General features: G+C 60.7%; 105 protein-coding genes and 1 pseudogene (2 of these 106 running past the window's edge). 52 read left to right on the top strand and 54 right to left on the bottom strand.

Annotated features, from left to right (window positions below):
- The 5 genes from BMZ46_RS06815 to BMZ46_RS06835 form a co-directional block, all read right to left on the bottom strand.
- Positions 1 to 679 carry the 5' portion of a glutathione S-transferase family protein gene (locus tag BMZ46_RS06815; protein WP_039769493.1) on the bottom strand. Its footprint begins 257 nt before the window's first position, so only the first 679 of its 936 coding nucleotides appear in the window; it begins with the start codon at positions 677 to 679; its stop codon lies beyond the left edge, outside the window.
- A 276-nt stretch (positions 680 to 955) separates the two neighbouring features.
- Positions 956 to 1,258: a GIY-YIG nuclease family protein gene (locus BMZ46_RS06820; RefSeq protein WP_039769491.1), complete on the bottom strand. Its 303-nt coding sequence runs from the start codon at positions 1,256 to 1,258 to the stop codon at positions 956 to 958.
- A 39-nt stretch (positions 1,259 to 1,297) separates the two neighbouring features.
- Positions 1,298 to 1,771 carry a nuclear transport factor 2 family protein gene (locus BMZ46_RS06825; RefSeq protein ID WP_074691197.1) on the bottom strand — a complete coding sequence of 158 codons (474 nt, stop codon included), beginning with the start codon at positions 1,769 to 1,771 and terminating at the stop codon, positions 1,298 to 1,300.
- 100 nt (positions 1,772 to 1,871) lie between these two features.
- Positions 1,872 to 3,176, bottom strand: coding sequence for a CynX/NimT family MFS transporter (locus BMZ46_RS06830; RefSeq protein WP_074691195.1), 1,305 nt, complete (start codon positions 3,174 to 3,176; stop codon positions 1,872 to 1,874).
- Positions 3,166 to 3,825: a FadR/GntR family transcriptional regulator gene (locus BMZ46_RS06835; RefSeq protein ID WP_074691193.1), complete on the bottom strand. Its 660-nt coding sequence runs from the start codon at positions 3,823 to 3,825 to the stop codon at positions 3,166 to 3,168. Before BMZ46_RS06835 ends, BMZ46_RS06830 begins: the two co-directional genes overlap by 11 nt.
- Positions 3,826 to 3,990: 165 nt before the next feature.
- Here BMZ46_RS06835 and BMZ46_RS06840 point away from each other — a divergent pair, with 165 nt between their 5' ends.
- Together BMZ46_RS06840 and BMZ46_RS06845 are read left to right on the top strand one after the other, a co-directional pair.
- On the top strand, positions 3,991 to 4,302 hold the full coding sequence (locus tag BMZ46_RS06840) for a type II toxin-antitoxin system MqsR family toxin (protein ID WP_074691191.1): 312 nt from the start codon (positions 3,991 to 3,993) through the stop codon (positions 4,300 to 4,302).
- Entirely contained in the window at positions 4,299 to 4,790 is a 492-nt protein-coding gene (locus tag BMZ46_RS06845) for a type II TA system antitoxin MqsA family protein (protein ID WP_074691189.1), read from the top strand. The genes BMZ46_RS06840 and BMZ46_RS06845 overlap by 4 nt, the downstream gene beginning before the upstream one ends.
- Before the next feature lie 52 nt (positions 4,791 to 4,842).
- Here BMZ46_RS06845 and BMZ46_RS06850 read toward each other — a convergent pair whose 3' ends face one another.
- From BMZ46_RS06850 to BMZ46_RS06865, 4 genes are all read right to left on the bottom strand, one after another.
- Positions 4,843 to 5,607, bottom strand: a complete 765-nt coding sequence (locus BMZ46_RS06850; RefSeq protein ID WP_074691187.1) for an amino acid ABC transporter ATP-binding protein — start codon at positions 5,605 to 5,607, stop codon at positions 4,843 to 4,845.
- 11 nt (positions 5,608 to 5,618) lie between these two features.
- Positions 5,619 to 6,716: an amino acid ABC transporter permease gene (locus BMZ46_RS06855; RefSeq protein WP_007957335.1), complete on the bottom strand. Its 1,098-nt coding sequence runs from the start codon at positions 6,714 to 6,716 to the stop codon at positions 5,619 to 5,621.
- A gap of 10 nt (positions 6,717 to 6,726) precedes the next feature.
- Positions 6,727 to 7,908 (bottom strand): amino acid ABC transporter permease, encoded by a 1,182-nt coding sequence (locus BMZ46_RS06860; RefSeq protein ID WP_039769483.1) that lies wholly within the window; start codon positions 7,906 to 7,908, stop codon positions 6,727 to 6,729.
- A 65-nt stretch (positions 7,909 to 7,973) separates the two neighbouring features.
- The gene (locus BMZ46_RS06865) at positions 7,974 to 9,005 is read right to left on the bottom strand and encodes an amino acid ABC transporter substrate-binding protein (protein WP_007957332.1); all 1,032 of its coding nucleotides are present in this window, start codon (positions 9,003 to 9,005) and stop codon (positions 7,974 to 7,976) included.
- Between the two features lie 467 nt (positions 9,006 to 9,472).
- Between BMZ46_RS06865 and BMZ46_RS06870 the strand changes: the two genes are divergently transcribed.
- The 5 genes from BMZ46_RS06870 to BMZ46_RS06890 all read left to right on the top strand — a co-directional run bounded on the left by BMZ46_RS06870 (position 9,473) and on the right by BMZ46_RS06890 (position 14,638).
- Positions 9,473 to 10,129, top strand: a complete 657-nt coding sequence (locus tag BMZ46_RS06870) for an alpha/beta hydrolase (protein ID WP_074691185.1) — start codon at positions 9,473 to 9,475, stop codon at positions 10,127 to 10,129.
- A gap of 96 nt (positions 10,130 to 10,225) precedes the next feature.
- Positions 10,226 to 11,692, top strand: a complete 1,467-nt coding sequence (rhlB, locus tag BMZ46_RS06875) for an ATP-dependent RNA helicase RhlB (RefSeq protein ID WP_074691183.1) — start codon at positions 10,226 to 10,228, stop codon at positions 11,690 to 11,692.
- A 124-nt stretch (positions 11,693 to 11,816) separates the two neighbouring features.
- Positions 11,817 to 12,761 (top strand): ornithine cyclodeaminase family protein, encoded by a 945-nt coding sequence (locus BMZ46_RS06880; protein WP_074691181.1) that lies wholly within the window; start codon positions 11,817 to 11,819, stop codon positions 12,759 to 12,761.
- A 14-nt stretch (positions 12,762 to 12,775) separates the two neighbouring features.
- Entirely contained in the window at positions 12,776 to 13,903 is a 1,128-nt protein-coding gene (locus BMZ46_RS06885) for an NAD(P)/FAD-dependent oxidoreductase (protein ID WP_074691179.1), read from the top strand.
- 93 nt (positions 13,904 to 13,996) lie between these two features.
- A complete protein-coding gene (locus tag BMZ46_RS06890) occupies positions 13,997 to 14,638 on the top strand; it encodes a helix-turn-helix transcriptional regulator (protein ID WP_039769469.1) in 642 nt (213 codons plus the stop codon).
- 108 nt (positions 14,639 to 14,746) lie between these two features.
- Here BMZ46_RS06890 and BMZ46_RS06895 read toward each other — a convergent pair whose 3' ends face one another.
- From BMZ46_RS06895 to BMZ46_RS06920, 6 genes are all read right to left on the bottom strand, one after another.
- On the bottom strand, positions 14,747 to 15,523 hold the full coding sequence (locus tag BMZ46_RS06895) for an ABC transporter substrate-binding protein (RefSeq protein WP_074691177.1): 777 nt from the start codon (positions 15,521 to 15,523) through the stop codon (positions 14,747 to 14,749).
- Positions 15,524 to 15,723: 200 nt separating this feature from the next.
- On the bottom strand, positions 15,724 to 16,176 hold the full coding sequence (moaE, locus tag BMZ46_RS06900) for a molybdopterin synthase catalytic subunit MoaE (protein WP_039769465.1): 453 nt from the start codon (positions 16,174 to 16,176) through the stop codon (positions 15,724 to 15,726).
- 3 nt (positions 16,177 to 16,179) lie between these two features.
- The gene (locus BMZ46_RS06905; RefSeq protein ID WP_039769463.1) at positions 16,180 to 16,422 is read right to left on the bottom strand and encodes a MoaD/ThiS family protein; all 243 of its coding nucleotides are present in this window, start codon (positions 16,420 to 16,422) and stop codon (positions 16,180 to 16,182) included.
- The gene (gene moaC, locus BMZ46_RS06910; RefSeq protein WP_007957321.1) at positions 16,419 to 16,892 is read right to left on the bottom strand and encodes a cyclic pyranopterin monophosphate synthase MoaC; all 474 of its coding nucleotides are present in this window, start codon (positions 16,890 to 16,892) and stop codon (positions 16,419 to 16,421) included. The genes BMZ46_RS06905 and moaC overlap by 4 nt, the downstream gene beginning before the upstream one ends.
- A gap of 101 nt (positions 16,893 to 16,993) precedes the next feature.
- A complete protein-coding gene (locus BMZ46_RS06915; protein WP_007957320.1) occupies positions 16,994 to 18,388 on the bottom strand; it encodes a PhoH family protein in 1,395 nt (464 codons plus the stop codon).
- A gap of 349 nt (positions 18,389 to 18,737) precedes the next feature.
- Positions 18,738 to 19,862 (bottom strand): polysaccharide deacetylase family protein, encoded by a 1,125-nt coding sequence (locus BMZ46_RS06920; protein WP_039769461.1) that lies wholly within the window; start codon positions 19,860 to 19,862, stop codon positions 18,738 to 18,740.
- 281 nt (positions 19,863 to 20,143) lie between these two features.
- Between BMZ46_RS06920 and yaaA the strand changes: the two genes are divergently transcribed.
- The 13 genes from yaaA (at position 20,144) to BMZ46_RS06985 (ending at position 38,118) form a co-directional block, all read left to right on the top strand.
- Positions 20,144 to 20,923, top strand: a complete 780-nt coding sequence (gene yaaA, locus BMZ46_RS06925; RefSeq protein WP_011332561.1) for a peroxide stress protein YaaA — start codon at positions 20,144 to 20,146, stop codon at positions 20,921 to 20,923.
- An 810-nt stretch (positions 20,924 to 21,733) separates the two neighbouring features.
- A complete protein-coding gene (locus BMZ46_RS06930; protein ID WP_011332560.1) occupies positions 21,734 to 23,050 on the top strand; it encodes a nucleotide sugar dehydrogenase in 1,317 nt (438 codons plus the stop codon).
- A 106-nt stretch (positions 23,051 to 23,156) separates the two neighbouring features.
- Complete coding sequence (gene alg8, locus BMZ46_RS06935; RefSeq protein ID WP_163974069.1) at positions 23,157 to 24,638, top strand: mannuronan synthase; 1,482 nt, start codon at positions 23,157 to 23,159, stop codon at positions 24,636 to 24,638.
- 35 nt (positions 24,639 to 24,673) lie between these two features.
- Positions 24,674 to 25,843, top strand: coding sequence for an alginate biosynthesis protein Alg44 (locus tag BMZ46_RS06940; RefSeq protein ID WP_074691175.1), 1,170 nt, complete (start codon positions 24,674 to 24,676; stop codon positions 25,841 to 25,843).
- 9 nt (positions 25,844 to 25,852) lie between these two features.
- Complete coding sequence (algK, locus tag BMZ46_RS06945) at positions 25,853 to 27,259, top strand: alginate biosynthesis TPR repeat lipoprotein AlgK (RefSeq protein ID WP_074691173.1); 1,407 nt, start codon at positions 25,853 to 25,855, stop codon at positions 27,257 to 27,259.
- Positions 27,256 to 28,743 (top strand): alginate export family protein, encoded by a 1,488-nt coding sequence (locus BMZ46_RS06950; protein WP_074691171.1) that lies wholly within the window; start codon positions 27,256 to 27,258, stop codon positions 28,741 to 28,743. Before algK ends, BMZ46_RS06950 begins: the two co-directional genes overlap by 4 nt.
- Before the next feature lie 26 nt (positions 28,744 to 28,769).
- Entirely contained in the window at positions 28,770 to 30,341 is a 1,572-nt protein-coding gene (algG, locus tag BMZ46_RS06955; RefSeq protein WP_074691430.1) for a mannuronan 5-epimerase AlgG, read from the top strand.
- Between the two features lie 10 nt (positions 30,342 to 30,351).
- Entirely contained in the window at positions 30,352 to 31,803 is a 1,452-nt protein-coding gene (locus BMZ46_RS06960) for an alginate O-acetyltransferase (RefSeq protein WP_074691169.1), read from the top strand.
- An 8-nt stretch (positions 31,804 to 31,811) separates the two neighbouring features.
- Positions 31,812 to 32,936, top strand: a complete 1,125-nt coding sequence (locus BMZ46_RS06965; protein ID WP_074691168.1) for a mannuronate-specific alginate lyase — start codon at positions 31,812 to 31,814, stop codon at positions 32,934 to 32,936.
- A gap of 208 nt (positions 32,937 to 33,144) precedes the next feature.
- Positions 33,145 to 34,710, top strand: coding sequence for an MBOAT family O-acyltransferase (locus BMZ46_RS06970; protein WP_039769445.1), 1,566 nt, complete (start codon positions 33,145 to 33,147; stop codon positions 34,708 to 34,710).
- A 10-nt stretch (positions 34,711 to 34,720) separates the two neighbouring features.
- Complete coding sequence (locus BMZ46_RS06975) at positions 34,721 to 35,893, top strand: alginate O-acetyltransferase (protein WP_074691166.1); 1,173 nt, start codon at positions 34,721 to 34,723, stop codon at positions 35,891 to 35,893.
- 14 nt (positions 35,894 to 35,907) lie between these two features.
- The gene (locus tag BMZ46_RS06980; RefSeq protein WP_039769442.1) at positions 35,908 to 36,564 is read left to right on the top strand and encodes an alginate O-acetyltransferase AlgF; all 657 of its coding nucleotides are present in this window, start codon (positions 35,908 to 35,910) and stop codon (positions 36,562 to 36,564) included.
- 102 nt (positions 36,565 to 36,666) lie between these two features.
- Positions 36,667 to 38,118, top strand: a complete 1,452-nt coding sequence (locus BMZ46_RS06985) for a mannose-1-phosphate guanylyltransferase/mannose-6-phosphate isomerase (RefSeq protein ID WP_039769441.1) — start codon at positions 36,667 to 36,669, stop codon at positions 38,116 to 38,118.
- Between the two features lie 73 nt (positions 38,119 to 38,191).
- Here BMZ46_RS06985 and BMZ46_RS06990 read toward each other — a convergent pair whose 3' ends face one another.
- Positions 38,192 to 41,011 (bottom strand): RHS repeat-associated core domain-containing protein, encoded by a 2,820-nt coding sequence (locus tag BMZ46_RS06990; RefSeq protein ID WP_092163859.1) that lies wholly within the window; start codon positions 41,009 to 41,011, stop codon positions 38,192 to 38,194.
- A 183-nt stretch (positions 41,012 to 41,194) separates the two neighbouring features.
- Between BMZ46_RS06990 and BMZ46_RS06995 the strand changes: the two genes are divergently transcribed.
- Both BMZ46_RS06995 and BMZ46_RS07000 read left to right on the top strand, forming a co-directional pair.
- Positions 41,195 to 41,659 carry a hypothetical protein gene (locus BMZ46_RS06995; protein ID WP_039769436.1) on the top strand — a complete coding sequence of 155 codons (465 nt, stop codon included), beginning with the start codon at positions 41,195 to 41,197 and terminating at the stop codon, positions 41,657 to 41,659.
- A 35-nt stretch (positions 41,660 to 41,694) separates the two neighbouring features.
- A complete protein-coding gene (locus tag BMZ46_RS07000) occupies positions 41,695 to 42,519 on the top strand; it encodes an SDR family oxidoreductase (RefSeq protein ID WP_074691704.1) in 825 nt (274 codons plus the stop codon).
- A 62-nt stretch (positions 42,520 to 42,581) separates the two neighbouring features.
- On the opposite strand, the gene BMZ46_RS07005 is transcribed toward BMZ46_RS07000, so the two are convergent.
- The 5 genes from BMZ46_RS07005 to BMZ46_RS07025 form a co-directional block, all read right to left on the bottom strand.
- A complete protein-coding gene (locus BMZ46_RS07005; RefSeq protein ID WP_074691707.1) occupies positions 42,582 to 43,319 on the bottom strand; it encodes a hypothetical protein in 738 nt (245 codons plus the stop codon).
- Between the two features lie 250 nt (positions 43,320 to 43,569).
- A complete protein-coding gene (locus tag BMZ46_RS07010; RefSeq protein WP_039769432.1) occupies positions 43,570 to 44,427 on the bottom strand; it encodes an efflux RND transporter periplasmic adaptor subunit in 858 nt (285 codons plus the stop codon).
- Between the two features lie 10 nt (positions 44,428 to 44,437).
- A complete protein-coding gene (locus tag BMZ46_RS07015; RefSeq protein WP_003221811.1) occupies positions 44,438 to 44,638 on the bottom strand; it encodes a DUF1656 domain-containing protein in 201 nt (66 codons plus the stop codon).
- Positions 44,628 to 46,820, bottom strand: coding sequence for an FUSC family protein (locus BMZ46_RS07020; protein ID WP_074691710.1), 2,193 nt, complete (start codon positions 46,818 to 46,820; stop codon positions 44,628 to 44,630). The genes BMZ46_RS07015 and BMZ46_RS07020 overlap by 11 nt, the downstream gene beginning before the upstream one ends.
- A 10-nt stretch (positions 46,821 to 46,830) precedes the next feature.
- A complete protein-coding gene (locus BMZ46_RS07025) occupies positions 46,831 to 48,342 on the bottom strand; it encodes an efflux transporter outer membrane subunit (protein ID WP_074691713.1) in 1,512 nt (503 codons plus the stop codon).
- Positions 48,343 to 48,524: 182 nt separating this feature from the next.
- Here BMZ46_RS07025 and BMZ46_RS07030 point away from each other — a divergent pair, with 182 nt between their 5' ends.
- The 4 genes from BMZ46_RS07030 to BMZ46_RS07045 all read left to right on the top strand — a co-directional run bounded on the left by BMZ46_RS07030 (position 48,525) and on the right by BMZ46_RS07045 (position 52,435).
- Positions 48,525 to 49,493: a LysR family transcriptional regulator gene (locus BMZ46_RS07030; RefSeq protein WP_039769420.1), complete on the top strand. Its 969-nt coding sequence runs from the start codon at positions 48,525 to 48,527 to the stop codon at positions 49,491 to 49,493.
- Between the two features lie 317 nt (positions 49,494 to 49,810).
- Positions 49,811 to 50,185, top strand: a complete 375-nt coding sequence (locus tag BMZ46_RS07035) for a DUF6124 family protein (protein WP_039769418.1) — start codon at positions 49,811 to 49,813, stop codon at positions 50,183 to 50,185.
- Between the two features lie 614 nt (positions 50,186 to 50,799).
- Positions 50,800 to 51,774: a 2-hydroxyacid dehydrogenase gene (locus BMZ46_RS07040; RefSeq protein ID WP_039769412.1), complete on the top strand. Its 975-nt coding sequence runs from the start codon at positions 50,800 to 50,802 to the stop codon at positions 51,772 to 51,774.
- A 151-nt stretch (positions 51,775 to 51,925) separates the two neighbouring features.
- Positions 51,926 to 52,435: a DUF2165 family protein gene (locus BMZ46_RS07045; RefSeq protein ID WP_039769411.1), complete on the top strand. Its 510-nt coding sequence runs from the start codon at positions 51,926 to 51,928 to the stop codon at positions 52,433 to 52,435.
- 28 nt (positions 52,436 to 52,463) lie between these two features.
- Here BMZ46_RS07045 and BMZ46_RS07050 read toward each other — a convergent pair whose 3' ends face one another.
- A complete protein-coding gene (locus BMZ46_RS07050) occupies positions 52,464 to 53,366 on the bottom strand; it encodes a DMT family transporter (RefSeq protein WP_074691716.1) in 903 nt (300 codons plus the stop codon).
- Positions 53,367 to 53,505: 139 nt separating this feature from the next.
- On the opposite strand from BMZ46_RS07050, the gene BMZ46_RS07055 reads away from it, so the two are divergent.
- Positions 53,506 to 54,381 (top strand): helix-turn-helix domain-containing protein, encoded by an 876-nt coding sequence (locus tag BMZ46_RS07055; RefSeq protein ID WP_039769408.1) that lies wholly within the window; start codon positions 53,506 to 53,508, stop codon positions 54,379 to 54,381.
- Here BMZ46_RS07055 and BMZ46_RS07060 read toward each other — a convergent pair whose 3' ends face one another.
- The 6 genes from BMZ46_RS07060 to BMZ46_RS07085 form a co-directional block, all read right to left on the bottom strand.
- A complete protein-coding gene (locus tag BMZ46_RS07060) occupies positions 54,382 to 56,811 on the bottom strand; it encodes a TonB-dependent siderophore receptor (protein WP_074691719.1) in 2,430 nt (809 codons plus the stop codon).
- 104 nt (positions 56,812 to 56,915) lie between these two features.
- Entirely contained in the window at positions 56,916 to 57,905 is a 990-nt protein-coding gene (locus BMZ46_RS07065) for a FecR family protein (protein WP_074691722.1), read from the bottom strand.
- Positions 57,902 to 58,468 (bottom strand): RNA polymerase sigma factor, encoded by a 567-nt coding sequence (locus tag BMZ46_RS07070; RefSeq protein ID WP_074691725.1) that lies wholly within the window; start codon positions 58,466 to 58,468, stop codon positions 57,902 to 57,904. Before BMZ46_RS07070 ends, BMZ46_RS07065 begins: the two co-directional genes overlap by 4 nt.
- 1 nt (position 58,469) lies before the next feature.
- The gene (locus tag BMZ46_RS07075) at positions 58,470 to 58,796 is read right to left on the bottom strand and encodes a DUF3325 domain-containing protein (protein WP_074691728.1); all 327 of its coding nucleotides are present in this window, start codon (positions 58,794 to 58,796) and stop codon (positions 58,470 to 58,472) included.
- Positions 58,797 to 60,386: a PepSY-associated TM helix domain-containing protein gene (locus BMZ46_RS07080; RefSeq protein WP_074691730.1), complete on the bottom strand. Its 1,590-nt coding sequence runs from the start codon at positions 60,384 to 60,386 to the stop codon at positions 58,797 to 58,799.
- Entirely contained in the window at positions 60,383 to 60,688 is a 306-nt protein-coding gene (locus tag BMZ46_RS07085; protein WP_039769401.1) for a DUF3649 domain-containing protein, read from the bottom strand. The genes BMZ46_RS07080 and BMZ46_RS07085 overlap by 4 nt, the downstream gene beginning before the upstream one ends.
- A 175-nt stretch (positions 60,689 to 60,863) precedes the next feature.
- On the opposite strand from BMZ46_RS07085, the gene BMZ46_RS07090 reads away from it, so the two are divergent.
- The 3 genes from BMZ46_RS07090 (at position 60,864) to fecA (ending at position 64,702) form a co-directional block, all read left to right on the top strand.
- Positions 60,864 to 61,352 (top strand): sigma-70 family RNA polymerase sigma factor, encoded by a 489-nt coding sequence (locus BMZ46_RS07090; protein ID WP_039769707.1) that lies wholly within the window; start codon positions 60,864 to 60,866, stop codon positions 61,350 to 61,352.
- Positions 61,353 to 61,360: 8 nt separating this feature from the next.
- A complete protein-coding gene (locus tag BMZ46_RS07095; RefSeq protein ID WP_371855250.1) occupies positions 61,361 to 62,278 on the top strand; it encodes a DUF4880 domain-containing protein in 918 nt (305 codons plus the stop codon).
- A gap of 90 nt (positions 62,279 to 62,368) precedes the next feature.
- A complete protein-coding gene (fecA, locus tag BMZ46_RS07100; protein WP_074691736.1) occupies positions 62,369 to 64,702 on the top strand; it encodes a TonB-dependent Fe(3+) dicitrate receptor FecA in 2,334 nt (777 codons plus the stop codon).
- A gap of 71 nt (positions 64,703 to 64,773) precedes the next feature.
- Here fecA and BMZ46_RS07105 read toward each other — a convergent pair whose 3' ends face one another.
- Together BMZ46_RS07105 and BMZ46_RS07110 are read right to left on the bottom strand one after the other, a co-directional pair.
- Positions 64,774 to 65,181 (bottom strand): HPF/RaiA family ribosome-associated protein, encoded by a 408-nt coding sequence (locus BMZ46_RS07105; RefSeq protein ID WP_011332524.1) that lies wholly within the window; start codon positions 65,179 to 65,181, stop codon positions 64,774 to 64,776.
- Positions 65,182 to 65,381: 200 nt separating this feature from the next.
- Positions 65,382 to 66,329 (bottom strand): LysR substrate-binding domain-containing protein, encoded by a 948-nt coding sequence (locus BMZ46_RS07110; protein WP_011332523.1) that lies wholly within the window; start codon positions 66,327 to 66,329, stop codon positions 65,382 to 65,384.
- A gap of 135 nt (positions 66,330 to 66,464) precedes the next feature.
- Here BMZ46_RS07110 and BMZ46_RS07115 point away from each other — a divergent pair, with 135 nt between their 5' ends.
- The 3 genes from BMZ46_RS07115 (at position 66,465) to BMZ46_RS07125 (ending at position 69,723) form a co-directional block, all read left to right on the top strand.
- Entirely contained in the window at positions 66,465 to 67,841 is a 1,377-nt protein-coding gene (locus tag BMZ46_RS07115) for an L-serine ammonia-lyase (RefSeq protein ID WP_074691739.1), read from the top strand.
- Positions 67,842 to 67,904: 63 nt separating this feature from the next.
- Positions 67,905 to 69,206: an HAAAP family serine/threonine permease gene (locus BMZ46_RS07120; RefSeq protein ID WP_074691742.1), complete on the top strand. Its 1,302-nt coding sequence runs from the start codon at positions 67,905 to 67,907 to the stop codon at positions 69,204 to 69,206.
- A 199-nt stretch (positions 69,207 to 69,405) separates the two neighbouring features.
- Positions 69,406 to 69,723 carry a DUF3509 domain-containing protein gene (locus BMZ46_RS07125; RefSeq protein ID WP_064382489.1) on the top strand — a complete coding sequence of 106 codons (318 nt, stop codon included), beginning with the start codon at positions 69,406 to 69,408 and terminating at the stop codon, positions 69,721 to 69,723.
- On the opposite strand, the gene BMZ46_RS07130 is transcribed toward BMZ46_RS07125, so the two are convergent.
- A complete protein-coding gene (locus BMZ46_RS07130; protein ID WP_007957255.1) occupies positions 69,720 to 70,220 on the bottom strand; it encodes a phosphate-starvation-inducible protein PsiE in 501 nt (166 codons plus the stop codon). The two genes, BMZ46_RS07125 and BMZ46_RS07130, sit on opposite strands and share 4 nt — an antisense overlap.
- A 293-nt stretch (positions 70,221 to 70,513) precedes the next feature.
- On the opposite strand from BMZ46_RS07130, the pseudogene BMZ46_RS07135 reads away from it, so the two are divergent.
- Positions 70,514 to 70,771 (top strand): annotated as a pseudogene (locus BMZ46_RS07135) (YebG family protein); the annotation flags it as partial.
- Between the two features lie 167 nt (positions 70,772 to 70,938).
- Here BMZ46_RS07135 and BMZ46_RS07140 read toward each other — a convergent pair.
- Positions 70,939 to 71,958 carry a Glu/Leu/Phe/Val dehydrogenase family protein gene (locus BMZ46_RS07140; protein ID WP_011332519.1) on the bottom strand — a complete coding sequence of 340 codons (1,020 nt, stop codon included), beginning with the start codon at positions 71,956 to 71,958 and terminating at the stop codon, positions 70,939 to 70,941.
- Between the two features lie 184 nt (positions 71,959 to 72,142).
- Between BMZ46_RS07140 and BMZ46_RS07145 the strand changes: the two genes are divergently transcribed.
- Positions 72,143 to 72,946, top strand: coding sequence for a SirB1 family protein (locus BMZ46_RS07145; protein WP_074691745.1), 804 nt, complete (start codon positions 72,143 to 72,145; stop codon positions 72,944 to 72,946).
- Here the strand turns inward: BMZ46_RS07145 and BMZ46_RS07150 are convergent.
- The 4 genes from BMZ46_RS07150 to hmgA form a co-directional block, all read right to left on the bottom strand.
- The gene (locus BMZ46_RS07150) at positions 72,870 to 74,267 is read right to left on the bottom strand and encodes an MFS transporter (RefSeq protein WP_074691748.1); all 1,398 of its coding nucleotides are present in this window, start codon (positions 74,265 to 74,267) and stop codon (positions 72,870 to 72,872) included. The genes BMZ46_RS07145 and BMZ46_RS07150 overlap by 77 nt on opposite strands.
- A 159-nt stretch (positions 74,268 to 74,426) precedes the next feature.
- On the bottom strand, positions 74,427 to 75,065 hold the full coding sequence (maiA, locus tag BMZ46_RS07155) for a maleylacetoacetate isomerase (protein WP_074691752.1): 639 nt from the start codon (positions 75,063 to 75,065) through the stop codon (positions 74,427 to 74,429).
- 12 nt (positions 75,066 to 75,077) lie between these two features.
- Positions 75,078 to 76,382 (bottom strand): fumarylacetoacetase, encoded by a 1,305-nt coding sequence (gene fahA, locus BMZ46_RS07160; RefSeq protein WP_074691755.1) that lies wholly within the window; start codon positions 76,380 to 76,382, stop codon positions 75,078 to 75,080.
- 3 nt (positions 76,383 to 76,385) lie between these two features.
- Positions 76,386 to 77,681: a homogentisate 1,2-dioxygenase gene (gene hmgA, locus BMZ46_RS07165; RefSeq protein WP_074691758.1), complete on the bottom strand. Its 1,296-nt coding sequence runs from the start codon at positions 77,679 to 77,681 to the stop codon at positions 76,386 to 76,388.
- Positions 77,682 to 77,844: 163 nt separating this feature from the next.
- Between hmgA and BMZ46_RS07170 the strand changes: the two genes are divergently transcribed.
- On the top strand, positions 77,845 to 78,627 hold the full coding sequence (locus BMZ46_RS07170; protein WP_074691761.1) for an IclR family transcriptional regulator: 783 nt from the start codon (positions 77,845 to 77,847) through the stop codon (positions 78,625 to 78,627).
- 12 nt (positions 78,628 to 78,639) lie between these two features.
- Here the strand turns inward: BMZ46_RS07170 and BMZ46_RS07175 are convergent, their stop codons facing one another.
- The 4 genes from BMZ46_RS07175 to BMZ46_RS07190 form a co-directional block, all read right to left on the bottom strand.
- Positions 78,640 to 82,089: a dermonecrotic toxin domain-containing protein gene (locus BMZ46_RS07175; RefSeq protein ID WP_074691764.1), complete on the bottom strand. Its 3,450-nt coding sequence runs from the start codon at positions 82,087 to 82,089 to the stop codon at positions 78,640 to 78,642.
- A gap of 160 nt (positions 82,090 to 82,249) precedes the next feature.
- The gene (locus BMZ46_RS07180; protein ID WP_074691767.1) at positions 82,250 to 84,793 is read right to left on the bottom strand and encodes a LuxR C-terminal-related transcriptional regulator; all 2,544 of its coding nucleotides are present in this window, start codon (positions 84,791 to 84,793) and stop codon (positions 82,250 to 82,252) included.
- 139 nt (positions 84,794 to 84,932) lie between these two features.
- Positions 84,933 to 86,300, bottom strand: a complete 1,368-nt coding sequence (locus BMZ46_RS07185) for a DUF1329 domain-containing protein (RefSeq protein WP_039769368.1) — start codon at positions 86,298 to 86,300, stop codon at positions 84,933 to 84,935.
- A gap of 23 nt (positions 86,301 to 86,323) precedes the next feature.
- Positions 86,324 to 88,117 (bottom strand): DUF1302 domain-containing protein, encoded by a 1,794-nt coding sequence (locus tag BMZ46_RS07190; RefSeq protein WP_074691771.1) that lies wholly within the window; start codon positions 88,115 to 88,117, stop codon positions 86,324 to 86,326.
- 655 nt (positions 88,118 to 88,772) lie between these two features.
- Here BMZ46_RS07190 and BMZ46_RS07195 point away from each other — a divergent pair.
- Entirely contained in the window at positions 88,773 to 90,914 is a 2,142-nt protein-coding gene (locus BMZ46_RS07195) for an S-type pyocin domain-containing protein (RefSeq protein ID WP_254778455.1), read from the top strand.
- On the top strand, positions 90,911 to 91,171 hold the full coding sequence (locus BMZ46_RS07200) for a hypothetical protein (protein WP_074691774.1): 261 nt from the start codon (positions 90,911 to 90,913) through the stop codon (positions 91,169 to 91,171). Before BMZ46_RS07195 ends, BMZ46_RS07200 begins: the two co-directional genes overlap by 4 nt.
- A 44-nt stretch (positions 91,172 to 91,215) precedes the next feature.
- On the opposite strand, the gene BMZ46_RS07205 is transcribed toward BMZ46_RS07200, so the two are convergent.
- The 5 genes from BMZ46_RS07205 to BMZ46_RS07225 all read right to left on the bottom strand — a co-directional run bounded on the left by BMZ46_RS07205 (position 91,216) and on the right by BMZ46_RS07225 (position 95,158).
- Positions 91,216 to 92,127, bottom strand: coding sequence for an SDR family oxidoreductase (locus BMZ46_RS07205; protein WP_039769362.1), 912 nt, complete (start codon positions 92,125 to 92,127; stop codon positions 91,216 to 91,218).
- 151 nt (positions 92,128 to 92,278) lie between these two features.
- Positions 92,279 to 93,181, bottom strand: a complete 903-nt coding sequence (locus BMZ46_RS07210) for an alpha/beta fold hydrolase (protein ID WP_039769361.1) — start codon at positions 93,179 to 93,181, stop codon at positions 92,279 to 92,281.
- On the bottom strand, positions 93,181 to 93,963 hold the full coding sequence (locus tag BMZ46_RS07215; protein WP_039769359.1) for a class II aldolase/adducin family protein: 783 nt from the start codon (positions 93,961 to 93,963) through the stop codon (positions 93,181 to 93,183). Before BMZ46_RS07215 ends, BMZ46_RS07210 begins: the two co-directional genes overlap by 1 nt.
- Positions 93,964 to 94,095: 132 nt before the next feature.
- A complete protein-coding gene (locus tag BMZ46_RS07220; protein WP_039769357.1) occupies positions 94,096 to 94,782 on the bottom strand; it encodes an LrgB family protein in 687 nt (228 codons plus the stop codon).
- Entirely contained in the window at positions 94,772 to 95,158 is a 387-nt protein-coding gene (locus BMZ46_RS07225; protein WP_074691777.1) for a CidA/LrgA family protein, read from the bottom strand. The genes BMZ46_RS07220 and BMZ46_RS07225 overlap by 11 nt, the downstream gene beginning before the upstream one ends.
- A gap of 95 nt (positions 95,159 to 95,253) precedes the next feature.
- Between BMZ46_RS07225 and BMZ46_RS07230 the strand changes: the two genes are divergently transcribed.
- The gene (locus tag BMZ46_RS07230; RefSeq protein WP_074691780.1) at positions 95,254 to 96,141 is read left to right on the top strand and encodes a LysR family transcriptional regulator; all 888 of its coding nucleotides are present in this window, start codon (positions 95,254 to 95,256) and stop codon (positions 96,139 to 96,141) included.
- On the opposite strand, the gene BMZ46_RS07235 is transcribed toward BMZ46_RS07230, so the two are convergent.
- Entirely contained in the window at positions 96,131 to 96,586 is a 456-nt protein-coding gene (locus BMZ46_RS07235; protein WP_039769351.1) for a flavodoxin, read from the bottom strand. The two genes, BMZ46_RS07230 and BMZ46_RS07235, sit on opposite strands and share 11 nt — an antisense overlap.
- Positions 96,587 to 96,738: 152 nt before the next feature.
- On the opposite strand from BMZ46_RS07235, the gene BMZ46_RS07240 reads away from it, so the two are divergent.
- Both BMZ46_RS07240 and BMZ46_RS07245 read left to right on the top strand, forming a co-directional pair.
- Complete coding sequence (locus BMZ46_RS07240; RefSeq protein ID WP_039769349.1) at positions 96,739 to 97,215, top strand: PAS domain-containing protein; 477 nt, start codon at positions 96,739 to 96,741, stop codon at positions 97,213 to 97,215.
- Between the two features lie 54 nt (positions 97,216 to 97,269).
- On the top strand, positions 97,270 to 97,875 hold the full coding sequence (locus BMZ46_RS07245; protein ID WP_039769347.1) for a hypothetical protein: 606 nt from the start codon (positions 97,270 to 97,272) through the stop codon (positions 97,873 to 97,875).
- 3 nt (positions 97,876 to 97,878) lie between these two features.
- On the opposite strand, the gene BMZ46_RS07250 is transcribed toward BMZ46_RS07245, so the two are convergent.
- The gene (locus tag BMZ46_RS07250; RefSeq protein ID WP_074691783.1) at positions 97,879 to 98,838 is read right to left on the bottom strand and encodes a MerR family transcriptional regulator; all 960 of its coding nucleotides are present in this window, start codon (positions 98,836 to 98,838) and stop codon (positions 97,879 to 97,881) included.
- A gap of 211 nt (positions 98,839 to 99,049) precedes the next feature.
- Here BMZ46_RS07250 and BMZ46_RS07255 point away from each other — a divergent pair, with 211 nt between their 5' ends.
- From BMZ46_RS07255 to BMZ46_RS07280, 6 genes are all read left to right on the top strand, one after another.
- Positions 99,050 to 99,619, top strand: a complete 570-nt coding sequence (locus tag BMZ46_RS07255) for an antibiotic biosynthesis monooxygenase (protein ID WP_011332499.1) — start codon at positions 99,050 to 99,052, stop codon at positions 99,617 to 99,619.
- Positions 99,620 to 99,675: 56 nt separating this feature from the next.
- Complete coding sequence (gene folM / locus BMZ46_RS07260) at positions 99,676 to 100,386, top strand: dihydromonapterin reductase (protein ID WP_039769343.1); 711 nt, start codon at positions 99,676 to 99,678, stop codon at positions 100,384 to 100,386.
- A gap of 23 nt (positions 100,387 to 100,409) precedes the next feature.
- Positions 100,410 to 100,970, top strand: coding sequence for a GTP cyclohydrolase I FolE (folE, locus tag BMZ46_RS07265; RefSeq protein ID WP_039769341.1), 561 nt, complete (start codon positions 100,410 to 100,412; stop codon positions 100,968 to 100,970).
- Positions 100,971 to 101,342, top strand: a complete 372-nt coding sequence (folX, locus tag BMZ46_RS07270; protein ID WP_007957207.1) for a dihydroneopterin triphosphate 2'-epimerase — start codon at positions 100,971 to 100,973, stop codon at positions 101,340 to 101,342. It abuts the gene before it with no gap.
- Positions 101,343 to 101,442: 100 nt separating this feature from the next.
- The gene (locus BMZ46_RS07275) at positions 101,443 to 101,739 is read left to right on the top strand and encodes a DUF1244 domain-containing protein (RefSeq protein ID WP_007957206.1); all 297 of its coding nucleotides are present in this window, start codon (positions 101,443 to 101,445) and stop codon (positions 101,737 to 101,739) included.
- Positions 101,732 to 102,070, top strand: coding sequence for a HopJ type III effector protein (locus BMZ46_RS07280; RefSeq protein WP_011332495.1), 339 nt, complete (start codon positions 101,732 to 101,734; stop codon positions 102,068 to 102,070). Before BMZ46_RS07275 ends, BMZ46_RS07280 begins: the two co-directional genes overlap by 8 nt.
- Before the next feature lie 181 nt (positions 102,071 to 102,251).
- On the opposite strand, the gene trxB is transcribed toward BMZ46_RS07280, so the two are convergent.
- Complete coding sequence (trxB, locus tag BMZ46_RS07285) at positions 102,252 to 103,214, bottom strand: thioredoxin-disulfide reductase (protein WP_039769336.1); 963 nt, start codon at positions 103,212 to 103,214, stop codon at positions 102,252 to 102,254.
- 310 nt (positions 103,215 to 103,524) lie between these two features.
- Between trxB and cysZ the strand changes: the two genes are divergently transcribed.
- Together cysZ and BMZ46_RS07300 are read left to right on the top strand one after the other, a co-directional pair.
- Positions 103,525 to 104,277 (top strand): sulfate transporter CysZ, encoded by a 753-nt coding sequence (cysZ, locus tag BMZ46_RS07295; protein ID WP_074691786.1) that lies wholly within the window; start codon positions 103,525 to 103,527, stop codon positions 104,275 to 104,277.
- Positions 104,278 to 104,319: 42 nt separating this feature from the next.
- Positions 104,320 to 105,540 carry a glycosyltransferase family 4 protein gene (locus tag BMZ46_RS07300; protein WP_074691789.1) on the top strand — a complete coding sequence of 407 codons (1,221 nt, stop codon included), beginning with the start codon at positions 104,320 to 104,322 and terminating at the stop codon, positions 105,538 to 105,540.
- On the opposite strand, the gene BMZ46_RS07305 is transcribed toward BMZ46_RS07300, so the two are convergent.
- The 3 genes from BMZ46_RS07305 to BMZ46_RS07315 all read right to left on the bottom strand — a co-directional run bounded on the left by BMZ46_RS07305 (position 105,509) and on the right by BMZ46_RS07315 (position 107,860).
- Entirely contained in the window at positions 105,509 to 106,612 is a 1,104-nt protein-coding gene (locus BMZ46_RS07305; protein ID WP_074691792.1) for an NADH:flavin oxidoreductase, read from the bottom strand. The two genes, BMZ46_RS07300 and BMZ46_RS07305, sit on opposite strands and share 32 nt — an antisense overlap.
- A 157-nt stretch (positions 106,613 to 106,769) precedes the next feature.
- Positions 106,770 to 107,252, bottom strand: coding sequence for a glutathione peroxidase (locus BMZ46_RS07310; RefSeq protein ID WP_007959082.1), 483 nt, complete (start codon positions 107,250 to 107,252; stop codon positions 106,770 to 106,772).
- 122 nt (positions 107,253 to 107,374) lie between these two features.
- On the bottom strand, positions 107,375 to 107,860 hold the full coding sequence (locus BMZ46_RS07315; protein ID WP_011332490.1) for an FKBP-type peptidyl-prolyl cis-trans isomerase: 486 nt from the start codon (positions 107,858 to 107,860) through the stop codon (positions 107,375 to 107,377).
- Here BMZ46_RS07315 and BMZ46_RS07320 point away from each other — a divergent pair.
- Genes BMZ46_RS07320 through BMZ46_RS07330 form a run of 3 tightly spaced genes read left to right on the top strand, consistent with a single transcriptional unit; the run spans position 107,859 to position 111,237 of the window.
- Positions 107,859 to 108,167: a DUF3565 domain-containing protein gene (locus BMZ46_RS07320; protein WP_074691795.1), complete on the top strand. Its 309-nt coding sequence runs from the start codon at positions 107,859 to 107,861 to the stop codon at positions 108,165 to 108,167. The two genes, BMZ46_RS07315 and BMZ46_RS07320, sit on opposite strands and share 2 nt — an antisense overlap.
- A gap of 60 nt (positions 108,168 to 108,227) precedes the next feature.
- Positions 108,228 to 110,327, top strand: coding sequence for a phosphate acetyltransferase (gene pta, locus BMZ46_RS07325; protein ID WP_074691798.1), 2,100 nt, complete (start codon positions 108,228 to 108,230; stop codon positions 110,325 to 110,327).
- Positions 110,328 to 110,331: 4 nt separating this feature from the next.
- Positions 110,332 to 111,237, top strand: a complete 906-nt coding sequence (locus BMZ46_RS07330) for an acyltransferase (protein ID WP_074691801.1) — start codon at positions 110,332 to 110,334, stop codon at positions 111,235 to 111,237.
- A gap of 180 nt (positions 111,238 to 111,417) precedes the next feature.
- Here BMZ46_RS07330 and cysN read toward each other — a convergent pair whose 3' ends face one another.
- The 3 genes from cysN to cysD form a co-directional block, all read right to left on the bottom strand.
- Complete coding sequence (cysN, locus tag BMZ46_RS07335; protein WP_039769320.1) at positions 111,418 to 113,316, bottom strand: sulfate adenylyltransferase subunit CysN; 1,899 nt, start codon at positions 113,314 to 113,316, stop codon at positions 111,418 to 111,420.
- A 53-nt stretch (positions 113,317 to 113,369) separates the two neighbouring features.
- Positions 113,370 to 113,711 carry a four helix bundle protein gene (locus tag BMZ46_RS07340; protein WP_039769318.1) on the bottom strand — a complete coding sequence of 114 codons (342 nt, stop codon included), beginning with the start codon at positions 113,709 to 113,711 and terminating at the stop codon, positions 113,370 to 113,372.
- 104 nt (positions 113,712 to 113,815) lie between these two features.
- On the bottom strand, positions 113,816 to 114,193 hold the 3' end of the coding sequence (gene cysD, locus BMZ46_RS07345) for a sulfate adenylyltransferase subunit CysD (protein ID WP_007912374.1). Its footprint extends 540 nt past the window's final position; 378 of the gene's 918 nt are visible here — the last part of the coding sequence; its start codon lies off the right edge, out of view — the gene reads right to left on this strand; it ends in the stop codon at positions 113,816 to 113,818.

The raw sequence follows: 114,193 nt of genomic DNA on the forward strand, positions 1-114,193 counted from the left end.
TCTCGCTGGCCGCGCCATGGCCAAAACCGAGCACACGCCCCAGCCACGCCGACACTGCCGGATAAGCATCCACCAAGGGCGCCGTCACGTGCGTGGCCTTGAGAAACCACAGCGGATGGGCCATGGCGAAGTCGGCAATCGACGGTTCACCGAACAGGAAGTCACCGTCTTCACGCTGCAACTGCTGCTCCAGACGTGCCATGACAGTCGGCCAGTTGTGTTTGGCCTGCTCGGCCGACAGCCTGGTCGCGCTGCCACCACTGAACAGCCCGGCCCGATCGGCGAGGAAGGCCTTGATCGCTTCCGGCGGCAACTTGCCGAAACGCACCGCCACCGATTCCGGCTGGAACACCAGGCTCACCGCATGCTGGAACACCACCGAATCGGCCCAGGCGGCAAAACTGGCGGCGATCATCTCCTGACCTTCCGGGAAGAACGACGGCTGGGCCTTTTCCTGCTCGAGGCGGCGGGCGATCAACGCGGTGTCGCAGTAGATATCGGCGCCGATCTGCAGCACCGGGGTCTTGCGGTAGCCACCGGTCAGGGCAGTCAGGTCCGGCTTCGGCATCACCGGCGAGATGTGCACCGAACGCCAGGACAAGCCCTTGAAACCCAACAGCAGCCGGGCCTTTTCGGCAAATGGAGAGGTCGGGTAATGATGCAGAATCAACTCGGACATGCTCGGCTCCGCCGCACAGAAAGTGAGCCCGCAGCTTAGCGCGCAATTCGTTCGCAGCCTACGGATCCGGCTGATGGGAACTGATCAGTCAGGTTGATAATGGGCGCAAAGGCGAATAGTCTTCAGCCACGCCAGTGTATTCAGTGAGATGCACCAAGCGCGGCCGCAAACCGATGCTTGCCGAAAAAACCGCCCCGCAAAGGCGGTTTTTTTTCGCCTGCCGCTTGCCTGAGGCAGCGCCTTCGACATGCAGGGACTTCTACCGCCTGCCCCCGATCAATCAGGCCGATAAGACGCCACCAGACATTCCTTCGCACTCTTCCTGAGCTTCTTGATCAACCGCTCCTGACGCAACGCATCACCCTTGTCGCGACAACGCTCGGTGTAGACCAGCGCCATCGCCGGGCTTGAGAGAAAGAACCGCGCGCCCTTGCCGCTCTGGTGCTTGGCAAAACGGCGCACGGGATCATCGCTGATCCCGCAGTACAGCGAACCGTTGGCGGCGCGTACGAGGTAGACGAACCAGGCCTTGTTCACTGGAACGTCGGCATCGGGAGGATTTTCGCTGAGGCTGATCACGGGACAATTCAGGCGTAAGGAAAACAGGCGGCGATCTTATCAGCGACTCGCCTGAAATGCCTTCAGCCCTTTCAGCGCCTGGGCGCGGACGGCGTTGCGCACCAGTGGCGTCCAGCCAAGCAGCAGGCCCTTGAAGCCCAGCGCCTGACGCGACCAGCGCCACAGGTCGAATTGGTCGTGGTGTTCACAGATCTTGCCGTCACGGAAGACGAAGCGTGCCTGGATGTCGTTGATCACGACGTTGCCGGTCTGGCTGAACAGGTAGGTCGCCACCCAGTGGGCGCCGCCGCTGCGTTCGTCGGCGCGGACGTTGTCGAAGGTCAGGGAGAAGTCCTTGGCGCGGGTGGTGAGCATGCGCCACATGTCGCCGGCATCGCGCCCGCGCAGTTCGCCGAAGGCCGGATCGCTGAACACTACGTCGTCGGTGTAGCAGGCGGCCATGGCCTCGGCGTCGAGGCGCTGGAAAGCCTGGTAGAAACGGGTGATCAGGACGCTGTGGGCTTCTTCACTCATGGGCAATCTCCAGGAAATGTACAGATTGCCAGCACGATAATCCGCAACCGCGCGAAACACTATCGGCATTCGCATTCCGAATACCGACAATGTGTGCGCGTCAGACCTTTTCGCTTGTCACCTGCACGTACAGCGCGCGACCGGCACCGAGGCCGGCGAGGATTGCCCCGGCACCGATGATGCCGAAGATCCAGCCCACGGCGTTCCAGCCGCCGGTCCAGTCGTGCACCACGCCGACCGCGAACGGCCCCATGGACGCGAGGGTGTAGCCAAAGCCCTGGGACATGCTCGACAGGTTCGCCGCCACGTGGGAATCCCGCGAGCGCAGCACGATCAGGGTCAGCGCCAGGCTGAACGTACCGCCCTGCCCCAGGCCCAGCAGGATCGCCCAGCCCCACAGGCCTTCGATCGGCGCGTAGAGGCAACCGAACAGGCCGCCGAGGGTCAGCGCCATTACTACCACGATCGCCAGGCGCTGATCCTTGCCCCGGGTGGCCAGCCACGGTGCCGCCAGGGAGCTGGCGAGCTGGATGATCACCGAGCCGGACAGCACCAGACCGGCCTGGGTTGGCGTCAGCCCGCGACCGATAAGGATCGACGGCAACCAGCCGAACACGATGTAGGCCAGCGACGATTGCAGGCCCATGTACAAGGTCACCTGCCAGGCCAGCGGATCCCGCAGCAGACCGCGTACCCGGTAGGCAACGTTGTGCGCACCGTGCTTCTGGCCGATTTGCGGCAGCCAGAACACTGCCGCGAGCAGTGCCGGAATCACCCAGAAGCCCAGGCCCATGGCCCAACTATGGTTGAAGTGCTCACTCAGTGGCACGGTAGACCCCGCCGCCATCGCCGCACCCAGGCACAGGGCCATGGTGTAGACACCGGTCATGGTGCCGGCATGTTTGGCGAAGTCGCGTTTGACGATGCCCGGCAGCAACACGCCGATGATGCCGATGCTCGCGCCACCCAGCACGCTGCCGGCGAACAGACCGATCTCACCGAAATTGCTGCGCAGGATAATGCCGCCGGCCAGTGTCAAAAGAATCCCCAAGACCACCCGCTCGGCACCGAAACGCCGCGCGAGTATCGGGGCCAGCGGGGCGAACAGACCGAGGCAGAGCACCGGCAACGTCGTCAACAAACCCGCTTGAGCGGCGGACAAACCGAGGCTTTTCGACACCTCACTGAGCAGCGGCGCCATGCTCGACAGCGCCGGACGCAGGTTCAACGCCACCAGAATCAACCCCAGCAGCAACAGCCACGGGCGCCGCACCAGCGGATGGCTTTGCTGCACCTGCTCGTCATCGGCTTCGGCGTCGATCAACAACTCTTCGAGCTCGGCCTTGCGAACGGCAGCCGGGGAGACTTCTGGACGGGACATGGTTTTCTCGGTTTCAAGGTTCATTGATCAACTGCCTCGACAGGGCTTTGGCCCGCTCCGGGTCGCGTTGCTCGACGGCCTCCAGCAAGGCGACGTGCAAATCGAAGACTTCCTGTCGCCGGGGGACGATGTTCAGGGTCTGGCGCAATTGCGCGCCGACGATGCTGGAAAAATAGCGATACAACTCGCTGAGGGTCGGGTTGTGCGCGGCGTCCACCAGACGGCGGTGAAACACCAGATCGCAGCGGATGTAACTGTCGAGGTCGCCGTGATAGTGACTGCCGGCGTGCCCCAGTGCCTCGCGCAGAGCCACAAGGTCGTCGTCGGTCCGACGCAAGGCCGCCAGGCCGATGGCCTCGACTTCAAGGATGTGCCGGGTTTCCCGGGCCTGATCCAGCGAGCATCTGGACAGTGCCTTGAGCGTGTCCATCGGATCAACCACCGCCCGCAGGTAACTGCCGTCACCCTGACGGATTTCGATCAATCCGGAAAACGCCAGCACCCGCATCGCCTCGCGCACGGTGTTGCGGCTGATGCCGAGTTCGGCGCACAGCTCGGGCTCGGTTGGCAGACGCTGACCGACCTGCCACGTGCCGTCGGTGATGCGTTGGCGCAACTGATCCAAGGCCTGATCGACCAGGGATCGCTTAATAAGTGGAGAAATGTCTGACATAGGATTCGCCCTTTCATCCAATCATGGGATGAATTTTCTGACATGTTAGTCAGCTCCGCGTAGGACGGCAACCACCTAGGGTCAAGAGAGGCAAATGGAGCGGGATTTTCGATTGGTCAAAATTACCCTTTAAGGGTAATTTCAGGGACAGGGCTTTGGTTTCTTATGGAAAAGAACACACCCCATTACGACTTGGTGGTGATCAAGGCTGAGGTCAGGCGACGGGGAAGACAGGCATTCACCAAGAGCGCAGAAAAAACCGGACTGGATCTCGGCTTCAGCATCATAGAGATGCAAGAAATCGTTTTCGAACTGCAGAACAGGATGTTGTACAAGTCGATGACCACCTATGACGATCATCGAGTCTGGCAAGACGTTTATCACACGCACTCACACGATCTGGAGATTTACATCAAGGTGACATACCGCCCCGAAGGTGGCCCACCGGTAATCTCCTTCAAGGAGAAAAACCAATGAAGACCCGGCAATGTTTCAGCTGCGGTGCACGTGAGGGAATGACACATTTCGAGGGCCGCGGCGAAACCATCAGTGTCAAAGGCATGGAACGTCGTATCGATGACCTTGCTGGCTGGGAATGTCGCAAATGCGGTGAGGTCGAGTGGGACGCCGATACCGATAGTGCAGAACGCTACACGCAAGCCGGTGATGATCTGGTGATTGCTGCCCGACAAATGATCGGTAACGAGATGAAGCGCATCCGGCGCAAATTGCACCTGACGCAAAAAGAAACGGTGCAACTGCTTTCTGGTGGCGGACACAACGCATTTTCCCGCTATGAGCGCGGCGAAGTGCTTCCGCCGAAGGCGTTGATGCTGCTGATGCGCCTGCTCGATCGCTATCCGCACTTGCTCGCCGATGCGAAAGCCCTGGGTGAAGGGGCGGATCTGAGGAACGCCTTCAAGTTCACCGAGCACAAAGAACAAGAAGCCCTCACCGCCTCCTGACCCACAAAAAACAAACCCGGCACTAGGCCGGGTTGGTTTTATGCATCAGATCTCAATGCAGGATCTGACTCAGGAACAGCTTCGTCCGATCATTCTGTGGATTGTCGAAGAAATCGTTCGGTGCCGCCTGCTCGACGATTTCGCCCTTGTCCATGAAGATCACGCGGTTGGCCACGGTGCGTGCGAAGCCCATTTCGTGGGTTACGCAGAGCATGGTCATACCGTCTTCGGCGAGGCCGATCATGGTGTCGAGTACTTCTTTCACCATCTCCGGGTCGAGTGCCGAGGTCGGTTCGTCGAACAGCATGATTTTCGGTTTCATGCACAACGCGCGGGCGATCGCCACACGCTGCTGCTGACCGCCGGACAGTTGCCCCGGGTACTTGTGCGCCTGCTCCGGAATGCGTACGCGTTCCAGGTAATGCATGGCGATTTCCTCGGCCTTGCGCTTGGGCATCTTGCGTACCCACATCGGCGCCAGGGTGCAGTTCTGCAGGATGGTCAGGTGCGGGAACAGGTTGAAGTGCTGGAACACCATGCCGACTTCACGGCGGATCGCTTCGATCTGCTTGAGGTCGTTGGTCAGCTCCACGCCATCGACCAGGATGCGGCCCTGCTGGTGCTCTTCCAGACGGTTGAGGCAGCGGATGGTGGTGGATTTGCCGGAACCCGACGGGCCGCACAGCACGATACGCTCGCCCTGACGCACGTTGAGGTTGATGTCTTTCAGCACGTGGAACTGGCCGTACCACTTGTTCACGCCCTGCATCTGAATGATGCCTTCAGGGCCCACTGGCTTTTTGATTGCTTCGCTCATCGAAAAAACTCCTAACGCTTGTGGCCAGTGTCGAGCTTGCGTTCCAGGTGCATGGAATAGCGCGACATACCAAAACAGAAAATCCAGAACACCAGGGCGGCGAACACGTAGCCTTCGGTGGCCATGCCCAGCCATTTCGGATCGGCAGCGGCTTGCTTGACGCTGTTGAGCAGGTCAAAGAGGCCGATGATGATCACCAGGCTGGTGTCCTTGAACAGCGCGATGAAGGTGTTGACGATGCCGGGAATCACCAGCTTCAGGGCTTGCGGCAGAATCACCAGGCCCATGGCGCGCCAGTAACCGAGCCCCATCGCGGCCGCGGCTTCGTACTGGCCCTTGGGGATCGCTTGCAGACCGCCGCGCACCACTTCGGCGACGTACGCCGACTGGAACAGGATCACGCCGATCAGCGCCCGCAGCAGCTTGTCGAAGTTCATGCCTTCGGGCAGGAACAGCGGCAGCATCACCGAGGACATGAACAGCACCGTGATCAACGGCACGCCGCGCCAGAACTCGATGAAGGTCACGCAGACCACACGGATCGCCGGCATGTTCGAACGCCGGCCCAGCGCCAGGACAATCCCCAGCGGCAACGCACCGGCGATGCCGACAGTGGCGATCACCAGGGTCAGCATCAGACCGCCCCACTGGCTGGTCGCCACGGTGTCGAGGCCGAAGACGCCGCCATGCAGCAGGCACCAGGCAACGATCGGGTAGACCACCAGGAAGCTCAGGCCGTACACCGCCTTGTGCGCCACGCGCTTGATGAACAGTGGCGCCACGCCGATGACAGCCAGCCACACCGTCAGGTCCACGCGCCAGCGTAGTTCCGGCGGGTAGTAGCCGTACATGAACTGACCGAAACGCTGCTGGATGAACACCCAGCAGGCGCCGTCCTTGGTGCAGTCGGCGCGGGTAGTGCCGACCCAGTTGGCATCGATGATCGCCCAGCTGAGGATCGGCGGAATCACCAGATAGATCAGGTAGAACGCGAACAGGGTCAGCAGGGTGTTGAGCCAACTGGAGAACATGTTCGCGCGGATCCACGCCATCGGGCCGAAGACCTTGGCCGGCGGTGGCATGTCGGGTTTGAAAGTATGAGTACTCATGCGCTATTCCTTACCGCTCGATCAGCGCGATGCGCTTGTTGTACCAGTTCATCAGCAGGGAAATGCTGATACTGATCGCCAGGTACACGCTCATGGTGATGGCAATGACTTCGATCGCCTGACCGGTCTGGTTCAGCACGGTGCCGGCGAACAGCGAAACCATTTCCGGATAACCGATACCGGCCGCCAGCGAGGAGTTCTTCGCCAGGTTCAGGTATTGGCTGGTCAGCGGCGGGATGATGACCCGCAGCGCTTGCGGAATGATCACCTTGCGCAGGGTCGGACCGTTGCGCAGGCCGAGCGAATGCGCCGCCTCGGTCTGGCCGTGGCTGACCGACTTGATGCCCGAACGCACGATCTCGGCGATAAACGCGGCGGTGTAAACCGTCAGCGCCAGGGTCAAGGCCAGCAGTTCCGGAATCAGCACCCAGCCACCGACGAAGTTGAAGCCTTGCAGCTTCGGCATTTCCCAATGCACGGGCGCACCGAAGATCAGCGCGCACAGCGCCGGGATCACCAGGAACAGCGCCAGACCGGCCCAGAACTTGTGGAACGGCTCGCCGGTGGCTTCAAAGCGCTTGTTGGCCCAGCGGCTCATCAGCACGATGGCGACGATGGCCACCACGATGCTGATCACGAACGCCCAGAAACCGTCGGCCATTTGCGCGGCCGGCATGTTCAGGCCACGGCTGCTGACGAAGAAGGTATCGCCGAAGTTGTGGCTGTTGCGCGGCCCCGGCATGGTCAGGAACACCGCGAAGTACCAGAACAGGATCTGCAGCAGTGGCGGGATGTTACGGAACACCTCCACGTACACCGTCGCCAGTTTGGCGATGATCCAGTTCTTCGACAGGCGCGCCACGCCGACGATGAAGCCGAGGATCGTGGCCAAGATCACGCCGATGAAGGTCACCAGCAGCGTGTTGAGCAGGCCGATGACAAACACCCGGGCATAACTGTCCGCTTCGGTGTAGGAGATCAGGTGTTGAGCGATGCCGAACCCGGCACTGCGCTCGAGAAAGTCGAACCCCGAAGTGATACCCCGGTGTTGCAGGTTGGTCTGGGTGTTATCGAACAGATACCAGCCCAGGGAGACCACCGCCACGATGGTGATGATCTGAAATACCCACGCACGCACTCGTGGATCGCTGAGGCTGAGCCTCTGCTTTGGTGCGCCGATTGAATTTTGCATGAAGTGCCCCGGAAATAATGGAACAGAACGTCACCCGGCAGTTGGCCTGCCGGGTGACAGAACCATCAGCGCACTGGTGGTGCGTATTGAATGCCGCCGTTGTTCCACAGCGCGTTCAGGCCGCGGTCGATTTCCAGCGGAGTGCTCTTGCCGAGGTTTTTCTCGAAGATTTCGCCGTAGTTGCCGACTTGCTTGACGATCTGTACGACCCAGTCCTTCGGCAGTTTCAGGTCTTTGCCGTATTCGCCGTCTGCGCCGAGCATACGAGCGACATCCGGGTTCTTGGTCGCTTTGGCTTCCGCTTCGACGTTCTTCGAAGAGATGCCGGCTTCTTCGGTGTTCAGCAGCGCGTAGCCAACCCAACGCACGATGGCCAGCCACTCGTCGTCGCCGTTACGCACGACCGGGCCCAGGGGTTCCTTGGAAATGGTTTCCGGCAGAACCACGTAGTCCTTCGGCGAAGCCAGCTTGCTGCGCTGGGCGAACAGCTGGGACTTGTCGGAGGTCAGCACGTCGCAACGACCGGATTCCAGCGACTTGGCGCTTTCATCGGAGGTGTCGAAAGTGATCGGGGTGTATTTCAGACCGTTGCCGCGGAAGTAGTCGGAAACGTTCAGCTCGGTGGTGGTACCCGCCTGGATGCAGATGGTTGCACCGTCCAGCTCTTTGGCACTCTTCACGCCCAGCTTGTTGTTTACCAGGAAGCCGATGCCGTCGTAGTAGGTAATGAAGCCCGGGAATTTCAGGCCCATGCCCGCGTCACGGGAGCTGGTCATGGTGGTGTTGCGCGACAGGATGTCAATCTCGCCCGACTGCAGCGCGGTGAAACGCTCCTTGGCGTTCAACTGACTGAACTTGACCTTGGTCGCGTCGCCGAACACGGCAGCGGCCACGGCGCGGCAGACGTCAGCATCGATACCCACGATCTTGCCGGTGGAATCCGGAACCGAGAAGCCTGGCAAGCCATCGCTGACGCCGCACTGCACGAATCCTTTCTTCTTCACTGCATCCAGGGTTGCACCCGCCTGAGCGAACCCGCTGACACCCAGTACTGCAGCAGCAGTCACGATCGCCAGAGTGGATTTCAACATCTTCATTCAAACCTCCAGTTTTGCTCTTGTTGTGTCGGAGCTTGAGTCCAGTCGCACCCTTTTGAGGCGTTGTTGACCCGTGTTGGCTTTTTTTGGGGTCAACCGACGCAGGACCTTCGCTATGAGTCTAGTAGGAGACAATCCACATCATGGACAACTCACTTCTCACCAGTCGGCCGAACGGGCGGTAGCCCTTTCACGTTCGCTAAGCCCGTTGCGGCCATTGGCGAACATCCATCACCGGATTCTTTGCTATCCCGTCGCCAGGCGTTCACTGATAGTGTTACCGCCAGGCGCGAGATCGATTGCACGACTACCTCATAGCAAAGCCCGTACCACACCGGCAGCTGAAGCGATTGAGTGACAGGTCAATAGCAAAACTTGCACCCTTGCGACATCTTCTTAACGGATCAGCCGGGCGCGCACGCAAATCACGCACTCAATGAGAGCGCCCGCACACAATTGGAGCAGCCATGACCGAGCCCTTGATTCTTCAGCCTGTTAAGCCCGCAGACGCCTGCGTGATCTGGCTGCACGGCCTCGGCGCCGACCGCTACGACTTTCTGCCGGTGGCCGAAGCGCTTCAGGAAAGCCTGCTGAGCACGCGGTTCGTCCTGCCCCAGGCGCCGACCCGTCCGGTGACGATAAATGGCGGATATGCCATGCCGAGCTGGTACGACATCAAAGCCATGAGCCCGGCCCGGGCAATCGACCGCGATGAGCTGGAAGCGTCCGCCGACCGCATCATCGAATTGATCGAAGAACAGCGAAGCAGCGGAATAGACGCTTCGCGGATTTTCCTCGCCGGCTTTTCCCAGGGCGGCGCCGTGGTCTATCACACCGCATTCCTGAAATGGCAGGGGCCGTTGGGCGGGGTGCTGGCACTATCGACATACGCGCCGACGTTCAGCGATGAACTGGAGTTGTCCGCCAGCCAGCAGCGGATTCCGGTGCTGGCACTGCACGGCCAGTTCGACAACGTGGTGCAGAACTCCATGGGTCGCACGGCTTATGAGTATATCAAGGCCCATGGTGTCACCGTGACATGGCAGGAATACCCAATGGAGCACGAAGTGTTACCCGAAGAAATTCGCGACATCGGCACATGGTTGAGCGAACGCCTGCGCTGACAATTGCGACAGGGGTCGCCCTTTGATCATCCCACTACGCCGCGCCCGTTTCTTGCATTACACTGGCCGGCGTACATTCCTTAACCAATTGATGAGATGACCGTGCTCAAAGCACTCAAGAAAATGTTCGGTAAAAGCGAGGCTGAGCAGCTCGCGCCAGTCCCCACTGCGCCGTCGCACGCCCCCGGTCATCGCAACGATGCCAGCCAGGCCGACCGCCAGACGCCCAAACGCGAACCGAAACCCGCTCCAGCTGCCGCGCCCGCTACCGAGCCGGCCCGCAGCGAAGCACCGAAACCGGCCAAACCACGTCGCGAACCCAAGCCCAAGGCGCCGGTGATTCCCTGGAAACTCGAAGACTTCGTCGTCGAGCCGCAGGAAGGCAAGACCCGCTTCCACGATTTCAAACTCGCCCCGGAACTGATGCACGCCATCCACGACCTGGGTTTCCCGTATTGCACACCGATCCAGGCCCAGGTGCTGGGTTATACGCTCGCCGGCAAAGACGCCATCGGCCGCGCCCAGACCGGCACCGGCAAGACTGCCGCGTTCCTGATCTCGATCATCACCCAGCTGTTGCAGACCCCGCCGCCGAAAGAGCGCTACATGGGCGAACCACGGGCGCTGATCATCGCGCCGACCCGCGAGCTGGTGGTGCAGATCGCCAAGGACGCAGCCGACCTGACCAAGTACACCGGCCTCAACGTCATGACGTTCGTCGGCGGCATGGACTTCGACAAGCAGCTCAAGCACCTCGAAGCGCGCCATTGCGACATCCTTGTCGCGACCCCGGGCCGCCTGCTTGACTTCAACCAGCGCGGTGACGTGCACCTGGACATGGTCGAAGTGATGGTGCTGGACGAAGCCGACCGCATGCTCGACATGGGCTTCATCCCGCAGGTCCGGCAGATCATTCGCCAGACCCCGCCGAAAAGCGAACGCCAGACTCTGCTGTTCTCTGCGACCTTCACCGAGGACGTGATGAACCTCGCCAAGCAGTGGACCACCGATCCTGCGATCGTCGAAATCGAAGTCACCAACGTGGCCAACGAGAACGTCGAGCAGCACATCTACGCGGTGGCCGGTGCCGACAAATACAAACTGCTGTTCAACCTGGTCAACGATAACGGCTGGGAGCGGGTCATCGTGTTCGCCAACCGCAAGGACGAAGTGCGCCGTATCGAAGAACGCCTGGTGCGTGACGGCATCAACGCCGCGCAACTGTCCGGCGACGTGCCGCAGCACAAGCGGATCAAGACGCTCGAAGGCTTCCGCGAAGGCAAGATCCGGGTACTGGTCGCCACCGACGTGGCCGGGCGCGGTATCCACATCGACGGCATCAGCCACGTGATCAACTTCACCCTGCCGGAAGTCCCGGACGACTATGTGCACCGTATCGGTCGTACCGGTCGTGCTGGCGCCGACGGCGTGTCGATCAGCTTCGCCGGTGAGGACGACTCCTATCAGTTGCCGTCCATCGAAGAAAAGCTCGGTCGCAAGATCAGCTGTGAAACGCCGCCGACCCATCTATTGCGGGCGGTTGAGCGCAAGCGTCCACAGTAAGCGACGCTATAAAGCGAAGCGCAGCCGGCAACGGACTGCGCTTTTTTTTCGCCCGGATATTGTTCAACAAAACTAAAAGTCCATAATGGACAAATTAGTTTAGAAACAATCTGCGGAGTCCAACATGTCCAGTACGCCTTACGTGATCGACCAAACCCAGGCCCGCGAGCTGCTGGCCCGGATCGATGTGCCGCAGATCCTGCGCAAGCTGTTCCGCGACCTGGCGGCCGGGCATGCCGTGCAACCGGCGCAGCAACTGGTAGAGTTCCCCCAGGGTGCCGGGGACTTCATCAACTATCTGGGCGTGCTGGCGGAAGACGGCGTGTACGGAGTCAAGACCTCGCCGTACATCGTTCGCGAACAAGGCCCGCTGGTGACGGCGTGGACATTGTTGATGTCGATGCACACCGGCCAGCCTCTGCTGCTCTGCGATGCCGGCGAACTGACCACCGCCCGTACCGCTGCGACCACCGCCGTGGCGGTCGATGCCCTCGCCCCCTTGAAAGCCACACGACTGGCAATCATCGGCAGCGGCAAGGTCGCTCAGGCGCACCTGAATTACGTCAAGACATTGCGCGACTGGCAGAGCATCAGTGTGTACTCGCCGACCTTGAGCGAAGACCCGGCAACCGCCCGCCAACTGCAAACCCTTGATTCACGGGTGAGCATCGCCGACAGCCGCGAAACCGCCATCGCCGGGGCCGACGTGATCATGCTCTGCACTTCGTCCGCTGGCCCGGTGATTGACCCGGCAACCTTGAGCAAACCGGCGCTGATCACCTCGATCAGCACCAACGCACCGCGCGCCCACGAAGTGCCGCCGCAAAGCCTCAACGACATGCAGGTGTTCTGTGACTATCGTCTGACCACCCCGGGCTCGGCCGGCGAGATGCTGATCGCCCGCGAACAACATGGCTGGGACACCAGCTCGATCCTCGGTGACCTGGCGGATCTGCTCAGCGAAAAAGTGCAGCGCCCCGATTACCACCGTCACGTGTTTTTCCGCTCCATCGGTCTGGGCCTGGAAGACATCGCCCTGGCCAACGCCGTCTATCAATTGCAGCGCTGACACCGGAGATTTTCATGAGTCATGCAGATTTCATCATCATCGGCGGCGGGATTGCCGGCGCTTCCACCGGTTTCTGGCTGTCGCAGCACGGCAAGGTCGTGGTGCTGGAGCGCGAGTCGCACCCGGCCTATCACTCCACCGGGCGCTCGGCTGCGCTGTTCACCGCCGCTTACGGCACGCCACAGGTCCGGGCGCTGACCCAGGCCAGCCGCGAATTCTTCGACCATCCGCCCAGCGGTTTCTGCGAGCACCCGCTGCTGACCCCGCGCGGGGAGATGACCGTGGATTTCACCGGGGACGCCGCCGAGCTGAACAATCAGTACCTCAGCGCCAAAGCCACGGTGCCGGAAATGCAGCTTCTCAGCGCGGATGAAGCCTGCGCGCGGCTGCCGATCCTGCGCCGGGAGAAAGTCCATGGCGCGATCTACGACCCGACCGCCAGCGACATCGATACCGATGCGCTGCATCAGGGCTATCTGCGCGGCATCCGTCGCAACAACGGTCAGGTGCAGACCGATTGCGAAGTGATCGGACTGAGCCGCGATGCCGACGGCATCTGGCAAGTGCAGACCAACGGCCAGACCTTCAGCGCCCCCATCGTAATCAACGCGGCAGGCGCCTGGGCCGACAAGATCGCTGCCCTGGCCGGCGCCCGGCCGCTGGGCCTGCAACCGAAACGCCGTGCGGCGTTCATCTTCGCTGGCCCTGAAGGCGTCGACATCCACCATTGGCCGATGCTGGTCAGCCTCGACGAATCCTTCTATATGAAGCCCGACGCCGGCATGTTCCTCGGCTCGCCGGCCAACGCCGATCCGGTCGAACCCCACGACGTACAGCCCGAAGAACTGGACATTGCCATGGGCATTTACCAGATCGAGGAAGCGACGACCCTGACCATTCGCCGCCCGACCCGCACCTGGGCCGGCCTGCGTAGTTTTGTCGCTGACGGCGATTTGCTGTCCGGGTTCGATCCGCAGGTGCCGGGGCTGTTCTGGGTCGCGGCCCAGGGTGGCTACGGCATCCAGACTTCGCCGGCGATGGGTCAGGCCAGTGCCGCGCTGGTGCGTGGTGAAACGTTACCCGAACACCTTCAGCAATTCGGCCTGACCGCCGCCATGCTCGCCCCTGCCCGCCTGACCTGACCGTCCGCCCGGATGACGCGCCCGACGGATTGCGGCACACTCGCAACGCCCCCGGATCACGGGGGCGTTGACGTTGCCTGGAGCTCCACAGTTATGACCGCCCCCGAACACACGCCCGAGCTGCATGACGCCGCGCTGGATAACTACCACGCCATCGCCGATGCCATTGCCACGTTGTTCTTTCCCCATGCCGAAGTGGTGTTGCACGACCTGCGCACGCAGAAGGTCGATTACATCGCCAACAACCTGTCGAAACGGGTGATCGGCGACGAATCGTCACTGGAAGACATGCTCAGCGACGAGGTCAGCGAACGGAACATCGGCCCGTATGAAAAGCTCAATTGGGACGGCCAGAAGATTCGCAGCCTGAGCACCGTGCTGCGCGACAGCGAAGGTCATCCGCTGGCGGTGCTGTGCATCAACCTGAATATTTCGCTGTTCGAAAATGCCAAAGCTGCGCTGGACCTGTTCCTCTCGCCGAGCAAACTGATCCCGCAACCGGACTCGCTGTTTCGCGATGACTGGCAGGAGCGGATCAACACCTTTCTGCACGCCTGGCTACGCGAACGGCAACTGAGCCTGAACCTGCTGACCCGCGATCACAAACGCGAACTGGTATTGGCGCTGCACGCCGAGGGGGCGTTCAAGGGCAAGAGCGCCTCGAACTATGTGGCCAATGTGCTGAACATGGGGCGGGCGACGGTGTACAAGCATTTGAAGGAATTGAAGGGCTGAAGATTTTGCGGTGAATCTGACGGCCTCATCGCTGGCAAGCCAGCTCCCACAGGTTTTGTGTACACCGAAAACCTCTGTGGGAGCTGGCTTGCCAGCGATGGCGGACGATCAGTCGCCGTAGATGTCCGATTTGAAGTACTTCTCGGAAATCTTCTGATATTCGCCACTGGCGCGAATGCCGTCGATGGCACTGTTCAACTGGCTGACCAGTTCGGTGTTGCCCTTGCGCACCGCAATCCCCGCGCCCTCGCCCACATACTTCGGATCCTTCAGCTCAGGCCCGACAAAGGCGTACCCCTTGCCGCGCGGCATCGACAGGAAGTCGTTCAGCGGGATGGTGTCGGCGAAGATCGCGTCGAGACGCCCGGCCGCCAGGTCCATGTAGATTTCTTCGTTGTTGCCGTAGCGCTTGACGTTGATGCCCTTGGGCTCGAACACCTCGGTGGCGTAACGGTCGGTGGTGGTTGCACGCTGTACGCCGACGGTCTTGCCTTTGAGGCTGGCGTACTGGTCATCGACGCTCGCGCCTTCCTTCATCACCAGCCGCGACGAGGTGAAATAGTACTTGTGGGTGAAGTCCACCGACTTCTTGCGGTCTTCGTTGATGGTCATGGACGACAGCGCCATGTCGATTTTCTTCACTTTCAGGGAAGGAATCAGACCGTCGAACTCGCCCTCGACCCACACGCACTTGACCTGCATCTGCGCGCACAGGGCATTGCCGATGTCGTAGTCGAAACCGACGATTTCACCCTTCTCGGTCTTCGAGGCGAAGGGCGGATACGCCGCTTCGATACCGATGCGCAGGGTTTTCTCGGCGGCGAACGCGCTGCTGCACGCCAACAGGCTCAGTGCCAGACCGGTGATGAGGGGGAATTTCTTCATGTTCGTTCTCTCGCGGGTTGTTGTTGGTTTGGCAAGACGAAGAAGAGCAGCTGCAAGCGGCAAGCCTGAAGCTTCAAGCATGAGACTATTTTTGTACTTGTAAATCCATATTGGACTTTCATGTACAAATCGTCAATCAGGCAAAAGCCATCGGCATCAGCCAATGGTCGGCTGATGCACTAGAGGGGATAAAAGAAGATTTACTGCTTCCAGCGATCCGCCGCCGCATGATCGCTGTCACGGCCTTCGACCCAGCGCGGGCCGTCGCTGGTGTTCTCTTTCTTCCAGAACGGTGCGCGGGTTTTCAGGTAATCCATGACGAAGGCGCAGGCGTCGAACGCTGCCTGGCGGTGGGCACTGGCAGCGGCGACAAACACGATCGGCTCACCCGGTTCCAGCGCGCCGATGCGGTGCAGCACTTCCAGCTTCAACAGCGGCCAGCGCTCCTCGGCTTCAACGGCGATCTTGCCGAGGGCCTTTTCGGTCATGCCCGGATAGTGTTCGAGGAACATTCCGGCGACATCGAGGCCATCGTTGAAGTCGCGCACGTAGCCGACAAAACTCACCACCGCGCCGACGCCGACATTGGCCGCGTGCATCGCGTTGACTTCGGCACCCGGATCGAACGGTTCGGACTGCACCCGAATGTGCATGGCTCAGCCTCCGGTCACGGTGGGGAAAAACGCCACTTCGTCGCCATCCACCACCGGCTCGTCGAGCTGGCAGAGGTCTTCGTTGCGTGCGCACATCAGGTTCTGTTCGCTCAGCACCTCGGCCCCCTCACGCTGCGCCAGCAACGCACGAACGTCATCGACGGTGAAGAAATCACCCTCGACCTTCACCGAATCCACGCCCAGCGCCTCGCGGTAACGGGCAAAAAACTTCACGGTCAGGTTCATGGCTGCTCCGCCTGGAAATGCCCGCTCTTGCCGCCGACCTTCTCCAGCAGACGTACGCTTTCGATGGTCATGCCGCGATCCACGGCCTTGCACATGTCGTAGATCGTCAGCGCGGCGACGCTGGCGGCGGTCAGTGCTTCCATCTCGACGCCGGTCTGCCCGGACAGTTTGCAGCGGGCCACGATGCGTACCGCGTCATCGCCTTCGGCGCTGAGTTCGACCTTGACGCCGGTCAGCATCAACGGATGGCACAGGGGAATCAGGTCACTGGTTTTCTTCGCCGCCTGAATGCCGGCAATGCGCGCCACGGCGAACACATCGCCCTTGGGATGGCCGCCGCTGACAATCATCTGCAGGGTGTCGGGCAGCATGCGCACCAGCGCTTGGGCCGTCGCTTCACGGAACGTCACGGCTTTTTCGGTGACGTCGACCATGTTGGCGCGACCTTGGGAATCGAGATGAGTCAGCACGGGATTACTCCTGATCAGGAGCGTCGATTGTAAACCTGGGGGTCAGAATTGCGCACATAAAAAACCGGGCGACTTTGCAGTCGCCCGGTTCGATTTGACGGTTACAGATGCGATTCGGCGTATTCGGCCAGGATCGAGCGAGGCACCCCTTGCAGGGTGATGTGCACACCGTTGGGGAAATCCTTGAAGCGTTCGGTCAGGTAAGTCAGCCCGGAACTGGTCGCGGACAGGTAAGGGGTATCGATCTGTGCCAGGTTGCCCAGGCACACCACTTTGGAACCGGCGCCGGCCCGGGTGATGATGGTTTTCATCTGGTGCGGCGTGAGGTTCTGGCATTCGTCGATCAGGATCAGGCTCTGCTGGAAGCTGCGACCGCGAATGTAGTTGAGCGATTTGAACTGCAACGGCACTTTGCTGAGGATGTAGTCGACGCTGCCATGGGTGTTTTCGTCATCCATGTGCAAGGCTTCGAGGTTGTCGGTGATGGCGCCGAGCCAAGGCTCCATTTTTTCCGCTTCGGTGCCCGGCAGGAAGCCGATTTCCTGGTCCAGGCCCTGCACGCTGCGGGTGGCGATGATGCGGCGATAACGCTTGCTGACCATGGTCTGCTCGATCGCAGCGGCCAGCGCCAGAATGGTTTTACCCGAACCGGCGGCACCGGACAGGTTGACCAGGTGAATATCCGGATCCAGCAGCGCATACAGCGCCAGGCTCTGATAGATGTCCCGTGGCTTGAGGCCCCAGGCTTCCTGGTGCAACAGCGGTTCCTGGTGCAGGTCGAGGATCAGCAGCTTGTCTTCTTCGATCTCCTTGATCCAGCCGACGAAGCCCTGCTCATCAATGATGAATTCGTTGATGTGCACGGCAGGCAGGTTGTCGATCAGCTGTACCTGATGCCACGTGCGGCCGTGGTCCTGACGGGTTTCGACCTTGCTCACGCGGTCCCAGAAAGAGCCGGTCATGTTGTGATAACCGTTGGGCAGCAGGGACACGTCGTCGACCAGTTGGTCGGTGCTGTAGTCCTCGGCGTCGATCCCGCATGCGCGCGCCTTGAGGCGCATGTTGATGTCTTTGGTGACCAGCACCACCGGTTTTTTCGGGTCGCGGGTGTGCAGGTCAATCAGCTGGTTGATGATTTTGTTGTCGTTCAGATGCTCGGGCAGAATCAGGTTCGATTCGGCCTGCTTGCTCATCAGAATCGACAGCAAGCCCTTCGGACCGCCCTTGCCACGCTGGATCGGCACGCCCTGTTCGACATCATCGGGTGAGGCATCGCCCAGGGTCTTGTCGATCAGCCGGATCGCCTGACGGCATTCGGCGGCCACGCTGTGATGCCCGCTCTTGAGCTTGTCCAGCTCTTCAAGCACGGTCATCGGGATCGCGACGTGGTGTTCTTCGAAATTCAGCAGGGCGTTCGGATCGTGAATCAGTACGTTGGTATCGAGTACATAAAGGATTGGCTGGTTGGAGGAAGGGCTACGTCCGTGATCATCCATACTCGGTCACCTTTGTGGGAGCCATTCGACGCAATACCTCGGCGGTGCTGCGCCTCGAAGTGACTGCCGAATCCACCTGCACAGCTTTTGTCGGGATAGCAGGTGAACCGCACACAAAATGGGTCTTGGAAGACGCCACCTGTGTTGCAGGTTTCGGCGGTCTGACTTCGTAATACTCCAAAACCCGTGACAGAAAAAAGCACTTTGACGCTTTTTTGAAGTTTATTTTGCAAAGTGACGAAAAGCCCTTGGCGGACCGCACTGCCCCCGTTAGAGTCGGAAGTCCGCCTGAATCGAATTCTGCAAAAAATTCACCCCAAGCCCAATGTTTCCGGGCTCTTGCCGTTTTTCAGCGAAACGCGTCCTGACAGTCTTCCCAGCCGATGCCGCTTTGCGCGGTTTGCGTGATCAGCCACGGCAACGCGGTCTTCACCGCATCCTGTTTCATGTTGAAATTGATCACCCCGTGCCGCCACAGCAGCATCAGGGTCAGCACCCGCTGCGCGCTCGGAGCGCCCTTGAGCTTGCCGGCGCCGTCCTGGGCATCGATGTCCCACAGCGCCACTTGCAGGCCCTGGCTGTTGAAAAAGCTCCGGGCATCGCTGCGACGTTGCCCTTCCGGTGGACGGAACAGCGGCACGTAGTTTTCCGGCAGCTTGTTGCGGACCAGATCGGCACTGCGCCGCACCGAATCCTGCCAGTCCTGCCAGTGGCTGTGGGACCTGAATTCCCAGCCCTGCACGCCGACGCACTGCTGCGAAAACGCCGCTTGCAGGCTGCTGACGGAACGGTCGGCCAATCGCGCCTGAACATCCTTGCCCAACATGAAGAAGGTGCCGCTCAGGTTCGACTTGCGCAGGTACTCGGCGAGCCAGTCGGTATTGTCCGGCTGCAGGTTGGCGGCGCTGTCGAAAGTCAGCAGAAACAGGCGATCGTGCATGTCGTCGCCGTTGCGCTCGTAGTCTCCGAAATGATCGATTTCGCTGCTGGTCTGCGGTGACAGCGCAGCCTTGCGCATCAGTTCATCGAGATATTGCAGATGGAAGATCCGGCTCGGCTCGGCCCATTTGGTGTAATAGCTTTCGTCGCTGACCACGAATTTGGCGGCCTGCTCGCGCAGGGTCGGCAGGTCCTCGACGAGGAAGCAGAACGAGGCGTCCTGATCGCAGCTTTGCTGGGCGAAGTTGTAGTTGGCGAGCAGACGCTGCCACAGCCGCTCGCGCAGGCTGTTGATCGCATCCAGATTGACCGTGCGCAGCCCCAGACGCTGAGCCAGCGCAGCCTCATCCAGCGCTTCGGTGCCGAGCAGGCCTCGGGCGAACATCAGAATTTCCGCCCGCGAGGCGACGTCGAACAGCGTCGGGTTGTCGAGCTTTTCCGGCCAGGTGCTGCGATCCAGCGTCGCGATATCGCCCGGCGCCGCAACGGCACCGACGCTCAACAGCCACGCGGTGAAGAAAAGAACAATGCGCAAAGGGTGTCTCCATTACAAAACCCGCGCCGCACTATAGCCGATCCGACAGTAATTCCTGCAGGCACACAGATGATCGTTCCCACGCTCTGCGTGGTAACGCCTCCCCGGACGCGCTGCGTCCGCTGCCGGGGTGACGCAGAGCGTCACTGACTACATTCCCATGCAGAGCGTGGAAACGATCAGGGTTGGGTGGCACACCGCCGATCACCTATGGACCTGATAGCTGGAGTCATCCGCCCCAACCCCCTAGAATCGCCCCCACGATTAAAGGAGACGACTTCATGCTGATGGTGATTTCCCCCGCCAAGACCCTCGATTACGAAACACCGCCGGCGACCCAGCGCTTCACTCAGCCGCAATACCTCGACCATTCCCAGGAACTGATCCAGCAACTGCGCGAACTGAGCCCGGCGCAGATCAGCGAACTGATGCACGTGTCCGACAAGATCGGCGGCCTCAACGCCGCGCGTTTCGGCAGCTGGACACCAGCGTTCACACCGGAAAACGCCAAGCAGGCGCTGCTCGCGTTCAAGGGTGACGTCTACACCGGTCTCGACGCGCAATCCTTCAGTGAAGCCAATTTCGATTACGCGCAAAAACACCTGCGCATGCTCTCCGGCCTCTATGGCCTGCTGCGCCCGCTCGACCTGATGCAGCCATATCGCCTGGAAATGGGCACCAAACTGGCCAACGCCCGGGGCAAAGACTTGTACGCCTTCTGGGGCACGCGCATCAGCGAGTGGCTGAACGAAGCGCTGGCCGATCAGGGCGATGACGTGCTGTTGAACCTGGCATCCAACGAGTACTTCTCGGCGGTCAAGCGCACGGCCCTGAACGCGCGGATCATCAACACCGAATTCAAGGATCAGAAGAACGGCCAATACAAGATCATCAGCTTCTACGCGAAAAAGGCCCGAGGCCTGATGAGCCGTTTCGTGATCCAGGAAAAAATCAACGATCCGGCCCTGCTCAAACAGTTCGATGTGCAGGGTTATCGCTACAGCGCCGAGCAATCGAAACCGGATAATCTGGTGTTTCTACGCGATCACGCCCCCGAATAAAGCATGCCTAATGCACGACTCTTTATATGAAGAGTCGTGCAGCTCGCACGATGTCAAAAAACCCTCGCCACATTTCGCCATTTTAATGGCGCCAGAAAAACCTCCCTGCCGTTTCTAAGATTAGTTTCACTCGACACTGATCATTTTTTTCAGTAGTGGCACCTAAATTTTTTCACTGTAGTGGCACAAAACTATCTAACGTGATTTTTCGCCTGTTATTAAAGGTCGAAAACGAAATTGCTATCAAATTGATACTGGTGCCATCTCTGACAATATTTCAAGAAATTTCAGATTTCGCGATGAGCGGACAGGAACTTCGTCCGAATGCATAGCTCATACCACCGGTAACGATTCTCGCCGAGTTTGTACGAGATAACTTACGCGGAGCAGATAGCCATGTAACCAAGTTGTCACAGCAACTTGCCTAGATGACTAACTAGTCTCAAAGCAGACGATGGACAGGAGATACGAACCATTAATATCCCCTACAAAGGCCATGGCCGCGCCCTTATAAACGTGCTCGCCTGAGCACCCAACCGCTTGATTTACGGGACTTTCATCCTGACATCGAGCGCGCAAGACGATTGCACAAGAGTCTTCTCCAAAGAAGATCGGCTGCATAACAGGGCACGTCATAACAACAAGGCCTGGTTACGCACATCTTGAGTGCACTTATTTAGACACTCGAAACTTAGTATGCCTGCACACGGCATTGTGGCGCCTGTATGCCGCACTTTCGAGTGCACTAATGAACGCTGAACACCATTAACTCCGGCCCTCTAAGGCCTGATATATACAGAGGTAATTGCGATGCGCATCAGCATATTTGGTTTGGGTTACGTTGGCGCAGTATGTGCCGGTTGCCTGTCTGCTCGGGGCCACGACGTGGTGGGCGTCGATGTTGCCAAAGACAAGATCGACATGATCAACGCTGGCAAATCTCCCATTGTTGAACCGGGCCTGGGTGAGTTGCTCGCACAAGGTATCCAGACCGGTCGTCTGCGCGGTACGACCAACTTCGCCGAAGCGATTCGCGACACCGACCTGTCGATGATCTGCGTCGGTACGCCGAGCAAGAAGAACGGCGACCTGGAACTGAACTACATCGAAGCGGTGTGCCGCGAGATCGGTTTTGTCCTGCGTGAAAAATCCACCCGTCACACCATCGTCGTGCGCAGCACCGTACTGCCGGGCACCGTGGCAAACGTTGTCATCCCGATTCTCGAAGACTGCTCCGGCAAGAAAGCCGGCGTCGATTTCGGCGTGGCGGTCAACCCAGAGTTCCTGCGTGAATCCACCGCGATCGCCGACTACGACCTGCCACCGATGACCGTCATCGGCGAATTCGACAAGGCGTCGGGTGACGTTCTGCAATCGCTGTACGAAGAACTCGACGCACCGATCATCCGCAAGGACATCGCCGTCGCCGAGATGATCAAGTACACCTGCAACGTCTGGCACGCCACCAAAGTGACCTTCGCCAACGAGATCGGCAACATCGCCAAAGCGGTGGGCGTCGATGGCCGCGAAGTGATGGACGTGGTCTGCCAGGACAAGACCCTCAACCTGTCCCAGTACTACATGCGCCCGGGCTTCGCCTTCGGCGGTTCGTGCCTGCCGAAAGATGTGCGCGCCCTGACCTACCGCGCCGGTTCCCTGGACGTCGAAGCGCCGCTGCTCAACTCGCTGATGCGCAGCAACGAATCGCAAGTGCAGAACGCCTTTGACATCGTTGAAAGCCACGACAAACGCAAAGTCGCCCTACTGGGCCTGAGCTTCAAGGCCGGCACCGACGACCTGCGCGAAAGTCCGCTGGTGGAACTGGCCGAGATGCTGATCGGCAAAGGCTACGACCTGAGCATCTACGACAGCAACGTCCAGTACGCCCGTGTCCACGGCGCGAACAAGGACTACATCGAGTCGAAGATCCCGCACGTATCGTCCCTGCTCAATTCGGACTTCGATTCGGTGATCGACAACTCCGACGTGATCATCCTGGGCAACCGCGACGAGAAGTTCCGCGCCCTCGCCGAAGAAGCGCCGCAGGGCAAGCAGGTGATCGACCTGGTGGGCTTCATGTCCAAGGCCACCAGTGCCGGTAGCCGCACTGAAGGCATCTGCTGGTAACTCGGCCCTAAGCGACAAGCCTCGAGCTGCAAGCCAAAGCGTTTCACTTGCAGCTCGAAGCTTGAAGCTTGTCGCTTAAAGCTCCCATCACCTTCGGATGACGGTCATGTCCAAGCTCAAACATTTTTTTCTGCAATCCGCCGGCTGGCTTTTGTTTCTGAGCCTGCTGATGGGCCTGGCCCTGATGCTGCCCACGTCCACATTCGACTCCGAGTCGAAGGACTTCATTTTCCTGATTGGCGCCGTAGGTATCTGGCGCTACTCGATGGGTGCCACGCACTTTGTGCGCGGCATGATTTTTCTCTACATCGTCTACCCGCACCTGCGCCGCAAGGTTCGCAAGCTGGGTAAGGCGGCGGACCCGTCCCATGTGTTTCTGATGGTCACCAGTTTCCGCATCGACGCGTTGACCACCGCGCAGGTTTACAGCTCGGTGATCCGCGAAGCCATCGACTGCGAACTGCCGACCACCGTGGTCTGCTCCATCGTCGAAATGTCCGATGAGCTGCTGGTCAAGGCACTGTGGGCGCGGATGAATCCGCCAGACCGCGTGAAACTCGACTTCGTACGCATTCCCGGCACCGGCAAACGCGATGGCCTGGCCTATGGTTTCCGCGCGATCTCCCGTCACCTGCCGGACGACCGCGCCGTGGTGGCCGTGATCGATGGCGACACCGTGCTCGGCGAAGGCGTAGTGCGCAAAACCGTGCCGTGGTTCCAGATGTTCGGCAACGTCGGCGGCCTGACCACCAACGAATTCTGCGAAGTGCGCGGCGGCTACATCATGAGCGAATGGCACAAGCTGCGTTTCGCCCAGCGCCACATCAACATGTGCTCGATGGCCCTGTCCAAACGCGTGCTGACCATGACCGGGCGCATGTCGGTGTTCCGCGCCACCGTGGTCACCAACCCGGAATTCATCGCCGACGTTGAAAGCGACTCGCTGCAACACTGGCGCCTGGGCCGTTTCAAATTCCTGACCGGCGACGACAAGTCGAGCTGGTTCAGCCTGATGCGCCTGGGCTACGACACCTTCTACGTGCCGGATGCGGCGATCAACACCGTTGAACACCCGCCGGAAAAGAGCTTCATCAAGGCCAGCCGCAAACTGATGTTCCGCTGGTACGGCAACAACCTGCGCCAGAACTCCCGGGCTCTGGGTCTGGGTGTAAAACGCCTCGGCGCCTTCACCTCGGTGGTGCTGTTCGACCAGCGCGTATCGATGTGGACATCCTTGCTCGGCCTGACCGTGGCAATCATCGCCAGCTTCAAGTACGGCACCGCGTTCATCCTGGTTTACCTGCTGTGGATCGGCATCACCCGTCTGATTCTGACGCTGCTGCTGTCCTGCTCCGGCCACCGGATCGGCCCGGCTTACCCGGCAATTCTCTATTACAACCAGATCGTCGGTGCGCTGGTGAAGATCTACGTGTTCTTCCGCCTCGACCAACAATCCTGGACTCGCCAACCCACTTCCCTGACCCGTGATCTCGCCAGCTTTCAACGTTGGTTCAACACCTGGTCGTCTCGGACCATGACCTTCTCCGCCGGCAGCATTTTCGTCGCCGTGCTGCTGATGATGGTCTGACCTGCCCCTATTGAATTAACAAGGAAATCGCCCCCATGAATACCGCCGTCAACGCCAACGTAGTGCATGAATCCGAAGCCCAGCGCCAGCACGCCCGTGTGAAAATCCCGGCCAAGCTGCGTTTCTTCGGCCCCGACCGGAGTCCGGTTGAAGCGCGGGTCCTCGACCTGTCCGCCGGTGGTCTGGCGTTCAACGCCGGACAACTGCCGCTGACCGTCGGCGAGGTGTACAAGGCGCGTCTGCAGTTCGTCATCGACAACCTCGGCCTGGCCATGGACGTTGAACTGCAAGTGCGCTCCTACGACCGCCAGACGGGTCGTGCTGGCTGCCAGTTCCAGAACCTCGAGCCGCAGGACATTTCCACCCTGCGCCACCTGATCACTTCGCACCTGGCCGGCGACATCGTCAGCATCGGCGAAGTGCTGGCAACCCTGCAGCGCGACAACTTCACCAAGGCCCGCAAGGTCAAGGACGGCGACTCCGGCATGACCCCGTTCGGGCGTCTGAAAGCGGTGACGTTCAGCGCCGGTATCTTCGCGGTCGGCCTGGTGGCGGCGGGTTTCATTTTCAAATCGGTGTACAGCATGTACTTCGTCAGCCATGCGCAGGCCGGTCTGGTCAGCGTGCCGGGGATGAACATCACCATGCCGCGCGACGGTACCGTACAAAGCCTGGTGAAGTCCGACGGCGTCGCCGCCAAGGGCGCTCCACTGGCAACGTTCAGTACCAGCATGCTCGACGTACTCAAAGGTCACCTGGAAGAAGATCAACTGTCTCCGGCCAAGGTTGAAGAACTTTTCGGCAAGCAGATGACCGGCACCCTGACCTCGCCGTGCGATTGCACCGTGGCCCAGCAACTGGTGGCCGACGGTCAATACGCGAGCAAGGGCGACGTGATCTTCCAGCTGGTGCCGCGCAACACCCAGGCCACCGTCGATGCGCGCTTCTCCTATCGCCAGTTCGGCGACGTGCGTCCGGGCACCCCGGTGAGCTTCCAGATCGCCGGCGAAGACAAGACCCGCACCGGCAAGATCGTCAGCAGCACCAGCCTGAAAAGTGCCGACCTGTCCTCCGACATCCGTGTGCAGATCCAGCCTGACGAGCCGCTGGACAGCCGCTTCGCCGGCCGCCCGGTGGAAGTCAACAGCGACCGTGGTCCGAACCTGAACTGGCTGATCGACAAAGCCATGGCTGCCGGTCTTTAAGTCGAGGACATGCCCGTGACGAGCCCTATCAGAATCCTGCCGGTCCCGCTGACGCTGGCCATGGCAATCGCCCTGGCCGGTTGCGCCGGCCTGCCCGACCAGCGTCTGGCCAACGAAGCGCTCAAGCGCGGTGACACCGCGACCGCCGCGCAGAACTACCGTGCGCTGGCCGATCTGGGTTACAGCGAAGCCCAGGTGGGCCTCGCCGATATCCAGGTCGACAGCCGCGATCCGGAACAAATGAAACAGGCCGAAGCCACCTACCGCGCAGCCGCCAGTGTTTCGCCGCGTGCCCAGGCCCGGCTCGGTCGTCTGCTGGTGGCCAAGCCCGGCTCCACCGAGGCCGAGCATCAGGAAGCCGAAAGCCTGCTGAAGAAAGCCGCCGCCAGTGGCGAAGGCAACACACTGATCCCGCTCGCGATGCTGTACCTGCAATACCCGCACAGTTTCCCGAACATCAATGCCCAGCAGCAGATCGACCAGTGGCGCAAATCCGGTTACCCGGAAGCAGGTCTCGCACAAGTGCTGCTGTATCGCACCCAGGGCACTTACGACCAGCATCTGGATGACGTGGAAAAAATCTGCAAGGCCGCGCTCAACACCACCGACATCTGCTACGTCGAGCTGGCCACGGTCTATCAGAAACGTGGCGCGCCGGAGCAACAGGCCGAACTGATCAAGCAGCTGCAGGCCGGTTACAGCCGCGGCACCGTCAGTGCTCAGCGGGTGGACTCCGTGGCCCGTGTGCTGGCCGATTCGACCCTGGGCAAGACCGACGAAAAAACCGCGCAGTCGCTGCTCGAGCCGATCGCGCCGGGTTACCCCGCGTCGTGGGTCACCCTCGCGCAACTGCTCTACGACTTCCCGGAACTGGGCGACGTCGACCAGATGATGAAGTACTTGGACAACGGCCGCGCCGCCGATCAGCCGCGCGCCGAACTGCTGCTGGGCAAGCTCTACTACGAAGGCAAACTGGTCCCGGCCGACGCCAAAGTCGCCGAGGAACATTTCCAGAAAGCCGTCGGCCGCGAAGTCGCTGCCGATTACTACCTCGGCCAGATCTACCGCCGTGGCTACCTGGGCAAGGTCTATCCGCAGAAGGCCCTCGACCATCTGCTGACCGCTGCGCGCAACGGCCAGAACAGCGCCGATTTCGCCATCGCCCAGCTGTTTTCCCAAGGCAAGGGCACCAAGCCCGACCCGCTCAATGCCTATGTGTTCAGCCAGTTGGCCAAGGCGCAAAACACCCCGCAAGCCGATGAGCTGGCGACCACCCTCGCCGCCCAACTGCCGCCCGAGCGCCTGGCCGAAGCCCGGCGCCTGCTGCAACAGGAACAGGCGACCCGTGGCGCCCTGAGCCAGAACACGCTGCAACTGCACGCCCTGCAAGAAGAAGACGGCGAGGAAAAACCATGAAATTGAATCCCTTTGTGAAGGCCGGCATTGGCCTCACGTTCGCGCTGATCTGGTCTTGCCCGACCCTGGCTGCGATGACTGAATCGAAGAACTTCGGCCTCGAAGTGAAAATCACCGGCCAGTCCGAAGACGACCGCGACCTCGGCACCGCCAGCGGCGGCGACGTCAACGGCCTCGGCCTCGACCTGCGCCCGTGGGTCTACGGCGAAAGCGGCGCGTGGAGCGCCTACGCCATGGGCCAGGCCGTGACCTCGACCGACATCATCGAGACCGATACCCTGCAGCAGTCCGACAGCGACGGCACCCAGACCACCGACAACGGCGACCGCAAGACCAAGAAAAACTACCTGGCGATGCGTGAGTTCTGGGTCGGCTACAGCGGCCTGACGCCCTACCCCGGCGAGATCCTCAAGTTCGGTCGCCAGCGCCTGCGCAACGACGACGGCCAGTGGCGCGACACCAACATCGAAGCCCTGAACTGGACCTTCGACACCACCCTGCTGCGCGCCAACGCCGGTGTCGCCGAACGCTTCAGCGAATACCGCACCGACTTGAAAGAGCTGGCGCCGAAAGACAAGGATCGCCTGCACGCCTACGCCGATGCCGCTTACCAGTGGACACCGGGCAACTGGGTCGGGATTCGCGGTCACCACACCCACGACGACGGCAAGCTCGACTATCCGGAGCCGGGCGTGGCCGGCGATTCGCTGGACAAGAAAGAAAACGGCGACATCAGCTGGCTCGGCCTGACCGCTGACAGCGACGCCTACAACTGGCGCAACACCAACACCGTCAACTACTGGGGCAGCATCACCGGCATGAGCGGCGACCGCGATACGGTCAACGCTCTCAACGCCGACGGCACTCGTCCGGCGCAAGCCAAGCGCAGTGACAACGTCGACGGCTGGGCCACCGATATCGGTGTGCGCCTGCGCCTCGATCCGCAATGGCAGGTCGGTGCGGCGTATGCCCGTGCCAGCGCCGATTACGAACAGAACGGCCTGGAAAGCAACCGCTCGAACTACACCGGTACTCGCTCGCGGGTTCACCGTTTCGGCGAGGCCTTCCGTGGCGAAATGAACAACATGCAGACCGCCACCCTGTTCGGTTCGTGGATGCTCAACGACCAGTACGACGCCAGCCTGATCTACCACAAGTTCTGGCGTGTGGACGGCAACAAGCCGGTGGGCAGCAACGGCATCAACGCCGTGGAGAACAACACCGACGACGTCACCGGCGCGATCCTTTCCAGCACTTCCCTGCCACTGCAGGACGGCAACAAGGATCTGGGCCAGGAAATGGATCTGGTGGTCACCAAGTACTTCAAGCAAGGCTTGCTGCCGGCGGCGCTGAGCCAGTCGATCGACGAACCGTCGGCGCTGGTGCGTTTCCGAGGCGGCGTGTTCAAGCCGGGTGACGCCTATGGCAGCCAGGTCGATTCGTACATGCACCGCGCGTTCATCGACGTGATCTGGCGCTTCTGATGCTGACCGCCAAGGGAGTGCCCGACATGAACAGTGCCCGCAAAGGCTCACTCAGCCTGCTGGCCGGCGCGATGCTGCTGGCCTCGGCCGGCGCCTTCGCCAGTGTGGAACCGGCCAAACCCGCGACCACCGCCAAGGAGCTGCAACAGGCCAAGACCTACACCGTCAGCAGCGCGCCGACCGAAGCGCTGGAACTGGCCAAGCCGAAATTGCCCGACCTCTCCGGCTACACCGCCGAAGCCACCGCCGCGAAAATCGTGCGCAGCAAACCGGGCAAGATCAGCGTGCGCCGGATGATGCAGGAAGACGCCCTGAAGGACTTCATCGGCGGCGACAACAAGATGGCCGAATGGGTGGTGCGTCAGCACGGCATCCCGCAGGCGATCTTCGTCGACGACGGCTACATGAACCTGAAAGAGCTGGCGCAGAAACTGCCCAAGCAGTACTTCAGCGAAACCTCGCCGGGCGTCTACCTGGCCAAGTTGCCGATCGTGGTCGGCCGCAAAGGCATCCTCGAAATCGACGGCCAGACCCAGGAGTTGCGCCTGTCCCAGGAGGCCGGTTCGTTCCTGGTCAACGACGGCCAGTTGTTCGTGCGTGATACCAAGGTCACTGGCTGGCGCGAGAAGGAAAACGGCCCGGCGACCTTCCGTTCGCCGAAGGAATTCCGCCCGTTCCTGTTGGCCTGGGGCGGCACCGAGACCTACATCGTCAACAGCAAGATGGCCAGCTTCGGCTACGCCAACAGTAAGTCCTACGGGGTGAGTATTTCCCAGTACACGCCGAACATGGCCAAGGTGCTCAAGCGTCCCGAGCCGACCGGCTGGATCGTCGGCTCCGAGTTCTCGGACATGTGGTACGGCTTCTACTGCTACGAGACCCGCGACTTCGTGGTCAAGGGCAACACTTACAAGGACAACATCGTCTACGGCATCGACCCGCACGACCGTTCCCACGGTCTGATCATTGCCGAGAACACGGTGTACGGCACGAAGAAGAAGCACGGGATCATCATTTCCCGTGAAGTGAACGACAGCTTCATCTTCAACAACAAAAGCTACGACAACCACCTCTCGGGGCTGGTGATCGACCGTAACAGCGTGAACAACCTGATCGCCTACAACGAGATCTACAAGAACCACACCGACGGCATCACCCTCTACGAGTCCGCCGACAACCTGCTGTGGGGCAACAAGGTCATCAGCAACAAGCGCCACGGCATCCGCATTCGTAACAGCGTGAACATCCGCCTCTACGAAAACGTCGCCATGGCCAACGGCCTGACCGGCGTCTACGGGCACATCAAGGACCTGACCGACACCGACCGTGACATCAAGCTTGACCCGTTCGACGCCCAGGTCTCGCTGATCGTGGTCGGCGGTGAACTGGCGGCCAACGGCAGCGGCCCGCTGTCGATCGATTCGCCGTTGAGTGTCGAGCTGTATCGCGTGTCGATGCTGGCGCCGACCAAATCCAGCGGCATCAGCTTCAACGGCATCCTCGGCGAGCGCCAGGATGAAATTCTCGACCTGCTGGTGCGCCAGCAGAAAGCCGTGCTGATCGACCCTGTCGAACGCCAGACCGAATTGCAGGACTGAGGATAATTTTATGCACCCACACCTGATCAAATTACTCAGCCTGTCGGCCCTGACCGTGGGCATCCTGGCGGCCGGCAACGGCGCCCGCGCGGACGAAGTGAAAGCGCCAACGTTCACCGCCGAACCGTGCTGCAGCCTGTGCCCGGCCGCCCATGACGCGAAGAACTACACCACGCGCTATCAGCAGAACTTCACCACTCTGGTGCAAGCGCAGGGCGACTGGTTGTTCCGGACCCAGGAAGACCTGCGCACCGAGTTCAACACCACCCCGGCCGGCTACAAGCGCCTGCAACAGCTGCACGATGCGTTCAAGGCCAAAGGCGTCGAACTGGTGATCGTCTACCAGCCGACCCGTGGCCTGGTGAACCGCAACAAGCTCAACCCGGCGGAAAAAGCCGCGTTCGATTACGAGAAAGCGCTGGGCAACTACAAGACCATGCTCGGCCGTTTCGCCAAGATGGGTTACGTGGTGCCGGACCTGTCGCCACTGACCAACGAGTCGCTACCGGAGACCCTGCCCGCCCACGATTTCTACTTCCGCGGCGACCAGCACTGGACCCCGTATGGCGCCCAGCGCACGGCGAAAATCGTCGCCGAGAAGGTCAAGCAGATTCCGGCCTTCGCCGACATTCCCAAGCGTGAGTTCGAAACCAAACGCTCCGGGCGCATGGGCAAGACCGGCACCCTGCACAACATGGCCGGGCAACTGTGCGGCACCAGTTACGCGATCCAGTACATGGACCAGTTCACCACCGAGCCGAAAGGCGAAGCGGGTGACGGCGACCTGTTCGGTGATTCCGGCAATCCGCAGATCACCCTCGTGGGCACTTCGCACAGCGGCAAGAACTACAACTTCGCCGGTTTCCTCGAAGAAGCCATCGGCGCCGACATTCTCAACGTCGCGTTCCCCGGCGGCGGTCTGGAAGGTTCGATGCTGCAGTACCTGGGCAGCGACGAATTCCAGAAGACGCCGCCGAAAATTCTCATCTGGGAATTCTCGCCGCTGTACCGCCTCGACCAGGAAACCATCTATCGCCAGATGATGGCGCTGCTCGACAACGGCTGCGAAGGCAAAGAGGCGCAAATGTCCGCCAGCACCACGCTCAAGCCGGGCGGCAAACAAGAACTGCTGGTCAACAGCAAGAACCTGAACCTGCAGAACAGCAGCCACCAGGTCGACATCCGCTTCGCCGACACCTCGGTGAAAACCCTGCAAGCCACCCTCTGGTACATGAACGGTCGCCACGAGGACATCAAGATCGAGAAACCGGAAACCTCCGATACCGACGGTCGTTTCGCCTTTGAGTTGCGCACGGACGAAGACTGGGCCTCGCAAAACCTGCTGGCGGTCGAAGTCCAGGGCCCGGAAGCGGGCACCGCGCCACAGAAAGTCGAAGCGAAAATCTGCAAACGCAACGTATTCCCGGGCGCTGGGCAACAAACCGCTCAGGTCGGGCAATGAGGTCTGCTATGCGAAATCCGAAACTGAAAACTCTTTTGGCGCCGACGCTGCTCGGGCTGGCGATCTTCGCCGGCACCGCGCAGGCCGCCGCACCACTGCGTCCGCCACAGGGCTATTTTGCGCCTGTGGATAAATTCAAGACCGGCGACAAGAGCGAAGGCTGCGATGCGATGCCGACGCCCTACACCGGCCCGCTGCAATTTCGCAGCAAATACGAAGGCTCGGACAAGGCTCGCGCGACGCTGAACGTGCAGTCGGAAAAAGCCTTTCGCGACACCACGAAAGACATCACCAACCTGGAACGCGGCACTGCCAAACGGGTGATGCAGTTCATGCGCGACGGTCGCCCGGAACAGCTCGATTGCACGCTCAACTGGCTCACCGCGTGGGCCAAGGCCGATGCGCTGATGTCGAAAGACTTCAACCACACCGGCAAGTCGATGCGCAAATGGGCGCTGGGCAGCATGGCGTCTTCGTACATTCGCCTGAAGTTCTCCGACTCCCATCCGCTGGCCCAGCATCAGCAGGAAGCCCAGGTGATCGAAGCCTGGTTCAGCAAGATGGCCGATCAGGTGGTCAGCGACTGGGACAACCTGCCGCTGGAAAAAACCAACAACCACTCGTACTGGGCCGCGTGGTCGGTGATGGCGACAGCGGTCGCGACCAACCGCCGCGACCTGTTCGATTGGGCAGTCAAGGAATACAAGGTCGGCGTCAATCAAGTCGATGCCGACGGTTTCCTGCCGAACGAACTCAAGCGCCAGCAACGCGCCCTCGCCTATCACAACTACGCCCTGCCGCCACTGGCGATGATCGCCAGTTTCGCCCAGGTCAACGGTGTGGATCTGCGTCAGGAAAACAACGGCGCGCTGAAACGCCTGGGTGACCGGGTGCTGGCCGGAGTGAAAGACCCGGATCAGTTCGAGAAGAAGAACGGCAAAGAGCAGGACATGACCGACCTGAAAGAGGACATGAAATTCGCCTGGCTCGAACCGTTCTGCACCCTCTACACCTGTTCGCCGGATGTGATCGAGAAAAAACACGGCATGCAGCCGTTCAAGACCTTCCGCCTCGGCGGCGACCTGACCAAGGTCTACGACCCGTCCCATGAAAAGGGCAACAAAGGTTCCTGACACTGACCGCTGATCGTTCCCACGCTCTGCGTGGGAACGCAGCCCGGGACGCTCCGCGTCCCATGCCGAAGCGGACGCAGAGCGTCCATTGAGGCATTCCCACGCAGAGCGTGGGAACGATCGCAGGACTGTTTCACCCCTCCAGCACCACGGGGGGTTTGGGGGGGCTTTGGCCCTTGACTGTTGGTTCAAACATGGAGAGATCGGGATGGTATTTTCATCCAACGTGTTCCTGTTTCTGTTCTTGCCGATCTTTCTCGGCTTGTACTACCTGAGCGGGCAACGCTATCGCAACCTGCTGCTGCTGATCGCCAGCTACGTGTTCTACGCGTGGTGGCGGGTGGACTTTCTGGCGCTGTTCGCCGGCGTCACCCTGTGGAACTACTGGATCGGCCTGAAAGTCGGCGCCGCCGGCGTGCGCACCAAACCGGCCCAGCGCTGGCTGCTGCTCGGCGTGGCGGTGGACCTGTGCATCCTCGGCTACTTCAAGTACGCCAACTTCGGGGTCGAGAGCATCAACGCGATCATGACCTCGATGGGCCTTGAGCCGTTCATCCTGACCCACGTGCTGCTGCCGATCGGTATCTCGTTCTACATCTTCGAGTCGATCAGCTACATCATCGACGTCTACCGCGGCGATACCCCGGCCACCCGCAACCTGATCGACTTCGCGGCGTTCGTGGCGATCTTCCCGCACCTGATTGCCGGTCCCGTTCTGCGTTTCCGTGACCTGGCCGATCAGTTCAACAACCGCACCCACACCCTCGACAAGTTCTCCGAGGGCTGCACGCGGTTCATGCAGGGTTTCATCAAGAAGGTGTTCATCGCCGACACCCTCGCCGTGGTGGCCGACCATTGCTTCGCCCTGCAAAACCCGACCACGGGCGATGCCTGGCTCGGCGCGCTGGCCTACACCGCGCAGCTGTATTTCGACTTCTCCGGTTACAGCGACATGGCCATCGGCCTGGGCCTGATGATGGGTTTTCGCTTCATGGAAAACTTCAAGCAGCCGTACATCAGCCAGTCGATCACCGAGTTCTGGCGCCGCTGGCACATCAGTCTGTCGACCTGGCTGCGTGACTACCTGTACATCACGCTTGGCGGCAACCGCAAAGGCACGCTGATGACCTATCGCAACCTGTTCCTGACCATGCTGCTCGGTGGTCTGTGGCACGGCGCGAACATCACCTACATCGTCTGGGGTGCGTGGCACGGCATGTGGCTGGCGATTGAAAAAATGCTCGGCCTCAACACCGCGCCGCGCAGCCTCAATCCGATCCGCTGGGCGCTGACCTTCCTGCTGGTGGTCATGGGCTGGGTGATCTTCCGCGCCGAGAACCTGCACGTCGCCGGCCGCATGTACGGCGCGATGTTCAGCTTCGGCGACTGGTCGCTGTCGGAACTCAACCAGGCCAGCCTCACCGGTCTGCAAGTGGCGACCCTGGTGGTGGCTTACGTGACCCTGGCGTTCTTCGGCCTGCGTGATCTGTACACCAACCAGCCGCCGGCCAAGACCAAACCTGAGGTCAACGTCGAGGCCAATGGCCCTGCCACGGCGACGCCGGGAATGATCAAGGCCGCTCCGGGCGAAAACCCGGCGAGCATCCACGAGCCCGGCTACACCGTCGGCGTCGAAGCCCAGGTGCAACCGGCCTACTGGACCGCGGACTGGTCGCGCTACGTGATGCGCGGGCTGATCCTGCTGCTGTTCATCGCCTCGATTCTCAAACTCTCGGCGCAAAGCTTCTCGCCGTTCCTTTACTTCCAGTTCTGAGGGATCTGACATGACCCGCTCATTACGCATCTTCTACATCGCGCTGTTTCTGGTGACCCTGCTGGTGCTTGGTCTGTGGTCGGTGCGCAGCTTCTTCGGCTTCAGCACCAACGCCGATGCGACGGTGCTCAACGGTCGCTGGACCAAAGCGGTGGAAACCCACTACGACGACGAATTCCCGATCAAGCGCCTGGGCACCAACCTCTGGGCCGCGCTGGATTTCAAACTGTTCAACGAAGGTCGTCCGGGCGTGGTGCTCGGTCGCGATCAGTGGTTGTACAGCGATGAGGAATTCAACCCGATCGTCAACGAAGAGCTGAACCTGCAAGGCAACTACGCGCTGGTCGAAGGCGTGCGCCAGACCCTGAAAGAGAAAGGCGTGAAACTGGTGATGGCGATCGTGCCGGCCAAGGCTCGCCTGTACCCGGAACACCTGGGTGAAGTGAAACCGGCGAGCATCCACGCCAACCTCTATCAGGACTTCCACGCCCGTGTCGCGGCGGACAAGATCCTCGCCCCCGACCTGCTCGGCCCGCTGCAAGCGGCCAAGCAGAACGGTCAGCAAGTGTTCCTGCGCACCGACACCCACTGGACCCCGGAAGGCGCGGAAATCGCCGCCAACACCCTGGCCAGGACCATCGCCGACAAGTTCCCGCTCAGTGGCGAGCCGCAGCGCTTCGTCACCACCCCGGCGGAGAAGGTCACGCACAAGGGCGACCTGCGTCTGTTCCTGCCGCTGGATCCGCTGTTCGAAAACCTGATGCCGGCCAAGGAACCGCTGCAAAAGCGCAACACCGTGGCCGTCGAGCAACCTGCCGGGGACGACGCCCTGTTCGCCAACAACGAAGTGCCGGTCGCGCTGATCGGCACCAGCTACAGCGCCAACCCGAACTGGAACTTCGTCGGTGCGCTCAAGCAAGCCCTGCACAGCGACGTCGTCAACTACGCAGAAGACGGCCACGGCCCGATCCTGCCGATGCTCAGCTACCTGAAAAGCGATGACTTCAAGAACAGCCCGCCACAAGTGCTGATCTGGGAGTTTCCTGAACGATATCTGCCTGTGAACAACGAAATCGGCGACGCCGACCCGCAGTGGGTCGCAGAGCTTAAACAAGCCGGCGCGCGCCAACAAAACGTAGCTGTAAACACTAAATCCGAGACGCCCGATCGGGCGCAAAACTGAAAGAGAGGTACACCATGACTTTCACTACAACTCCTCGTCGTCTCGCTAAACGCTTCGCTCTGGTTGCGGGTCTGAGCGTGCTGTCGGTCCAGGCCTTCGCCGGTGGCGACGCTGCGCTGTACGGCCCGACTGCACCGAAAGGCTCGACCTTCGTGCGCGTCTACAACGCCAGCAACGCTGAAGTCAGCGCCACCGTCGGCAGCACTAACCTCGCCGACGTCGCGCCGCTGGCCAGCAGCGACTTCAGCTTCATGCCGGGCGGTGATTACAGCGCCAAGGTCGGCAGCCAGACCCTGCCGGTGAAACTCGCCGGTGACCACTACTACACCCTGGTCAACAACGCTTCCGGCGCGCCGCAACTGATCGAAGAACCGCCGTTCAAGAACAAGCAGAAATCCCTGGTGCGCGTGCAGAACCTCAGCGACAAGTCGCTGACCCTGAAGACCGCCGACGGCAAGACCGACGTGGTGCCGAACGTGGCCGCCAAGGGCCGTGGCGAGCGTGAAATCAACCCGGTGAAAGTCAGCCTGGCGCTGTACGAAGGTGACAAGAAAGTCGGCGACGTCAAACCAGTCGCCCTGGAGCGCGGTGAAGCAGCCGTGCTGTACGTCACCGGCAACGGCAGCAACCTGTCGCCAGTCTGGGTGAAACGCCCGGTGTCGACTCGCTAATCGCTCGAGCTATCAGCTACAAGCCTCAAGCTGCAAGTGAAGTGCTTCTAACTCGCCGCTTGCAGCTTGCAGCTCCCAACTGCATTTTTAGGAGTAAACAATATGATTCCGGTGATCTTGTCAGGTGGTAGCGGCTCACGTCTTTGGCCGCTTTCGCGCAAGCAGTTTCCCAAGCAGTTCCTCGCCCTGACCGGCGAACACACACTGTTCCAGCAAACCCTCGAGCGTCTGGTGTTCGAAGGCATGGACACCCCGATCGTGGTCTGCAACAAGGATCACCGCTTCATCGTCAACGAGCAGTTGGCCAGCCGCAATCTGGAATGCCAACGCATCCTGATGGAACCGTTCGGGCGCAACACCGCGCCGGCCGTGGCCCTGACCGCGATGATGCTGGTCAATGAAGGTCGCGACGAATTGATGCTGGTGCTGCCGGCCGACCACGTTCTGGAAGACCAGAAAGCCCTGCAACGTGCCCTCGCTCTGGCCACCGTTGCCGCCGAAAACGGCGAGATGGTGCTGTTCGGCGTGCCGGCCACCAAACCGGAAACCGGTTACGGCTACATCAAGTCCACCGGTGATTCGCTGCTGCCGGAAGGCGTCAGCCGCGTCTCGCACTTCGTGGAAAAACCCGACGTCAAACGCGCCACCGAGTACGTAGAGTCCGGCGGTTACTACTGGAACAGCGGCATGTTCCTGTTCCGCGCCAGCCGCTTCCTCGAAGAACTGAAAAAGCATGATCCGGACATCTACGACACCTGCCTGCTGACCCTCGAGCGCAGCCAACAGGATGCCGATACCGTCACACTGGACGAAGCCACCTTCGCCTGCTGCCCGGACAACTCCATCGACTATTCCGTGATGGAAAAAACCCAGCGCGCCTGCGTGGTGCCGCTGACCGCCGGCTGGAGCGATGTCGGTTGCTGGTCGTCGCTGTGGGAGGTCAACGAGAAGGACGCCAACGGCAACGTCAGCAAGGGCGACGTGGTGATCCAGGACAGCAGGAACTGCATGATCCACGGCAACGGCAAACTGGTGTCGGTGATCGGTCTGGAAAACATCGTCGTGGTCGAAACCAAGGACGCCATGATGATCGCCCACAAGGACAAGGTCCAAGGCGTCAAGCAGATGGTCAACACCCTCAACGCCCAGGGCCGCAGCGAAACCCAGAACCACTGCGAGGTGTACCGTCCGTGGGGCTCGTACGACTCGGTGGACATGGGTGGCCGCTTCCAGGTCAAGCACATCTCGGTCAAGCCGGGCGCGTGCCTGTCGCTGCAGATGCACCACCACCGCGCCGAACACTGGATCGTGGTCAGCGGAACCGCCGAAGTGACCTGCGACGAGAACGTGTTTCTGCTCACTGAAAACCAGTCGACCTACATCCCGATCGCCTCGGTGCATCGCCTGCGCAACCCGGGCAAGATCCCGCTGGAAATCATCGAAGTGCAGTCGGGCTCATACCTGGGCGAAGACGATATCGAGCGCTTCGAAGATATCTACGGTCGCTCCACCCCGGTCGAACGCGGCGTGTCGGTGAAAACCATCGCGCAGTAAGCGTTCCGTAACAAGAAGCCCCCGTCCAGCCCGCTGCGTCCCCTATCCGCAGCGGGTTGGGCGGGGGCTTTTTTCAGCCCGTCTTGCGCCTGTCACTCGGAATGACTGCTCGGCTCATGGTTTTCCTGATACGTGTCTGTGGATAAACCGAAACCGATGCATTGGTTTTCTTGAAAAACCCGGTGCTGCCAGGGCTGTAACGCTCGATTCCGCTGGAGCCCTGAATGGTCTGATAATGGATGTTCCATTGCTGCTGTTTGCGGTCGTACTTCATGAAAGCGAAACCGGTCGTGAGGTTTTCCTGACGGCCCTGATCATCCGGTGCATAACCATAATCCTGATATTCCATGGCGGCGGCCTGCCCCATTCCGTGGCCTTCGGAGAGATCGTTGTATTGGGCATTTTCATATCCGCCTTCCACATGCCGGACACGCAGCACGTTGTCGTTGAGTTGATCCACCGTCAGTGAGCAACCGCTGAAACCGGGGGTAAATACATAGTCAGGCTGAGTACCTGTCGGATGCAGCGGAATATCGACATAGCCACCCTGAGGCGCCCAATACCCGGATACCGCGTTGTTCTGGTCAGGGATCTCGCCATTGGGAATATCGACGATCCGCAAAGCATTGAATTCCCCACTGCCAGCACCGGAATAAGTCATGCGATCCATACTGAAAATAAACTCGGCGCCACCGTTACGGCGGCTCAACTGCGCGACGGTTTCGTTCGAGTAACGTCCGGGAGTGGGGTCCAGCAGTTTGGTACTGACCTCAATCCTGCCCAGCTCGCCAATCTCCAGCGACTTTCGGATGTTGCCAGACATGCCTGTTGCGGGCACTCCGCGCCGAGGTGCGCCGCTTTTCACCTCCAGAGCTCCGGTCATCAATCGATCAGCCCCCGTCGCGATAACAGGCTGCCACAATCCGTTGGCCAGCCTTCTACGCGTGACCGCCCCCTCGTCATCGGTGAAGGTGAGTGGATTGTTGCGAACCATTCGGTAGAGGTTGGCACCGTCGCCATGACCGGCAGGGTCCGCACTGGACCAGCGTTGTAGCCATGGGATGTAGTAACGCAGACCAAAGTAGTCGAGCCCGGAGGCATCGCGCTCCTTGCCCGAGTAACGGACGAATTTGCAGCTGAATTCGCCGTCCCGCCAGGCGCTGGTGCCGAAAGGGTGAAACCTTTCGCGGTTGATCATCGCGCCGTCAGCGGCGGTTTCCAGACAGACCGAACCCAGATGATCGACATGTTGATATCTATACCGATTGTTGATTCCCGAAGGCGGCGGGCTTTCCCAGTGCTGTACTCGAGCGTTGTCGGCAATGATGACTTGCACCCGTTCGCCGGTGCCGTTGTCGATGCGCAATTCCAGTCCAGGTAAATAGCGCACATCGGAAACCAGGGTGCGGGCGTTGGTTCGTAATGAGCGGATCTTGCGTACTCGCTGACTGCCAGACGCGTAGAGATAGACCTCTTGGTCGGCGAGCCCGAAGGTGCGCTCCACCGGGCTGACTGATTGCAGTTGGTTGCGCAGGTTCCAGCTCAGTATCCGCCCCGGCTCCAGCTGCAACACGTTGCCTCTGCGGTCGTAGGCGGCTTCGATTTGAGCGTCGTCGGGAGGTGTGTCGTCATAAGGCAGAGCGCGGTTGCTGTAACTCGCCGGTTGCAGTTTGCGCCCGTGACTTTGTGCGCCCGCATGAGTCAGCCTGCGCAGGTTGCCAGCGGGATCATATTCGTAAGTCTGCTGATAGTTACTGACAACCGCCGGATCGACGCGCCCTATCGATTGCGGGCCCTGCCTCGCCATTCCGGCTTCCCAGCCCGACGCCATGATCAACTGGTCAAGGCTGTCGTAGACAAAGCGGCTGACCGGATCGATTCGCTGGTTGGCGAAGTAACGGATCGGCAGCGCCTTGTCTTCGATACTCAGGACATTGCCAGTCCTGTCGTATCCATAACGCAAGTGTTGCAGCACTCCACCGCGAGTGTCTTCGTCCCGACGGACCATCAGGCGACCGTCTTCGGGCCGATATACGCGGGTGGTCTGCACACCGTTGCCAGCGGTTTCCTGCTCGATACTGCCGTAAGCGTTGTAGTGAATATCGCTGATCAGGATCTGTTCAGCCTCACCCCTCAACTGCAAGCGGCGCTCGCGCAAGCGGCCATCGACGGTCAGCGCGAATGTATGTCGGTTGTCTCGGGCGTCCGTCTGCTCCAGTACATCGCCGAGCGCACCATGGCGCCACCGCGATGTCGCACCGGCGCCGGGTTCCAGCAGCCGCAGACGATCCTCCTCCCGCTCCGGCCAGTCAGTTGCCAGCGGTTCCAGCGTGAAGTGGCGGATGTCCTTGGTGCGGGGACCGCTGATTGCAAACGCGTCGAACAGCACGCTGCCGGCCGGATGATCATGACGAATCAGCTGACCGTACTGGTTTCGCGACTGATCCCCACAGCCGGGATGACCGTAGGTCATTCGCTCTACGCAACGACGTGGCTCGTTTGCGCCTTGTTCGAATATTGCGACTGGTCGCTGCATGAAGTCGCATTCAATGTCGCGTCGCGTCTGCCGGCTGTCCCAACTGAACACTGTTTGCCCGGCGAGCCCCTTCAACTCGATTTGCGTGCCGGCATCAACGCTGTCCGAACGAATCACCGTGGAGTCCAGAGTAAACACCTGCGTCAGGTTGGCCGGTGTCAGAAGGTCTTCGGCTTGTAGTTCCCACAGACGTGGATCCCACTGTTTGATCGCGTTTCCCTGCGGATCATGAAGCACTCGGTTGATCCGGGGCTCGACAGGTCCACCCTGGATTACACGGCAATAGTCGACCGTGCGGACCGGCAAGCCGCGTGGGTCGACCACAGACATCCTCGGCGTATTGGTATGCAAGCTCATGAAGCGCGCTCCCCGCGCGACCGGCATTTCTTACTGCCTCTGGCATCAGAGCAAGCTCAGCGCTGTTTCGGCTACTGTCGGAAATGACAGTCCCGACCAACGGCACCTGCGCGCAATCCGCGAATGTCCATTCCCGCGCCCCTTCGGTAGGATGGCAGGCACAAGTTCAAGGAGCGTTAGAACATGTTCATCGGCGTCTTGCTGGTCATCACCTGGCTGATCCTGCTGTTGCGCTACCCGGCCAAGGCCTTGCCGGTGTCGATGGCCGCCGCTGTGGGCCTGGGGCTGGTGGCGATGTGGGTGGTGTGGCTGGACAATCGCGAGGTCAAGCAGCTGGCGCGTCTGGAACTGCGCATCGTCTATGCCCCCGAACACTGCCCCGCCGACCGTCCGCTGCTGCTCAAGCTGAACAATGGTAACGACGTGCCGCTGACCGAACTGCGCTGGCGCATTGCCGCGTATGCGCCGGGCGACACCGTGAATCTGGCCGACAATCAATACGCCGCCCCGCGCTATCGCGGCCCCGGCGAATTGCAGCCCGGCGGCAACTGGGAAGACTGTCTGCCGATGCCGCCGTTGCGTCCCGGTTATCGCCCGCAAACCCTGGAGTTTCGCGCCGAGCGATTGCAGGGTAGTTTCTCCGACTGATCCCCTCTCCCACTCTTTTGCACAAGGAATGCGCCATGCCCGTTGCGTTGATTACCGGTTGTTCGAGCGGCATCGGCCGCGCCCTCGCCGATGCCTTCAAAACCGCCGGCTACGAGGTCTGGGCCAGCGCGCGCAAGGCTGAAGATGTTGCGGCACTTGCCGCTGCCGGGTTCACGGCCGTGCAGCTTGACGTCAATGACAATGCAGCGCTGGAACAACTTGCCGAGCGAATCAACCAGCAACACGGCGGCCTCGACGTGCTGATCAACAACGCCGGTTACGGCGCCATGGGGCCGCTGCTCGACGGCGGTGTTCCGGCCATGCAGCGCCAGTTCGAAACCAACGTGTTTTCGATTGTCGGCGTGACCCGTGCGCTGTTCCCGGTGCTGCGCCGGGCCAAGGGCCTGGTGGTGAATGTTGGCAGTGTTTCCGGGGTTTTAGTCACGCCATTTGCCGGCGCCTATTGCGCGTCGAAAGCGGCGGTGCACGCGTTGAGCGATGCGTTGCGCATGGAGCTGGCGCCGTTAGGGATTCGCGTCATGGAAGTGCAGCCCGGAGCGATCCAGTCCAGTTTCGCCAGGAATGCCGGGCATGAGGCCGAACAACTGATCAACGAACAATCGCCGTGGTTTCCGTTGCGTGAAGGCATCCGGGCGCGGGCCAAGGCGTCCCAGGACAAACCGACCCCGGCCAGCGAATTTGCTGCCGAGCTGCTCAAGGCTGTGCAGCAGAACAAGCCGCCACGGCTGATCCGCATCGGCAATGGCAGCCGGGCGTTGCCGTTGCTGGCGACGTTGTTGCCGAAAGGCTTGCTGGAATCGACGTTGATGAAGCGCTTCGGGCTGCAAGGGAAACTCTGATCCACAGGTTTGAGCTCGCCAGCGGCGGGCTCAAACCATCACAACCTGGTTACCCCGTAGCGTCAGCGCGGGAACGCCATCAGATTGGGCAAGGATTCAAAGGCTGGAGATTGTCCCGATGCTGCTGGGTATAAGAGCTGGATCGAAATGGCGACTTCCTGGCCCGGGATCAGAAAATACTTGTCTCCCGGTGGTGTGGCCAGTTCGACAATGCCCTCTTTTGCATCATGAACGACGTCAAGCCACGGATTGGCGTAAATTATCGTTCCCACCGGTAAGCCTGCACTTGAAAACTTCCATTGGGCAAACGATTGATTATTTGCTTGGACCATAACGTCGTAACTATAAACCCAGCCGCCGGTCACAATGTCCTGCCATTTTGCAGTAAATACCTGCCGGGCCGAAATGGCCTGTTCCCCATCCGGCTTAACGAGTACAGAAAAGTTCCCTGCCTCATACCGGGGCTGATAATAAACAATGCTTAACATTTCGCACACTTCTGAAGGGTCCATGTTCACAGGTGCTGTAAACGTCAGCGTGCGCCTTGGATTCCATCCTTCAAGTTGATCTTCGGTAATGGTCAAAGTGGCGGACTTTGACGCTTCGGAATAGCTCATCTGCGCACCGCTGGCGGGCATCGAAGCGTGCACAAACGCTGCGCCGTTGTAGGCCCGAAACTGCATACGCGAGCCAACGGGGGGTGGCGCACCATCGGTCAACATTGTAAAGCCCAATGTCACCGTTTCCCCGCTGACTATATGACTGACAAAGTCATCCATCCTGATATCAATCAGTTCCATAACTTAAAACTTCCTATTAAAAAGCCAATAGCTGCCAATGCCTGATTGCAATCGGCAATATTAAAATCAATGAGATAGCGCCTTTATCCAGACGACGAAAAAACACTAACACAGGAATAAAGTCAGGAACCGAAAAACAACAGGCACTTACAATTCAAAAAACTTCAAACACCCCACTAACAACCACAACTAAAAGCACAACTAAAAGCACAAGTCGCGAAAGCACTTATCTCTCGCGACATGCTTGCTTTTAGTTCAAACCCTCAATAACTACCGTGCAGGTAATCCCCGCCGCCAGCAGCACACCCTCCGGCACTTCATCGATGTGAATCCGCACCGGCACCCGTTGCGCCAGACGCACCCAGTTGAAGGTCGGGTTCACATCGGCGATCAGCTCGCGGCTTTCCGGGTTGTCGCGGTCGTAGATGCCACGGGAAATACTTTCCACGTGGCCCTTGAGGACTTCGCCGCTCATCAGCTGCATGTCGGCTTTATCGCCGACGCGCACGTGGGGCAGTTTGGTTTCTTCGAAGAAGCCGTAGACCCAGAACGAGTTCATGTCGACCACAGCCATTTTCGCTTCGCCGATGCGGGCGTAATCGCCGCGATGGACGTTAAGGTTGGTCACGTAGCCGTCCACCGCCGCCCGCACTTCGGTGCGCTTGAGGTTGAGTTCGGCGGCTTCCAGTTGTGCCTGGGCCTGTTGGTAATCGGCCAGCGCCGAGTCGGCGATGTTGCTGGCGTCGTCGCGGTTTTCCTTGGAGATCACCAGGTTGTCGAGGTCGGCGCGGCGATGGGCGTTGACCTTGCGCATCTCCCACGTGGCCTTGCGCGAAGCGACCAGCGACTGCGCCTGTTTCACCGCGAGGCGGTAGTGCTCGGGGTCGATCTGCATCAGCAGATCACCTTTCTTCACCAACTGGTTGTCGCGCACCGGCACGTCGACCACTTCACCGGTGACGTCGGCGGCGACGTTGATGATGTCGGCGCGCACCCGGCCGTCGCGGGTCCACGGGGTGTTCATGTAGTGCTCCCACAACGTGCGGCCGATCCACAGCGCCAGGGCCAGCACCAGCAGGGTCGCGAGCAGGCTGAAAAACTTTTTCATCAGAACGTTCTCAACGGTAGACAGTCAGCGCCATCGCGCCGAACAGACAGGTAAACAGGCTCAGGCGCAACAGCGCCGGGTGCCAGAAGAAGCGGTACAGATCGAACCCCGACAGAAACCTGTCCAGCGCCCAGGCCAGTGCCGCGGCGACGAAAAACATCAGGGTCATGGTCGGCATGTACACGCCGTGGAAGGCGATTTCACGAGGCATGGGCAAGTCCTTCGGGCTTGGCGATGGCGTAGGCAGCAAGGGGCGATTGCGGGTCGAGCAACGAGGTGCGGATGAAGTGCAGATAGCTTTTCACCCGCCGCAGTGCCGAGGTATCGAAGTGCGGGGCGAACGGCTCGTCAGTGGCGGCGACCCGGCTGATCGCGTGATCGACCGCGACCAGCGCGCGTTCCAGATTGCTCGAATTCGGTTGCAGGAACAGCCGCACCAGCGAACGCCCCATGACCCTGATCGCCTGACGCCAAGGCTGCGATTCGGCATACGCCGGGTGCACCGGCAGGATCGCCTGTTCCTTGCGCAACTCGATGATCGCGTGGCCGACTTCCAGCACCACGAACATCCAGCGCAGCAGGTTTTTCTGCACCAGCGGCTGACCGGCCGCCAGCCCATAAGCCTGATGCATCAGGTCGCGGGTACGGCTTTCGAAACTCGACGCCAGGCCCTTGAGTTTGCCGCTGATCGCGTACACCACTTGTCCGCGCAGGTCCTGCTCCAGGCGCTGCCACAACCAGCGGCTGTTCGGCGGCAGAATGATCGCGCCCGCCGCTGCGCAGACCAGCATGCCCATGACCATGGCGATGTAGTCGTTGATGAAGGTGTAGGGGTTGTAGATCGTCAGGTTGTCCGGCACCGAACCGGTACTGAAAAAAATCAGCAGCCCGAGGCCGACACCGGCATATTGCGGCCGCGAGGTGAGGAACGAACCGAGCACGATCACCGGCGCGAGCATCACGCACAACAGTGGAAAACCGTCGATCCACGGGAAAATGAAAAACATCTCGACGAAGCCGATCAACGCCCCGAGGAACGTGCCGCAGGCCATCTGGAACGCCATGCGTTTCGGGTTCGGCGTGGCGGCCGACAGGCCCACGGTAGCGGCAGCGATCAGGGTCATGGTCGCGCCGCTCGGCCACGCAGTGGCGACCCAGTAACTGCCAAGCACGATCAGAATGAATGACGCACGAATCCCCGAAGCCGCTGCAGCCCACCAACTGGTTTGCGGGGTGAACGGCTCATCCCAGCGCTCGCGTTCGTGGCTGTGATCGGCCAGAGACGCGTGGGTCTGTGCATAACTGTGCAAGTCATCGACGAAGCGATAGAGCAGCTCGTATGCGGTGTGGAAATCCAGCTGCTCGGCGTCGCTCGGTTCACTCTCCTGGAAGATCGCCCGCAGACTGCGCACCCGCGCCGGCAAGCCTTCCTTGTACGCCGCCAGCGCCAGCACCAGACGCGCCGCATCCGGGCTGGTCAGGGCGCGGCCACTGAAGCCGTCGAGCACTTCGGCCAAGTCCTGCAGGCCCGGTTTGATCGCCGCTTCCACATGATCGGCACCGTTGTTGCGCAGGCGTTCGAGCAACTGGTGCAAGGCGTTGAAACGGGTGGTGATGCCCATGAACTCGCTGTTCAGGCGACTGAGCCGGCCGTTGCGTCGACGCATGTGCGGGTCTTCGAATACGGTCACGCTGCGCAGCCCTTCCAGCCCTACCGCTTCGGCGATGAAGCGTACGTTGCTGGCCTCGAACGACTCCGGTTTGCTGCGCCCGCGCAGGCCATCGGTGACGAACAACGCGAACACACCGAAGCGCTGATACAAGGCGTTGCGCATCGCGGCGCTGGCGGTTTGCGGCAGGAACGCGGCACTGACCAGGGTCGAACAGAGAATACCCAGCGAGATTTCCAGCACCCGCCACACCGCCGCCATGAACGCACCGTCAGGATGGGCCAGCGCCGGCAGACCGACCATCGCGGCGGTGTATCCGGCCAGCACAAAACCGTAGGCGCGAAAGTTGCGGCAACGGGCGGCGCCGGCCGAGCAGATGCCGACCCAGATCGCCAGTGAACCGAGGAACAGTTCAGTGTTCTGGGCGAACAGTGAAATCAGCGTGACCATCATCGCCGACCCGGCCAGGGTGCCGAGAAAACGGTAGAAACTCTTGGCGAACACCTGACCGCTCTGCGGCTGCATGACGATGAACACGGTGATCATCGCCGTGCGCGGCTGCGGCAGTTCCAGACGCATCGCCAGCCACAGGGTCAGGAATGCGGCGATCAACACCTTGAAGATGTAGACCCAGGTCACGCCGTCGCTGCGCGCCCAGTCGAATAAGCCCCGGCGCCATTCCAGGGAGTAGAGCCAGCGTAAAGGTGCGGGCAAGGGAGTCATTAAGGCTTGCTCAGTGGTCGAGGGCTTGAAGAAGGGCCGGGGTTTTCGGGGCGGCGGTCTGTGCGGCAGTCGGCACGTCTTTACCCGCACCAAGTCCACCACCCAATGCCGTCACCAGTTCCGCATGGGCACTCAACCGCGCTGCCTGCACCTGCTGCTGCACCTGCTGCTGTTTGAACAGCAAGGTCTGCGCATTGAGCACGTTGAGGTAATCGGTGAGCCCGCGCTTGTAGGCGATCATCGCGATGTCGTAGGTCTTCTGCGCCGTGGCCACGGATTCGGCGGCGAATGTCTGCTGCTTGTCCATCGACTCGCGGCGGATCAACTGATCCGAGATGTTCTTCAGCGCATTGACCAGGGTCTGGTTGTAATGCGCGACGGCGATGTCATAACCCGCCGACGCTTCGCCGAGCTCCGCACGCAGTCGCCCGCCGTCAAAGATCGGCAGCGAGATCGCCGGCCCGACGTTGTAGTTGAGTTTCTTGCCGGTCAGGAACTCCAGCGCCCCGCCGCCGGTGGCCATGTAGCCGAGGCTGCCGACCAGATCGACGTTAGGGTAAAACCCGGCATGCGCCACATCGATCCCGCGCGCCTGCGCCGCCACTTGCCAGCGACTGGCGACCACGTCCGGACGCTGGCCGAGCAGTTCGGCGGGCAGTGCCGACGGCAGTTTGAGCGCTGTGCCAAGGGACAGGGTCGGCCGCTGCAATTGCGCGCCGGCGCCCGGCCCCTTGCCGGCCAGTGCAGCGATCTGGTTGCGGCTCAGGGCGATTTCTTCGTCCAGCGCATCCAGTTGCCGATGGGTTTCCGGCAGCGGGGTTTCGGCCTGGCTGACTTCGAAGTGGGTGCCGATCCCGCCGTCCAGGCGTTTCTGTGCCAGTTCGAGAATCTGCTGTTGCTGCTTGAGCGTCGCCGCCACGATATCGCGCTGGGCGTAATGCAGCGACAGCTCGATATAGGCGCGCACGATGTTGTTCTGCAATTCGAGTTGCGCCTGCCGCGCCTCGGCCGCGCTCATGTGCGCCAGATCGACCGCACGCTCGGTGCTGTTGCTTTCACGCCCCCAGAGGTCGAGGGCGTAACTGAAACCCAGCGCGGCGTTGTTGTCCCAGGTGGTGCTGTTGGCCAGCTCACCGGGGCCGTAGAACGGGTCGGTCGGCCAGTTGTGGCGCTTGAGGGTCGACTCGCCATTGATCTGTAACGACTCGGCGGCCTCGGCGACACCGGCCATGGACCGGGCCTGACGCACGCGCGCGGCGGCCATGGCCAGGGTCGGGCTGCCCTGCACGGCGAGGTCGATCCAATGGTTGAGTTGCGGGTCACCGTAGGCTTGCCACCATTGGGCGGTGGGCCAGTTTGCGTCACGGGCGGCGTGGGCGATGGCCTCGTCGGTGGCCAGTTCATTAGCCTCCAGAGCCTTGCCCTTTGGGGCAATTCCTCCGGTTCCAATGCAGCCGCCGAGACCTAACGAAAGAGCCAGAACACTGAGCGGCAAAAGCGCTCTGTTGATGCGACGCGGCACTGCTGCGAATTCCTGAGGTGGGAGATGTTTCGAGGTGGGCGCAATTCTAGGGGGGCGCCATTACGGCGATAAGCTGGGAATCCTGTGAATCTTTGTTACCGTTAACGAGATAATCCCTTGGTCGGGGGTCTCAGACCCTGAAACTTCGTGTCACAATTTGCCATCTCCCTTGAGAGCACCCCATGGACACTTTGCAAAACATGCGCGCCTTCAGTTGTGTGGCCGAAGCCGGCAGCTTCACCGCCGCCGCCGTGCAGCTCGACACCACCACCGCCAACGTATCGCGCGCGGTCTCCAACCTTGAGGCCCACCTGCAAACCCGCCTGCTCAATCGCACGACCCGCCGCATCGCGCTCACCGAAGCCGGCAAGCGCTATCTGCTGCGTTGCGAGCAGATCCTCGCCTACGTCGAAGAGGCCGAAGCCGAAGCCAGCGAGGCCCACGCCCGCCCGGCCGGACAATTGAAAGTGCACACCATGACCGGCATCGGCCAGCACTTCGTGATCGACGCCATCGCCCGCTACCGCAAGACCCACCCGGACGTGACCTTCGACCTGACCATGGCCAACCGCGTGCCGGACCTGCTCGACGAAGGCTACGACGTGTCCATCGTCCTGGCCCGCGAACTGCCGGACTCGGGTTTCGTTTCGCAACGCCTGGGCATCACCTACAGCATCGTCTGCGCCTCGCCGGCCTACGTGAAAGCCAACGGCTGCGCACAAAAACCCAGCGACCTGCTGAACCACGCCTGCCTGCGCCTGGTGAGCCCGGTGATCCCCCTGGAAAAATGGGCCTTCGATGGTCCTGACGGTCAGGAAGTGGTCACTATCAACAGCTCCCCTTTCCTGGTGAACTCCGCTGACGCGATGAAAAGCGCGATCACCAGTGGGATGGGTGTCGGCGTATTGCCGGTGTACGCGGCGATTGAAGGCTTGCGCAACGGCTCACTGGTGCGGGTAATGCCGAACTACCGCTCGCAGGAACTGAACCTGTATGCGATCTACCCGTCACGGCAGTACCTGGATGCGAAGATCAAGACCTGGGTTGAATACCTGCGTGGTTCGCTGCCGGAGATATTGGCGGGGCATCAGGCGGAACTGGCGGCTTATGAGATGAGTGGGAGTTTGGGTGGAGCCAGGCTCGCGAACTGAGTTTACCGTCCTACAGACGGGGTGATTTGGGGGGACGTTTCCGACAAGTCGCGTCGGTTGTCCCTCGGAAACGAGGTAGATAGGCTTTTGGGGGTCGCTGACGCATCAGCGGCCGGGTCTGGAAAACCCGAAGTTCAGGATCACAGCCCATGACATAATGCGGCGTTTTTTCGCGACGTTATGGTAGCTGTACGTGGGAGACCTTCGGGTCTGCCGGGTTTGATCCTTTCCGGTTTTTCCAGTCCGCGTACAGCTGCCACCTCTTTCGCCTGGAAAACGAAAAATGGCAGCTCCTCCAAGACTTAAGGATCTATGCCATGAAAAAACTTACTCCGAATCCCCCCGAAACCAACGACACCTCGCCCTACGAATCCGCCGATTCAAACAAACTCCACGACGCCGCCGAACGCGCGCTCGACCACTACCTGAACCCTCTCCCGAAAAAATGCCCCGGCCGCAAACCGAGCGAAATGTTCCAGATTTCACCGGACATGGACGACGAAAGCCTGCTGGCCCACGCCTGCGAATCCCTGGCCTCGGCCAGCGTCATGGCCAGTGACGTGGCAGCCTATGTCGACTCACCACAGCGACACCGGATTCTGGGCATTCAACAAGTCATCATGCTCGCCGAGCTCGCCGTGAACCGCGTGCTGGATAACGTCGAAGTACAACGTCATCCCACACACAGCTAAGCCGCTCTGACCAAACCGACCTGCCAGCGACAACCGCATTCGCTGGCAGCTCGGATGGGACGCAGAGCGTCCCGGGCTGCATTCCCACGCAGAGCGTGGGAACGATCAAACGATGAGCGTTAGCTCAAGTTCGCTGTTCGCTTCTCACCACTCAAAACGATGAGCGTTAGCTCGAGTTCGCTGTTCGCTTCTCACCACTCAAAACGATGAGCGTTAGCTCGAGTAAGGCTTTTGACGTACCGGCCCCATCGGAAGGCTGAGTGGAGGGATTTATCCGGGGGTGGGAGCGCAGCGACCGTTTGGCGAAGCCAAACACATCGAGAGGAGGTGCAGCGAAGCAAACCGGAGGCGATGCCCCCGGATGAATCCCGGAGCGAAGGAACACCGAGCCTAGGCGAGGTGCCGAACGCCGGGGCCCAGCGTTTTGGTTACTTTGGGGCGTTTGCCAAAGTGACTCGCTGTAAAAGCGAAACCGCCAGCCGCAACCCCCGAAGCAACGGATATTCACCCAAAACCCCAAGAACCTGGTCGGCCCAGAGGCCGCCAAGGACAAGCCAAACCTGGCGAAGAATGTTAGCTTGCTTGGCAACCCAGAACAGCCGAGCCAAATGCCAATGAAAAAAACAGTCCTGGCCTTCAGCCGCATCACCCCGCCCATGATCGAACGCCTGCAACAAGAGTTCGACGTCATCGTCCCCAACCCGAAAAACGGCGACATCAACGCCCAGTTCAACGAAGCCCTGCCCCACGCCCACGGCCTGATCGGCGTCGGTCGCAAACTCGGCAAGGCCCAACTGGAAACCGCCGCCAGACTCGAAGTGGTCTCCAGCGTCTCCGTCGGCTACGACAACTACGACCTCGCCTATTTCAACGAACGCGGTATCATGCTTACCAACACCCCGGACGTGCTCACCGAAAGCACCGCCGACCTGGCCTTCGCCCTGATCATGAGCAGCGCCCGCCGCGTCGCCGAACTCGACGCCTGGACCAAGGCCGGCCAATGGCAGGCCAGCGTCGGCGCACCGCTGTTCGGTTGCGACGTGCACGGCAAGACCCTGGGCATCGTCGGCATGGGCAACATCGGCGCCGCCGTCGCCCGTCGCGGCCACTTCGGCTTCAACATGCCGATCCTCTACAGCGGCAACAGCCGCAAGACCGAACTCGAACAGCAACTCGGCGCACAGTTCCGCAGTCTTGACCAACTGCTGGCCGAGGCCGACTTCGTTTGCCTGGTGGTGCCGCTAAGCGACAAGACCCGCCACCTGATCAGCCATCGCGAACTGGCGCTGATGAAGCCGGATGCGATTCTGGTGAACATCTCCCGCGGCCCGGTGGTCAACGAGCCGGCATTGATCGAGGCATTGCAGAACAACCGGATTCGCGGTGCCGGTCTGGACGTCTACGAGAAGGAACCGCTGGCCGAGTCACCGCTGTTCCAGATGAAAAACGCCGTGACCTTGCCGCACATCGGTTCGGCCACCCACGAAACCCGCGAAGCCATGGCCAATCGTGCCCTGGCCAACCTGCGCAGTGCCCTGCTCGGCGAGCGTCCGCAGGATCTGGTGAACCCGCAGGTCTGGCGCGGATAAATAAATCGGGCAAGTATTGCAAAGTACTTGCCCGCACAACTTACAGCCAATACACACTTTGAAAATCAACACACCAACAAAATAAACTATCGCGCTATAAAATTTCCGGACTTATCAAATATAACGATAAACACTCCAGAGAATAGCCACCTTGAGAATTTCCAATACCGATCAATTAATCCGTTACAGCAAAGTCTGCCTGATGGCCTACATCAGTTTTTTTGGACTATTGGTGATGTACGGAAACCTGACCGACTACTCGGCAAACTATGTGTACGTCGGACATATCCTGAGTATGGATACCACTCAAATCAACGAGAACATACGTTACAGGGCGATTGAATCGCCCATGATGCACCATCGGATCTATTGGTTCATCATCACGACGGAAGCGATCTACACCGCCTATTGCCTGCTCGGCACTTATTATCTCTATCGCAAAGTCAATGAATCTGCGGCTGTATTTCACGAGGCAAAAAGGTTCTCGATCATTGGCTTGCTGATCGCAATCTTCACCTATTACGTTTGCCTGCAAACCATCGGTGTTGAATGGTTCGACATGGACACTTCACAAGTATGGAATGCGAAAGACTGGGCACGACATATTGTCGACTTCATATTGCCTGTACTGATTTTCATAACATTGAAAAACGAGCGCTGAATAGACAGCGCTCAAAGCCAAATCGATCTCAGGCCAACTTTCCATGCGTGGAAACAACTGCAACTGCGGGTTTACGAAACACCAGCACATTCCCCAGCATCACCAATACCAGCCCCGCCAATGCGGGTGCCGTCCATTGATAGCCTTCGGCAAAGGCCGAAACGTTCAAAGCCACCACCGGGAACAGCACCGTGCAATAGGCGGCGCGCTCCGGCCCCATGCGACCGACCAGCGTCAGGTACGCCGTGAAACCGATCACCGAACCCGGTATCACCAGGTACAGCAGCGCGCCGATGTAGCGCGACGTCCATTCCATCTCGAACGGAATGCCTTTGACCAGACACCACACCGAGAGCATCGCCGCGCCGTAGGCCATGCCCCAGGCATTGGTCGTCAGCGGCTTGAGGCCGGCCTTCTGTTGCAGGCTCGAGAGCATGTTGCCCGCCGAGAAACACAGCGTGCCGCAGAGCGCCAGGCCAAGACCGAGCAAGGTTTGCGGACTGGCGTGATGCCCGGCCAGCTCCGGCCAGAACAACAGGCCCAGGCCCGACAGCCCCAGCGCCCCGCCCATCAGCACATTGCGCGCGATGCGTTGGCCGAAGAACACCCGCGCATTCAGCGCGTTCCACAACGTTGCGGTAGAAAACACCACAGCCACCAGACCGCTGGGAATCCATTGGCTGGCGGTCAGGAAGCACATGAAATTGACACAAAACAGGCACAAGCCCTGCGCGGCACAGATCAGATGCCCGCGCCGATTCATCGGTTGCAGGCGACGGCTGAGCAGCAACAGCGCGAACAACACCAGCGCCGCGAGACCGAAGCGATAGACGATCGACACCGGAATCGCCACCACGCCCAGTTGCCATTTAAGGGCAATCCAGGTGGTGCCCCAGATCAGCACAGTTAACAAATACAACGACAGGTTCATGGCAGACACTCCTCGATTGGGTTTCAGTGTCCGCCTGCGCCTTCACCCCTCGCTTGCATAAACTTGCGCTTTTGTCGGCGTGCAGGCTGGCAGCGCAACATCTACGGAGTAGGATGCAAGGCGTTGAAGAGAACCGACCATGGCCGCCATCGATACCCTGCAAGTCTTTCAAGCCTTGAACAGCTCGCCCAACGCATGCCTTGTGCGCAGCGCCGAGCTGGGGGACGGCCTGTCCGCAGCCTTGTGGACCAACCACCACGACGCCCGCGACTATGACGCGCCGAGCCATCACACGCTCTCCTGCTACATCGCTGGCGGCACCGGCACGTTCCGCCGTGGCGCCCCCGGAAACAAAGGCAGTCCGGACAAGTTGTGCATCCTGCCAGCCGACCACGAGTCGGGGTGGGTGATCAATGGCGACATTCGCCTGGCCCACCTGTATTTCAGCGCCGAACAATTTGCCTTGGGTTGCGTCACGCTGCTGGATCGCGAGCCCCGGGAAATGCAGCTGCGCGAACAGACTTTTCTGGAAGATCCGCAACAGGCCCGACGGTTTCGCCAGTTACTCACTCTCAATTGGAACGAGCCTGGCGAGCGTCTGCTGACCAGCAGCCTGGCCCACGAACTGATCAGCCAAACCTTGTTGAGCCAGGTCGGCGTACGCCACGGCTTGCGTCTCAAGGGCGGGCTGGCGTCGCATCAACGTCGGCAACTGGTGGAGTTCATCGACAGCCAACTGGCCGAGCCGATCAGCCTCGGGCAACTGGCGGGGTTGTGTGCGTTGTCGGAATACCACTTCGCGCGGATGTTCCGGGTGAGCTTCGGACTGCCGCCACATCAGTATGTGCTGGCGCGGCGTTTGAGTCGGGCGCGGGAGTTGTTGCGGGGCACAGCGTTGCCGCTGGGGGAGATTGCCCTGGCGTGCGGATTTGCCAGTGCCAGCCACTTCACCAACCGCTTTCGCCAGGTGCTCGGTGGAACGCCCGGGGAGTATCGCCAGGCGTTTTTGCGCTGATCAGAACTCCAGCGTGCTCGACAACGAAATCTGTCGCGAGTCGCCCATCGACACGAAGAACCGGCTCGCCGCCGAGGTGTAGTAGGTGCGATCGAACAGGTTCTTCACGTTGAGTTGAAACTTGACCTTCTGCCCTTCAACCCTGGTGTCGTAAGTGGCGAACGCATCGGCCACGGTATAGCTCGGCAGATCGAAATCATTCACCGCGTTACCCGCTCGTTCACCGACATAGCGCGCGCCGGCGCCGACCCGAAGTTGATCGCCGCCGATCACGCTGCCGAAGTCGTAGACCGCCGACAGCGAACCGGTATTCTTCGCCACGTTTTGCAGCCTGTTGCCTTTGTAGTCCGGATCTTCCGTAACCTCGGCGTCGGTATAGGCGTAGCTGCCGATCATGCTCCAGCGGTCGCTGAGCTGACCGGTCAGATCCACTTCCAGACCACGGGAACGCACTTCGCCGGCAGCGCTGTAGATCGTGGTCGGGCCTTCGGCGTTGGCCACCAGCACGTTGCGTTTCTTGATGTCGAACAGCGCGATGTTGCCGGTGACACGCCCCGGAATGTCGAGGCGTGCGCCCAGCTCCCAGGACTTGGCTTCTTCCGGCGCGATGCTGCCGTCGAGCACGGTGCTGCTGCCGCTGAGCGGGGCGATGGTCGAGTTGGGTTTGAACGATTCGGTGTAGCTGCCGTAGAACGACAATGCGTCGGTGTAGCGATACACCAGACCTGCGCGCGGCACCCACTTCTGGCCGTTGCTGTCGGTGTTGGCCTTGAACGGCACGCCTTTGCCGGCGTACTGGTCGTATTCCTGGAAACGCCCGCCGGCCACCAGAATCCACTGGTCGTTGAGGTGGATCGAGTCCTGCAGGAACACCGAATCGCTGCGCAGTTCGTCGGTCTGCGCACTGTCCGCCGGGCTGACGGTGGTGCCTTCGACCTCACGACCGTACACCGGATTGACGTAACTGAAGGTGCTCAGGCTTTTCTGGCGGATCAGGTCGGCGCGGTAGATCTTGCGGTACTCGTCGTCGACGCCGAACACCAGGTCATGCTGCATGCCCAGCACGTTGACCTTGCCTTCGAGGCTGGCGGTGGTGAAGCGGTCGGTGCTGATCGCGCCCTGGGTGCCGTCCATGCTGCGGGTCAAGGTGCCTTTTTTTGTGTCGATCGCCGTTACGCGGACCTGGCTGGCGTCGTAGGTTTCGCGGTTCCAGCTGTAGCCGAAATGGGCTTTCCAATCGTCGTTGAGTTCGTGATCGGCCTCGAAGTGATAGAGATCCGAGCGCCCTTCCATGTCGTTGAATTTCTCGTCGAGACGCTCGTTGCGCGAGATGTCCAGCGGATGGTTGGTGCGCGGATCGATCAGGGTTCCACGATCGAATGGGGTCAGGAATTCACGGTGCTCGTAAGCGAACAACAGCTTGGTGCGCTCACCGTACCAGGCCAGCGACGGCGCGATCAGGGTTTCACGGTGGGTGCCGAAATTGCGCCAGTAATCCTCGTCTTCGTGGTCCAGCACCATGCGATACGCGAGGCCGGAATCCCCCAGCGCACCGGTGCTGTCGAAGGAGCCGCCGCTGCCATTCTTGCCGTCGCCGTAGGTCGAGCCGCGCAAGGTCAGCGCGTTGTACTGGGTCAGTTCGGGCTTCTTGCTGACCATGTTGACCACGCCGCCCGGGTCCTGAATCCCGTAGAGCAGCGAGGCCGGGCCCTTGAGCACCTCGACACGATCCACGGTCGCGTTCATGCCACGGCCCTGCACCACCGGCATGCCGTCGCGCATGATCGAGCCGTTGCGGTTGTCACCGAAGCCGCGGGTCATCACCGAATCCTGGGTGCTGCCCAAGGTGTTGCCCTGGGTGATGCCGCTGACGTTGGCCAGTGCATCATCAAGATTGCGCGGAGCCTGATCGCGAATGACCTGAGCCGCAATCACGTTGACGGTCTGGGGGATTTCCTGAAGCGAAGCGGAAGAGCGCATCACCGAACTGGTTTCCGGTGGCTGGTAGCTCATCGGCTGGTCGACCACCGAGGTGATGCTCGTCGCGCCGAGGTTCAACGCGCCTGCGGTCGGTTGCGGTTCGAGCGCCAGGGTATGGCTGTCGGTGCGGCGGAAGGTCAGGCCGGAGCCGGTGAGCAGACGTTGCAGCGCCTGCTCGGCACTCATCTGGCCGTTGACCGCTGGAGCAGTCAGGCCATAAGGCGCTTCATCGGTATAGACCACGCTCTGCCCGGTGACACGACTGAAATCACTCAGGGCCTGAGGCAACGGCTTGGCGGCCAGGGAAAAACTGAATTGCTTTTGTGGCTGACTGCTGACGGATTCAGCGGCCAGCGCCACGCTCACCGGCAACAGGGCCAATGCCGAAAAACTCAAGGCCGAAACGCCCAACCACTGTTTGACCGAACCCGATTTTGCCCTGGACTTCATTGCTCATGACCTGTGTAGAACCGCAACGGATGCGAATGACTCGCAGTTTCAGTCACTACACGGATGGCGTCCGGGTTTACCTCACCACAAAGTTGAAAATATTTTCAGCGCAGGATGATCAGCTTGCCCAACACCTGATGCTGCTCGAATCCCAACACCCCTTGCAGCGAGTTCAGCACCGCTTGCGGATCCTTGCTCGGAAAGCTGCCGCTGACCTTGCGCGCACCCAGTTCGTCGTTGAGCAACACGATCCGTCCGGAGTAATAACGCCGCAGATCCTGCACCACATCGGCCAGTGTCGACTTGTAGTAAGTCAGCCAACCCTGGCGCCAGGCCAGTTGAGCTTCGCTGTCCACCGCGTGGAGTTTTTCTGCAGTGCCGGCGCCGTACGCCACTTGCTGGCCGGCGGTGAGAATCTGCTGCTCGGCATCACGCGCCGCCGTCACGCCGACGCGCCCTGAAAGCACAGTGACTTGTGCGCCATGAGGTTGCAGGCGCACTTCGAACTGCGTGCCCAACACTCGCGCCTGGCCTTTCTCGGCCTCGACCACAAAGGGATCACCCGTGTGAGTCACGCTGAAGAATCCGGCCCCTCGGCGCAATTGCACATGCCGCTCGCCGTGACTGAAATCCACGGCGATGGCGCTGTCGGCGTCCAGCGTCACCTGTGATTGATCGGCCAGGGTCACGGTGCGGATCTCGCCCGGTGCCGACACGTAATCAGCGCCCAGATCATCGATCCAGCGCTGCGGCTGCCAACCGCTGCCGAGGCTGATCATCAACAGCAGACAGGCCGCCATCGCCAGCGCGCCGGCCCAACGCCGGACCTGCGGACGACGCGGCCGGTCCATCGCATCGAGCAACCCCTGCAACGCCAGCGCGTCTTCATCGGCCAGAGTGCGCGCCGGCCCTTCGCTCAATTCCCACACCACTTGCGCCTGGGCATAGGCCTCGGCGTGGGCCGGATCGGCATGCAGCCATTGACTGAAGGTCAGTTGATCACCGGTGCTCGGGCGGTCATGCAGCAGGCTCAGCCAGGCGAAAGCGGCCTGTTCCTGAGCGGGCGTCGGGATGACGCGGTCGGTGTTGTTCACGGTGCTTTCCCTGGCAGGCGTGGCGCGGGTTCGCGCAGGCTGGCCTTGCAGGCCTCGAGGGCGCGCATCATATGTTTTTCCACGGCGCTTTGGGACAGGCCCATGGCTTTGGCGATCTCGGCGTACTTGCGCCCGTGGATGCGATTGAGCAAAAAGATCTGCCGCGTGCGCTCGGGCAACGCGCGCAACGCCGCTTCGACATGGCGCAAATCGTTGCCCGCTTCGAGCGCCGCTTGCGGTTCGCTGGCGCTGCTGTCCGGCTCGTCCGGTTGCCAGCCTTCGTTGACCCGCACCCGCGCGCCTTCGCTGCGCAAATGATCGATGGCGATATTGCCGGCGCAGCGCAACAGATAAGTGCTGAGTTCTTCGACCTGCACCAGCGGTCGACGCCAGAAACGCAGGAACAGATCCTGCACCAGATCCGCTGCCGTCGCCCGGCAACCGACGCGCCGGCTCACCAGCGCTTCCATCTGCGAACGCTGGGACAGGAACACCTGAAGAAAATGCGCACGGGCGCCGTGGGGTTCGTCGTCGCGGTGCTCGGGAGGATGGCCGATCAGCATGTCAGTTCAAGGCCCATGCAGCGACCGGGCTGGCGAGCAGGCTCAGTCCGGCCATGGTCAAGGCCAGGCGTGGGCGATAGGGCAACAACAGCACCAACGTCAGCGCACTGAGCATCAACACCGCGCACCAGTCGACCAGACCAAAACTCCAGCCCTTCATGGCAACCGCCGCCCACAGCGACAGCCCCAGCAACAGCCAGCCTGCGAGTTTCAAACCTTGCCGACGGCGAGTCGAAGGTTTGTGGCCCAGCAGTTCTTCATGATGCCGAGGCATCGCCAGGCACAGCGCCGTGAATGCGCAATAACAGAGCAACAGCGCCAGCAGCATTCAGTTCGCCCCCTGCTCAACGGTGAGCGACCGGGCGTTTTGGCGGGCTGGCTTTTGCACGCTGACGGTGTGTCCGGCGCGCTGCATTTTCCGGGCGGCCCAGGCGAGAAAGAGGCCGCCGCCCAGACACGTCAGGTCGAAACCGGCCAAAACCCAGTCGCCTTCAGGCACTGTCACGCCGAGGTGATACGGGGAGGTCAAACCGTTAAGAAGCGGAACCGCGATAAACAGTGCAGCCCCCAGCGACAGCTGTTCGACCCAGGCCTTGCGCCCCGGCCGCAACATCGCGTGCACCACGCTCAAGCCCCAGGCGATGAAAAACGCGTTCACTTCCCAATCGGCACGCCCGGCCAGACTCACCGGCAGCACACGATTGGCCCAGAAGAACACGGCGACCGCCGCCACCAGCCCGGCCATGCTGGCAATGTTCAGCACTTGCACCAGCCGCAACTCGAAGGGCATCACACCGCTTTTGATGTGTTTGAGCTGACGCTTGCCGAGCCAGATCACCAGCCCGGTGCCGATCATCGCCGTGCCCGCCAGACCACAGATGAAATACAGCCAACGCAACACCGGCCCGGCAAAGTGGCCCATGTGCAAACCGTAGAAACTGCCGGCAACCGCCATCGCCATTGGCTGATCGGGCGTTGTGCCGATGACTTGTCCGCTGACACCGCTGAAGGTCAAGGCGCTGCCGGAATCACTCACCACACGGTCGGAGCCCGCACGGGACATCACCACCGAGGCATTGGCATCGCCCGGATTGTTCACGCTGATACGCCCGACACGTCCACCCGACCATTGCTCACTGGCCGCCAGCAACAGGGGCGCCAGCGGTGCCAGTGTCGCCGGTTGATTGGCCCGTTCAGGAATGCTGGATTCGGGAAATACCTCGTCGTAAAACGCTCGGACGTTGTTGCCGTACGAAGCCAGAATGCTCGCCGGCATCACCATCGACATGAAGATCACCAGACTGCTGTAGGTGATCATCAGATGAAACGGCAACACCAGCACACCCACCGCGTTGTGCCCGTCGAGCCACGAACGCTGGCCCTTGCGCGGGCGGAAGGTGAAGAAGTCCTTGAAGATTTTCTTGTGGGTGATGATCCCGGTGATCAGCGCGACAAACATCACCATCGCGGCGATGGTCGAGAGCCAGCGGCCCCACGGATAAGGCATTTGCAGCTGGAAGTGGAATCGGTAGAAAAACTCGCCGCCCATGCTTTCCCGAGGCTGCACTTCGGCACCGGTTTGCGCGTCGAGGGTCTTGCGGGTGAATGCGCCGCGCTCGCCGGGTTTGGCTGATGTCTGCTGCCAGCCCACGCTCAGCCCGGGATCGCGGGCGTCGGGCAGGCCAATGATCCAGCGCGAAGCGTCGGGGGCGTTTTGTTGCAGATACTGCTGGGCCAGCGTCAGGCTTTTTTCGGCATTCAATGGATGGGCCGTGATCTCCGGCTGCATCCAGTGACTGATTTCGTCTTTGAAATAAGCAAGTGTCCCTGTCAGAAAAATCGCGAACAACAGCCAGCCGAAAACCAGCCCGGTCCATGTGTGAAGCCAGGCCATCGCCTGCCGGAAGCCCTCTTTCATGCCAGACCCAGACCGCGCGCAGCGCCGGACACGGTCGCCAGAATCACACTCGGCACCAGCAGACCGACCCACGCCGACCACGCCGTGCGACAAGCGAAACACCAGAGCACCGCCACCAGATAGACCAGGAACGAAACGGTCATGCCGGTCACCACCGCCTCGGCGCGGTTCAGCGGCAGCCACAACGTCAGCGTGACACTGGCCAATGCCGCGACCAGATAGCCGCCGAACACCGCCGCGAGCACCCGCGAAGTGACGGCCAGACGATAGGACAGGGGAAGTGTGGCGAGTTTGGCTTTCATGTTTCGACCCTGAAACGGTTAACGCCCGGCCAACACGCCGGACGACAGGCGAGCAATATTAATGATAAATATTCTCATACGCAAAAGAGTCTGATTGCCGGGCATCACCGACAGCCCTACAATGCGAACCATTCTTGTTCTCTAACGCATCCCGCATGCGCCCGGAGTAATGCCGTTGTCGTCCGCCCATCCTGTCGAATCGCTCTATCAGGCCCATCACAGCTGGCTCACCGGCTGGCTGCGGCGCAAACTCGGCTGCCCGGACAGCGCCGCCGATCTCGCTCAGGACACCTTCATCCGGGTGCTGACCGCCCGCGAGCCGCCAGTGATTATCGAACCGCGCGCATTCCTCACCACCCTGGCCAAGCGCGTGCTGTTCAACCATTACCGCCGCCAGGACCTGGAGCGCGCCTACCTCGACACCCTCGCGCAGATGCCGGAGATGGTCGCGCCTTCGGAAGAAGAGAAAGCCATCATCCTGCAAACCCTGATGGAGCTGGATCAGTTGCTTGATGGCCTGCCGCGCGTCGTCAAACGGGCATTTCTGCTGGCGCAGGTCGATGGCCTGACCTATCCGCAGATCGCCGCCGAACTGGGCATTTCCGTGGCCACGGTCAAACGTCATCTGAACAAGGCAGCGATGCGCTGCTACTTCGCCCTGTGAACCCGTCGATGGATTTTTCCGCGCAGGTCGCCGAACAGGCGGTGCACTGGTTGCTGGAAATGCAGCAGGGCCAATTGAGCCCGCGTCAGCAACAAGCCTGGCAACAATGGATCGATGCCCACAGCGAACACCGCCGCGCGTGGGAGCACATTCAACGGGTCAATTCGCGGCTGCGCGGATTGTCATCGCCACTGGCCCACGCCGCACTGAATGCGCCGAAGTCCGGCAGCCGTCGTCAGGCGCTGAAGTTGTTGCTGATTCTCGGCGCCGGTTCGGCGGTCACCTGGGGCATGCGCGAGCACAATCCGTTGCCATCGCTGCTGGCCGATTACCGCAGCCCGATTGGTCAGCGGCGCAAGATCTCGCTCGGCGCCGACGGCCAGTTGCAGCTCAACACCGCGAGCGCGGCGGATGTCCGGGGCGATGGTTTGATCCGTCTGCTCGAAGGCGAAATGCTGCTGACCGCCACGCAATCCTTCGACGTGCAAACCGCCCAAGGCGTGCTGAAAACCCAGGGCGCGCGAATAAACGTACGGCAGTTTGCCGACCGCACGCAGGTTGCACTGTTTGAAGGTCGGGTTGAACTGAACGTGCCAAGTCGCGCGCCGATGCTGCTGCCGGTCGCCCGACAACTGAGTTTCAGCACCACCTCCATCAGTGACGCCAAACCGTTGGACGCCAACAGTGGCGCCTGGGCCGACGGCATGCTGGTGGCCGCGCACATGCGCCTGGGCGACTTCCTCGACGAACTCGGTCGCTACCGTCGCGGGCAGCTCCATTGCGATGCGAAAGTGGCTGACCTGCTGATTTCCGGGACTTATCCACTGGACGACAGCGAGCGGATTCTCGATCTGCTGGAAATCAGCCTGCCGGTGAAAGTGAAGCGTTTTACTCGCTATTGGGTGACGGTCGAAGCCAAGGTTTGATCAGCCGTAAAAATAAATGAGCCGTTTTTCAGATCTGGCGTGACAGAGAAGGAAAGCCCCCTTGATTCAACCTTCTCAGGACCGTCCTCCATGCACCCCACCCGTCTCACGCCGCTGGCCCGAACCCTGCGCAACCTCGTCCTCGGCGCCAGCCTGAGCCTCAGCGCCCTGCCCCTTGCGCAAGCCGCCGATACCAAGGCTTATCACATCGCCCCGTCGACGCTGGAAAACGCCCTCAACCAGTTCGGCCGTGAAGCCGGCGTGCTGATCTCGTTCGGCTCGCAAGTCACCAGCGGTGTGCAAAGCCGTGGTCTGGAAGGCAACTACACAGCGGAACAAGGTCTGAACGCGCTGCTCGAAGGCACCGGCCTGCAAGCCCGCGCCGAGGGTGGCAATGCCTTCAGCCTGCAGCCGTCGAACGACAACGCCCTGGAGCTGGACACCTCGAAAGTGGTCGGCGACTGGCTGGGCGAGGCGGCGCAGGTCAACGTGTTCGAACATCCCGGTGCCCGTGACGTGATCCGCCGCGAAGAGTTCGAACGCCAGGGCGCGACCCAGGCCCGCGATGTGCTCAACCGCATTCCCGGCGTCAACGCCCCGGAAAACAACGGCACCGGCAGCCACGACATGGCGCTGAACTTCGGCATTCGCGGTCTCAACCCGCGCCTGGCCGCACGTTCGACCGTGTTGATGGACGGCATTCCGGTGCCCTTCGCCCCTTATGGCCAGCCGCAGTTGTCGTTCGCGCCGATCAGCATGGGCAACATGGACGCCGTGGACGTGGTGCGGGGCGGCGGCGCCGTGCGTTACGGCCCGCAGAACGTCGGCGGCGTGGTCAACTTCGTGACCCGGGCGATTCCGGACGAGCCGACCGTCAAGGGCGGTTTCCAGACTGAAACCAGTCCATCGTCCAGCCATGACGGCTTCAAGACCAGCGCCAACCTGCTGGCCGGCGGCACCAATGCCAACGGTCTGGGCGGCGCGTTGCTGTACTCCGGCACTCGCGGAGGCGACTGGCGTGAGCACAGCGATACAGAAATCGACGACCTGATCCTCAAGGGCAAATACCAACTCGACGAGGCCAACAGTTTCAACGCCATGGCCCAGTATTACGAAGGCAAGGCCGACATGCCCGGCGGCCTGAATGTCGCCGATTACGATGCCGATCCGTATCAGTCGACCCGGCCAAAAGACCAGTTCTGGGGCCGTCGCACGATGTTCAATGTCGGCTATCGCTATCAGGAAGACCGCCGCGAATTCACCGCCAATACCTTCTTCACCAAGACCCTGCGCAGCGGTTACCTGGATCAGGGCACGTTCCTGTCGCTGTCGCCGCGCGAGTATTGGGTGCGCGGTCTGGAAACCCGCTTCGCCCAAGGCTTCGACCTCGGCGCCACCAGCCATGAAGTCGGCGTCGGCTATCGCTACATCAACGAAGCCGGCCACGAACTGCGCTATCGCACGCCGATCAGCAGCAACGAATACCCGACCACCAACAGCCGCAATGACCGCGACACTCGCGGCGGCACCGAAGCCAATGCGTTCTTCGTCGATGACCGGATCGACATCGGCAAGTGGACGATCACCCCGGGCGTGCGCTACGAGATGATCGAGTCGCAACAGACCAACAATCTGACCAACGTCAAATACAAGGGCGACTACAACACCGCACTGCCGGCGTTGAACGTGCTGTATCACCTGACCGACAGCTGGAATCTGTACGCCAACACCGAAGGCTCCTTCGGCAGCGTGCAATACAGTCAGATGCCCAACCGCGTCAGCAGCGGCGAAGTGAAACCGGAGAAGGCCCGCACCTGGGAAGTCGGCACCCGTTACGACAACGGCGCGCTGCGAGCGGAGATCGGCGCGTTCCTGATCAACTTCGACAACCAGTACGAAAGCAACCAGACCAATGATTCGGTGATCGCACGTGGCGAAACCCGCCATCAGGGCATCGAGACCAGCGTCAATTACGCTCTCGACGACTTGAGCCCGGCGCTGGCCGGCTTCGACGTCTACGGCACTTACGCCTATGTCGACGCGACCATCCGCGAAGACGGGCCGAACAAGGGCAATCGTGTGCCGTTCTCGTCCAGGCACAAAGGCACGATCGGCGTCGGTTACACCGAAGGGCCGTGGAAACTGAACCTGGACAGCAGCTTCCAGAGCGACCAGTTCGCCGACAACGCCAACACCTCGAAAGAAAGCGCCGACGGCAGCACCGGCAAGATCCCGGGCTACATGCTGTTCAGCAGCCGCGCCGGTTATGACTTCGGGCCGCAGCTGTCGGACCTGAACGTGGCGGTGGGGGTGAAGAACATCTTCAACACCCAGTACTTCACCCGCTCGTTCGATGACAACAACAAAGGCAAGTATGTCGGTGAGCCACGCACGGTATACGTGCAGACCTCCGTCGCTTTCTGATCCCTGCTGAAAACAGAAAGGGCCTGCAATTGCAGGCCCTTTCTCATTGGGTGGCTTGGAAAATCAGCGTATCAACTGTTGATCGCTGCCTGTTCGTTCTCGTCAAACTCTTCCGCCAACAGCTTGTCATTGGCTTTGCTTGTGAATGGCACCACAGCGGCTCGCGGTTTGCCGCGCAGTTTGCCAAACAGGTGCTCCAGCGCGTGCTCCAGTTTTTCGGCTGCACCATCGATCGCCTGTTCCAGCGAATCGGCTTTGTGGGTAACGGAAATCGGTTGATGGCCTTTTGGCCGCGCTTCCAGTTGGCAGCGCAAATCATGAGGACCTGGTTTGTCACCGTTCTCGTCGCTCAGATGGACTTCGACACGGGTCAGGTCTTCCTCATAACGGTCGAGCGTGCTCTCAATTGTGGTTCGTACCCACTCCTCCAGTCGTTTGCTGCTTTGAATATGGTTGTCGCTGTTGACTTGGATTTGCATAGTTCATCCCTTATTTCAGCTAGCTCGCAAGAGGCCTGGAACAGGATTTCGTGACCTCTTGATTACAACAATCGGCCCGCCGGACGAACATTTCAACCCCTTAAAAAAGATAAATATTCATTCGCAAAAAAAGCCGGACAACCGAGTAAAGCGCTGGTAAGGTCGGGAGTTGGGTCGCCCCGCCACCCCGAAAAATCTGCTCACAATTGGCCATCACCCAACGGGTGCAGGCTGCGAAAAATCCCCGCTTCTTCCACCAGCCAGTCATGCACCGCCCGTACGCCCGGATGGCTCAGGGCCCCCGGCGCATAAAGCAATACATAGCGCTTGTGATTGGGCACCGAAATCCCGAACGGCACGATCAATGTCCCCCGCTCCAGCTCGTCGTTGAGCAGCGTGCGCCGGGCAATCGCCACGCCCATGCCGGCAATCGCCGCTTCGATGGTCAGGTGGTTGCGATTGAACGTATGCCCGCGCCGCACATCCGCGCCCTCGAAACCGATGGCATTGAGATAAAACTCCCACTCCGCGTATTCATAGCTGCCGCGCCAGGCGGTGATGTCGTGCAGCAGCGGGAAATGCACCAGATCCGCCGGCCCGTGCAGCGGCGGCCGTCCGCGCAGCAGGCCCGGCGCGCACACCGGGAAAATCTGCTCGTCGAGCAAGGCTGTGGATAACAGTCCCGGATAACTGCCGTCGTTCAGGTCGATGGCCAGGTCAAAATCCCCTTCATGCAACGGCACGCTGCTGTCCTCGGCCACCAGCCGCAACTGGATGTCCGGGTATCGCTGTTGCAGGCGCGGCAGGCGCGGGGTCAGCCACTTGCTGAGGAACGACGGAATCGAACGGACCCGCAGAATCCCGCTGATCATCCCCGCATCCAGGCGACGCAATTCCGCGTCGATGCTGCCGTAAGCCTCGTTGACCGTGATCGCCAGTCGCTGTCCTTCCGCGCTCAACTCCACGCCCCGCGCACGGCGATGAAACAGGCGAAATCCCAGCCGCTCTTCCAGCTGTCGGATTTGCTGACTCACCGCCCCCGGCGTGATGTGCAGTTCTTCGGCACAACGGGTAAATGACAGGTGCCGCGCGGCACAGGAAAACACCTGCAGCCATACGTAAGTCTGGGCATGCAATTGACGACTCATGGTTTAGTCCTGCTAAAGGCTTACTTAGGAAGTTTCGTTAGTCACGTTGAAGCGAGGTAGGCAGTATCGCCGACATTGCGCTTGTCCTACAAAAAATGGCAGCGATTCCTACTCCATTGCTTGTAAGGGTTTAGCATGGCTATCAGTGTTTTCGATCTATTCAAAGTCGGCATCGGCCCGTCCAGTTCCCACACCGTCGGCCCGATGCGCGCCGCCGCGACCTTCGCTCAAGCCCTGATCGACCAGCATTTGCTGAACGATGTGCAGCGGGTGGAAATCCGTTTGTACGGCTCGCTTTCGGCCACCGGCGTCGGCCATGCCACTGACCGCGCAACGGTCATGGGTTTGATGGGCGAATGGCCGGACAGCATCGATCCGTCGACCATCGAGCCACGCATCCAGCAACTGCGCGAAACCGGCCAACTGTCTCTGGCCGGTAAACGTTCAATTGCCTTCAACTGGCAGCACGATCTCCTGCTGCTGGACGAGAGCCTGCCCTACCACCCCAACGCCATGTCGCTGACAGCCTTCGGTGCATCCGGCCAACTGTTCGAGCAAACGTACTACTCGGTCGGCGGCGGTTTCATCATCGAAGCGGCCGAAGCCGAATCGGGTGTGGCGCCGGCCGGCGACGTCGAGTTGCCTTACGAATTCTCCAGCGCCGTCGAACTGCTGGCGCTGTGCAAGCAGCACAACCTGCGGGTTTCCGAACTGATGATGGCCAACGAACGGGCCTGGCGCAGCGACGCCGAGATCCGCCAGGGCCTGCTGCACATCTGGTCGGTGATGCGCGAATGCGTCGAGCAAGGCTTGCGCCACGAGGGCATCCTGCCCGGCGGTCTGAATGTGCCGCGTCGTGCGGCGAAATTGCACCGCAGCCTGCTGGAAATCGGCAAGCCGAACGTCATCAGTTCGACCCTGTCGGCGATGGAGTGGGTCAACCTGTTCGCCCTCGCCGTCAACGAAGAGAACGCCGCCGGCGGGCGCATGGTGACCGCGCCGACCAACGGTGCCGCCGGGATCATCCCGGCCGTCCTGCACTACTACATGAAATTCAATCCGGATGCGTCGGACGACGACGTGGTTGCGTTCTTTCTGGGCGCGGCAGCGGTCGGCATCCTGTGCAAGAAAAACGCCTCCATTTCCGGTGCCGAAGTCGGCTGCCAGGGTGAAGTCGGCTCCGCCTGTGCGATGGCCGCTGCGGGTCTGGCCGATGTGCTGGGTGCAACCCCGGAGCAGCTGGAAAACGCCGCCGAAATCGGCCTTGAACACAATCTCGGCCTGACGTGCGACCCGGTTGGCGGGCTCGTACAGGTGCCGTGCATCGAGCGCAACGCCATCGCTGCGGTGAAGGCGATCAACGCCACGCAAATGGCCCTGCGCGGTGACGGAAAACACTTCATTTCCCTCGACCGGGTAATCCGCACCATGCGCGATACCGGCGCCGACATGCATGACAAATACAAAGAGACTTCACGGGGCGGCCTGGCCGTGAGCTGGGTGGAGTGCTGAGGAGCGCTCCCTGACCGCCCGTAACACGTGAGCCCGAGCAAGAATAATAACGAGGCAAAAACGATGACCGATGTACGCACACCTGCTGCCGAAAATCCCGCTGTAGACCGCACACGCAATAACGAAACCGCCCACAAGGGCTGGAGCAAGTTCGACACCACCTGGATGCTCGGCCTGTATGGCACCGCCATCGGCGCCGGCACCTTGTTCCTGCCGATCAACGCCGGTGTCGGCGGCTTCTGGCCGTTGCTGATCCTGGCGGTGCTGGCGTTCCCGATGACCTTCTTCGCGCACCGGGGCCTGACCCGCTTCGTGCTGTCCGGCCGCTCCGGTGACATCACCGAAGTGGTGGAGGAACACTTCGGCATCGGCGCCGGCAAGCTGATCACGCTGCTGTATTTCTTCGCGATCTTCCCGATCCTGCTGGTGTACAGCGTGGCGCTGACCAACACCCTCAGCAGCTTCCTCGAACATCAATTGCACATCGCCCCACCGCCACGCGCGGTGCTGTCGCTGGCGCTGATCCTCGGCTTGATGGCCATCGTCCGCTGCGGTCAGAGCGTGATCGTCAAAGCCATGAGCGTGCTGGTCTATCCGTTCGTCGCCGCGCTGCTGTTGCTCGGCATCAGCCTGATTCCCAACTGGAACGGCGCATTCTTCGCCAGTGCTCAAGAACCGATGGAAATGTCGGTGTTCCTCAAGACCCTGTGGCTGGCGATCCCGGTGATGGTGTTCTCGTTCAACCATTCGCCGATCATTTCCGCGTTCGCGGTTGAGCAGAAACAGCGCTATGGCGAACAGGCCGAACGCAAGAGCAGCGGCATTCTCGCCATGGCTCACGGCATGATGGTGGTGACGGTGATGTTCTTCTGCTTCAGCTGCGTGCTGGCGCTGTCGCCGGCAGACCTGGCAGCGGCCAAGGCGCAGAACATTTCGATCCTGTCGTACCTGGCCAACCACTTCCAGACCCCGGTCATCGCTTACGCTGCGCCGTTGATTGCGCTGGTGGCCATCACCAAATCCTTCCTCGGCCACTACATCGGCGCCAGCGAAGGCTTCCAGGGCATGATCGTCAAAAGCCTGCGCAGTCGTGGCCGGGTGATGTCGGCGAGCTGGCTGAACCGTGCGACCGCACTGTTCATGATCCTCAGCTGCTGGGCCGTGGCGACCTTCAACCCGAGCATCCTCGGCATGATCGAAACCCTCGGCGGGCCGGTGATTGCCTGCCTGCTGTTCCTGATGCCGATGTACGCCATCCGCCGTGTGCCGGCCTTGCGCCAGTATTCGGGCCAGGCGTCCAACGTGTTCGTGGTGTTGATCGGCCTGATTGCACTGTCTGCGATCATCTACTCGGTTCTGCCCTGAAACGGGCCGCAAACGAAGAAGGCGAGCCAGGGGCTCGCCTTCTTTTTGGCCGGTTTCATTGTTCGACAATATTCCCGGCATGTCCCTTGCTACATCGCTGAAGGAGACAGGACCACGGAAAGGCCGATGGTCAGGTTTGGCGAACCAACCCGATCAAGGCCGGTCAACAACTGCACGTTCAATCAGGCGGTGACGCATCATGGACAATCCTTTTCAGATCATTACCGATGCCTTCGCGCCGGACTATCAGATCAACCTGAGCATTCAGGGGCTCGACGGCAGCATCATGCTGACCCTCTCCAAAAGCGGGCGGATCGTCGCCAAACGGATGATCAGCGCCGAACAGCGCAATGACCCCAAGCGCCTCAAACGCCTGGTGCAAAGCATTCAGTTCGGCATTGCCATCGAACAGGGCCACAGCGCCATGGCGGTACTCGACGCCATGACACGCGGCGACGCAATCACCCCGCCACCGCGCGGGGTCAAGCACCAGCCCCGGCCAGCCGCGGGCCTTTAGAGTTCGCCCTTCTCTACTTCCGGGTGTTCACTGGAGCCCGTGCCGATCTTGCGGTGCGGGTTCTCGATCTTCACCGAAGGGAATTGCGACGAGGCGTAACGCACCACCAGGATCGAGAACGCCAGCAGCAGAATCCCGCCGCACAGGTAGATGATGCCCATGTCCGGCGGATTGTGGTGCGAGACGTTGGAGATCAGCAGGCGCGTCAGTGCCGTGATCGCCACGTAGATCAGGAAGCGCACCGGCATGTGGTTGGTCTTGAAGTAAATCCCGACCATCGCCCCCAGTTCCAGATAGATGAACAGCAACAGAATGTCATCGATCTTGATGTGCCCTTCCTCGAGCATGCCGAGAAATTCCATCACCGCCGCCCATGCGGTTACCGCACCAATGGCGAACAGCGCCAGGTAGTGGAAAGTCTCGACGAACAGGTTGCCCAGGGACTCGGCCAGTTGATGCACGTTTTGCCGCAGTTTCTCGGCCCAGTTGATTTTCACGATGAAGGTTCCTTAGCCCGGTTCGAGCGGATGTTGCTTGCTGGACGTGACGGTTATTGCGCACGTACACAGATGCATGCAGAAAAGAGGCCACGCCATCATGGCGAGCCGCCGCGAAACCTGCGCCGTGGCGTTTGGTCGCACCTGTGCGCAGGCGTCGGGCTGACAAAATCCGAATCCGGTCTACATTAAAAAGCCACTACCCAAAGCGCAGGGATTCGCTTATCCTTTTCGCTGTATATAGATACAGTAGTCGCAAAGACAACTTAATGTGAAGGCATGTGAGGTGGTGAATGGCCGTCGAAGTGGTATACCGCAGCAGCCGAGATCTGGAGCGCTTGTTCATGGATAAAGCCGAAGCTGACCGTCATGACAAAATGCTCGAACTGGCCGAACTGTTGGCCGAAGTGCTGGAAAAAGCCGTTCCTTCGTTGAGCGAGCAGCAAGTGGAAGAAGTCGGGATCTTCATGGCGAAGAACCGCGATGTGTTCGCCCGGGCGTTCAAGAGCCAGCCTGATGCCCTGTCGGAGCTGATCAACGCACCGGCGGCACCGGTTGTGGCGACCGAAACGGCCGAAGTGGCCGAACCGGCAGAAGCGCCAGCCAAACCCGCCAAGGCAGCAAAGGCTGCGAAGTAATCGACACCTGAATTGCAGCCTCTGAATTGAATAGCCCCTGAGTTGAAAGACTCAGGGGCTTTTTCATGCCCGGACAAACCTCAGCGGTACAACACCTTTTCCGCCAGCTCGTCTGCCACCCGCGCAGGTGAACGCTTTTCTGCCTGGGCGTGGGCGAAGACTTCGGTCAGGCGCGAACTGATCTTCGACAGGTGCGCGGTGATGGTCGTCAGTTCTTCGCCACGATGCTTGAGGGAAACGTAGATCAGCCCGCCGGCATTGATCACGTAATCCGGCGCATACAGGATGCCGCGTCGTTCCAGTTGATCGGCGACATCCAAGTGCGTCAGCTGATTGTTGGCCGAGCCCGCCACCGCCGAGCAGCGCAACTGGGTGACCGTGTGGCTGTTGAGCACCCCGCCGAGGCCGCACGGCGCGAGGATGTCGCACGGCGTGCTGAGCAAGGCGTCGTTGGCAATCGGATGGGCGTTGAGCTGCTCCATCGCCAGTTGCACCTTGCCGTGATCGATGTCGCTGACCAACAACTCGGCACCGGCTGCGTGCAACTGTTCAGCGAGGGCATAACCAACGTTGCCCAGCCCCTGAATCGCCACGCGCAAGCCTTCGAGGTTGTCGCTGCCCAGCCGCGCCATGGCCGTGGCGCGAATTCCGGTGAACACGCCCATCGCCGCATGCGGCGCCGGGTCGCCGGCGGAGGTGGTGCTGGTGACATGCTGGGTCTGCTGGGCAATGCAGTCCATGTCCGCCACCGAAGTGCCGCTGTCGATGGCGGTGATGTAGCGCCCGTCGAGCTGATCGATGCAACGACCGAACGCCTCGAACAGTGCGGCGCGGTTTTCCACATGGGCCGGCCGCACGATCACGGCCACCCCGCCACCCTGGGCGAGTCCGGCCAATGCAGCCTTGTAGCTCATGCCCTGGGCCAGGCGTATGGCGTCCTCGACTGCGGATTCGTCGTTCGGGTAGGCAAGATAACGACACCCGCCCAGGGCAGGCCCGAGGCGACTGTTATGAATGGCAATGACCGCCTTCAATCCGGACACCGGATCAACGCTAAGGTGCAGCGATTCCAGGCGAGTGCTTTGCATGAGAGCGAACATCGGCAGGCTCCCGAATCACTTCTGGTAGACGCCAGTATAGGCTTGCGCCTGAAAATTGCTGAAGCGCGCCGGAATAAGCGCCGCCACTGATCACCGGGTTGTGGCATAACCCGATGGCAGAGCGGCCCGGCACTGGACGAATGGCAAAGACGGGGCTAAAACGAGGCATGCCCCGGAGATTGAGATGAGTCCGCGCCAACGTTTTTTCGAATGTCTGCACCGTTCACCGCCCGCGCTGTTCGAAGCCGCGTTGTGGATGGCCGCCGAACACGACAAACAAGCCGATCCCGAAGCACTGCTGCAGGACTTCAAGGAGCTGCAACAGCGGGTCAGCTATGGCTTGCCGTTGCTGCCGGTCAGCGAACTGGCGCAACCTTTGTTGCGGCGGATGACCGATCTGGGCTTCGCGCAAGATGATTTCATACCGCTGCGCCCACAGGCCGCAATGGTGCACAAAGTCATGCAGACCAAACGCGGCCAGCCGCTGGCGCTGGCATTGATCGCTCTGGAACTGGCCCGTGGCCTGGAGATTCCGCTGGTCGGGGTGAACTTCCCCGGACATTTCCTGCTTAAGGTTCCCGGGGCCGATCACCTGCTCGATCCCTGCGGCGGACGGCGTCTGTATCCGAACGACTGCCGTGAACTGCTACACCGCCAGTACGGCCACCAGATGAAACTCAGCGCCGACCATCTGCTGACTGCCGAACCGGTGCAGATGCTTCAGCGCCTGTCACGCAACCTGCGCCAGTTGCACCTGACCCACGACGACTTCATCGCCGCGTTGATCGATGCCGAGCGCGTGCTCGAACTGGGCAATGCCAGCGCCGCCGACTATCTGGCCCGGGCCAGTCTGTACCAGCGCCTCGATTGCCCAAACGCCGAGCGTTTCGATCTGGAGCACGCGCTATTGCTCAGTGACGACCCGATTCAGCGACTTCGCCTGACGGAACGGCTGGGGCATCTGCCACCGAACGCGGTTGTCCACTGAACAGCGCAGTGGCTGGCGAACGCACCTGAATGATCAGCAACGCCGCAATCACCGCCGGAATCGCGCAGAAAAAGAAAATCTGCTCCACTGGAATGTGCATCGCCAACAACAGGCTGCCGAACAGCGGCCCGAGAATCGACCCGAACCGCCCGACTCCCAACGCCCAACCGGTGCCGGTGGCGCGTACGTGGGCCGGATAGAAATTGCTGGCGAACGCATTGAGCGTCAGTTGCCCGCCGATGATGCAGAAGCCCGCCGCAAACACACAGGCCACCAGATAGCGCGGACTGTCGTGATTCAGGCCCAGCAGGATCGTGCACACCGCCGCACCCGCCAGCACGCCGGACAGCAGGCGCACCTTGCTCTTCAGCCGGTCGGCGAACCACGCCATGCAGATCGCGCCCAGCGTACCGGCGAACAGGAACATCGACGTCACCAGATTCGCTTCATTGAGCTTCAGGCCACTTTCCAGTAGCAGCGACGGCAGCCAGCTGATCATGAAATACAGCAGGATCAGGCTGACGAAAAACGTGGCCCAGATCAGTAAGGTCGGGCGGGCGTAACCGTTGCGGAACAACTCCACCACGGTGAGTTTGCTGCCCTGCTCGCGCTCGTTCTGCTCGACCGATGCAGCGGGCGGTTGCCAGTCCGGAAGCATCCGTGCGGTGACCTTGCGCAGGCGCGCATAGGGCGGCGCGTCACGCAGCAGGCGTGGCAAGGATTCCGGCAGCATCCACCAGAGAAACGGAAACAGCAGCAACGGCGTGACACCGCCGGCGAGGAACACTGCCTGCCAACCGAAACGGTCGATGAAACCGGCCGCGACAAAACCACCCGCCGCACCGCCGAATGAAAAGCCGCACGCCGCCAGCGTGACCATCAACGTGCGCAGGCGAGGCGGTGAATATTCCGACATCAAGGCCATGGCGCTGGGCATCGCACCGCCCATGCCGATGCCGCAGATGAAGCGCGCGATCATCAGGGTATTCAGGGAATCGGCGAACACCATCAGCACGGTGAGGCTGGCATAGATCAGTACACAGGCGAGCAAAATCCGTCGAACGCCGAAGCGGTCGGCCAGCGGCGTAACAGCAAGGGAGCCGAGGGTCAGCCCCAGCAGGTTGGCGCTGAACACCGGGCCGAACGCGGACTTTTCCAGACCCCAGTCCTGCGCCAGCGCCGGCACCACGTAACCGAGCACCTGGGCGTCATAGCCGTCGGTGACCAGCAGCAAGGCAAGAAGAATCAGGAGTAACCACTGAAAGCGGGACACAGGACGGGCGTCGAGTGCCGCCCGGAAGCTGGCAATCTGGTTGTGCATCGCAAGGTACCTGTTTTGTTTTTATGATTTTTTGGTCACAGCGCATATCGAGAGATCGTTCCCACGCTCCGCGTGGGAATGCATCCCGTGACGCTCCGCGTCACACTGGGCACAGAGCATCCTTGGCAGCACACCCACGCAGAGCGTGGGTGTGCTCAGTTATTTCGGCGTGTCCGGCTGATTCGCCGGATGCGCCGCAATGAACGCCGGATGCTCAGCGGCCAACGCGGCCACCCGACGAATCCGTGGATACGCCTCCAGCGAAACGTTGAACCGCTCGGCCGCGTACAACTGCGGAATCAGGTACACGTCCGCCACGCACGGCCACTCGCCGAAACAGAAGCCGCTGTCGCCGATCAACTGCTCCACCGTCGTCAGCCCCTGACTGATCCAGTGGCCGATCCACTCGGTCACCTGCGGCTCGTCATGCCCCAACCCGCGCAGGCGATTGAGCACGCTGACGTTGTGCAGCGGATGCACGTCGCAGCCGATCACCGCCGCCACGCCGCGCACCTGGGCGCGGGCAACGAGGTCTTCGGGCAGCAACGGCACCTGTGGATAACGTTCTTCCAGGTACTCGATGATCGCCGGCGACTGAATCAGCAGCTTGTCGTCATCAGTGCGCAAGGCCGGCACCCGGCCCTGGGGATTGATCGCCAGGTACGCCGGTTGCCGATGCTCGCCACCGGGCGGTGCGATCAGGTTGACCGGCAACGCCTGATAGTCGAGGCCCTTGAGTGCCAGCGCGATCCGCACCCGGTACGACGAGGTGGAGCGGTAATAGGTGTAGAGATCCATGAGCCGCTCCTGTCAGCGCGCCGCCAGCACGGTGCCACGGCATTCGCCGAAACCGATCGAGGCAAAACCTTCGCGGGCGCAGCGGGCGCGCAGGATGATTTCGTCGCCGTCTTCAAGGAACTTGCGCACTTCACCAGACGCCAGTTCGATCGGCTTCTTACCACCCTCGGTGATTTCCAGCAGGCTGCCGAACTGACCGTTTTCCGGGCCGGACAAGGTGCCCGAACCGAACAGGTCACCGGCCTGCAACTGGCAACCGTTGACACTGTGGTGCGCAACCATTTGCGCGACAGTCCAGTACATGTAGCGGGTGTTGCTCAGGGTCAGGCGATGGGCCGGCAGGTTCTGCTCGCGCATTTTTTCGGTGAGCAGCAGCACTTCCAGCTCAATGTCGAAACCACCGCCCTCCTGATCGCGTTTGTCGAGCAGGTACGGCAGCGGCTGCGGATCGCCTTGCGGACGCGCCGGTTGCGCGGTGCGGAATGGTGCCAGCGCTTCGGCGGTCACCACCCATGGCGAGACGCTGGTGATGAAGCTCTTGGACAGGAACGGGCCGAGCGGCTGGTATTCCCAGGCCTGGATATCACGGGCCGACCAGTCGTTGAGCAGACAGAAACCGGCGATGTGTTCAGCGGCGTCACCAATGGCGATCGGCTCGCCCATCTCGTTGCCCTGACCGATCCAGATCCCCAGTTCCAGCTCATAGTCCAGCCGTGCGCATGGACCGAAGGTCGGCTCGGTCGCACCAGCCGGCAGGGTCTGGCCTTTCGGGCGGCGCACGTCGGCACCGGAAGCGCGCACAGTGGACGCGCGACCGTGGTAGCCGATCGGCACGTGTTTGTAGTTCGGCAGCAACGGGTTGTCCGGACGGAACAGTTTGCCGACGTTCTGCGCGTGTTCGATGCCGACGTAGAAGTCGGTGTAGTCACTGATGCGCGCCGGCAGGTGCAGCTGGCAATCGGCGGCCAGTGGCAGCAGTTTTGCGCCCTGAGCTTCAATGTTGCCGCGGTGAGTGCTGCCTTCGCTGAACAGTTCCAGCAGACGTTCGCGCAGGGCAACGCGGGCATCGCGTCCGAGCTCGAAGAAGGCGTTCAGCTGACCGCCGTGCATGGCTTCGACTGCACTGCGCGCGGCGCCGTCGAACAGACCGGCCTCCAGCGCCACTTGCAGATCGAAGATGTGTTCGCCAATCGCCACGCCCGCGCGCGGTGCCGAGCCTTCGATGCTGAACACGCCCAGCGGCAGGTTCTGCAGCGGGAATTCGGTGTGGCCGTTGGCCGAAGCGACCCAACTGCGGGTGATGGAATTCTGAGTCATGGGTTATCTCCGGGTCGGGTCGAACGTGGCGGGCAGCGTGGCCCAGCAGGCGTCGTAAGTGGATTGCAATTGCGGGCAGTCGAGGGCGAAACGGCTTGGGCGCAGCACCTGGCTGGTCTCGAACATGAAGGCCATGGTGTTGTCGATCTTCGCCGGTTTGAGGTCCGAGTTGATGGCTTTGGTGCAGGTCTCGCCGTCCGGGCCGTGGGCGCTCATGCAGCTGTGCAGCGATGCACCGCCAGGCAGGAAGCCTTCGGCCTTGGCGTCGTACTCGCCCTGGATCAGGCCCATGAATTCGTTCATCAGGTTGCGGTGGAACCACGGCGGACGGAAGGTGTTCTCGGCCACCATCCAGCGCGGCGGGAAGATCACGAAGTCGAGGTTGGCCAGACCGTGGACGCTGGTCGGCGAGGTCAGCACGGTGAAGATCGACGGATCCGGGTGATCGAAACTGACGGTGCCGATGGTGTTGAAGCGGCGCAGGTCATATTTGTACGGCACGTTGTTGCCGTGCCAGGCGACCACGTTCAGCGGCGAGTGATTGAGTTCGGTGCCCCACAACTGGCCGAGGAATTTCTGCACCAGCGTAGTCGGCTGTTGCAGGTTTTCGTAGGCGGCGACCGGGGTCAGGAAGTCCCGCGGATTGGCCAGACCGTTGCTGCCGATCGGCCCCAGATCCGGCAGGCGCAACGGCGCGCCATGGTTCTCGGCGACATAACCGCGCGCTTGCGGATCGAGCAGTTCGACACGGAATTTCAGGCCCCGTGGCAGCACGACGATTTCCAATGGCGCCACTTCCAGCACACCCAGTTCAGTGGCGATGCGCAGGCGCCCCAGTTGCGGCACCAGCAGCAGCTCGCCGTCGGCGTTGAAGAAAACGCGCTCCATCGAACGGTTGGCGCAGTAGTGATAGATGCTGATGCCGGCCGGTTTTTCGGCGCCGGAATTGGCCGCCATGCTGACCAGACCGTCGATGAAATCGGTCGGTTCGGTCGGGATGTCCAGCGGGTTCCAGCGCAGGCGATTGGGGGTGACTTCGCCCAACGGGCCACCCGCCAGTTGCCGCTCCAGTTTGACGAATGCCGGGTGATTGGCCGACGGCTGGATCCGGTACATCCAGGTGCGCCGCGCTTCGCTGCGAGTCATGGTGAACGCGGTGCCGGAGAACAGTTCGGTGTACAGACCGTACGGGGCTTTCTGCGGGGAGTTCTGGCCGACGGGCAGTGCGCCGGGCAACGCTTCGGAGCTGAATTCATTGCCGAAACCGGACTGGTAAGCCAGGGCTGAATCGAGGTTCATGGAGCCTCCTGAACAGGGAGTCGGCATGGCCGGACGCTCTGGATCAGAGGTCTTGGCACGCCGGGGTTATTTTTATCGTAATTCAATTACGCATAACGTAATTTGCTCGCTATCGAGCGTCAAGCTATAAAGACGCCCATTCGTTCCGGGACACGGCAGCACCATGGAAAAAACCAGCGACAGCAACGGCAAACAGAAAGTCCGCTCCGCCGAAGTCGGCACCGACATCCTCAAGGCCTTGGCCGAGTTGTCGCCGTCCACTTCGCTGTCGCGTCTGGCCGAACATGTGCAGATGCCGGCGAGCAAGGTTCACCGTTATCTGCAGGCCTTGATTGCCTCGGGCTTTGCCGAACAGAACACCGCCACCAACCACTACGGCCTCGGCCGTGAAGCGCTGCGCGTGGGCCTGGCCGCCCTCAACAGTATGGACGTGCTGAAAGTCGCCGCCCTGCCGCTGGCCGAGTTGCGCGACGAACTCAACGAAACCTGTTTCCTGGCGGTGTGGGGCAATCAGGGCGCGACCGTGGTGCACATCGAACCGGCGGTGCGCGCGGTGACGGTGGTGACGCAACTGGGCTCGGTGTTGCCGCTACTCAGTTCCTCCACCGGCCTGGTGTTCGGCGCTTACCTGCCGCACCGGGAAACCGACGAATTGCGAGAGCAGGAAATCGCCGTCGGCGGCCATCCGCTGGCGGACGAAAAAGCTTATGAGGCATTGTGCGAACAGATCCGCGAACGCGGTCTGCATCATGTCCACGGCTTGCTGATGCCCGGCGTCGATGCCCTGTCGGCTCCGGTGTTCAACGCCCCCGGCCAGGTCGCTGCGGTATTGACCATCGTCGGCCCGACATCGTTGTTCCACGCCGACGAAAACGGCCCGGCGGCGCAGCGGTTATTGGCTGCGACGCGGGCCGTGAGTTGGCGGATGGGTTATCAGCCAGATTGACGAGGCAAGGGGTCAGCCGATGATTCGGGTTTTACTGTCCGCGATCACGTAGGGAGAAGCCACGGCGGTGACATATCCAATCCCCACCGGCACCCCGGTCACGGTCGACACGATCTCGGAAATATCCTTGACTCGCGACAGCAGCCCCACCGCCGAAACAGATCCGCCAACGCCTGCCACAATTCCCACATACAAGAGAATGGAGCTTCTCCACGCCGAGGCGAGATGGTTCTTGCCGGCTTTGTCATCTCCCAGACTGTAGGCAACGATGCCCTGGACGATCGAACGTGTGATGCGCACGATGCTGCTCACCAATCCCACCGGCGGGACAAACAGCGAGACGATATCCACCGCAAGCTCGGTGATCACCATGACCGTGTTCCAGAATCGCTCGGCAGGTGTGGTGGTTTGATAGTCAACGTCGCTGAGCACACGGGAAATCATGCTGTCGAATTCGAACTTGAAATGGGTCACGGCATAACTGTTGTCCAACGCAGGGACAGGGAGAGCGCCTGAAGCGTTTTGGCAGCGAATGACAAAGTTCTGTACGACACCCCTGTGTTCGAGCCTGGTCAGTGCAATGACGTGATTTCCCAGGTCGGCGTCCTTGAGCCCCAGTGTCAAGGATTCGAGCGGGCGGAAACTCAGCCCGTCCGGAGCCTTCGGAATATAGGCCAGCAGCTGCAGCTTCCCTGCCACCCGGCGTCCAAACGTATAAGCGCCCTCGATGCGTCGCCCTTCAAGAACCAGCGTGTAGATACCCTCCTGCGGGGTAGTGCCCGGCTTGAACGGTTCCACTTGATGAGGACGGTCATGATCGAGCCCGTCGACCAGTCCCGCCAGCCAATTGAACTGTTCGGAGGACAGAGAGCCCTGCATCTTCTGAGTCAATGCGGCCCTGAGCATTTCGTTCTGCTTGAGCTTGCAGAACAGTTTCGCCTTGAGATCCAGCGACGGGCCGTTGGCAAAGCGGTCGACCAGATGCCACTCATACATCATGCCCGGCCGCAAACCGATCAACGATTTGACGACCGTCGCATTCAGATTTCCCAGTGAAGAACCATCCCTGGAGACGAATGCCACCTGATCATCACCAGGCCAAAGCTGCCATTGAATGAAGAGCTGGGTAAGCGTCATCCAGTCCTGCCCTTTCACCTTGACATTAACGCGATCAGGATCGATCAAGGGGTGGTTCGGGTCAGAACGACGCAGGTGACTGTTCAACCGTTCCATCACCTGGTCTCGCGAATAAGAAACCAGCGTGGGGATATTCAGCTCGTCTTTCGACAGTTCGTAGAGCGCCTTGAAATCCGTGTTCACTCGGGTAAGCATCTCGCGATCCCGCGACGCCGCATTCCTGTACCAGACGGGCGTGGCCACCTGTTCCTCAGCGATTTCCCAATCGATGATTTCATGGATGGCCCCCATCAGTGGCCCTTCACCGTGCCCCCGAGTCCACTCGACCAGGGTGACTCCACCCCACCACCTCGGTTCAAACACAGGGCCTGGCTCGACATAAGAAAGCTCGTCTTTCACGAAAGCTGCGCGATCCTTGCTGAAAGCCTGAGCGATCAGGAATTCACGATCACGTGGCTCGAAACCCCAGGAGATGAACTGTCGTTTCAATCCGGTCAGATCGGAGAATTCGTACCATTGCTGCCCGGTCGGGGCACCTGGCGCATACAGCACATGTAACTGGAGGTCTGGCGCAGCCCCCCTTGCACGAAACGCAATCATGTCCTTGAACGGCTTGTAGTATTGACGAAACGCAACGCCAAACGCTTCGACTCCCGGATCGCCATGCAGATACCGCTGCACCATATTCTGCCCTTGCGGGCCGATGTGTTTTTGCAGGACGGCGGCGAAGTGGCTGAGCGCAATTTCCTGCCCCAGGACTTCGCGCATGGCTTCGCGAATCCGTGCCTGTGCGAAACGCTGATTGCGTTGATTGGCATATTGCAAACGCAGATCAAACTGGCGGATGGCGAGTTCGATACTCGAAGCCGTCAGTCGAGGATTGGTGTGAAAGGCTTCGAGCTTGATCGTGTAGGGAGCCGCCGTGTCATGCACGCCGTACATGAACAACTGAGTCAGGGTTTTACGCTCGACATGTTCAATACGCCGAGTGCCCATACGCAAAGAATATTCCACTGTTACCCAGACAGTATCAGGGTCCACTCGCCGGGTATCGCCCGCGCTGATGTGGGTTTCGACAACTCCGCGCACGTAGTCCTGAAAAGAAGATACTCCCCCCAGGGCCTCATGCAGGCTCACCTGCCCCCTGAGCAGTTCCTTTTCCAGAGAAGCGAATACTTCCTGATGGTTGGCGGTGGCATCTTTCAACCATTGCGGCCGGGCGTTTCGGTTCATCAGGGCCAGTAGTCTCGCGACCCGCCCCCGGGCAGCGTCGATGACTGCCTGCTGCTGAAGGGTGCTCTCGACCGAACGCACGAGAGCAGGCCGATCCCCGCCCGGCGCCTGTAACCGACGAAGATGGTAAGCAACGTCGCGCTGTTGTTTTTCAAGAAGCTGGGCGGTGAGGGTCTGGAAGATTTCGCCTTGAATGTTCAGGTAACGGATATCCGGAACGCTGCCGAGCTGCTCGGCATCTTCCTGTGAAACACTCCCGAGCAGTTGTGCCCGGGTTTCTGCATTGCCCAGGCGTTGCTGCAACGCTTGATGCATCAAGGTGGGTGTGCGGAATGTTTCCAGGCCGTTCACGGAAGTGTAGAGGACAACCCATTCGTCATCGTCCAGAACCAGTTCGGGGATAGAGCGCCCCGAAAGGTACGTGACAAAGCAGCCGGCGAGCGTTGCGAATCGACCGTTTTCCAGTTGCAGTGAAAGACTGTAGGCCGGAGTCAAAGATGTGCCCTTGATGAAAACGGCATAGCTTTCCTCTACCTCCGGCCGAACGCCTTGCATCTGCACCGTCGCGCCCAATTCCTGCCAGAACAGCGCTGCATAGGCATCCTGCAACTGACGACTGCGCGAAGCCAGCTCACGCCCCAGACCGTCCTTCCCCGAAGATGCAGCCCAGTATTGCGCCAGCAAAGGCGTGTACTTCTGCGCCAGCGATCCGAGCACATTACCGATCAACGAACCGACGGCTACTACATCCAGCCCTTCAATCCGGTCCTCTTCATCCGTGGAGTCAGGCCAATCGTAGACGCCGTACAGACTGGCGTCATAGACGGGCGCATTGCCGGACACCAGGCACTGCATGAACACGTCCATCAACAACCCGGTCGGTTGTGGATTCGCAATCTCTGAATGCTGGGCGGCAATGTAAGTTTTGCTGATATAAATATTCGGTGATAACTGTTGAAGTTCCTTTAACACCAAATCCTGCAAAAGCGATTTGAACGACGGTAGTGCACCCAGCAAACCTTCCAGGTCGTACCTGCGCTTATTGATTTCACTCAGATGTTTTTCCGCCGATAACCTTCCAACTGCATTCATGATAAAACTCCGTTATTACACAGGATAACCAGACGACAAAACATCGCCCAAGCCGTGCAAATAACTTAACCGGAGCAAAACCAATAAAAAACCCACCGTCCTTTGCAAGACATTTAAAAGATCAAACTTAAAAAAAACCAACATACTGATTAACTGACAATTAACAACACAAACCCAGCATTCTCGCGCGCGCCACGGCATGCGTCCGGCGTTCGACGCCCAACTTTGCATGAATTCGCCGGACATGAGTTTTAACGGTATGCAACGAGATGAACAACTTATCCGCTATTTGTTGATTGGAACTTCCCGCCGCAATCAACCCCAACACTTGCGATTCTCTCAGGCTTAATGAATTTTCATTGTCACTGCCATCAAGAAATGGATGTTCGGGTGACTCAGGGCGAATATCCGAAGCAGCTTCGTCAAACTTCATGACCAGACGCTGCAAGTTGAACTGACAGGCCAGCTTGCGGCCCCTGTCGAAATACTGTCGGGCAGATTCCCGATCATTGAGAATCGACGCCACCTCGCTCATTGCCAGCCACTGCTCGGCTTCCAGAACGATCATCCGGCAAGACTGAGCCTGCTCGAGCAAGGACTGCAGCCGCGCCTGCGGCTGGTGCGCCTGCTTCAAGCGGGTCTCGGCCAGAATCAGCAAATACTCGATACGCGGGATCAGCTCCAGCGTCGCCGGCGGCGCCTGCCGTCCACGCGGGCCACGATAGTGCCTGAGCACTCGACTCAACGCTTCACGAGCCAGTTCGGGTCGTCCCTGTTGCAGCCAGAACTCACTGCTGACCTGCAACAGAACACCGCGATAAACCGTGTCTGGAATCTGCCGCTGCTGCATCAAACGTTCGGCATCGCGCAGGTGCATGAATGCTTGCGAATAATCACCCTGATCAGCGGCCAGTTGCGCCTGACCGAGAAAACCGTACAGCACGCGCTTGTCAAAGCTGCGCAAGCAGTCGTCGAGCCCCTGCTGAAAGAGCTCGGCAGCCCGTATTGATTGCCCCATGCTCAGCGCCAGTCGCCCCCGGCGCAAGGCGATACGGCCCAACAACGGCGTCGGTCGCTCGATGGAGGACTCAAGCATTTCGCAAAGATTGGCCAGCAACTCTTCGGCGCGAGCCGACGCGCCCCGTTGCTCCAGCAGTTGGGCGTGATCAAGCTCCAGCAACGCCTCGAACAGCAATGAGCCCTCGGCCCGTGCCAGGCACAGCGCTTCACGATTGATCGAATGAGCCAGCTCCAGATCACCGCACAGCAACGCTTGCTGAGTGCGGCCCGACAGGCACAGCAGACGGGCCGTCCAGGCCTGCGGCGAAAGATCGTTCAAGGCTTGCTCGAAATGCTCGCGCGCCTCGTCCATATGCCCCTGCAAATGCAACAGCCATCCTTGCTGAGCCTGCCAGCGCGCGATCAATTGCCGTTGCTGACCCGCCGACGGTGGCGGTAGAAAACGCGACAGTTGTCCGATGCATTCCGCCGCCTGGGTAAATCGTCCGGCGAACAGCAACGCCGCCGTGATCAGACCGACCAGTTGCGCCGAGCCCAGCAGCAGTTCCTCGCCGCGTTGCTCGTACAGGCGCAGTAACAACACGACTGTCTGTTCCTCGAACAAATGCTCGAAACTGAAGTGTTGCAGCAGGCTCACCGCCACCTCGTATTCTTCGGCCAGCAGCGCCTGTTCAAAGGCGCATTTCCAATGCTGTCCGGCAGCGAACCACTGACAGGCCCGACGATGCCAGGAACGTCCGGCGGGCCAGGGCTCATCGCGCATCAAGCGCGACAGCGCAGCGCACACCTGCAACCAGTCCGGCGACCCTTGCCAGGGTTCGATAAAACACCCAAGCGTTTGCAGCGTGCGCATCCACTGCGCGCCTTCGCCTGCACCGAACAGGTGATCGCACAGGCTGGCGTTGAACCGCGGCAGATGCGCCAACACCCGCCAGGCCTCGGCCAGTTCCGGGCTCAATCCACTGAACAGTTCGTGTTGCAGATAATCCAGCAGAGTGTCCATGCGTTGCTGCGGCAAGGTCTTTTGCGACCAGTCGCATTTTTGCATCAACAGCATTCGCACCCCGGCGCACCAGCCGCCGCTGCGCTGATGAATGCGAGCAGCCACTTGATCGGCCTGGACGGACGGCAGGTGCCGCAACAATTGCGCGATCTCGCCGCGACTCAACGCCAGCGCCGCGCATTCGCACTCGTACAAGGCGTCATCGAGCAACAGGCGCGGCCAGTTGCATTGCGGGCGTCGACGCGTGCCGATCCACCAGGTGACGGCGGGGCCGGCAAGCGCCAGCATCCGGTCGAGCAGTGCATCCAGCGCCGGCTCTTCAACACGACAGTAATCGTCGAGAAACACCCAAACCGGCGAGGACCGGCGCGCCAGCTCATGCAGCAGCGACGACTCATCCGCCGTGGCCAGCCCCAATGCCTGCGCCAGTCGCTCGCAAAATGCCGCAACACTCATCGACATGCCCGCCAACGGCAGCCAGCACACCGTACATTCGACGGGCGCCTGCAACAGGCATTCGGTGAATAACGTGCTCTTGCCACTGCCGGCCGGTGCGCAGATCAGCCGGACCCTTGCCGCAGATTCGAGCAGTGATGCAGTCAGACGCGGACGTGGAAGATGATGAGCCGAGAGTCTGGGCAAGAATCCCGGACGATCCGGAGCGTGGGTCATGGCGGTCATCGGGTACGCCTTTTTATCGTTGTACGCTCACCCTAGCCCTCTCCCTGCTGCTTGTTGACGAGTATTCAGTACGCTGATTGGCGCCCATAAAAAAGGCGACCGTGCGGTCGCCTTTTTGTCTGCCCCTGTATCGAGACCCTTACCGTACGCCCTCCGAACGCAAGGCCGACGGGGTGTAATCGGCGGCCTTGGCTTCGAAGCCGAATTCGAAGCTGTGCTTCTCTTCGTTCTTCATCCCCAGGGCAATGTAACGGCCGGCGATGATGTCGTAGAGCGCTTCGAGGGTGTAGGCCTGGGCCTGGTGATCGTAGTAGTACTGCGCGTGTCCTTCAGCCACTCGCCACAGTTGCCCGCGACCGTCGTAGTGATCGGCCAGCGCCACTTGCCAGCTGTCCTCGTCGATGTACATGTGGCGCTTGGCGTAGATGTGCCGTTCGTTCGGTTTGACTGTGCCGACCACTTCCCAGACCCGGTGCAGTTCATAGCGGGTCAGGTCCTGGTTGATGTGCCCGGCCTTGACGATGTCGTCGTACTTGAGGCTCGGCGAGTCGAGCTTGTAGCTGTTGTACGGAATGTACATTTCCTTCTTGCCGATCAGTTTCCAGTCATAGCGATCCGGGGCGCCGGAGAACATGTCGAAGTTGTCCGAGGTGCGCAGGCCGTCGGCGGCGGTGCCCGGGCCGTCATAGGCGACTTGCGGTGCACGACGGACCCGACGCTGACCGGCGTTGTAGATCCACGCCAGACGCGGTTCCTTCACCTGATCGAGGGTTTCGTGTACCAGCAGCACGTTACCGGCCAGGCGCGCCGGGGCCGTCACCGACTGCTTGAAGAAGGTCAGGACGTTGGCGGCTTTTTCCGGATCGAGATCCTTCATCAGTTGCGGCACGGCGATCTCTTCTTCGAAGCGGATCGGCGTGTAGCTGCCGTTGGTTTGCGGCGTCACCTGCGTGATGATCCGCCGCAGGTTGCCGCCGTGATAACGGGTGATGTGGTTCCACAACACCTCGACGCCATTTTTGGGAATGGGGAACGCGTAGTAGCGGTTACCGGTGAAATTGGCCAGGCCGTTGCCATCGTTGATGCTGGTGACGTTGAGTGCGCTGCGTTTGGCCGACTCGTAGATTTCCGGCGGTGCGGCCACGGTGCGATGGGTCGGGTAGACCGGGATCCTGTAGGTTTCCGGGTAGCGCTTGAACATCGCCACCTGGCCGTCGGACAGCTTGTCCTTGTACTTGTCGACGTTGGCGGCAGTAATCGTGAACAACGGTTTTTCGCTGGCAAACGGGTCAGCCAGAAAACCCTTGCTGTCGACTGCTCCGGCGTTTTTCGGGATACCGCCGGTCCAGGCCGGAATCGAGCCGTCGGCGTTGCCGGCCTTCTCGGCGCCCAGCGGCGTCAGGCTGGTGCCGAGCTTGTTGGCTTCCTCCGGCGACACCGCCGCGATCACGTTGGCGGCCAGCAGGCTCAAGGCCAGGACACCGCATTGCAGAATCATCTTGCGCATTGCATTCATCCTTCTCGGGCAGATCAGAAGTTCACACCGAAGCTCAGGGCCACGAAGTCACGGTCTTCGAGGGTGTTGTAGTCACCACCGAAAAAGTCGGTGTAACTCAGGCTCGCGGTATAGGTGTTGCGATAGTCGGCATCGACTCCGACGCTGACAGCCTTGGCGCCTTCGTTGAACAGACCGTTGGGGCCATAGCCGGCGACGTCGTGGGACCAGGACAGGTTGGGCTTGAGGTTGATCCCGCCGATCACGTTGGCGTAATCGAGGATCGCCCGGGCGCGATAGCCCCAGGAGGTGGAAGTAACGAAACCGTCGGTATCCCCCCCGAAACCATACTGGCCGTAGACCGAGTCACGCCCATAACGCAGCTTGCTGCGCGACTCCAGTCCGCCAACCCGCACCACCGCCGCCTCGCCGACCAGGGTCAGGCGCTGCGCCCCCCAGACCTGATCGATAAAGTGCGTCAGCGTGCTCTGGATCTGCGTCACTTCCTTGCGTCGGTAACCCTTGTTGTCGGCCCCCGGCGAGGTGACCAGCGGCGACGCGGCACCGCCGGCAATCGGATTGACCAGCGCCAGGGTCAGGTCGTTGGTGTTGACCTGCACCGGCGCATTGGGCCGATAGCTGATCTCACCGGTCCAGGCGGTGCCGGTTGGCAACGTGGTGGAGAAACTCGCGCCGTACAGGCGAATGTCTTCCGGGTATTCGAGGTAGTACTGGCCGCGCCCGAGCATCACGCTTTGCGCCAGTCCCGAACCGCTGCCGGGCGCCAGGCGGTTGGCGATCCCGACCATGCCCGGCAATGACGCCAGGGTCGACAGACCGGCGGTACTGGTGCCAACGGTCGGCGTGCGGCTGTGGTAGTTCATGAAGTAGAGGCCGTATTCGGTGTCGTCGCCGAGCCAGCGCAACGCCGTGCCCCATTGCCCGGAGTCCCGCGCATCGCGGTCGCCGCCACGGGGCACGATCACCCCTTCGCGGGTCACCTGGATCGGCTGGCCGAAGGCTGCCGCCAGCGGCGCCAACGGGGCGATCGCCGGGCTGCCGACGGTGTAGCCGTTGTTGCAACCGTCCGCTGCCACATCGACGCCGAAAAACGTCCCGCAGTTGTCGAGGACGGTCTGATCCCATTCCAGTTGATAGAAGCCCTCGACCGTCAGTTGGTCGGTGAGCCCCTGAGAGGCGAACAGCATGTTCACCGGAATCAGCCCCTCCTTGATCTCCGCACCCGGCCGCCGGAACGCCGAGACGTCGATCGGGTTGATGCTGTTGATCGAGTTGCCGATGAAGGTGCTTTCGCCCCAGCTCACCACCTGTTTGCCGGCGCGCACGGTGCCCGGCAAATCGGCGATGGAGTAGTTGTGATAAACGAACGCGTCGAGAATCTGCGCGCCGGACGACTTCGCGCCTTCCTTGCGTCCCTTGTCACTGATCTGTTTGAACTCGCGGTCTTCGTCCTTGAGTTCGAAGTCGTACCAGTACTTGCCGCGCACAAACACACCGGTGTCGCCGTACTTCAGTTCGAGGTCGTGGATGCCTTTGAAGATCTTGGAAAAGGTCTCACCCTTCTTGAAGTTCAAACGCCCGTCATCACCGGTGGAAGACTGGCCCGTGCCGCCGTTGACCGTACCGACCAGCGACTTGTCGGCATCGCGCATGCCCCAGCTCGCTCCGACCGACAGCGACGAATCGAAGGTGCCTTCGATTTCCCCGATATTGAAAGCGACCGCTTGCGCCTGGGCACAGCAACCCAAAGCCACAGCAGCGGCGAGCGCCTGCGGCGTGAAGATGGCGCGCATTGTTGTTTTTGTCATGCGTCTTCCCCGGTGAGTGACAGAAGGCCCCACCCTACTGCCGCGCCACGGCGAGGATAAGCGCACAAAGGAGGTATTCACGCTGTCGCTCGAAAGGATGAATCCCCGCCTGCGACAAGGGTTTGCGCCCGCCATGAACAGGCTGGATGGACCACTATCAACGCAGCGGATAATGACCACCCCAGTGCGCGCCACTGTTACACGCCCCGCAACAGTGCATGTCCGGAATCGCTATTTTTCCCTGAGGCGCCAGCCCTTATTCTGTGCCGGCTTTCACCGCAGACCGCGAGAAAGCACGAAGTCCGCGACCGAGTCGTCGGCAACCGATTTCTGATGGCGCGAAGCGTTTTTCGATCCATCGCCCCGGTGTTCACTGACGTTGATTTGTAGCTCCTTGATCCAACGTCTTACCTTGGCCGCTGCGTTTGCAGCGGCCTTTTTTATGGGCGTTTAAAAAATGTGGATGGCGGATTGCAAAGATCCTCCGATTACCGCGTCAGACATTTCCTTGAGTCCCGAACGAATCCCTTCTGCATTAACAGCAACCCGCGAAAACCCTTTCCACACAACGCCCTGTTACTTACGGGCTTCTCGGATTTGATCACCGCCGTTGCGAGGTAACCTGAAACACCTCAACCATTCGCCGGTGACACGGATGTCATCGCCCCCCTGGGCATTTTTCGGGCGAATGAAAACGCACATTCAAAAGGACATGAATATGCCAAAACCTCCACCGTTAGAGCTGGACGCATTACATATCCGGGAGTTCGCCCCGGATGATTACGAGCCATTCAAAGAAACCAATGTGGGTTATTCCTACAGTGGCACATTCGGCCCTGCCGGTGCCAATTCGCAAACGCGTCAATTGATGCATGAAACACAACTTGCCGTTGAACAGGAATTCAACGCAAAAGCCGCCTCGATCCCACAATCCATCGAAGTGGAACTGGCGACCATCAGACTGGAAGGCCCGACGACCCCTCTGCCACCCGCGGCGGCATTGGCTCGCGAAGTGGGCGTCAGGAACACGCTGATTCAACGCAAGAGCGCAGAGTTTCAAAGACAGACCGCCATCGCCAACCGCTTTTATGGCAGCGATCCGCTGGGGAAAACCTTCAAGGATTACCTGGATCAGGCATCTGCCCTTCGACGAGCGCACGGCGCGGGGGTCAAGAGCAGAGCGTTATGGAGTGAATCGTTTCGGGCCGCCCACGAAGCCCGGCTGCTGGGCCAGACATTGGCGCTTCTCAACCAGCAACAGGTCGGCGTGCTCAACTGGCTGGCCACCGTGCAAGCACAGGATCAGGCGGCTGCGGCAGAGGCGCAGCGGCAGGCCGCGGAACGTGCCCGAATTGCGGCGGAGCAACAACGCCAGCGAGACATTGCCGAAGCAGCGCGCCGGGAGCAGGAGGAAATACGTGCACGAGAACAGGCTCGACTGGCCGCATTGGCGGAGAAACAACGTCGGGATGCCGAACAGGCTCGACTGGCGGCCGAGACCGCGCGCCTGAACGCTGAGGCTGAAGCTCGGGAGAAAGAGCGGGTGGCTGCGTTGAAGATCGCCCAGGCCGAGGCACAAGCCAAAGCTGAAACAGCGGCGCTGGCGCTTGCGGCAGAACAGGCTCGGTTACAGGAGGAAAGGAAGCATGTCTTCCCGGCTTCCGGAGCAATGGCCAGCAACGGCCCTGCCGTTTCTTTCGCTTCGACAGCGGTCAACCTCAGCCCGGCCAACTCGGCGGGAATACTCAATGCACTACGTACCGCAACAGCGACCCTGACAGCGACGGGCACGGCGCTGTTCGGCAGTCCGGTATTGATGGGGTTCGCGGCGCTGTTGATGCCTTCAAATCTGGGCAACGGCGAGCGTTTTTCCATGAGTGTTCCTTTCGCCGAGTTGTCGTCCGAGCCGGCAGAGACGCTCCGGGAAATCGCCGATCGACAGGGTACGCTGGAGATGCAAGCCGGGCTCGGCGTCAGGCGACTCGGTGCAGGTATGCAAGTGTTCGTCGCTACGAGCGATGACTTCCATATTCGCTCAAGTGTGCTGGTCCTGAATGCCGCCTACGATCTGCTCAACGACGTATACAAGGTCGCGCTATCGGACTCGCCCACCGACTACTTGACCTGGACACCCGCTATCTCGCCGGGTGACGCCTCGACCGCCTCGCCAATAGTGGATACCGATTCTCCCGCTTACTCCGGGGTATCCATCGTGCCGGTTGAAGGACGGCTGGATTTGAATCCGATACTGGTGGAAGGCTGGGATCGATTCATCATCGTGTTTCCGGCTGATTCGGGGATTGAACCGCTGTATGTGGTTTTCAGCAGTCCTTATGACGGAGGCGTCGAAGATGGCGAGCACAGCGGCCGCGCATTCAACCCCACAGAAAGTGGCGGCTCAATTCTTGATTTGGCATGGACACCTGTTACTGCAACATCAGAAGGAGCAACTGACGTGAAACTGCATATATCCAGATTTCCTGAATCGGCCGCCAATAAGGTAATGATTGACCGCCTGGAAAAAATCATCAGAGGAGAGCTTGAAATAACGGACACAGACAAGCGCTTCTACACTCACGAGTTGAGGGAGCTGGAAAGATTCAGAGCCTTGGGTTATGGCGATACCGAGCGGCCTGATCCAGACTCACCTGTTTGGAACAATGTGCACACAGCAACATTGGAAGACTTCAAACTGAAAGATGACGCTACTCTGCTCTACACACCTGAAGCGCTGGCAGCAGACGCAGAACAAGCAAAACGCGCTTACCAGCAGTTGCTGAAGGAGATGTGGAAATGAACACCGTAGAACAGATAATAAAAAACGAGTCTCTGGATGACATCGTTGCGGTATTCGCGCTGATCAAACCAAATCCGCATCTGGACAGGATGATCAGGCTCTACAACCGCGACATCCTTAAAGAGTATGGTGCGCTAGAAAGCGCATATTCGCGACTCTTCGCTGCCGGTGTATTGGCTATTGGGGAGCACGGTCTGGCGATCAAAGGCCCGAACTGGTCCCCTCCAAAGTTCATGACCGAAAACAGATACACCTGATCAGCAAATCAGCCACCAGGCTCCCGCCTGGTGGCCACTTCAAGCTACAACGAATACTTCTGCAAATTCCCCATCATCTCCTTCAGCGCCTCAATGTTGTCCTTCGGATGCGCCGCCCCTTCGAAATCACAGATCTGCTGCCAGTGCGCCGCGACATCTTCCGGGGAAAATCCGACGCGAGGATCGAACCCGGCACCAAGGCTGCGTTCCCAACGCACCTTGCCCATCCAGCCGCCGCCGACTTCGAACAGGCCCGAGGTTTCCTGGCACTGCTCGCTGGCCAGGTACACCACCAACGGGCTGACCAGCTCCGGCTTGAGTTGTTCGAACACTTGCGGCGGGATCAGGCCTTCAGTCATGCGCGTACCGCCGGTGGGGGCAATGGCGTTGACCAGGATGTTGTTCTTGCGACCTTCGATGGCCAGGGTGCGGGTCAGGCCGTAGAGACCGAGTTTGGCCATGCCGTAGTTGGACTGGCCGAAGTTGCCGTAGATGCCCGAAGTCGATGCGGTGAAAATCACTCGCCCATAGTTCTGCTCACGCATGTGTGGCCACGCGGCGCGGGTCACCTTGTAGGCGCCTTCGACGTGGACGCGGTAGACCAGATCCCAGTCGGCGTCTTCCATTTTGTGGAAGGATTTGTCACGCAGGATCCCGGCGTTGTTGACCACCACATCGACGCGGCCGAACACATCGAGCGCGTTCTGCACCAGTTTGTCGCCGTCGGTGACCGAGTCATGGTTGGCTTCGGCGATGCCGCCGGCCTCGCGGATTTCCGCCACCACGCGATCAGCGGCCGAAGCGTTGGCGCCTTCACCCTGGGTCGAGCCGCCGAGGTCGTTGACCAGCACTTTGGCGCCCTGTCTGGCGAACAGCAAAGCATGAGCGCGTCCCAGGCCACCACCGGCTCCGGTGACGATCACGACTTTATCTTCGAAACGCACAGAATCATTCATCGGGGCAACTCCAGCAGGCCTGAGGGACAAGTGTCCCCGAGTGTCAGGCACAGGGCGTGCGGTCACAACGAACAGGCTGAGGCTGAATGGTGCGCGATAAGGCTGGGGGATGATGAAACGTGCCGAGGCGTCAGGCGCCTCGGGCACCAAGTCAGGAGCACGCCACCTTGCGCGGCGGCAACACGAAGTGATCGCGAAATTCGAGGTAGTGCTTGAGCACCTGCACCGGCGCTTCGCTTTGCGGGTAATGGCCGATGCCTGGCAACAACACGGTGTCGGCGTCGGGGATCAGCTCGCGATAACGCTCGATCATGTGCGCCCCGGAGATCGGATCGACTTCGCCATCGATCACCCGCAGCGGCACCTCGCCGCGCTGCATCGCCGCGACCCAGCGGTTACGCTGGACCCGGCGCTCGGGAATGTAGTGAATCAGCTTGTGCATGACGCGTTGCCCGCGATTGCATTCGATCAGACTCCAGAAATCATCCATTTCGCTCTCGCTGGGCCGGGTGTCCGGGCCGAAAATCTGCTGGAAGCTCTTGACCAGCGCATCACGGGAGAAGGCCCGGCCGATCATCCAGCCCAATGGGCTGAGCAGCAGTTTTTGCGCCAGCAGCGGTCGATGGGTTTCCGGGAACAGACCACCGTTGAGAAACACGCAACTGGCGACCTCGATCAGATCTTCGTAATGCCGGGCCAGCAACTCCTGGGCAACACTGTCACCGTAGTCGTGGGCCAGAATGTGCACTGGTTGTTCGATCTGCAGATGCGCCAGCAAGGCCTGTTGCAGATCGGCCTGTTCCAGCAGGCTATAGGTGTGATTGAGCGGTTTGGCCGAGTCGCCGAAGCCGAGCATGTCGCAGGCAATCACCCGGTAGCGCTGGGACAGCGGCTGCCACAGGTAATGCCAGTCCCAACTGGCCGTCGGAAAGCCATGGATCAGCAGCAGCGGTTCGCCCTGCCCGGCCGTCCAGTAACGGATCGGCTGACCACGGAAGACAAACGTCTGGCCGCGTTTGCGCCAGACACTCAGAGGGATCTCGGCGAGAGGCATTAGAGTCTATACCCCGGGTCTTGTTTATCGAGTTTGCGCAGCAGCGCCGGCCAGGCCAGCGCGCCACCCATGCCTTGAGCACTTTTGGTGACGCCGGCAATCATCGCTTTGGCGCCTGCCAGAATCTGCGGTTCGATGGCGATCAGTTCGGCACCGCCGGTCTGCGCCATGACCTGGATGTCGCAGGCGCGCTGGAAGGTGAACATCATCAGGAACGTGTCGGCGATGGTGCCGCCGCAGGTCAGCAGACCGTGGTTGTGCAGCATCAGGAAATTGTTGTCACCGAGATCCGCCTGCAACCGCGCTTTCTCTTCATGGTTGAGCGCCACACCCTCGTAGGCGTGAAAGGCCAGGCTCGACAGCACGAACAACGATTGCTGGCTGATCGGCAACACGCCCTGCTTCTGCGCCGACACCGCAACACCGGAGGCGGTGTGGGTGTGCAGCACGCAGGCCACGTCGTGCCGCACTTCGTGCACGGCACTGTGGATGGTGTAGCCGGCGGGATTGATTTCGTAGGGGCTGTCCATGAGCTTGTTACCGGCCTGGTCGACCTTCACCAGACTGGACGCGGTGATCTCATGGAACATCAGGCCGAACGGGTTGATCAGGAAATCTTCGGTGCCGGGCACCTTGGCGGAAATGTGGGTGAAGATCAGATCGTCCCAGCCATGCAGCGCGACCAGACGATAACAGGCGGCCAGATCGACCCGGGTCTGCCATTCCGCGGCACTGACCTGATCTTTGACATTCACGGACGAAGGGACGGGGGCTACGCTCACTGTATGCACCTCTGCGTTCTTATTGTTTTTGCGTGTGTCAGCAGTCTAGTCAGCCCCGGACGGTCGCGTAGTTGCATTGGCAGCCAGCTTGATGACTGAACGAGTCAGCGACGCAAACAGCTTGGATCCATGTCAAAGCAACGACGCCAACAAAGGCGCGGCGAACAGATTGAGCAGCCCCGTCAGTACCATCACCAGCCCCGCCACCGAGCCCTCTTCACCACCCACTTCATGGGCGCGACTGACACCCGCGCCATGAGCCCCCACGGCAAACAACGCTCCACGAGCCAAGGCACTGCGCAACGGCAGCCACTTGAGCAGCACACCGCCGAGCATGGCGCCGATCACCCCCGTGAACATCACAAATACGGCCGTCAGTTCCGGTACACCACCCAGGTCCTGCGCCAGCGGCATGGCGAACGGTGTGGTGATCGAGCGCGGCACCAGCGACAGCGTCACCGAACTGTCCAGCGCCAGCGCTTTCGCCAGGCCGAACGAGGTGGCGATCGACGCAGCGCTGCCGGCCAGAATGCCCAGCAGCAACGCCGACCAATGCCGCACCAGCAGGCGTCGCTGTTGCCAGATCGGCACCGCAAACGCCACGGTGACCGGCCCGAGCACCAGCATCAGCCAATGGGTGTTGCTGGAGTACTCGGCGTAAGCGGTGTGCAGCGGCACGGCAAGCGCCAGCAGCAACGCAGGGACCAGAATCAGTGGGGACAGCACGTAGCGCCCGGTCCGGCGATACAGCCAGCGACTGAACAGATAAGCCAGCAAGGTGAACGCCAGCCAGAACATCGGCATCAGCTCAAGCTTCATGGGACCGCCTCAGGCGAACGGCCAGCTCCACGGTGAACGCGGTCACCAGCATCACCATCAGCGTACTGGCTGCGATCACCAACAAGATCCGCCAGCCGTCATCGCGCAACAATGCGCCGTAATCCAGCAGGCTCATCAGCGCCGGAATGAAGAACAGCAGCATCTCGGCCATCAACAAGCCTGCGCCCATTTGCAGCGCCGCCGGTTTGACCCAGCCGAACGCAAAACCCAGCAGCAACAGCGCCATGCCGATCACGCCGCCGGGAATCGGCCAGGCCAGCCACGCTGCGATCTGGCAGCCGAGCAGGTAAAGAGCAAGCAGCACGGCCAGTTCGGCCAGCAGGCGAGAGAGGTATTTGAGGGTCGAGGCTTTCATCGATGGGCTCCTTTCAGGTGGCTATCTTACGAACCCGGCTACCATCTCCGAAGCGAATTGTTAGACTCAAAGCCATTCCAATCTGGAATCATGCCATGGAATTCAAGCAACTCAGAAGTTTCGTCGAAGTCATGCATCAGGGCGGTTTCACTCAAGCTGCAAAAACCCTGCACATCAGTCAGTCCGCTGTGAGCAAGCAAATCGCCCAGCTCGAACAGAGCCTCGGCACGCCTTTGCTTGAACGACTCGGCTCGCAGATACGCCTGACCGCCGCCGGCAGCGTGGTGCTGCACCGGGCCGAAGGCATGCTGCGGTTGCGCGATGAATTGCTCAGCGAACTGGATGACCTCAGTCATCTCGCGCGCGGCGAGTTACGTCTCGGGTTGCCATTGCTGGGCAGCGATGCGTTGTTTGCCGGTCTGTTCGCCGAATACCGACGGCGCTACCCGAACATCAATGTGCAATTGCTTGAAGGCGGCAGCCGTAACATCGAACAGGCGGTGCTCAGCGGGGAGCTGGAGTTGGGTGGCAGTCTGCTGCCGAAGGATCCGCAATTCGACTTTCAGCCATTCTGCGATGAACCGCTGGATGCGCTGCTGCCTGTGGATCACCCACTGGCGGCAAAAGGTGAAATCGGTCTGGAGGAGCTGGCAGATACGCCGTTTCTTTTGTATCAGCGCAGTTTCGTGCTCAACGATCGTTTGCTCCAGGCGTGCCAGCAAATGGGCTTCACCCCGAGGGAAGGCGGACGCAGCGGGCAGGCGGATTTTCTCGCGGCGCTGGTCGCCGCCGGACAAGGTGTGGTGCTGCTGCCCAGCGTAGTGGCGCGGGGCCTGGTGCGGCCAGGCGTGGTGCGCCTGACCTTGAACGCGCCGGATTACTTGCGCTGGGACATCGCCTTCATCTGGCGCCGGGGCGCCTACCTGTCAAAGGCTGCACAGGCCTGGCTGGCGCTGCTGCGTGAGCGCGGGATCAGCCCTTGAGCGTGGCGATCAACTGTTCCAGCCAAGGCTCGGCGTCGGATTCCGGGGTAACGCTTTCGCTGGCGTCAATGCGCAGCATGTCCTGCACTTCGCGCACACCCAGCTCGCCGAACAATTCGCGCAATTGCTCGCCGCCGCCGCAGAAAGTGTCGCCGTAGCTGGCGTCGCCCAGTGCGATTACCCCGCCGGGCAAACCACGCCAGGCTGCCGGCAGTTGATCACGAATGGCCGAATACAACGGTTGCAGGTTGTCCGGCAGTTCGCCCATGCCGGTGGTCGAGGTCACGCCGAGCAAGGCTTCAGGGCCAAACGCCTGGAGATCGGCGAGGCTGGCGCGCGAGTTGTAGAAGGTTTCAAAACCGGCGGCGTTCAACAGGCTCTGAGCGTGGCGAGCGACTTCTTCGGCCGTGCCGTACACCGAGCCGGAGAGGATGGCGACTTTCATCAATCTGATCCTGAAACTGAAAAAAGAGCGGCGATAGTAACAGCCAGCGACGCCATGATGCGATTGGCTCTCGATAAGGGCTGCCGGCCAGTAGACAGCGCTGGACGATCTTCTAGAATGCCAGCCACTGACAACCTTGAAAGGATTCAAAGATGATCAATGCCAGCCTGCTGCAAATGGTGATCAACGCGTCGAACGACGGGATTGTGGTAGCAGAAAAAGAAGGCGATCAGGACAACATTCTGATCTACGTGAATCCGGCTTTCGAAAAACTGACCGGCTACACCAGCGAAGAAATTCTCTATCAGGACTGCCGTTTCCTGCAGGCCGGGGATCGCGACCAGGCCAGTCTGGAACTGATTCGCGATGTTTTGAAAAACGGTGGCTCATGCCGGGAAATCCTGCGCAATTACCGCAAGGACGGCACTCCCTTCTGGAACGAACTGTCTCTTTCGACGGTAAAAAATGCCGACGACGGGCAGACCTACTTTGTCGGCGTACAAAAGGACGTTACGGTTCAGGTCAAGGCGCAGCAGCGGGTGGCGCAACTGGAAGCCCAGGTTGCGGCACTGGAAGCAGAAATTGCTGCCTTGAAAGCGACGAACGGCGTAAACAAAACAGCGAACTAATTGTCATTAACTACAATCACCAATGACTTTGTAATTATTCATTTCGAGTTAGCCATGCAGCGTGACGCCCTCCTGACCCAGGATGAGCTGGATTTCATCCAGACCATGCAACACAACCCGCAACTCAATGTGCGGGATGCGACGTCGAGCCTGCTGGTCAACGGTGGTTCGCAGATCCGTGATCTGCTCACGCGCCTGGCGGCCCATGAGCAAGTCACCATCCAGGCCAACTTCGAAAATCAGCAGATGACCTTCCCGCTGCATCTGGTGGAAGACGAGTTCCACGCCCTGCATCTGCGTCTTGGGGTGCCGAGCATCTATGAAGACGGGCCGATGGTGCGTCCATGGCGCCTGACCCTGGAAGAGCCGGTGGCACTGGAAAATGCCAAGGGCCAGCCGGGCACTCTGTGGGTTCACGAGGTTTCGCACAAGGGTGTGCTGCTGGAAGTGCGCAACAAGACCAAGCCGCCGAAGCATTTTGCGTTGTGGTTCAGCCCGTCGGGCTATGAGCGGATTGCCCTGCGCGGGACCTTCGAGCGGGAAACCGAAAGCGGCTTTTATGCTTACGAGCTAAGCCAGAGCGATGCCGACGAAACCGAGCGCCTGCGCCAGTTCATCCTGCAACAGCATCGTCTGACCCACCCTGCCCTGCACACCTGATTCTCAGGTATCCAGCGTCCCCGCCAGAAACTGATTCATGCGCTGGCGCATGGTCGATCCTTCATTGCCCAGACAGCCGACCGATGATCCCGCCAGGCTGTCCTGCGCCAGGTCGGCAGCATCCCCCGCCAGCATCAACTGACAATCAAGACTCAACGCCAGACGATTCAGCCGACGCGGCAACTCGGGTGCCGGGGCGTGATTGGAAAACAGCACCAGCGCCTCGGGCTTGATCTTCTCGCACACCAGCGTCAGCTCATCGAACGGTTGACCGGTGGTTAGCACACGAACCCCCGCGTCATTGCCGCTGAGAAACAGCGCTGCCACCAACAACTCAAGCTCGCGGCACTGACCGGCCAGCGCGCTGACGATCACCTTGCGCGGCTGCGTGCCCCGCAGCACGACGATGCGCTGCAGCACCTTCGCCCGTAGAAAACCATCGAAGAACAGCCACTCACTGGTTTGTCCGAACGCATCCTGACGCTGCAGCATTTGCAGCCACAGCGGCATCAGGATGTCCTGAAACACCACGGGCAGAGCATAGGAGGAGAAAATCTGACCGTAGACGCGATCAAGCAACTGATCGTCGAACGAACTGACTGCCTGCCGGACCTGTTCCTGCCACTGGAGATAGTCCGCCTGCACCAGATCATCGGGAATGAAGTGGGCCAGCACTTTCATTGGCTCGGTCTTGGCCAGGATCTTGCCGACCTTGCTAACCGAAACGCCCCGATCGATCCAGTCGACGATGCTGCGAACGCGCTCGATATCGGTCATCGAATACAGACGATGCCCACTTTCGGTGCGTGTCGGCTGGATCAAACCATAGCGGCGCTCCCACGCGCGCAGCGTGACCGGGTTCACGCCGGTCAGACGCGCCACCTCGCGGATCGGGAACAACTCCTCGCGCTCCAGCGCAACAGGCGCCTGCAAAGCAGGGCGAACGTCTGTGATCACAGGCATTGGTGCGGACACGTCCTTGTTGGCAAAGTTGGATCCATTCTACTCCTGATGCCCTATGAGGGTTCAAGCAATCAAATGGGACGAAAGTCTCTGGTTCGACACGAAAATGAGGAATAATCCTTGCTTGTCAAAAAACGCAGCCCTCTACCCCGGCGCTGCGTCAGGCGAAACTCCTACCCGGAGCGACGCACCTGCAATACGGAGATACACAATGTCTACTTCCCCCGTGACGCTGATGGTAGCGCGTCGTGTCGCCAATGGTCGTTATCAGGACCTGATCGCCTGGTTGCGAGAAGGCGAACAACTGGCCACCGACTTCCCCGGTTATCTCGGCTCCGGCGTACTGGCACCGCCTCCCGGCGACGACGAATTCCAGATCATTTTCCGCTTCGTCGACGAACAGACCCTGCACGCCTGGGAACACTCGGCATCGCGCACTGCATGGCTGGCCCGTGGCAGCGATCTGTTTGCCCACCCGACGGAACATCGGGTCAGCGGGATCGAAGGCTGGTTCGGTGCTGCCGGTCATCGCCCGCCGCGCTGGAAACAGGCCGTGGCGATCTGGCTGGCGTTCTTCCCGGTGTCGCTGCTGTTCAACTTCGTGCTGGGCCCGCTGCTCGCTGAAATGAGCCTGTTGCCGAGAGTCTTCATCAGCACGCTGTGCCTGACCCCGTTGATGGTCTATTTCTTCATTCCGCTGTCGACCCGCCTGCTGGCCGGCTGGCTCAACCCGGCGCCTGCACGCCCGCTGCCTGCCGCCCCCTCCACACAAAATCGCTGAAGCCGTCGCTCGCGTCGCTGTTATAGTTTTTGCTCTGACTTCGACGCGAGCCGTACATGACTTCCTCCACAGCTCCCTTCCTCATCACCGGCGCCGGCCAGCGGGTTGGCCTGCATTGTGCGCAGCGTCTGCTGGAAGACGGCCATCGGGTGATCTTTACCTACCGCAGCGAACGACCGGGGGTGAAGACGTTGCGGGATCTGGGCGCCCTCGGGTTGCATGCGGATTTTTCCAGTGAAGCTTCGATCCTCGCGTTCATCACCGAACTGAAGACTCACACCGACAGCCTGCGCGCCATCGTGCACAACGCCTCGGAGTGGCTGGCGGAAACCGACGACGGCGAAGCCGAAGCCTTCAGCCGCATGTTCAACATTCATATGCTGGCGCCCTACCTGATCAACCTGCATTGCGCCGAACTGCTGCAACGTTCGAGCCCTGCCGACATCATCCACATCAGCGATGACGTCACGCGCAAGGGCAGCAGCAAACACATCGGCTATTGCGCCAGCAAGGCCGGACTCGACAGTCTCACGTTGTCCTTCGCTGCGCGCTACGCGCCGTCAATCAAGGTCAACGGCATCGCGCCAGCCCTGCTATTGTTCAATCCCGACGACGACGCGGCGTACCGCGCCAAGGCGCTGGCCAAGTCCGCGCTGGGCATCGAACCCGGCAGCGAAGTGATTTATCAGAGCCTGCGTTATCTGCTCGACAATCCGTATGTCACCGGCACGACCCTGACCGTCAACGGCGGGCGGCACGTCAAGTAAAACGCCCCCCGCGAGGATGCTCCATGACCCGTTCCCTGCCCGAGAATTACCGCGAGATCCTGATCGGCCTCGGTGAAAACCCTGACCGCGAAGGACTGCTCGACACACCGGTGCGGGCGGCCAAGGCCATGCAGTATCTGTGTCACGGCTACGAACAGAGCGTTGAAGAGATCGTCAATGGCGCGTTGTTTGCCTCCGACACCGACGAAATGATTATCGTCGCCGACATCGAGCTCTATTCGTTGTGCGAACATCACCTGTTGCCCTTCATCGGCAAGGCCCATGTGGCTTATATTCCGACGGGCAAGGTGCTGGGGCTGTCGAAGATCGCACGGCTGGTGGACATGTTCGCCCGCCGCCTGCAGATTCAGGAAAACCTCACCCGCCAGATCGCCGAAGCGGTCCGGCAAGTCACCGATGCCGCCGGTGTCGCGGTGGTCATCGAAGCCCGGCACATGTGCATGATGATGCGCGGTGTCGAGAAACAGAATTCGACCATGAACACCTCGGTCATGCTCGGCGCCTTCCGCGAGTCGAGCAACACCCGCCAGGAGTTCCTGCAATTGATTGGACGGAGCAAGTAAATGCCACAACTTCAACCGGGAATGGCGCGCATCCGGGTCAAGGATCTGCGCCTGCGCACCTTTATCGGGATCAACGAGGACGAAATCCTCAACAAGCAGGATGTGCTGATCAACCTGACCATCCTGTATGCCGCGCAGGAAGCGGTGCGTGACAACGACATCGACCACGCGCTGAACTACCGCACCATCACCAAGGCGATCATCGCCCACGTGGAAGGCAACCGCTTCGCGCTGCTCGAACGCCTGACCCAAGAGCTGCTGGATCTGGTGATGGCCAACGAGTCGGTGCTGTATGCCGAGGTTGAAGTCGACAAGCCGCATGCCTTGCGTTTTGCCGAGTCGGTGTCGATCACCCTCGCCGCCAGCCGCTAAGCTTCAAGCCTCGAGCTTCAAGCGGTAAGCTAGGGGCACCCACCATCCAGAATCTTGCAGCTTGGAGCTTGCCGCTCTCAGCTGTCTCGAAGAGACTTCCATGACCGAACAACAACGCCTCGAACTCGAAGCCGCCGCCTTCCGCCGGCTGGTCGCCCACCTGGACAGCCGCAAGGACGTGCAGAACATTGACCTGATGAACCTCGCCGGGTTCTGCCGCAACTGCCTGTCCAAGTGGTACAAGGCCGAGGCCGACGAGCGCCGGATCGAGGTCAGCCTCGACGATGCCCGTGAAGTGGTTTACGGCATGCCGTACGCCGACTGGAAAGCCCAATATCAGCAAGAAGCCAGCGCCGAACAGCAAGCGGCGTTTGCCAAAGGAAAACCCAATGAGTGATCTGAACACCCTGCGCGCCAGCCTCAAGAGCGGCGAACACGTTTTTGCCGACACCCTGTCCTTCATCGCCGCCGGTTACGACTACCAGCCGCAGGCGTTCAACAACGGTGGCGTGGAAAACGCCGCCGGGCAGAACGAAGGTTCGTGCAAGACCCTGGGTCTGGCGTTGCTGGAAGGCTTGAGCGATGAAGAAGCACTGCTGGCGTTCGGCGAGCACTACCGCTCGGTCGTGGCAACACCTGAAGGCAGCGATCACGGCAATATCCGTGCGCTGATCCAGCACGGTCTGGCGGGCGTGAAATTCGAAGCGCAACCGCTGACCCGCCGCTGATTCCGAGCGAATCGCAGGCATGAAAAAACCGGCCAGTTGGCCGGTTTTTTTCGTCAGATCGTTCCCACGCTCAGCGTGGGAATGCAGCCGGGGACGCTCCGCGTCCCAAGGACGCAGAGCGTCCAGATGAGGCATTCCCACGCAGAGCCTGGGAACGATCATTGTCGTGTTGTCTGCGTTCTTAGAACGAAGCGTTCTGCAGACCGTCCAGGTAACGCTCGGTGTCCAGTGCCGCCATACAGCCAGCGCCGGCCGAGGTGATGGCCTGACGGTAAACGTGGTCGGCCACGTCGCCGGCAGCGAAGATGCCTTCGACGCTGGTCGCGGTGGCGTTGCCTTCACGGCCGCCCTGAACGACGAGGTAACCGTCCTTCAGCTCCAGCTGACCTTCGAACAGCGAGGTGTTCGGGGTGTGGCCGATCGCGATGAACACGCCGTCGACCTTGATTTCGTCGAAGCTGCCGTCGTTGTTCTTCAGACGTGCACCGGTCACGCCCATGTTGTCGCCCAGCACTTCGTCCAGGGTCGCGTTCAGTTTCAGCTCGATCTTGCCTTCGGCCACACGGGCGTTGAGCTTGTCGATCAGGATCTTCTCGGCGCGGAAGGTTTCGCGACGGTGGATCAGGGTGACCTTGCTGGCGATGTTGGCCAGGTACAGGGCTTCTTCGACAGCGGTGTTGCCGCCGCCGACCACGGCCACCGGCTTGTTGCGATAGAAGAAACCGTCGCAGGTCGCACAGGCCGAAACGCCTTTGCCCATGAACGCTTCTTCCGACGGCAGGCCCAGGTAACGAGCGCTGGCGCCGGTAGCAATGATCAGCGCGTCGCAGGTGTAGGTGCCGCTGTCGCCGGTCAGGCTGTATGGCTTGGAAGCGAAGTCCACAGCATTGATGTGATCGAAGACGATCTCGGTTTCAAAACGCTCGGCGTGCTCACGCATGCGCTCCATCAGCACCGGGCCGGTCAGACCATGGACGTCGCCCGGCCAGTTGTCGACTTCGGTGGTGGTGGTCAGTTGACCGCCGGCCTGCATGCCGGTGATCAGCAGCGGCTTGAGGTTGGCGCGGGCAGCGTAGACGGCAGCGCTGTAACCGGCAGGGCCGGAACCGAGGATGATCACTCGCGAATGACGGACTTCAGACATGAACCTGCTCCTGTTGACCGGCCAAGACACCTGGCCGGACGCCGGATTGCCGGCGGGAATAAAAAAGGACTGTGGATAACCTTGGGGAAGGCGTGAGCTCGACAGTCCTGTAAAAAGTTGGGTGCAGCGTATCGAGGGGGGCAAGATTAAGGAAATACGGTTTAACAATCCAGCTCATAGGTGGTCTCTATGCCGACACACTGACGAGATGGACGTCTTTGTTACAGTGAGTGTCGATCCCGCTGCCGCGCTTTCACAGGTTCTGCAAAGTCGGTAAGGTCGGCGCGTTTTCCCTTGCTCGGAGCACCCTATGCCCGCCCCTGTTCTGTCCGGCCCGCAATACCTGCGCGAGGGCCTCAAACTGGTATTGAGCCCGGGCCTGCGCCTGTTCGTGCTGCTGCCGCTGGCCATCAACCTGGTGCTGTTCGTCGGATTGATCTATCTGGCCGGTCACCAATTCAGCCTGTGGGTCGACACGCTGATGCCGTCGCTGCCCGAATGGCTGAGCTTTCTCAGTTACATCCTGTGGCCGCTGTTCGTGGTGCTGGTGGCGTTGATGGTGTTCTTCACCTTCACCATGCTGGCCAACGTGATCGCCGCCCCATTCAACGGTTTCCTCGCGGAAAAGGTTGAAGTGGTGGTACGCGGTACCGACGACTTTCCGGCCTTCAGCTGGGGTGAACTGATCGCGATGATCCCGCGTACCCTGGCCCGGGAAATGCGCAAACTCGGTTACTTCCTGCCCCGGGCGATCGGCCTGTTCATCCTCTCGTTCATCCCGGTGGTGAACATCGTCGCCGCACCGCTGTGGCTGCTGTTCGGGGTGTGGATGATGGCAATCCAGTACATAGACTACCCGGCGGACAACCACAAGCTCGGCTGGAACGAGATGCTCGCCTGGCTGCGGCAGAAACGCTGGCAGAGCATGAGCTTCGGCGCAATCGTCTATCTGGTGTTGCTGATTCCGGTGGTCAACATCCTGATGATGCCGGCCGCCGTGGCTGGCGCGACACTGTTCTGGGTGCGCGAGCGCGGGGCCGAGAATCTGGTGACGCAACGCTGAGGCCGCGTCACAAATCCATCATCCGAACGTCACAACCGCGACATGGCCTCAGCCGACACTGAGGTCATGACGACAGCTCTACATATCACCCTCATCAGCGAAACTTTCCCACCGGAAATCAACGGCGTGGCCAATACCCTTGGCCGCTTGTGCGACGGCTTGCGCGCACGCGGGCATCGGGTGGAACTGGTGCGACCGCGTCAGGCCGACGATCCGCAGCGAAGTGAAGATGACTCGCTGCTGCTGTGCCGAGGCTGGCCGTTGCCGGGTTATCCGGGGCTGCAATGGGGGCAGTCGTCGATGCACAAGTTGCTGCGGCGCTGGACGCGCCAGCGCCCGGACGTGCTCTATATCGCCACCGAAGGCCCGCTCGGGTTGTCGGCATTGCGCGCGGCACGGCGTCTGGGGATTGCCGTGGTCAGCGGCTTTCATACCAATTTCCAGCAGTACACCCACCAATATGGGCTGGGTTTGCTGACGCGCTTGCTCACCCACTATCTGCGCTGGTTTCACAATCGTTCGGCCCTGACCCTGGTGCCGAGCGTCAGCCAGCGCCTGGAACTGGAGCGCCGGCACTTCGAGCGCCTGGCGCTGCTGTCGCGAGGTGTCGACAGTCAGTTGTTTCACCCGGCCAAGCGCCTGAATGCCTTGCGTGAGCAATGGGGTCTTGGCGAGCAGGACATTGCGGTCATTCACGTAGGACGCCTGGCACCAGAGAAGAATCTGGGCCTGCTCAAGCGCAGTTTCGAAAAGCTCGCCGGCACTTATCCACAACGCAATCTGAAGCTGATCGTGGTCGGCGACGGGCCGCAACGAATGGCACTGGAAAATGAACTGCCCGAGGCAATTTTCTGCGGCTCGCAACGGGGCGAAGCGCTGGCGGCGCACTATGCATCAGGGGATGTGTTTTTGTTTCCGAGCCTGACCGAAACCTTCGGCAACGTCGTGCTGGAAGCGCTGGCCTCGGGCCTCGGGGTGGTGGCTTACGATCAGGCTGCGGCGGCCCAGCATATTCGCCATGGCTACAACGGCGTGCTGGCGATGCCCGGGGATGAAGAGGCGTTCTGCGAGGCAGCGGCGTGGCTGCTGGAAGAGGATGAACGGTTGCGCTGCGTACGCCTGAACGCACGCCAACACGCCAGCCGCCAGGGTTGGGCGGCTATCGTCGAACAGTTTGAAAACCATTTGTTGGGGGCTTGCCGCGACCTGCGCGACAAGCCTCCCACAACGATCAAACCAGCGTCATCAACGCCTCACGGCTGAACGGCAGAATGTCCTGCTCGCGGCCTTCGCGCACTTTCAGCGCCCAGTCCGGATCCACCAGCAGCGCACGCCCCACTGCCACCAGATCGAACTCGTCGTTGTTCAGACGCTCCAGCAGTTTTTCCAGACTGGCCGGTTGCGCGACCTTGTCGGTGTTGACCATGAACTGCAGGAACTCGCCGTCGAGGCCGACGCTGCCGACGGTGATGGTCGGTTTGCCGGTCAGCTTGCGTGTCCAGCCAGCCAGGTTCAGGTCGGAACCGTCGAATTCCGGCTCCCAGAAACGGCGCGTCGAGCAGTGGAAAATGTCCACGCCGGCGTCGGACAACGGCTTGAGGAACTCGCCCAGCGCTTCGGCGGTTTGCACCAGACGCGCGGTGTAGTCCTGCTGTTTCCACTGCGAGAAGCGGAAGATGATCGGGAAGCCTTCGCCCACCGCCTCACGTACGGCCTGAATCAGCTCGATGGCGAAACGCGAACGGTTGGCCAGGCTGCCACCGTATTCGTCGGTGCGCTGGTTGCTGCCCTCCCAGAAGAACTGGTCGATCAGGTAACCGTGGGCGCCGTGGATTTCCACGCCGTCCATGCCGATGCTCTGGGCATCTTTCGCCGCTTGGGCGAAGGCGGCGATCACGTCCTGAATGTCCTGTTTGGTCATGCCGTGTACGACGACCTGACCGTCCTTGAGTTTTTCCGACGGGCCATAACCCGGCACGCTCGCGTCCGGCTCGGTGCCCAGACGGCGCACATTGCCGACGTGCCACAGTTGCGGAACGATTTTGCCGCCTTCGGCGTGTACCGCTTCCACGACTTTTTTCCAACCGGCCAGCGCGGCTTCACCGTAGAAGTGCGGCACGTTCGGGTAACCGTTGGAAGCCTGATGGCCGACGGTAGTGCCTTCGGTGATGATCAGACCGACGCCGGCCGCCGCGCGGCGACGGTAGTACTCGATCACTTTGGAGTTCGGGACGCCGCCCGGGGAAAACGAACGGGTCATCGGCGCCATGACCACGCGGGTCGGCAGTTCGAGGGCACCGAGCTGGAACGGTTTGAACAGGGCTTGCACGGGCATGGGAGGCTCCACGAAAAATTGATCGACGGGCATGCGATTCATATGACGGCGATAATATGCGGAGTTCCAACCGTGCGATAGCACTATTGATCTGAATGATTAAGGGTCAAAAGGCAGGCGAAAAAAATCGCAGCTCGAGGGCTGCGATTTTTCTGTTTCAGCTCAGGGCTTTTTCAATCGCCGTAATCACCGAAGGATCATCCGGCGCCGTGCGCGGCGAGAACCGGGCCAGTACCCGACCGTCCTTGCCGAGCAGGAATTTCTCGAAATTCCAGGTGATGTCACCGGGAAACTCCGCGCCCTCGCCCGCCAGCAGACGGTACAACTGATGACGGTCGTGACCGTTGACTTCGAGCTTTTTCGACAACGGAAAACTCACGCCATAGTTGAGGCTGCAGAATTCCTGGATCTCCTGCTCACTGCCCGGCTCCTGACCGGCAAACTGGTTGCACGGCAGGCCCAGCACACTGAAGCCTTTGCCTTTGTATTGCTGATAAAGGTTTTCCAGCGCCGCGTACTGTGGGGTCAAGCCGCATTTGGAGGCGACGTTGACCACCAGCACGACTTGGCCCTTGAAGGGTGCCAGCGGTAGCTCCTGACCATCCAGGGCTGTCAACTTAAGGTCGTGAAAAGCACTCATGACGAACTCCAGATTCCCGTTTTCTACTCGAAACAGCCACTTGGCGAGGCCACCAAGGACAGCCGCGGACTAAAAAGGCGCCCTCGGGCGCCTCTCCAGTACTCGAAGCTTAGCGCAGAAAATCAGTGGTGATGGCCACCTTCGCCATGGACGTGACCATGAGCGATTTCTTCCTGGCTGGCGTCACGGATGGCAACGACCTTCACTTTGAAGTTCAGGCGCTGACCGGCCAGCGGGTGGTTGCCGTCGACAGTCACGTCGTCGCCGTCCAGGTCACGGATGGTGACGATCTGCATCTGGCCGTCCGGCGCCGAAGCGTGGAACTGCATGCCGACTTCCAGCTCGTCAACGCCTTCGAACATGCTGCGGCTCAGGGTGCTGACCAGTTCAGCGGCGTATTCGCCGTAGGCATCTTCCGGCTCGACGGAAACTTCCAGATCGTTGCCGACTTCTTTACCTTCCAGGGCCTTTTCCAGGCCCGGGATGATGTTGCCTGCGCCATGCAGGTAGACCAGCGGAGCGCCGCCGGCGGAGCTGTCGATGACCTCACCAGCGTCGTTGGTCAGGGTATAGTCGATGGAGACAGCCTTATTGGCGGCGATCAGCATGGGGCGAGACCTTTTGCATAAGAATGAAGAACGGACAAGTCTAAACAAGGATTTGCCCGAAAGCGAACAGAACCCGGACAGACGGGACGGATTGACGCCCGTGACCGTCACCGGATTCCATCAGGACGAAGACGGCCACTGGGTCGCCGAGCTGTCCTGCGGCCACACCCAGCACCTGCGCCACCAGCCGCCGTGGCAGTCGAGAGCATGGGTGCTGAACGCCGCGCAACGTATTGAAAAAATAGGCCAACCCTTTGCTTGCGGTTGGTGCGCACAAGGCTCGGTTAGCGATAACCTTGGCGACTGAATTGCGGCAGATCGGCACACAGAGACGATCGCCATTGCCATGCACCCTTAGAGAATCCGCATGCAAACTTTTTTTATCGCGCCCACCGACTTTGGTGTGGGTCTGACCTCCATCAGCCTCGGGCTGGTGCGTACGCTGGAACGGGCCGGGCTGAAAGTCGGCTTCTTCAAACCGATCGCCCAGCCGCATCCGGGCGACACCGGCCCTGAGCGCTCCACCGAGCTGGTGGCCCGCACCCACGGCCTGAAACCGCCGCAGCCACTGGGCCTGGCCCACGTCGAGCGGATGCTCGGCGACGGCCAGCTCGACGAGTTGCTTGAAGAAATCATCACTCTCTACCAGCAGGCCGCCATCGGCAAAGACGTACTGGTCGTCGAAGGCATGGTGCCGACCCGCAGCGCCAGCTACGCCGCGCGGGTCAACCTGCACCTGGCCAAGAGCCTGGATGCCGAGGTGATTCTGGTCTCGGCCCCGGAAAACGAAGTGCTGACCGAGCTGTCCGGCCGCGTCGAGTTGCAGGCGCAGTTGTTCGGTGGGCCGAAAGACCCGAAAGTCCTCGGCGTGATCCTCAACAAGGTCAAGACCGACGAAAGCATGGACGCCTTCGCCGCGCGTCTGAAAGAGCATTCGCCATTGCTGCGCACGGGGGATTTCCGTCTGCTCGGCTGCATTCCGTTCCAGCCTGAACTCAACGCCCCGCGCACCCGCGACGTCGCCGACCTGATGGGCGCCCAGGTGCTCAACGCCGGCGACTACGAAACCCGGCGCATGACCAAGACCATCATTTGCGCGCGCACCATGCGCAACACCGTGGATCTGCTCAAGCCCGGCGTGCTGGTGGTGACCCCCGGCGATCGCGACGACATCATCCTCGCGGTCAGCCTCGCGGCCATCAACGGTGTGCCGCTGGCCGGCCTGCTGCTGACCAGCGACACCCTGCCCGACCCACGCATCATGGACTTGTGCCGTGGTGCTTTGCAGGCCGGTTTGCCGGTGTTGTCGGTGAGCACCGGCTCCTACGACACGGCCAACCTGCTCAACGGCCTGAACAAGGAAATCCCCGTCGATGACCGCGAACGTGCGGAGATCATCACCGATTTCGTCGCCAGCCATCTGGATGCCAACTGGCTGCACCAGCGCTGCGGCACGCCACGGGAAATGCGCCTGTCGCCAGCGGTGTTCCGTTATCAGTTGATTCAACGTGCCCAGGCGGCCAACAAACGCATCGTCCTGCCCGAAGGCAGCGAACCGCTCACCGTGCAGGCGGCGGCGATCTGTCAGGAGCGCGGGATTGCCCGTTGCGTGCTGCTGGCCAAACCGGCGGACGTCGAAGCCGTCGCCCGGGCCCAGGGCATCGTGTTGCCGCCGGGGCTGGAAATTCTCGATCCGGACCTGATCCGTGAGCGCTACGTCGAACCGATGGTCGCCCTGCGCAAGAGCAAAAGCCTCAACGCGCCGATGGCCGAGCAGCAATTGGAAGACACCGTGGTGATCGGCACCATGATGCTGGCGCTGGATGAAGTCGACGGGCTGGTTTCCGGCGTCATCAACACCACCGCCAACACCATCCGCCCGGCCTTGCAGTTGATCAAGACGGCGCCGGGCTGCACGCTGGTGTCGTCGGTGTTCTTCATGCTGTTTCCCGAGGAAGTACTGGTCTACGGCGACTGCGTGATGAACCCGCACCCGAGCGCCAGCGAACTGGCGGAGATCGCCCTGCAAAGCGCCGACTCGGCCGCCGCCTTCGGCATCACCCCGCGCGTGGCGATGATCAGCTACTCCAGCGGCGAATCCGCCACCGGCGAAGAAGTCGAGAAAGTCCGCGAAGCCACCCTGCTCGCCCACGAACAACAGCACTCGCTGCTGATCGACGGGCCGTTGCAGTACGACGCCGCCGCCAACGAAACCGTGGCCCGGCAACTGGCGCCGAACAGCCAGGTGGCCGGTCGCGCCACGGTGTTCGTGTTCCCCGACCTGAACACCGGCAACACCACCCACAAAGCCGTGCAGCGCAGCGCCGATTGCGTGAGCCTCGGCCCGATGCTGCAAGGCCTGCGCAAACCGGTGAACGATCTGCCGCGCGGCGCGCAGGTCGATGACATCGTCTACACCATCGCCCTGACCGCGATTCAGGCTGCCAACCGACCTCTGGATATCTGACCCGATGCTGGCTTTTCTCCCTGCCCCCCTGCGCGGCGTGATCGCCGCGCTGCTGCTGGCGCTGAACACGATCCTGCTGTGCTCGTTCCTGTTTCTCGTGGCGCTGATCAAAGTGCTGCCGTTCGACCTCGCACGCCGCACCTCGCGCTGGCTGATGAGCCACACCCACGAGGCCTGGATCAGCAACAACAAAGGCTGGATGAACCTGGTCCGCCGCACCCGCTGGCACCTCAGCGGCCTGCAAGGCCTGGACTACCAGCACTCGTACCTGATCACCAGCAACCACCAGAGCTGGGTCGACATCCTGGTGCTGCAATACGTGCTCAACCGGCGCATCCAGCCGTTGAAGTTCTTTCTCAAGCAGGAACTGATCTGGGTCCCGGTCATCGGCCTGGCGTGGTGGACACTGGGCTTCCCGTTCATGAAGCGCTATTCAAAAGCCTATCTGCAGAAGCACCCGGAAAAGAAAGGCAAAGACCTCGAAACCACCCGCAAGACCTGCGCGAAATTCCGCGACAATCCGGTAGGCATCTTCAACTTCGTCGAGGGCACACGCTTTACCGAAGGCAAGCATGCGCAGCAGCAATCACCGTTCAAATACCTGCTCAAGCCCAAGGCCGGCGGCATCGCATTCGTGCTGGATGCGATGGGCGAACAGCTGGAATCGATCGTCAACGTCACCATCCACTACCCGGGCGGACGCCCTGGCTTCTGGGATCTGTTGTGCGGCAACGTCCGAGACGTAGTGGTGCACTTCGAAGAACTGAAAATCCCACCGCAGTTCATCGGCAAAAACTACGACCAGGACGGCGAATACCGCCTGCAATTCCAAGGCTGGATCAACCAGCTGTGGCAAGACAAGGATGCGTTGCTCGAACAGATGCACCGCGAGTATCCGGATCGCCGCTAATCGATCGTTCGCACCTTGAGGCACTGATCGTTCCCACGCTCTGCGTGGGAATCGCTCTGCGTCCCTGTCGAAGCGGACGCGGAGCGTCCAATGAGGCATTCCCACGCAGAGCGTGGGAACGATCTATAAAAAACCCGCAGACAATCGCTTGTCTGCGGGTTTTCTTTTTGCAGCGAACGCTTAAATCGCGCCACGCTTGCGCAGCAGATCCAGCACCTGCTTGACGCTTTCATCCAGCGACAGCGACTGGGTGTCGATCACCAGATCAGCATCCAGCGGCACGTCATACGGGAAGGATTCGCCCGGAATGTTGTCGCCACCCGCAGCATACAGACCTTGCGGATCACGCTCGGCGCAAACAGTCGGCGACGCCTGAACATAAACCGTCAGCAGACGATCCTTGCCAATCAGATCCTTCGCCTGCTCACGACCTTCAGCACTCGGCGCCACAAACGCCGCAAGCGTCAGCAGACCCGCTTCGTTGAACTGACGCGCCACATGCGCGGCACGACGCCAGTTCTCGGTGCGACCGGCGCGATCCTGCGGCAGACCCTTGTTGAGATCGTGACGCAGGTTCTGGCCATCCAGCACAAACACCGCACGCCCCAGATCGAACAGCTTGCGCTCGACCGCGTATGCCAAGGTGCTCTTGCCAGCACCGGACAGGCCGCTGAACAGCACGGTAGCCGGTTGCTGACCGAAACGCTGAGCGCGTTCTTCGGTCGCTACATGGGCCAGTTTGCCGTGATGCGTAGCCGTACCGTGGGTCACCGGCTGGGCGACGATCATGCCGGCGCCGACGGTGCCGTTGGTCAAACGGTCGATGACGATGAACGCGCCGGTGGTGCGGTTGCTGTCGTAACCGTCGAGGGCGATCGGCGCGTCGAGCGCGATCTTCACCTTGCCGATTTCGTTGAGCTGCAACGCGCTCGCCGGGCCCTCTTCGAGGGTGTTGACGTCGACCTTGTTGACGATGCTGGCGATGGAGCCCGGCACGTAACTGGTGGCGCGCTTGATGTCGTATTTCTTGCCCGGCAGCATCGGCTCTTCAGCCATCCATACCAGCATCGCTTCGAAGCTGTCGGTCACTGGCGGAACGTTGTCGGCGTGTACCAGCAGGTCGCCACGGGAGATGTCGATCTCGTCTTCCATGGTCAGCGTCACGGCCTGGCCAGGGCCGGCGTGTTCCAGTTCACCTTCGAAAGTGACGATGGATTTCACGCGGCTGCTCTTGCCTGACGGCAGCACCACGACCTCGTCGCCCTTCTTGACGATGCCGCTGGCCAGGGTGCCGGCGAAACCGCGGAAGTTCAGGTTCGGACGGTTGACGTACTGCACCGGGAAACGCAGATCGGTGAAGTTGCGGTCGCCCGCCACTTCCACGGTCTCGAGGATTTCCATCAGCGACTGGCCGGTGTACCACGGCGAGCGCTCGGACTTGTTCACCACGTTGTCGCCCTTCAGAGCGGACATCGGCACGAAGTGCATGCTGGTCGGCTTCATCTTCAAGCCTTCGGCGAACTTCAGGTAGTCGGCCTTGATCGACTCGAACACGCCCTGATCGAAGCCCTTGAGGTCCATCTTGTTGATGGCAACAACGATGTGCTTGATGCCCAGCAGGGATGCGATAAAGCTGTGGCGGCGGGTCTGGGTCTGCACGCCGTAACGGGCGTCGACCAGGATGATCGCCAGGTCACAGGTGGACGCACCGGTGGCCATGTTGCGGGTGTACTGCTCATGGCCGGGGGTGTCGGCGATGATGAATTTGCGCTTGGCGGTGGAGAAATAGCGGTAGGCGACATCGATGGTGATGCCCTGCTCGCGCTCGGCCTGCAGGCCGTCGACCAGCAATGCCAGGTCGATGTCGTCACCGGTGGTGCCGACTTTCTTCGAGTCGCGGGTGATGGCTTCGAGGTGATCTTCGTAGATCATCTTCGAGTCGTGCAGCAGGCGCCCGATCAGGGTGCTCTTGCCGTCATCGACGTTACCGCAGGTCAAAAAGCGCAGCAGCTCTTTACGTTCGTGCTGGCCCAGGTAGGCGAGGATGTCCTCGCTGATCAAATCAGATGCGTGGCTCATTGCATTCAAGCTCCGAGCTGTAAGCTTCAAGCGGCAAGCTTGTCGGCGTACAGCTAGTCAGAAATTTTGTTAATCAACCCGCCCAGCATTCGAGAAAGCTCGCGAGTTTCCATAATCCAGTTTTCAGCCAGCGGGTCTGCGATATATGCAATGTCTCGAGCAATAAGGACCTGGGTTCGCAACTCCCCACAAGAGCCTTTCGCAACCCAAAGAAAATGAATTTTTTCTCTGGTACTACGACGCTCCATGCCCTCGGCGATATTGGAAGGCACTGAAAGTGCTGAGCGGGTGATTTGGTCCTTGAATCCAAAATCCCCACATCGTGCGAACTCTCTGTAGATCCCCACTGCCAGACACTTGCTTCGCTGCCAAACAACCAGCTTCTCGAAATCCATTACGAGCCATCCGATTCCGGCTCACAGCAACCGTCTGCAAGCACCAAACTGCAAAGTTACGCATACCGCCTTTAACTTGCAGCTTGCGGCTTGTAACTCGAAGCTTAAAAGTACCCCTGACGTTTCTTGTCTTCCATCGAGCCTGCGCCATCGTGGTCGATGACCCGGCCCTGGCGCTCGGAAGTTCGCGTCAGGAGCATTTCCTGAATGATGTCCGTCAGGCTTTCGGCCTCGGACTCCACCGCGCCCGTCAACGGGTAGCAGCCAAGGGTACGGAAACGCACTTTCTTTTTGACGATGCGCGCCTTGTCCTCATCGGACAGGTGCTCGAGGATGCGCTCGTCGTCGATCATGATCAGCGTGCCGTTCTTTTCGATCACTTCGCGTTCGGCGGCGAAGTACAAAGGTACGATCGGGATGCCTTCGAGGTAGATGTACTGCCAGATGTCCAGCTCGGTCCAGTTCGACAGCGGGAACACACG

Source organism: Pseudomonas sp. NFIX49 (assembly GCF_900115915.1).
Lineage (GTDB): Bacteria > Pseudomonadota > Gammaproteobacteria > Pseudomonadales > Pseudomonadaceae > Aquipseudomonas > Aquipseudomonas pharyngis.

Bases quoted from the DNA above. Each gene is read 5' to 3' on its own strand.
- BMZ46_RS07095 (WP_371855250.1), top strand. From the start codon at position 61,361: ATGGATTTTTCCGCGCAGGTCGCCGAACAGGCGGTGCACTGGTTGCTG.
- BMZ46_RS06860 (WP_039769483.1), bottom strand. From the start codon at position 7,908: ATGCAAAATTCAATCGGCGCACCAAAGCAGAGGCTCAGCCTCAGCGAT.
- BMZ46_RS07010 (WP_039769432.1), bottom strand. From the start codon at position 44,427: ATGAAAAAGTTTTTCAGCCTGCTCGCGACCCTGCTGGTGCTGGCCCTG.
- BMZ46_RS07180 (WP_074691767.1), bottom strand. From the start codon at position 84,793: ATGACCGCCATGACCCACGCTCCGGATCGTCCGGGATTCTTGCCCAGA.
- BMZ46_RS07110 (WP_011332523.1), bottom strand. From the start codon at position 66,329: ATGAGTCGTCAATTGCATGCCCAGACTTACGTATGGCTGCAGGTGTTT.
- BMZ46_RS07175 (WP_074691764.1), bottom strand. From the start codon at position 82,089: ATGAATGCAGTTGGAAGGTTATCGGCGGAAAAACATCTGAGTGAAATC.
- BMZ46_RS06950 (WP_074691171.1), top strand. From the start codon at position 27,256: ATGAAATTGAATCCCTTTGTGAAGGCCGGCATTGGCCTCACGTTCGCG.
- BMZ46_RS07050 (WP_074691716.1), bottom strand. From the start codon at position 53,366: ATGAACCTGTCGTTGTATTTGTTAACTGTGCTGATCTGGGGCACCACC.
- moaE (WP_039769465.1), bottom strand. From the start codon at position 16,176: ATGCACATTCGGGTGCAGTCCGAACCGTTCGATCCGGGTGCCGAAGTC.
- hmgA (WP_074691758.1), bottom strand. From the start codon at position 77,681: ATGAACCTCGATTCAGCCCTGGCTTACCAGTCCGGTTTCGGCAATGAA.
- algG (WP_074691430.1), top strand. From the start codon at position 28,770: ATGAACAGTGCCCGCAAAGGCTCACTCAGCCTGCTGGCCGGCGCGATG.
- BMZ46_RS06995 (WP_039769436.1), top strand. From the start codon at position 41,195: ATGTTCATCGGCGTCTTGCTGGTCATCACCTGGCTGATCCTGCTGTTG.
- BMZ46_RS06890 (WP_039769469.1), top strand. From the start codon at position 13,997: ATGACCGCCCCCGAACACACGCCCGAGCTGCATGACGCCGCGCTGGAT.
- BMZ46_RS06975 (WP_074691166.1), top strand. From the start codon at position 34,721: ATGACCCGCTCATTACGCATCTTCTACATCGCGCTGTTTCTGGTGACC.
- alg8 (WP_163974069.1), top strand. From the start codon at position 23,157: ATGTCCAAGCTCAAACATTTTTTTCTGCAATCCGCCGGCTGGCTTTTG.
- BMZ46_RS07245 (WP_039769347.1), top strand. From the start codon at position 97,270: ATGCAGCGTGACGCCCTCCTGACCCAGGATGAGCTGGATTTCATCCAG.
- cysN (WP_039769320.1), bottom strand. From the start codon at position 113,316: ATGAGCCACGCATCTGATTTGATCAGCGAGGACATCCTCGCCTACCTG.
- BMZ46_RS07030 (WP_039769420.1), top strand. From the start codon at position 48,525: ATGGACACTTTGCAAAACATGCGCGCCTTCAGTTGTGTGGCCGAAGCC.
- BMZ46_RS07145 (WP_074691745.1), top strand. From the start codon at position 72,143: ATGAGTCCGCGCCAACGTTTTTTCGAATGTCTGCACCGTTCACCGCCC.
- BMZ46_RS07040 (WP_039769412.1), top strand. From the start codon at position 50,800: ATGAAAAAAACAGTCCTGGCCTTCAGCCGCATCACCCCGCCCATGATC.
- BMZ46_RS06855 (WP_007957335.1), bottom strand. From the start codon at position 6,716: ATGAGTACTCATACTTTCAAACCCGACATGCCACCGCCGGCCAAGGTC.
- BMZ46_RS07250 (WP_074691783.1), bottom strand. From the start codon at position 98,838: ATGCCTGTGATCACAGACGTTCGCCCTGCTTTGCAGGCGCCTGTTGCG.
- rhlB (WP_074691183.1), top strand. From the start codon at position 10,226: ATGACCGTGCTCAAAGCACTCAAGAAAATGTTCGGTAAAAGCGAGGCT.
- BMZ46_RS07275 (WP_007957206.1), top strand. From the start codon at position 101,443: ATGACCGAACAACAACGCCTCGAACTCGAAGCCGCCGCCTTCCGCCGG.
- BMZ46_RS06845 (WP_074691189.1), top strand. From the start codon at position 4,299: ATGAAGACCCGGCAATGTTTCAGCTGCGGTGCACGTGAGGGAATGACA.
- BMZ46_RS07200 (WP_074691774.1), top strand. From the start codon at position 90,911: ATGAACACCGTAGAACAGATAATAAAAAACGAGTCTCTGGATGACATC.
- BMZ46_RS07220 (WP_039769357.1), bottom strand. From the start codon at position 94,782: ATGAAGCTTGAGCTGATGCCGATGTTCTGGCTGGCGTTCACCTTGCTG.
- BMZ46_RS06840 (WP_074691191.1), top strand. From the start codon at position 3,991: ATGGAAAAGAACACACCCCATTACGACTTGGTGGTGATCAAGGCTGAG.
- BMZ46_RS07150 (WP_074691748.1), bottom strand. From the start codon at position 74,267: ATGCACAACCAGATTGCCAGCTTCCGGGCGGCACTCGACGCCCGTCCT.
- BMZ46_RS07320 (WP_074691795.1), top strand. From the start codon at position 107,859: ATGGGGCGAGACCTTTTGCATAAGAATGAAGAACGGACAAGTCTAAAC.
- BMZ46_RS07120 (WP_074691742.1), top strand. From the start codon at position 67,905: ATGACCGATGTACGCACACCTGCTGCCGAAAATCCCGCTGTAGACCGC.
- BMZ46_RS07075 (WP_074691728.1), bottom strand. From the start codon at position 58,796: ATGCTGCTGGCGCTGTTGCTCTGTTATTGCGCATTCACGGCGCTGTGC.
- BMZ46_RS07060 (WP_074691719.1), bottom strand. From the start codon at position 56,811: ATGAAGTCCAGGGCAAAATCGGGTTCGGTCAAACAGTGGTTGGGCGTT.
- pta (WP_074691798.1), top strand. From the start codon at position 108,228: ATGCAAACTTTTTTTATCGCGCCCACCGACTTTGGTGTGGGTCTGACC.
- BMZ46_RS07195 (WP_254778455.1), top strand. From the start codon at position 88,773: ATGTCATCGCCCCCCTGGGCATTTTTCGGGCGAATGAAAACGCACATT.
- trxB (WP_039769336.1), bottom strand. From the start codon at position 103,214: ATGTCTGAAGTCCGTCATTCGCGAGTGATCATCCTCGGTTCCGGCCCT.
- BMZ46_RS07230 (WP_074691780.1), top strand. From the start codon at position 95,254: ATGGAATTCAAGCAACTCAGAAGTTTCGTCGAAGTCATGCATCAGGGC.
- BMZ46_RS06870 (WP_074691185.1), top strand. From the start codon at position 9,473: ATGACCGAGCCCTTGATTCTTCAGCCTGTTAAGCCCGCAGACGCCTGC.
- BMZ46_RS06895 (WP_074691177.1), bottom strand. From the start codon at position 15,523: ATGAAGAAATTCCCCCTCATCACCGGTCTGGCACTGAGCCTGTTGGCG.
- algK (WP_074691173.1), top strand. From the start codon at position 25,853: ATGCCCGTGACGAGCCCTATCAGAATCCTGCCGGTCCCGCTGACGCTG.
- BMZ46_RS07330 (WP_074691801.1), top strand. From the start codon at position 110,332: ATGCTGGCTTTTCTCCCTGCCCCCCTGCGCGGCGTGATCGCCGCGCTG.
- BMZ46_RS06915 (WP_007957320.1), bottom strand. From the start codon at position 18,388: ATGGATGATCACGGACGTAGCCCTTCCTCCAACCAGCCAATCCTTTAT.
- BMZ46_RS06865 (WP_007957332.1), bottom strand. From the start codon at position 9,005: ATGAAGATGTTGAAATCCACTCTGGCGATCGTGACTGCTGCTGCAGTA.
- BMZ46_RS06850 (WP_074691187.1), bottom strand. From the start codon at position 5,607: ATGAGCGAAGCAATCAAAAAGCCAGTGGGCCCTGAAGGCATCATTCAG.
- BMZ46_RS06990 (WP_092163859.1), bottom strand. From the start codon at position 41,011: ATGAGCTTGCATACCAATACGCCGAGGATGTCTGTGGTCGACCCACGC.
- BMZ46_RS07085 (WP_039769401.1), bottom strand. From the start codon at position 60,688: ATGAAAGCCAAACTCGCCACACTTCCCCTGTCCTATCGTCTGGCCGTC.
- BMZ46_RS07035 (WP_039769418.1), top strand. From the start codon at position 49,811: ATGAAAAAACTTACTCCGAATCCCCCCGAAACCAACGACACCTCGCCC.
- BMZ46_RS06970 (WP_039769445.1), top strand. From the start codon at position 33,145: ATGGTATTTTCATCCAACGTGTTCCTGTTTCTGTTCTTGCCGATCTTT.
- BMZ46_RS06960 (WP_074691169.1), top strand. From the start codon at position 30,352: ATGCACCCACACCTGATCAAATTACTCAGCCTGTCGGCCCTGACCGTG.
- BMZ46_RS06940 (WP_074691175.1), top strand. From the start codon at position 24,674: ATGAATACCGCCGTCAACGCCAACGTAGTGCATGAATCCGAAGCCCAG.
- cysZ (WP_074691786.1), top strand. From the start codon at position 103,525: ATGCCCGCCCCTGTTCTGTCCGGCCCGCAATACCTGCGCGAGGGCCTC.
- BMZ46_RS07305 (WP_074691792.1), bottom strand. From the start codon at position 106,612: ATGCCCGTGCAAGCCCTGTTCAAACCGTTCCAGCTCGGTGCCCTCGAA.
- BMZ46_RS07125 (WP_064382489.1), top strand. From the start codon at position 69,406: ATGGACAATCCTTTTCAGATCATTACCGATGCCTTCGCGCCGGACTAT.
- BMZ46_RS07205 (WP_039769362.1), bottom strand. From the start codon at position 92,127: ATGAATGATTCTGTGCGTTTCGAAGATAAAGTCGTGATCGTCACCGGA.
- BMZ46_RS06835 (WP_074691193.1), bottom strand. From the start codon at position 3,825: ATGTCAGACATTTCTCCACTTATTAAGCGATCCCTGGTCGATCAGGCC.
- BMZ46_RS07115 (WP_074691739.1), top strand. From the start codon at position 66,465: ATGGCTATCAGTGTTTTCGATCTATTCAAAGTCGGCATCGGCCCGTCC.
- BMZ46_RS07055 (WP_039769408.1), top strand. From the start codon at position 53,506: ATGGCCGCCATCGATACCCTGCAAGTCTTTCAAGCCTTGAACAGCTCG.
- BMZ46_RS07255 (WP_011332499.1), top strand. From the start codon at position 99,050: ATGTCTACTTCCCCCGTGACGCTGATGGTAGCGCGTCGTGTCGCCAAT.
- BMZ46_RS07005 (WP_074691707.1), bottom strand. From the start codon at position 43,319: ATGGAACTGATTGATATCAGGATGGATGACTTTGTCAGTCATATAGTC.
- BMZ46_RS06825 (WP_074691197.1), bottom strand. From the start codon at position 1,771: ATGAGTGAAGAAGCCCACAGCGTCCTGATCACCCGTTTCTACCAGGCT.
- BMZ46_RS07105 (WP_011332524.1), bottom strand. From the start codon at position 65,181: ATGCAAATCCAAGTCAACAGCGACAACCATATTCAAAGCAGCAAACGA.
- BMZ46_RS07280 (WP_011332495.1), top strand. From the start codon at position 101,732: ATGAGTGATCTGAACACCCTGCGCGCCAGCCTCAAGAGCGGCGAACAC.
- BMZ46_RS06980 (WP_039769442.1), top strand. From the start codon at position 35,908: ATGACTTTCACTACAACTCCTCGTCGTCTCGCTAAACGCTTCGCTCTG.
- folM (WP_039769343.1), top strand. From the start codon at position 99,676: ATGACTTCCTCCACAGCTCCCTTCCTCATCACCGGCGCCGGCCAGCGG.
- BMZ46_RS07235 (WP_039769351.1), bottom strand. From the start codon at position 96,586: ATGAAAGTCGCCATCCTCTCCGGCTCGGTGTACGGCACGGCCGAAGAA.
- BMZ46_RS07315 (WP_011332490.1), bottom strand. From the start codon at position 107,860: ATGCTGATCGCCGCCAATAAGGCTGTCTCCATCGACTATACCCTGACC.
- BMZ46_RS07020 (WP_074691710.1), bottom strand. From the start codon at position 46,820: ATGACTCCCTTGCCCGCACCTTTACGCTGGCTCTACTCCCTGGAATGG.
- BMZ46_RS07140 (WP_011332519.1), bottom strand. From the start codon at position 71,958: ATGTTCGCTCTCATGCAAAGCACTCGCCTGGAATCGCTGCACCTTAGC.
- BMZ46_RS07190 (WP_074691771.1), bottom strand. From the start codon at position 88,117: ATGACAAAAACAACAATGCGCGCCATCTTCACGCCGCAGGCGCTCGCC.
- BMZ46_RS07310 (WP_007959082.1), bottom strand. From the start codon at position 107,252: ATGAGTGCTTTTCACGACCTTAAGTTGACAGCCCTGGATGGTCAGGAG.
- BMZ46_RS06885 (WP_074691179.1), top strand. From the start codon at position 12,776: ATGAGTCATGCAGATTTCATCATCATCGGCGGCGGGATTGCCGGCGCT.
- BMZ46_RS06905 (WP_039769463.1), bottom strand. From the start codon at position 16,422: ATGAACCTGACCGTGAAGTTTTTTGCCCGTTACCGCGAGGCGCTGGGC.
- BMZ46_RS06830 (WP_074691195.1), bottom strand. From the start codon at position 3,176: ATGAACCTTGAAACCGAGAAAACCATGTCCCGTCCAGAAGTCTCCCCG.
- maiA (WP_074691752.1), bottom strand. From the start codon at position 75,065: ATGGATCTCTACACCTATTACCGCTCCACCTCGTCGTACCGGGTGCGG.
- BMZ46_RS07080 (WP_074691730.1), bottom strand. From the start codon at position 60,386: ATGAAAGAGGGCTTCCGGCAGGCGATGGCCTGGCTTCACACATGGACC.
- BMZ46_RS07000 (WP_074691704.1), top strand. From the start codon at position 41,695: ATGCCCGTTGCGTTGATTACCGGTTGTTCGAGCGGCATCGGCCGCGCC.
- BMZ46_RS07225 (WP_074691777.1), bottom strand. From the start codon at position 95,158: ATGAAAGCCTCGACCCTCAAATACCTCTCTCGCCTGCTGGCCGAACTG.
- BMZ46_RS06965 (WP_074691168.1), top strand. From the start codon at position 31,812: ATGCGAAATCCGAAACTGAAAACTCTTTTGGCGCCGACGCTGCTCGGG.
- BMZ46_RS06985 (WP_039769441.1), top strand. From the start codon at position 36,667: ATGATTCCGGTGATCTTGTCAGGTGGTAGCGGCTCACGTCTTTGGCCG.
- BMZ46_RS06880 (WP_074691181.1), top strand. From the start codon at position 11,817: ATGTCCAGTACGCCTTACGTGATCGACCAAACCCAGGCCCGCGAGCTG.
- folE (WP_039769341.1), top strand. From the start codon at position 100,410: ATGACCCGTTCCCTGCCCGAGAATTACCGCGAGATCCTGATCGGCCTC.
- BMZ46_RS07340 (WP_039769318.1), bottom strand. From the start codon at position 113,711: ATGGATTTCGAGAAGCTGGTTGTTTGGCAGCGAAGCAAGTGTCTGGCA.
- BMZ46_RS07210 (WP_039769361.1), bottom strand. From the start codon at position 93,181: ATGCCTCTCGCCGAGATCCCTCTGAGTGTCTGGCGCAAACGCGGCCAG.
- BMZ46_RS07170 (WP_074691761.1), top strand. From the start codon at position 77,845: ATGGAAAAAACCAGCGACAGCAACGGCAAACAGAAAGTCCGCTCCGCC.
- folX (WP_007957207.1), top strand. From the start codon at position 100,971: ATGCCACAACTTCAACCGGGAATGGCGCGCATCCGGGTCAAGGATCTG.
- fahA (WP_074691755.1), bottom strand. From the start codon at position 76,382: ATGACTCAGAATTCCATCACCCGCAGTTGGGTCGCTTCGGCCAACGGC.
- yaaA (WP_011332561.1), top strand. From the start codon at position 20,144: ATGCTGATGGTGATTTCCCCCGCCAAGACCCTCGATTACGAAACACCG.
- BMZ46_RS07185 (WP_039769368.1), bottom strand. From the start codon at position 86,300: ATGCGCAAGATGATTCTGCAATGCGGTGTCCTGGCCTTGAGCCTGCTG.
- BMZ46_RS07240 (WP_039769349.1), top strand. From the start codon at position 96,739: ATGATCAATGCCAGCCTGCTGCAAATGGTGATCAACGCGTCGAACGAC.
- BMZ46_RS07015 (WP_003221811.1), bottom strand. From the start codon at position 44,638: ATGCCTCGTGAAATCGCCTTCCACGGCGTGTACATGCCGACCATGACC.
- BMZ46_RS07070 (WP_074691725.1), bottom strand. From the start codon at position 58,468: ATGCTGATCGGCCATCCTCCCGAGCACCGCGACGACGAACCCCACGGC.
- BMZ46_RS07300 (WP_074691789.1), top strand. From the start codon at position 104,320: ATGGCCTCAGCCGACACTGAGGTCATGACGACAGCTCTACATATCACC.
- BMZ46_RS06930 (WP_011332560.1), top strand. From the start codon at position 21,734: ATGCGCATCAGCATATTTGGTTTGGGTTACGTTGGCGCAGTATGTGCC.
- fecA (WP_074691736.1), top strand. From the start codon at position 62,369: ATGCACCCCACCCGTCTCACGCCGCTGGCCCGAACCCTGCGCAACCTC.